The sequence below is a fragment of the Ruegeria sp. C11 genome (assembly GCF_056537725.1).
This window is the reverse complement of the sequence record NZ_JBQFSB010000002.1, coordinates 1-114,377: the sequence shown is the minus strand read 5'-3', so window position 1 is coordinate 114,377 and position 114,377 is coordinate 1. Positions and strand designations below refer to the sequence as shown.

The following is a 114,377-nucleotide window of genomic DNA, read 5'->3' as shown; positions in this document are numbered from 1 at the left end:
TTGTCGCGGCCAACTGCCGCCAGATAGGTGGGCAGCCAGTCCATGTGGTGCATGATCTCGTTCGAAACCGAACCGGGCTCGATCACGCCGGGCCAGCGGACCATGGACGGAACGCGCCATCCCCCTTCCCAGTTGGTATTCTTTTCACCCCAAAACGGAGTCATCGCCGCATCCGGCCACGTGTTCATATGAGGGCCGTTGTCGGTTGAATAGTGAACGATGGTGTTGTCGGCGATACCCAACTCGTCCAGCAGGTCGAGCAACTGGCCAACATGCATATCGTGCTCGATCATGCCGTCTGTGTACTCGTCATTGCCTCGATGGCGCCGATCATCGGCCACGTGGGTGCGAAAATGCATCCGGGTTCCATTCCACCAGACATAGAAAGGCTGACCTTGTTCGTGGGAGCGTTTGATAAAATCGATAGCGGCGTCAACGGTTTCGTCGTCAACGGTTTCCATTCGCTTTTTGGTCAATGGGCCGGTGTCTTCGATGGTACCATCCGCCGAAGACTTGATGACCCCGCGTGGCCCAAATGCTTCTTGGAAGGTACGGCCATCTGCCAGAATCGCGTCACCGGGATAGTCTTCGTTCTCGGGTTCTTCTTCGGCGTTCAGGTGATACAAATTGCCGAAAAACTCATCAAAACCGTGGTTTGTCGGCAAATGCTCATCTTTGTCCCCGAGGTGGTTCTTACCGAACTGGCCAGTAACGTATCCCTCGGCCTTCAACAGTCCGGCAATGGTGGGATCTTCTTCCTGCATTCCAAGCTCTGCGCCCGGCAGGCCGACTTTGGACAGGCCTGTACGGAATACAGATTGCCCCATGATATACGAGGATCGCCCAGCGGTGCAGGACTGTTCACCGTAATAATCTGTGAAAATCATGCCGTCTTTGGCAATGCGATCTATGTTGGGCGTATGATAGCCCATCAGGCCCATTGTGTAGGCTGAGATGTTTGATTGGCCGATATCATCACCCCAAATGACGAGGATGTTCGGTTTTTGCTCCTGCGCAATAGCTGGCAGTGCCATGACTGCCGTAACGGACAGTGCCGCCAATCTTCGAAAATACGAGCGCCAACGTGGCGATGACGGAAACAATTCTGGCATAAGTCTCTCCTTGTAATTGCGCCGACCACTCCGCTGCCGGATGGTCTGTTTTGAGAAGCGAAGGCACGTTGAATAAAAGGAGCCTTCGTAAGAGATTGATTTTACGCGAATTAGCTTAGGTGCGTCTGCGGTAGGAAGTTTACGGTTATAATCCAGTACGTGATTGGAAAACTATCAGATCAAAATATTATTAGAAACGGATGTTTGAGAAATCGTCAAAAATTTAATTTACAAGAACGGCCTTTGTTATTCCGCTGTCAAATCCGAGTAGCGAGTTTAGCAATGTTGCTCACCAGCTCACGATCGATTGCCCCACTATTCACCGCATCCCGCAGTGTCGTGAGCCAGTGGTCGGGCGGGTTACGGCCGGCGGCACGGGTCCATTGTAAATTTTTCAGAACCGACTGCGCCTGAAGTGGCAGCACGTCAGGTATTTCTTGATGGCATAATATCGCCCAGACTCCGGCCCAAAGCCGGGCAACGGACCACGGATTGTACCCACCCCCGCCCAGCACCAGCATTCTTGGTGAAAGCTCGCGTAATTCAGCAACCGTTCGCCAATGAGAAGTGTTGGAGAGTGCGAGGCGCGACAAAGGGTCTTCGAAGACAGCGTCCGCCCCGCATTGGAGCACGATGGCATCCGGGCAAAATGCGTCGGTTGCGGGCAGGATTAGCCGATCCAATATCAATCTGAACTCGTCGTCGTTCAGGTTGCGATGCACGGGCAGGTTAAATGCCGAACCACCGGCACGATCCTCTAGGGCGCCCGAAAACGGCCAGCGTTTGCCCTCATGGACCGAAATCATGCGTACACATTCCGAGCCATGAAAGGCGACTTCGACCCCATCACAGTGATGGGCGTCTATGTCGATGTAGACGACGCGTTGAATGCCTTGATTCAAAAGGGTTTTGATCGCCAGGACCGGATCGTTGAGATAGCAAAAGCCATTTGCCCGGTCAGGCATACCGTGATGGGTTCCGCCTGCCGGATTATAGACCACACCACCTCTGGCCAAAAGTTCAGCCCCAAGAATAGAACCGCCCGCAGCGGTGGCCGGACGCCGATACATTTCCGTGAAAACCGGGTTTGATATTGTACCTAACCCGTGTCGGCGCTGTATTTCAGGCGAAACCTTTTGGGATCTTTCGGCCTGCAGCAGTGCCGAAATATACTCGGGTGTGTGAAATGCCTCTAGCGCTTTGGGTTTTGCGCGCGGGCTTGTGCGGTAATTGTCCTGCGTCAGCCAGCCCATCGCCCGGCAAAGGTCGATTACCGTAGATACACGCGGAATCGCCAGAGGGTGTTTGGAACCATAGGTCGAATGCCGATAGATTTCCGAACCTATGAACAGCGGCGCCTGCACTGCTCACTCCGTATCAGTTCTTGCGGCCTCTTCACCTAAACGGCCATCAAGGGACATCATTATTGCAACGGGTCTGAGAGCCGGGATGTGGCTAAAGATGATCAGGATGCAAACGGTAAGGGGGACACTCAGGAATGCGCCGATCAGTCCCCAGACAGTGGTCCAGAACGTCAGTGCCAGAATGACCAGAAATGTGGACATGTTGAGGGACCGGCCAAGCATTGCCGGATCAAGGAAGTTGCCGATTAGAAACTGAATGGTCCCGCAGCCCAGCACGATGATCAGAAACGGTCCGATGGATTCGAACTGGACAAGGGCAATCAGCGACGGGAAGACCACCGCAATGACCGACCCGATCGATGGTATGAAATTCAGGGCAAATGTCAGAACTGCCCATGTCTCGGCATATTCAAGGCCTAAAGCGCGGAATACGGAATAGCTGATCAGGGCGGTGATCAGGCTGATAAGTGTCTTGACCCCGACATAACGTTGCAGGCTGAACGAAATGGCATCCAGAACCGTGGCCAGTTCGGCCCCCAACTCCGGGCTGCCAGCGGCGAGCCTTATCTTTTTCCGAAAGGCCAATCGTTCTGCCATCAGAAAGGCGACATAAAGACTGATCAGGAAAAACTGGTTCAATAGCGATGTGGCGCTGCCCAGCAGCAGGCGGGCGACAAAGGACATGTCGAGGCTGATCAGATTGTCGCGGATGAATTTTGTCACATCGTTGCCAACCAGTCCGGTAATACGGTTTACAGCGTTGTCGAACTGGCTTTCATAAGTGTTGATGGATCGCGCGAATTGCGTAGCTTGACTGCCCATAATGTACATGATCATGAACAAACCGGCCAAAACCACGGTGACACCAGCAACGTTGGCCAGCCAAACGGGTGCACGTGTCAGGGCAACAACCCGGTCGCTCAGTGCGATGATCAGCACATTGATCAATAGGGCCATGGTAAGGGGTATTAGGAATCCGGCGCCCGCATAGAGGCCCAGTATGACCAGGGTCGCCACAATTGTGATATCCCGGACCAGGGTTAGGTGCAGGCTGTACGTGTATTTGGCGGGTCGTGTCATATTTTTTGCCTGCAGTTCGATCAAAATGGCGGGCCATAGGGCCTTGGACAATAGAACGTCTGAGCGATCCTGCACAGGCGGTTCGGTTTATGCAATGGCATCAGGCGGTTAAGCGGGCGAAATCGTTACCCTTTACGCTTTGATGGGTTCTGCGGGCGCCTGATGCAGGCTAGGGTGGGCGAATGACACGCCCGGCGAATCCCCAATTCGGACTTCCAGTTCAGGCATTGTGGCTGGCGTTGCGCCGTTTCAATGACAAGAACGGCTTTGTCATGAGCAGTCACGTCGCCATGTCGATGATGCTGGCACTGTTTCCTTTTGTGTTGTTCACAGTGGCTTTGGCAGGGGCACTGTCTCAGGATCTGGTGACGGACGAACTGATCGAACTGATCTTTGGGGCATGGCCCAAGGATGTGGCCGATCCTATCGTTTCCGAACTGCGTGCTGTTCTTGCAGGTGCAGGGTCGGGTGCCATTACCCTCGGCGGCCTGCTTGCGATCTACTTTGCGTCGAACGGAGTGAATGCGGTACGCACCGCAATTACCCGCGCCTACCATGACGAGGATGTCTGGCCGTTCTGGAAATCGCGCCTGCTTTGTATCGTACTGGTGATCCTTGGCGGAGCTGCGATCCTTGCTTTGGCTGCTTTTGAGCTGGTTTTACCGGTCTACACTCAACTTGTATCCGAGAATACGGCGGTGAACGTGTCAGAGTGGTTGTCCGTCGACCGGCTGCGCTGGACTTTCACCGTTGCTGTGCCGACGGGAACGGTTGTTCTGGCCCATCTCGTGTTGCCAACGCGCAGGCATAGTCTTGGCCAGATTTTGCCCGGCGTTTTGTTGACACTGGCGCTTTTGGCGGCAGGCGGGTGGGGATTTTCGGTCTACATTGGAAAATTCGCAACGTACAGCGCCACATATGCAGGCTTGGCCGGCGCAATGGCCGCTTTGATTTTTCTGTATCTGTGCGCTGCCATTCTGATCCTTGGAGCCGAGTTCAATGGTGCTTTGATTGATCTGGCCAGCCGAAAAGCTGAGGCTGGGAAAAACTGATGTGCAAGCCAGAAACAGGTGCAGTGAGCAGCGCATGACGACAAGGATATTCTCTTCGATTGCAGTGTTTGTTCTGCTCGCAACCAGCGTATCAGCGCAATCGCCTGAATATGTCGGATCAGAGCAATGTGTGGAATGTCACGAAGAAGAAGCTAACGCGTGGGCGGGTTCTCATCATGCAAAGGCCTGGACCGAAGTCAGCGATGACATGGTTCTGGCCGACTTCGACGGCACGGAGTTTCATCACGATGGCATGACGGCAACCTTCCGACGGAACGGCGAATCCTATACCGCACAGGTCACCGAAAAGGACGGAAAAACAACTGAATACAGCGTGCATTCGGTTGTCGGAGTTGAGCCGCTGCAGCAATATCTGTTTGAAACCGAACCGGGCAGGCTGCAAAGCTTTGATGTGGTATGGGACACGGAGAGGCAAGAGTGGTTTCATCTGTATCCGGATCAGGATTTACCGCCGGACGACGGCTTGCACTGGACGGGACCGTACAAGAACTGGAACGGTCGTTGCGCCGAGTGCCACGCAACGGGTTTTCAGAAGAACTTTGGTGCGCAAACAAACAGGTACGCGTCGACTCAATCTGAAATCGGGGTGGGGTGCGAGGCTTGCCATGGCCCGGCCTCGGCGCATTTAGACTGGGTGGCAGGAAAAACGCCGGAGGATCCGCTCGACCAATTTGGTTTTTCGGTGAATTGGGATGAAACGGAATCGGGAATTCAGCAATGCGCCGGATGCCATTCCCGTCGAGAAGCATTGGAAGATGGCAATCCACTGCCCGGTACGCCTTTTCACGAAGCCTACAACCTCGCGCTGCTCCGGCCGGGATTATATCATCCGGGCGGTCAGATTCTGGATGAAGTCTATGTTTATGGCTCGTTCCTGCAATCCAAGATGTACGCACGAGGAGTTGGGTGCATGGATTGCCATGATCCGCACGGGGCCGATCTCAGGGCCGAGGGGAACGCGATATGCACCCAATGCCATTCGCCGGCAGGCAACCCCAATTTCCCGACGTTGATCAACAAGGCCTATGATGCCGCAGAACATCATCATCATTCCGAAAACAGTGAAGGTGCGCAGTGCAAAAACTGCCATATGATCGAACGAGTCTACATGGGCGTCGATGGCCGTCGGGATCACAGTTTCCGCGTGCCCCGGCCTGATCTTGGTCTTCGAACTGGTTCGCCGGACGCGTGTACGGATTGCCATGAGGACCGCGATCAGAACTGGGCGGCTGAACTGATTGAAGGTTGGTTTCCCGACTCAAGTCACCGGGGCAGGCATTATGGGGCGGTTTTTTCAACGGCCATAGCAAACCCGTCCGAGTCCGCCCCCAATCTTTTGGCAATCGCGCATGATGAGGATTTGCCCGGCATTGTACGCGCAACGGCGTTGTACCTTTTGCAATCTTATGGATCGCCTGACATCGCAGAACAAACTGCGCCGCTGTTGGACGATGAGGACCCGCTGATACGGGCCAACGTCGCGCCGTTACAACGCCACGCTCCGCCTGCGGAGCGTGTGGAACGGCTGGCGCCTTTATTGCAGGACCCAATGCGAAATGTGCGTATTTCCGCAGCAAAGGAATTTCTGACGATTCCCGCAGCGGCGCTTTCCCCCAGCCAACGGGCCCTTGCAGGGCAGGGGATGCGCGATTGGCAGAGGTCGTTGTCAAACCGTCTGGACTTTCCGGAAACACATCTGGTTCTGGGGGGGATGGCACTCACCCTACGTAATCCCGTAGCTGCCGAGCGCGCTTTTCGTGAGGTCGTGAGTCTGGACCCGCAGAGGGCCGAAGCCTGGCCGATGCTGGTTCAACTGGCCCAGATAAACCGGGGTCCGCAAGCGGCGCGCAACGTGCTGCGCGAAGCGATGAATATTCTGCCGAATGATCCCGCACTGAAAGACCTGTCGGCGCAACTTGGACGTTGAATCGGCACGGTCAGGTCTGTTTTGCGCCATTTTCCCCGCAAATTGCTGAGATAGACAGAGGTTAGGAGTGATGTCTGACCGCCTTAGAGGTGCTGTATGTCCAGGATTCAGAATAGTTCGCAAGGTTTTGCTTCGCCCGCTAAATCAAAGGCGGGGAAGCAGAGAATTGAAGAATTGCGATCCAGAAAACCTACTGATGTCAGTCACGGGGATGCGTTACTGTTGCAAGGGTTGGCGGTCGCGTCGTTTCGCGAACAACGTCTGCCCGAGTTGAAGCCGGATCGTCGATAACGGCTTCAGCCGCGGAACCCGGTGGCCACGACGAATTTTTCGGAACTGTCCGACCGGGACGAGGGCGGCTTTACATTCGCGACCTTCTCAAACTTTTGCTTTAGCAGTTTCTGCAGATCGCCTTCGGCCCCTCCGGCCAGAACCTTGGCAACAAAGGTGCCGCCCTGTTCCAGAACATCAAACGCGAAATAGGCCGCTGTTTCACAAAGTGACATGATACGCAAATGGTCGGTCTGCTTGTGCCCGGACGAGGCCGCAGCCATATCGGACATGACCACATCCGCCTTGCCCCCCAGCCATTCCTTGACCGCCTCATCCGCCCCGTCATCCATGAAATCAAGCTGATGAATTTCGGCACCTGCGATCGGTTCAACCTCTTGCAGGTCGATGCCCAGAATCGTGCCGATTTTTTTCCCTGACTTTTCGCCCAGCGCATTCACGCGCTTGACGGCCACCTGACACCATCCACCTGGTGCACAACCCAGATCGACAACCCTTGCTCCGGGGACCAGAAATCGAAACTTGTCGTCCAATTCCATGATCTTGAATGCCGCGCGACCGCGGTAACCCTCGGCCTGTGCACGCTTTACGTACGGGTCGTTCAACTGGCGCTGCAACCAGCGGGTAGAACTAAGCTTGCGTCCGCGCGCGGTTTTTACGTTGACCTTCAGATCACGCTGTCCGCGACCCGACGTGTTTTTTCCGCTAGGTGTCTTTGCCATCAGAATGGTCCGTCTTCCAGTACGCCGTCCGCACTCATCTGCGCATAAAGCAGACCTTCGCGCAGCCCCCGGTCCGCCACGGAAAGGCGATCGGTGGGCCAGAGCCGCAAAAGCGCCTGCAAAATGGCCGAGCCGGACATGATAAGGGCCTGCCGGTCCTCGCCGATGCGCGGGTCACGGCGGCGGCCCTGAGGGCCGAGTTCTAGATAGCCACGTATGACTTTGTCAATCTGATCGCTGGTCATGCGCAAACCATCGACTTTGGTCCGGTCATAACGCTTGAGCCCCAGATGCGATGCAGCAACAGTAGTGACGGTGCCGCTGGTTCCAACAATCTGGAATCCTTCGCGGGCCTGTTCGTCCTTGTAAGGTGCGAAGTCGGCAAGGTTCTCTTCGAAGAACCAGCTCATCAGGGCAAACCGTGCCGAGTCATCCTCAACATCGTGAAACTGATCTCGCAATGTCGCCACGCCCAAAGGTACGCTGATCCAGTCGACGACCTTGGCAGAAGGGAAGGGGCTTTCGACTGTGTGAAACCCGTTGTGCAACCGCATTATTGCCGCAGGCCGGTCCCGGCGTGGGATCGAAGATATATCGATCCAGACCAGTTCGGTCGAGCCGCCGCCGATGTCCACAACCAATAGCTGTTCTGTCTTGGTCGACACCAAAGGCGCGCAGGAAATGACGGCAAGGCGGGCTTCTTCTTCAGGCTGAATGATCTCAAGCGTCAAACCGGTTTCGCGTCTGACCTGTCGGATAAAGTCGCGGGAATTCTTGGCCCGTCGACAAGCCTCGGTCGCGACAAGGCGCATCCGCTTAACCTTGTTCCGCTTCAGCTTTTGCTGACAGATACGAAGTGCCTGAATAGTGCGCGCCATGGACGAACGCGACAGTCGTCCGGTCCGTTCAAGGCCCGCGCCAAGCTGAACGGATTTGGAAAAACTGTCCACCACATGAAAGCCGCTGCCCTTGGGTTGGGCAATCAGCATGCGACAACTATTTGTTCCCAGATCCAATGCGGCATACAGCGCATCGGGATCGGGTCTTGCTGGCACGGGGCTTTCGACCGCTTTTGGGAACGCGCCCGCACCTTTGGGACGCCTGGGCGCCATCTTCACGCCCTCCGATTTCGAGTTACCTCGACCATATGTCGCGGTGTCCGGTCACGCAAGCGGCTCATTAAAGTCATGAGAATTTTGATGTGCCGTGTTTTGACGATGGCAGGTAAACAGTTCGATATCATTGCGGGCAAAAACGTCGCTGAGAATGCGTTGTGTGTCGAAATTCGACTGACCCGAACAACCATAGACGTCTAGATACTGTCCATCAGGCTAGGAGGAATCAAAGCGATGCCCGACGTCACAATTGTTTATTGGCGCGACATCCCTGCTCAGGTCATCGTCGGCAAAGGCCGTCGAGGTGCCAAACGGCAGCTGGAGGAGCGGTTCGAGCAGGCCATTGATCGTGCCGCGATGAAAGTTAATGCAAAGGATGCTGATGCCTATCTGGCCGAATGGCGGAAGGCAGAACCTTTCGAGGTCGAAGGTGATCCGGCAGAAATAGCCGAGGCGCAGGCGCTGCGTCTGGAAACGGAGTACGATCAGGAACGTGTGAAATCCCTGATTGCCAATGACGGTTGGGCGTGAGCCCTTACATTAATGGGAGGCCGCAATGGCTTTGCTGAACTTCAAGAAACGTGATGTGGCTGAAAAGGCCCCGGTGAACCCGACCGTCGAAGCCTTTCTGAAAGGCTATTCGATCGAGGTGATGCCGCGCACCGCCGAAAAGGTCGAGGATTTCCGCGCGCTGCTACCCGAGGGCACCCGCGTCTACATCGCTCATATCGAGGGCACCCCGATCGAGGACATGGTCAAGACCGCCAAGCGGATCGCGGCCGAAGGGTATCCGGTCATGCCGCACTTCCCGGCGCGCATCATCAAGGATGCGGCGACGCTGGAGAACTGGATCTCGATGTACCAGGGTGAAGCCGGTATCGATCAGGCACTGTTGCTGGCGGGTGGGGTTGCAAAACCGCATGGTGACTTTGACAGCTCGATGCAGCTGCTGGAAACCGGCCTGTTTGACAAGGCAGGTTTCAAGCGTCTGCACGTTGCCGGTCACCCCGAAGGCAACAAGGACATCGACCCGGACGGTTCGACCAAGAATGTCGATGACGCGCTGCGTTGGAAGCAGAAGTTCAGCGAAACAACGGATGCGGAGATGGCGCTGGCCACACAGTTCGCATTTGATGCCAAGCCGATCATCGAGTGGGCTGACAACCTGAAGGCCGCAGGTATCGATCTGCCGGTTCATATCGGTATCGCCGGTCCGGCCAAACTGCAGACCCTGATCAAATTTGCCATTGCCTGTGGTGTTGGGCCGTCGCTCAAGGTATTGCAGAAGCGCGCGATGGACGTGTCCAAGCTGCTGCTGCCCTATGAGCCGACCGATGTGATTACCGAACTGGCCGAGCACAAAGCGGCCAACCCGGATTTCAACATCACCAACGTGCACTTCTTCCCGCTTGGTGGCATCAAGACCAATGCCAACTGGGCGATCAATAACGGCGGTGCTTCTGCAGCGCCCGTAAACTCCTAAGGATCGGACATGACCCGTACAGTCGTAGAATCAAAAACAAAAACTGCCGTCCTGGGCTTTGACGAACCGTTCTGCGTGATCGGAGAGCGGATCAACCCGACTGGCCGTAAGAAGTTGGCTGCGGAACTCGAGGCGGGCGATTTCTCGACCGTCGAGAAAGACGCGCTGGCTCAGGTTGCGGCAGGGGCGACCGTTCTGGATATCAACGCAGGCGTCGTTTACAACTCGAACCCCAACCCGAATGAGACCGAACCGCCACTGATGACCAAAATCGTCGAGCTGGTACAGGGACTGGTCGACGTGCCGTTGTGCATCGACTCGTCGGTACCGGGCGCGTTGGAGGCCGGTCTTGAAGCGGCCGAGGGCCGTCCGCTGCTGAACTCGGTCACCGGCGAAGAAGAGCGCCTGGAACTGGTTCTGCCGCTGGTCAAAAAGTACAACGTTCCGGTTGTTGCAATTTCGAACGACGACACCGGTATTTCGGAAGACCCGGATGTGCGTTTCGAAGTGGCCAAGAAGATCGTTGAGCGCGCTGCCGACTTCGGCATTCCTGCTCATGACATCGTGGTTGATCCTCTGGTTATGCCGATCGGTGCGATGGCAACGGCCGGTCAGCAGGTGTTTGCTCTGGTCCGCCGCCTGCGCGAGGAACTGGGCGTAAACACGACCTGCGGTGCATCCAACATCTCGTTTGGTCTGCCTAACCGTCACGGCATCAACAATGCGTTCCTGCCAATGGCGATGGCTGCTGGCATGACCTCGGCGATCATGAACCCGGTCGCGCTGCCGGTCGGCCCCAAGAAACTGGCCGAGAAGAAAGCTGAAGTCGAAGCCAAAGGCATCGTTCTGCCCGCTGACATGGACGACGAAACCTTCTGTCAGCTGTTCAACATCGGTTCGACTTTGCCACGCGCGGGTAAAGAGATGGAGGCCATTCGCGCCGCCAACCTTCTGACCAACAACGACCCGCATGGCGGGGCGTGGATCAAGTTCAACAAGGCTCCCGAGGCCGCAGGTGCCGAAGGAGAAGGCGCCCGCGGTCGTCGCGGTGGCGGTCGTCGCCGTCGCGCCTGATCCGGGTTTCACACACAAACGCAAAGGCCGGGCAGTTTGCCCGTCCTTTTTTCTGTCCGAAGAGCTGTTGCCAAAGCCTGCATGTCCCGGAAGACTAAAGTCGCGCGAGAGACATTGAGAAGGTGGCCAAATGAAACAGCATCGTCCCCCCAGATTGTCGGACGCGGACTTGTCTCTGCGTTTGGGTAAAAAGGACTATTTTGACGCTTTGGCTGAGCTGCAGACGAAACTTTCCCGCATTCAGCAGGCGTTTCTGTTTCATGGCAACAAGGGCGTCATTGTCTTTGAGGGATGGGATGCTGCGGGCAAGGGCGGTACAATTCGCCGTATCAGTCAGGCTCTCGACCCGCGAAGCTTCAAGGTCTGGCCCATCGGTGCTCCGCGCAACTACTATCTCAATCGTCACTATTTGTTGCGGTTCTGGGAGAGGCTTCCGCCTGAGGGGGCAATTTCGGCATTCGACCGAAGCTGGTACGGGCGCGTGCTGGTCGAGCGGCTGGAGAAGTTTACACCAGAACATCGTTGGCGTGCCGCATATCGCGAGATCAATGAATTTGAGCGTATGCTGGTCGATGACGGCACGCGCATCGTCAAGCTGTTCTTCCATATTTCACCCCAAGAGCAGATGGACCGCTTTACGGAACGCCTGCGCAACCCGATGAAACGGTGGAAGCTGACATATGAGGATTTCCGAAATCGCGAGAAATGGAGCGAAACCGAAATCGCTGTGGATGAAATGCTGGCCCGCACTTCCACGGATTTCGCACCCTGGACCGTAATTCCGGCCAACAATAAAAAATACGCCCGTATCAAGGCCATGGAAACTATTGTTGATGTGTTTTCGCAGGATCTGGATCTGTCTGAGCAGCAATTGGACATGCGAACACTGGATGAAGCCAGCAGGGTTCTGGACGTGGACAAGAACCTGATAGAAAGCCTGCGATCCCGTACCGAGTGAATGTGAGTGCGGGATCGATACTCGCTTGAACCTGCCTAGGGTGCGATGCTATCCAATCTCTCGCGGCGGGTATGATGTAATGGTAGCCTGTCAGCTTCCCAAGCTGAACGCGCGGGTTCGATTCCCGCTACCCGCTCCAGACTTTTTCAGTGGTGCTTTAATCGGGCCGACTGGCCTGAAACAGGTTAATCGTCGCAGGAATACGAACGCCCTGTTCCGTTCTGAACTGTTCAAAATCCTTAGCGACCTCGGCTTGAATGGCCGTGGCATCCGCTTCGGTCCCTTCAAAATGCGATATCACCCGCGCGGCAGGGCCGACGCGAGCACATAGCGTGGCTGCATCTTGGACTGTCCCTTTTGGTGTCAGCGAAAGTTCAACCTTTTCCGCATGAATTTGAACCAATCCGGCGTCTGACAACAGGTTCGCGATACGGTCAAGGTCCTGAAACGCCAATGGACCCGGGGCATTGGGGTCAACCTTGGGTGGGGTCCCAAGTCGCCTTGCGGCGGCGACAAAAGGAGTCTTGAACCATAGATTGTCAGCCAGAGGTGCCCACGCGGCGAAGGTCATTTTTGCCTGCGGTTTTAGCGCCTTCGCAATGTTCGCAAAGGCGGCAAGCGTGTCTTCAAAGAACATGACGCCAAAACGTGAAATCGCTGCGTCTCTGTCATTGGCTGGAAAGGGTTCCACTTGCGCATCGGTGACCTCGAAACTTAGATTTTTCAATCCTTTGGCCTGAGCCCGGTTTCGTGCACGTTCCAAAAAGTCGTTTGAGATGTCGATACCCAAGGCATGGCCATCCGAGCCAACACGGTGCGCAGCAGCAATCGTACTGGCACCGGTTCCGCAACCGATGTCCAGGACACGCATGCCCTGGGTCAAGCCGGACCGGTTCAGAACAAGGTCCAGCACTGGCTGCATCAGGTGATCAAGCTGATCTTCGTATGTCAGCCAGCTTGTGCCCGACGCAGAATTTCCCCAGTACTCGGCCTGCTCTTTGTTTGCGAAATCCACGGGCACCTCTTTCGATTAATGGAACTATGCCTTCCGTCTGCGGCGGCGACCTGCTTTTTCCTCGTCTCCGCCAGTATTGAAGGAAGGCGCGGGCAGGGTGACAACGCTGGACAATTCCGGGAACGGGTCCGTTTTATGCGGAATTGCATTGGCCGCAACAAAATGATCCTGAAACTTTGGCTCGATCGCGGTTTCCACCTTGGTGATTTCGCGAACGACGCGTTCGATTTCGGCCCGCGACGAAATATTGCACAAAGCGATCCGCGCGCCTGTGCCGGCTGCGTTGCCTGCGCTCATGACCTTGTCCAGCGGAGCATCCGGGATCATGCCCAACACCATTGCGTGTTTGGTCGAGATATGGGCGCCAAAGGCACCTGCCAAAACCACGCGGTCGACTTTGTCGACGTTCATTTCATCCATCAGCAGGCGGGCACCCGCGTAGAGGGCGGATTTCGCAAGCTGGATGGCCCGAATATCACTCTGAGTTACCGTCACCCGCGGTCCGCCTTCAGCGCTGGCGTCATGAATGAGATAAGAGTGTGTCCGCCCCTCGGGTAGGCAACGCGAAGTGCCCGTTTGTTCGGCTGAACCGATCAAACCGCTTTCATCAAGCAAGCCGGCCATTCGCATTTCGGCGACGGCCTCGATAATGCCCGAACCGCAGATGCCGGTGATGCCGGTGGTTGCGATATCGGCGTCAAAACCTTCGTCATCCGACCATTTGTCCGAGCCTATGACGCGGAACCGGGGTTCCTTGGTCACAGGATCAATTTCGATCCGCTCAATCGCACCGGGGGCGGCACGCTGGCCCGAGCTGATCTGCGCCCCTTCAAATGCCGGACCAGTCGGGGACGAGCAAGCCAGAACCCGGTTCGTGTTTCCCAGCAGAATTTCGGCGTTGGTCCCGACGTCGACGATCAAGACAAGATCCTCGGATTTTCCGGGCTCTTCCGACAGGGCGACCGCAGCGCAGTCGGCACCCACATGGCCTGCGATGCAGGGCAGGATGTATACCTGCGCACGCGGGTTCATCGCGGTCAATTCCATGTCTCGGGCGGGCAGGGACATACTCTCTGACGTCGCCAGAGCAAACGGCGCTTGACCGAGTTCCACCGGATCAAGACCCAGCAGCAGGTGGTGCATCACCGGGTTGCAGACAAACACCGTTTCGACGATCAGGCTTGCATCGATCCCGGCCTCATCCGCAATGGACGTTGTCAGATCGTTGATTGCCTCGCGGACGGCACGGGTCATTTCCTGATCTCCGCCCGGATTCATCATTGCGTATGACACACGGCTCATCAAATCCTCGCCAAAGCGGATTTGCGGGTTCATCAGGCCGGATGACGCCTTGACTTCGCCGGTTTCCAGATCGGTGAGATGCGCCGCGATAGTGGTCGAGCCGAGGTCAATGGCCAACCCGAAAAGGCCGCTTTCGTGCAGGCCGGGCCATATTTCCACGATTCGGGCCACGTCATCCTTATGGCTTTTGTGGACGGCCACGGTGACCTCCCACTTGCCCTTTCGCAGGATCGGCTGAAGCTTGTTCATCAGCGACAAATCTGCTGTGACTGCCTCGATATTCCATTGCTGGCGCAGGGCGCGTTCCAACCTCTCCAGATCTCCGGTTGGTGAGTGCATATCGGGTTCTTCGACGACCACGAAATACAGCCTTGTTGCCGGATCCATCACGATGGCACGCGCGGCGGCGGCTTTGCGGACAACCTGACGGTGGACCTGGCTCTCTGGGGGGACATCAATAACCACATCGCCCTGCACGGCAGCCTGGCATCCCAGGCGGCGACCCGGCTTCAGGCCACGCTTGTCGTCATATCGTTGTTCAACCGCATTCCATTCAGACAGCGCGCCATCACTTACAGTCACGCCATGTTTAGGAAATTCACCATAGGATGGTGTGATCTGGCACTTGGAACAGATGCCTCGCCCACCACAGACAGAATCCAGATCGACGCCCAGCTGGCGTGCGGCTGTCAGAATCGGTGTGCCCACTGGAAAGTGGCCGCGTTTGCCGGACGGTGTAAAGACGACAAGTGGATCGGTGGTCATGAGAGGCCTGCCTTTGGTGTTCGCGCGTATTCCGCGCAGGATATGGCTTTGAGCGAAAAGAGAAAGGGCATTCAGCGGCACGTTTTGTGCGTGTAGCGTCGTTTTATAACCCACGCCTGCATGTACAAAGCGACAAGTTGCGGCGGGGGGCTTTCCCTTGGGTGAAATCCATGTAATAGGGTCACCGCCAAACGGGCTTTTGCATGGGGTTAGCAGATGCAGATTCGTGAGGCACTTACCTTTGACGACGTATTATTGGTTCCGGGCAGTTCTTCTGTCCTGCCATCTATGGCGAATACGTCCACGCGCGTGACGCGCGAGATCACCATGAATATTCCGCTTCTGAGTTCGGCCATGGATACCGTGACCGAGGCTCGCATGGCTATCGCAATGGCGCAGGCCGGTGGAATCGGTGTCATTCACAAGAACCTGTCCGTCGAGGAACAGGCCCGTGAGGTTCGGCGGGTTAAGCGTTTCGAATCGGGTATCGTTTATAACCCCGTGACACTGCGCGCTGATCAGACTTTGGCGGACGCCAAGGCTTTGGTGCAGCGCTATAACTTCACTGGTTTCCCCGTCGTGGATGATGCCGGACGCGTTGTTGGCATCGTGACCAACCGGGATATGCGGTTTGCAACGTCCGATGACACTCCGATCCGGGTGATGATGACATCCGACAATCTGGCGATGCTGCAAGAGCCTGCGGACCTAGAAGAGGCGAAAAGCCTGATGAAGGCACGCCGGATCGAAAAACTTCTGGTCGTTGATGGCGGGGGCAAGCTGACCGGATTGCTGACCCTAAAAGACACGGAACAGGCCGTTCTGAACCCCACAGCCTGCAAGGATAGCCTGGGCCGGTTGCGTGTGGCTGCTGCAACATCGGTTGGAGACTCGGGTTTTGAGCGATCCGAGCAACTGGTTGACTCCGGCGTGGATATTATTGTGGTCGACACCGCGCACGGGCATTCGCAGGGCGTTCTGGACGCTGTGAAGCGGGCCAAGACTTTGTCGAACGAAGTTCAGATCATTGCGGGCAATGTCGCTACATCTGAGGCAACCAAAGCCCTGATCGATGCGGGTGCGGACGCAATAAAGGTTGGCATCGGCCCCGGATCGATCTGTACCACACGCATGGTCGCGGGCGTTGGTGTTCCGCAGCTGACTGCGGTTCTGGATTGCGCATCCGCCGCCGGAGACGTGCCCGTAATTGCAGATGGCGGGATCAAGTTTTCGGGCGATTTCGCCAAGGCAATTGCTGCCGGGGCATCCTGTGCAATGGTGGGGTCCATGATTGCGGGCACGGACGAATCTCCGGGTGAGGTTATTCTCTATCAGGGGCGTTCCTTTAAATCGTATCGCGGTATGGGAAGCCTGGGCGCTATGGCGCGCGGTTCGGCCGACCGCTATTTTCAGAAGGACGCAGCAAGCGACAAGCTGGTTCCCGAAGGGATTGAAGGCCAGGTGCCTTACAAGGGATCGGCAAGCGCCGTGATCCATCAACTTGTGGGCGGGCTGCGCGCAGCGATGGGCTACACCGGGTGTGCCACCGTCGAAGAAATGCGGAGAAACTGCCAGTTCGTGAAAATCACCGGGGCTGGATTGAAGGAAAGCCACGTGCACGACGTTCAGATCACAAGGGAGAGCCCGAATTATAGGCTTGCATAAACAATGGCTTATGCTTGATTCCTTAACGGAATTGCATCAGTGAAACGTTTCATCGTGCCACGGAATTCTCAGTTTCACTGAAGCAAACCGAAGCAAATAAGCCAGCTCGTTGTTTCGCTTAAACTTGCTTGCGATCTGAATGCGGTTCGAAGAAGGCGCTAACCTTTTTAGGTGTGCATGCTCACTGCCTTAGTGGCCGTTTCGGAATGTAGGATGTTCAGGGCTGGATCCCGGGTTTTAAAGATCCCCAAGGGCGAGCCGTGGAATCCTTTACACGGGTGGTATCAACATGAAGATGGACGTTTGACATTGGATATTGAGTCACGATGACCCCGGCAGCACGCATAAGCGCCGCAATTGGCTTGATGGATCGCATTTTAAGCGGAGAACTTGCAGATCGTGCGCTGGCTGATTGGGGGCGCAAAAATCGGTATGCCGGGTCCAAGGACAGGGCCGCAATCGCAGATCTGGTGTATGATGTTCTCAGACGAAAGCGCAGCCTCGCATCGCGGGGAGGCGGTGATACCGGCAGGGCCCTTTTGCTTGGCTACGTCAGAGAAGCCGAACAGGACCCTGAAACGATTTTTGGTGCGGGTCCTTATGCTCCGTCCTCATTGACAGAGTCCGAACGCTTACCTGGTCGCTCACCACGGCCGGATGGCGGCGAAAGTGCGGATTTCCCAGAGTGGCTCTGGTCTCATCTTCAGGATTCACTTGGGGAAAAGACCCAAGCCGTCGCCGATGCCATGCGAAACAGGGCGCCGGTCCACCTTCGGGTCAATCTGTCCAAACTGAGCCGCGAGAGGGCAACGGCTGAACTTGCCGATGAGGGAATAACGGTACAGCCACATGTGCTGTCTCCCTCGGCTCTCGAAGTCACGGACGGGGCAAGGAAAGTAAGGAATTCGCAGGCATATTTGCAGGGAAAGATCGAACTGCAGGATGTCTCGTCGCAGGCTGTCGCCGACTTGGTGCCGCTTGAATCAGGTGAGACACTACTGGATTTTTGTGCCGGCGGGGGTGGTAAGGTTTTGGCTGTAGCCGGGCGTGTGGCCGGTGAATTCTATGCCCATGATGCGGATCCGGGCAGGTTGAAAGATTTGCCAAAACGCGCGTCTCGTGCAGGCGTTGCCGTGTCTCTGGTTTCGTTGCCGGAGTTGGAGAAACAACCATCGTTCGATTCAGTTCTCATTGACGTACCTTGCTCGGGTACCGGCTCGTGGCGCAGGGATCCGCAGGGAAAATGGTTGCTTACCCCGGATAAGCTACGTCAGACATTGAACACGCAAAAAGAAATTCTTAGTCAGGCTAGTCGACTTATTAAGCCAAAAGGGCATCTGGTTTATGCGACCTGTTCCTTGCTGGATTGTGAGAATGGCCAACAGATCAGTGAATTTGTAAAGTTAAATTACAATTTTTCACTGGTGAGCGAAAGGCGATTTACTCCGCTGGATGGCGGGGATGGGTTCTACTGCGCTGTTCTTCGCAAAGTTCAATGAGTAGTGGCAGGAAATCCCTCCTTCCTGGCGCTCGTGAGTGACAACCAGAACGCCCTTTTAAGGGCAATCCAGTAAAACCGTTCGACGAGTTCCAAGGCGGGGGGTTAGCAATACCCGCTAGGCCATGCGGGAGATGATGATTTTATGGCTCGCTCAGAGCGAAATTGGATGTGGTAACACAACTAGGAGTGGCGTGTCGCTAACCTGAGGCGTTAATAGTGGGTTAACTGTTGGCGGGCGAACAATCGTTCGCCAGAATTAGTCGAGTCGCCCATGCCCGCTCCAACCGCGTTTTCGCACCACGAATTTCGATACCTGCTATCCGGCAGCTTTCGCGGTGTCTTGTTGTTGCTTATCGGCATAGCCTTGGTGGCGGTTTTGTTGTTTGGCGAATTGCCTGAATCCGTTGACCAATTGCTGGTTGTTTTGGGATTGTCATCCCTTTTTACCGCCACGTTGATGTTTTGCAAAAAACAGGTCTCGAAGTTGGCACGCGCCAACACTTTAGATGTACTGAAATCTCTTTCCGAACAAGACACTACTCCGACCTTTGTGACGAACCTCCAAGGCTGTGTTCAATTCGCGAATGCACAGGCCCGGCAATGCAGTGGTGTTATTGATGGGAAAAGGCTGGATGATTGCCTGCAATCGGTTTTTGCGAACCCTTCAGCCATTTTGTTTCGGTTGCAGTCGACCGCACTGATACAGGGCCGCGCACAGGAAGATGTCGTGACCAAAGCCGGAACCGTACCGGTGACCGCACACGTGGTTGGCAGAGGACTAATCCTATGGCGTGTGGCGACAGGTACAGATAATCGAAATGAAAGCAGTTTGTTGCCCATTCTGACCATTGGTCGTGACGATGTCATTTTGGGTGTGAACGCGGCTGCCCGGGATTTGATTGACTGCGGCGTTGGGCCTCTGGATCAAGTGTTTACCGAACTTCCAGCCCGTCATGGTGAAATCACTCGCATCAGAACCCCGCAAGGGACCGTTCCTATCGTGGCATCGGATATTCGCGTATCGGGCGTGTGCCGTGAGATGGTATTGCTTCCGTTGAAGCAGTTGAAGGATGATCAGGACAGCACCACGTTTGCAGAACTCCCGATACCGGTCATGCGTCTTTCGCCGGATGGAGACATTCTCGAAGCGAACCGGCTTGCCAGGCAGTTGATTGGTGGCACTATTCCAAGCAACGCCAACATCGAACAGATTATGCAGGGCCTTGGACGCCCGCTTCGAAGCTGGCTCAGAGAGACGGCAGAGAAGAATACCGTGCCACATTCCGAATTCCTTCGGCTGACGCGCAAGGATAAAGAACTGTTCCTGCAAGTGACGCTGACGCGGATTATTCGGAACGGGGACGTGAATCTGATTGCGGTTCTCAATGACGCAACCGAACTCAAATCACTTGAGGCACAGTTTGTTCAAAGCCAGAAGATGCAGGCTGTTGGGCAACTGGCAGGCGGAGTCGCGCATGATTTCAACAATCTTCTGACTGCGATTTCTGGCCATTGCGATCTTCTCTTGCTGCGTCACGATCAGAATGATCCGAACTACGCCGATTTGATTCAAATAAACCAGAACGCGAACCGTGCAGCGGCGCTTGTTGGACAGCTTTTGGCGTTTTCGCGGAAACAGACACTTCAGCCCGAGGTGCTGGATCTGCGGGATACGATTTCTGATCTGGTTCACTTACTCAATCGTCTGGTCGGAGAGAAAATCACCCTGACACTAAGCCACGATCCGGTTCTCAGGCCGGTTCGCGCTGACAAGCGGCAGCTGGAGCAGGTATTGATGAATCTGGTCGTGAATGCGCGTGATGCAATGCCTCAGGGCGGTGAGATTCGTATTGAATCCGATGTCGTGCGACTGGAACAGCCGATGCAGCGTGACCGTGCTACGTTGCCCGTGGGTGAGTACGTCACGGTCAAAGTGACGGATGAAGGTATCGGAATCCCGCCGGGGAAGCTGCAGAAGGTTTTTGAGCCGTTCTATACCACCAAGCGAACAGGAGAGGGGACCGGCCTGGGATTGTCCACGGCGTACGGGATCGTCAAACAGACCGGCGGCTTTATCTTTGTCGACAGTATCGAGGGCAAGGGATCAGTATTTACGCTTTTCCTGCCCGCCTGTGTGGAGAAACTGAATTTGCCCGAAGCCCCTCAATCCACTCAACCGAGCCTGGGAATGGTGCAGGGAGAAGGAGTTGTTTTGCTGGTCGAAGATGAAGCTCCGGTAAGGGCATTTGCATCACGTGCTCTCCGGCTGCGGGGGTACACGGTGCTTGAGGCTGACTCGGGAGAAGAAGCCCTTCGCCTTCTGGACGACAAGGACCTGTCCGTGGATGTCTTCGTAACCGATGTCGTAATGCCCGGGATGGATGGTCCAAGCTGGGTAAGAAAAGCCTTGGATGATCGCCCGCATGTTCGCGTGGTATTTATGTCAGGGTATACCGAAGGGGCTTTTGGCGACACTGGCCCGGATGTTCTGAATTCGGTATTTCTGCCGAAACCCTTTTCCCTCAACCAGTTAACCGAAACTGTTTATCAACAGCTGCAATAAGGCGGGTGTGTAATCTAATACTGCCAAGTTTTTTGCTTTGAACCTGATGCCATTATTGGGCGGACCGGTGTAATTCGAAATCATCCTGAAACTTTGTACGAAAACACCCTTCTGTTTCCGAAGACAAAGACAGAGGCATTTTCGGAGAGACGTTTTCCCGCTTTAGGGAGATTTTTGTTTCCAACCGTGATTCCAAAAATGCAAGGATCTTATCCTGATGCTCGTACTTGAAGACGTGCGTAGCACCTGCACCGTTAGTACGGGTCAGAAAGAATCGGCTTTGGCTCCCCACGTCTGCAAAGGCCGGACGATTGGAGTTCATGTAGGCGCAGACAAATTCCTCAAAGCTTAGATGCTCTGTCGAGGTTGGGCTGCCCGAAAGGGAGGCGCGGCGGCGATACCGATACCAGCTTCCCAGCCAATCTATGGGTTCACGGACGACGGCCATGATTTCCATTTCAGTGTCGAACAGCTTTTGAAACATGTTCTGAAAAAACCTGTCGTATCGGCGAACGGGCGCGTGTTTTAGCTCCGGAGGTCCTGATACCACAATATCGGCCCGGTTTCTCAGCGCCATTTGATAGGCAGTGCTTCCCGTCTTGGGTACCGACAGAAGGGCTAATCGTTCCTTATAGAAAACAAGCATTTATGCAAATCTCTCAGGGGAATTCCATAAATCCAGATTGCCGTAAACTTCTCTTTAATACAATTGGCAAACAGTTGAATCTGAAAGTTTGAGTTGAAATGTTCTCTTTTTGATCCCATAAGGAACAAGGGGTGAACAAAGCAGCGATTGCCGCCCGGACGAGGGTGTGACAAAAGGAAAGCAACAGGACAATGGCGGATCTTCTGACGATGAGCGACAAGAAAAACGCAGACAAGCAAAAGGCGCTCGACAGCGCGTTGGCCCAAATTGAGCGGCAGTTTGGCAAGGGCTCAATCATGAAGCTGGGCGGTGATAACGTCCTGGCCGAGATTGAAGCCAGTTCGACGGGTTCGCTTGGACTGGATATTGCGCTTGGGATCGGCGGTTTGCCGATGGGGCGCATTGTGGAAATCTATGGTCCGGAAAGCTCGGGCAAGACCACCTTGACCCTGCATTGCATCGCGGAACAGCAAAAGCGCGGGGGCGTTTGCGCATTTGTGGACGCAGAACATGCGCTTGATCCGCAGTATGCCCGAAAGCTAGGTGTTGATCTTGATGAGCTTTTGATTTCACAGCCTGACACCGGGGAGCAGGCGCTTGAAATCACGGACACGCTGGTGCGTTCCGGTGCTGTGAATATGGTTGTGGTCGACTCGGTTGCGGCCCTGACACCCAAATCCGAGTTGGAAGGCGACATGGGCGACAGCAATGTCGGCGTGCAGGCCCGCCTGATGAGCCAGGCAATGCGGAAACTGACCGGTTCGATCAGCCGGTCCAATTGCATGGTGATCTTCATCAACCAGATTCGTATGAAAATCGGCGTGATGTTCGGCAGTCCGGAAACAACGACCGGCGGCAATGCGCTGAAGTTCTACAGCTCGGTTCGCCTGGATATCCGCCGTATCGGTGCGATCAAGGACCGGGACGAGGTTGTGGGCAACCAGACCCGCGTAAAGGTGGTCAAGAACAAGGTGGCCCCGCCGTTCAAGCAGGTAGAATTCGACATCATGTATGGGGAAGGCATCTCGAAGATGGGAGAGTTGCTGGATCTGGGCGTCAAGGCCGGTGTGGTCGAGAAATCGGGTTCGTGGTTCAGCTATGGCGACGAGAGGATCGGGCAGGGGCGCGAGAATGCCAAGCAATACCTGCGTGACAACAGCCGTATCGCACTGGATATCGAAGATAAGATACGCGCTGCACATGGGTTGGATTTCGACATGCCACCGGGCGCGGAAGAGGATGATATCCTCGAAGCCTGAAGAGTGCTGATGGCAACAGAAGAAAATCACCGGCCCCTTTATGGGGGCGAGAATACTCGGAACAGGGCGGTCCATCGGGCCGCCTTGTTTCGTTCTGCTGCTGCAATCCTGTGGACTATCTGCAGGGACAGGGATAAACCTTCGCGGAACAATTTGATTGCGCGCTGAGAGAACCTTATGCCCACGCTGAACGACATCCGATCAACCTTTCTGAACTATTTTGCGAAACAGGGTCACGAAGTGGTCGCGTCGAGCCCGTTGGTTCCGCGCAACGATCCCACCCTGATGTTTGTCAACTCGGGCATGGTGCAGTTCAAAAACCTGTTCACCGGGGTCGAAACCCGCGACTACAACCGCGCAACCACATCCCAGAAGTGCGTGCGGGCGGGCGGTAAGCATAACGATCTGGACAATGTGGGCTACACCGCCCGACACCATACGTTCTTTGAAATGCTGGGAAATTTCTCCTTTGGCGATTACTTCAAACCCGAAGCGATCCCATTTGCCTGGGAACTGATCACCAAAGAATTCGGGATTGATAAGAACCGGTTACTGACAACTGTTTATCACACCGATGACGAGGCGTTCGAAATCTGGAAAAAGGTCGGTGTTCCTGAAGACCGGATTATCCGCATCGCTACGAATGACAATTTCTGGCAAATGGGGCCGACGGGCCCCTGCGGACCCTGCACTGAAATTTTCTATGACCACGGTGATCATATCTGGGGCGGCCCTCCGGGATCGGCGGAAGAAGACGGCGATCGTTTCATCGAAATCTGGAACATCGTTTTCATGCAAAACGAGCAGTTCGAAGACGGTTCGATGGTCGAACTCGACATGCAATCCATCGACACGGGAATGGGTCTCGAGCGGATTGGTGCGTTGCTGCAGGGCAGTCACGACAACTACGACACAGACCTGTTCAAGACTTTGATAGAGGCATCTGCGGACGCAACGAATGTCGATCCCTACGGAGATCAGAACGTGCATCACCGCGTGATCGCCGACCATCTGCGATCAACATCCTTTTTGATTGCTGACGGTGTCATGCCATCGAATGACGGTCGTGGATACGTTCTGCGGCGGATCATGCGCCGGGCTATGCGCCATGCGCACCTGTTGGGCGCAAAAGATCCGGTCATGCATCGGCTTGTTCCGACCTTGGTTCAGCTCATGGGGGCGCAGTACGCGGAACTTGGACAGGCACAGGCGTTGATTGAAGAGACCTTGTTGCTCGAGGAAACGCGGTTCAAACAGACGCTGGACCGTGGTCTCAAGCTGCTGGACGATGAAGTAACGAACCTTGCAGAAGATGAGCCTTTGCCAGGTGAGGCCGCGTTCAAACTTTATGACACTTACGGGTTTCCTCTGGACCTGACGCAGGATGCATTGCGTGAAAAAGGGCTCAGCGTAGATACCGACGGCTTTGATGCCGCAATGGCAGAACAGAAAGCCAAGGCGAGGGCCGCTTGGGCCGGCTCAGGAGAGGCCGCTGATCTGGCGGTTTGGTTCGACGTATTGGACACTGTCGGCGCGACCGATTTTCTTGGCTACGACACCGAAATGGCCGAAGGTCAGGTCGGTGCACTGGTCGTTGACGGCGCAATGGTCGATGAAATTGAACAGGGCGGAACGGGTTGGGTCATCGTTAATCAGACCCCGTTTTATGGCGAGGCCGGTGGTCAGGTTGGTGACACCGGTGAAATGCGCCGGTTGGATAACCGTGATGATGTTGCCAAAATTGAGGACACCAGAAAGTTCGCGGACGGAAAGGTGTATGCACACAGAGTGACGGTTGCGCATGGGACGATTGCAAAAGGCGACGCGGTAGAGCTTGCGGTTGACCACGGACGCCGGACGGCCATTCGCGCAAACCACTCAGCAACTCACTTGCTGCACGAGGCGCTTCGCGAAACATTGGGCAATCACGTCGCTCAGCGTGGATCATTGAACGACTCTGACCGTTTGCGTTTCGATTTCAGCCACGCAAAGGCGCTGACCGCCGAGGAACTGACGCGCGTCGCCTCGGACGTGAATCAGTTTATCAGGCAGAATTCCACGGTAGAAACTCGGATCATGACACCGGACGACGCGCGCGCCATGGGCGCGCAGGCGCTGTTTGGTGAAAAATATGGGGACGAGGTGCGGGTCGTTTCGATGGGCCATGCGGAGACGGGCAAAGGCCAGGACGGCACGACGTACTCGATCGAACTTTGCGGCGGTACTCACGTGAAACAGACCGGAGATATCGGCACCTTCGTATTGCTTAGCGACAGTGCATCCTCGGCCGGTGTCAGACGGATCGAGGCTTTGACCGGTGCTGCCGCATTCGACCACCTTTCGCAGGAAGCTTCGCGGATGGCTGAGGTGACCGGGATGCTGAAGGCTCAGCCAACCGACGTTGTGGATCGCATCAAGTCTTTGATGGATGAGCGCCGTGCGCTTCAAAATGAGGTGGCTCAATTGCGGCGTGACCTTGCCATGGGCGGGGGAAATGGATCTTCGGCGGTAGAAGCGCGTGAGGTGAACGGCGTACCATTCCTGGCGCAATCCCTGAGCGGAGTGTCCGGTAAGGATCTGCCTGCATTGATCGATGAACATAAGGAACGTCTTGGTTCCGGAGCGGTTTTGTTGATTGCGGACACCGGGGGCAAAGCTGCAGTCGCGGCCGGTGTTACCAAGGATCTGACTGAAAAAGTGTCAGCGGTGGATCTGGTACGCGCCGCCGTTGCCGAACTGGGCGGAAAGGGCGGTGGAGGCCGTCCGGACATGGCTCAAGGTGGGGGCAAGGACGCTGCAAATGCAGACGCTGCGGTCAAAGCGGCAGAGCAGGTTTTGGGAGGATAAAATGGGTGCACTCTGGATCGCACATGTAACGGTCACTGATGCCGACGCTTACGGAAAATACGCCGAACTGGCTGGTCCGGCGATTGCCAAGCATGGCGGAGAATTCATCGCTCGCGGCGGGCGTTTCGTACAGTTGGAAGGAAAAGAGCGGCCACGAAATGTAGTGGCACGTTTTCCATCGGTAGAAGCGGCGGTCGAATGCTACAACTCTTCAGAATACCAAGAGGCGTTGAGCCACGCCCGCAATGCCTCTGAGCGCGAGTTGATGGTTGTAGAAACGATCGAGTGACGACAAGGAACCCGAATGCGGCGCGTAAACCGGGCCGCTGGGACTCCCTTTGCGTCAACAAGCTTGCCCGGTCGCTATACCCGACGTCCACACGCGCTGCAGAGGTTACGATCAGGGCTTCTGTGCGAATGCCGAGCAGGCATATCTTGGAAATCTGATCGTCGCTGAAGGTGGCACGGCATTGTGTCTTGGACGACACGGAGCGCACAACGAGCCTCCGTGTCACCGGACAGATGGTCGTCTTTCAGACGACCCTAATGTGAACATCAGTCCATACTGGATGCAAAGCTGACAAAAGTCTTTCCCAGCTATCGGTTTGCACCCAGTTCTTAATGTGGATTAAGGCCTAGGATACCTTTGACATCCGCTTTCTCTCATGCGGGTCAAGGTATCTTTTGCGAAGCCGGATCGAGTTCGGTGTCACCTCAACCAGTTCATCGTCGTCCACATACGCGATCGCTTCTTCCAGTGAAAACTGGACATGCGGGGTAAGTCGAACCGCGTCATCTGAACCCGAAGCGCGAACGTTAGTAAGTTTCTTGCCCTTCAGCGGGTTCACTTCCAGATCGTTGTCGCGGGAATGCTCGCCGATGATCATACCCTGATAAACGTCTGCCTGCGGACCAAGGAACATGCGCCCACGCTCTTCAAGGTTCCACAAGGCGTATGCAACAGCCTGACCATTTTCCATCGAAATCAGCACACCTGCACGACGTCCCGGGATGGCGCCCTTGTGAGGTGCCCAATCGTGGAAAACACGGTTCAGAACGCCCGTTCCGCGCGTATCGGTCAGGAATTCACCGTGGTACCCGATCAACCCACGCGACGGAACATGCGCGATGATCCGGGTTTTGCCCGCACCGGCTGGGCGCATCTCGGCCAGTTCCCCCTTGCGGGCACCAGTGATTTTTTCGATCACTGCACCCGAATATTCATCATCAACGTCGATGGTCACTTCTTCGACCGGCTCGAGGCGCTGGCCATCTTCCTCGCGGAACAACACCTGCGGGCGCGAAATGCTGAGTTCGAAACCCTCGCGGCGCATGTTCTCGATCAGGACGCCCATCTGGAGCTCGCCGCGACCGGCGACTTCGAATGCTTCACCGCTTGGCGTGTCGGTGATCCGGATGGCGACATTCGACTCGGCTTCTTTCATCAGACGGTCGCGGATCACACGGGACTGAACCTTTTTGCCGTCACGGCCCGCCAGAGGTGAATCGTTGATACCGAATGTCACGGTGATGGTCGGCGGGTCAATCGGTTGAGCGTGAAGAGCTTCATCAACCTGCGGATCAACGAGAGAATCGGCGACTGTTGCCTTGCTCATCCCGGCGATGGTGACGATGTCACCGGCTTCGGCCACGTCGATCGGTTGTTGGCTGAGACCGCGGAACGCCAGAATCTTGGTGGCCCGGAAATTCTCGATGACTGTGCCATCGCGTGACAGGGCCTTGAGATTGGCGCCAGCCTTCAGGGTGCCGCTTTCCACCCGGCCAGTCAGAATGCGACCGATGAAAGGATCACTGCCCAGTGTGGTTGCGAGCATCCGGAAGGGTTCATCCTTGCGTTCAATCTGTTTTGGGGCGGGGACGTGATCGACAATCAGATCAAACAATGCGGTCAAATCCTGACGAGGGCCATCCAGCTCCATGTCAGCCCAGCCGGATCGACCTGACGCGTACATTGCCGGGAAATCAAGCTGATCGTCATCGGCACCGAGATTGGCAAACAGATCAAAGCACTCGTCCAGTGCGCGATCCGGCTCAGCATCCGGTTTGTCCACTTTGTTCAGAACCACGATCGGACGCAGACCCAGAGCAAGCGCCTTGGATGTGACGAACTTGGTCTGCGGCATCGGACCTTCGGCAGCATCGACCAGAAGAACCACACCATCGACCATGTTCAGAATGCGCTCAACCTCACCACCGAAATCAGCGTGGCCGGGTGTGTCAACGATATTGATCCGCGTGCCTTTCCATTCGACCGACGTAGCCTTGGCCAGAATGGTAATGCCGCGTTCGCGCTCTAGATCGTTGCTGTCCATGGCACGCTCGGCCACGGCCTGGTTTTCCCGGAAAGCACCGGATTGTTTGAGCAGCTCATCCACCAGGGTCGTCTTGCCGTGGTCCACGTGAGCAATGATTGCGATGTTGCGCAGGTCCATGAGAGGTCAGCCTTTGAACGGGAAGTTGACGCGCGCATAGCGCGGCGCGACAAAAGATACCAGCCCTAACGCGAGATCAGTGGCCAGCAGTCTCGGAAAAAAGGTGAATGACCAATATACCGATCAAAATCAAACTAAGGCCAAAAATTGCGGGCCAGTCCAGCCGCTGGCCAAAAACGACAAATCCGATGATTGCGATCAGAAAGATTCCCAGACCCGACCAGATCGCATAGACGATGCCGACGGGCATGACCTTGAGCGTGAGTGCCATCAGGTAAAACGCTAAGCCGTATCCAACCACGACTAGAACCGAAGGCCAGAACCGGGTGAACTGCTGACTTGCCTGGAGGGCGCTCGTGCCGATTGTTTCGGCGACAACTGCAAATAGGAGGATCAGATAAGCCTTTGGCACAGGTGCAAGTCCTAACGTGGGAGAATTCGCGGAAACCTTGAGCACGAATTCCCGTCTGCGGGCAAGTCAAAACCTACTTGATCAGGTGCGTTCGACGCTACACCGGGCACGCTCTTTGGCTGGCTGAAGGTCAGGGAAACCCGACTATGATAATGACCCGAAGACGTGATAATGTATGCGTGTACTTGATGTTATTTTTAGTGAGTTCTCTTTCATGACGCGTTTTGCGATAACTATTATTATAGCTTCGGTACTTATCGTGGCGCTCGGGTGGCTTGCAGACGGGGGGTCCGTCGACATAGATGCAGCACAAAGTGTTGAGCGGTTTGAAGTTAATTTGGTTTGAGCGCCAACCGATAATGAAAAAGGGGTCTTCGGACCCCTTTTTCTTTGCAACTTGCAGAACCGGCGCCGAGGCAAACAGGTTTATTGCTTTTCGATGGATTTTGTCTTGGCGCGATGATCGGATAATTTTTTAATCAGAAATTGACGGGCTGTGCGTTCGGCCAGCCGTACACGTATCTCCGTCAGGAACGCTTCTTCCAGAGATTGAGAGGCCGCCGCAAGAACATCCCCGATCTCTACGAAAAGCCGATCATTCCCTGTCTCGTCCATGACCTTCATCGTGTCCTCGGCCAGTTTCCCGGCCAAGGTGTTGATGGTGTCAGACATCAGCGCGTGTTCTCCGTCAGTCGACGTTTTACATAGTCGGTAACGTCGGTGACCAAAGTGTCCATGTGTGGCTCCTGAAAGAAGTGATCGGCGCCCTCGACTTCGGTATGAGTGATCGTGATTCCCTTTTGCTCATGCAATTTGCTGACCAAAGAGGTCGTATCGGCCGGCGGAGCAACCCGGTCGGCCGAACCGTTGATGACCAAACCGGACGAAGGGCAGGGGGCCAGGAATGAAAAATCGTACATATTCGCCGGAGGGGACACGCTGATGAAGCCGGTGATTTCCGGACGGCGCATCAACAACTGCATTCCGATCCAGGCACCGAACGAAAATCCGGCAACCCAACAATGTTTGGAGTTGTTGTTCATTGACTGCAGATAATCCAGCGCCGACGCTGCATCGCTAAGCTCGCCAACACCCTGATCGTACTCGCCCTGACTGCGTCCAACACCGCGGAAATTGAACCGCAGAACTGTGAAGCCCATGTTGTAAAAGGCGTAGTGCAGGTTATAGACGACCTTGTTGTTCATTGTTCCGCCAAATTGCGGATGAGGATGCAGCACGATGGCGATCGGTGCGTCTTTTTCCTTTTGCGGGTGGTAACGGCCTTCCAGGCGGCCTTCGGGTCCGGGAAAAATCACCTCGGGCATGTGTGCTTTTGTCCTGTCTTATTTCGCTGGGTACCGGGATATTCTTGACGCTATCCGTCAGGCACCTTAGAACGGTTCTAATTATGTATGCATTGCGCAAGAGCGCTGTCAGTCGGAGATACGCACTGGTGGCGACGTCGTCAATGTTTTCGCGCAGTCAGGTTTGGGGGAATCGAAAATGAAGCTTTCGACCAAAGGTCGTTACGCGATGGTAGCGTTGGCTGATATTGCGCTTCAATCCAACGACGCCTTGGTTACACTTGGGGAAATTTCCGAAAGGCAGGATGTTTCACTTCCCTACCTCGAACAGCTGTTCGTCAAGCTGCGGCGGGCTGAATTGGTTACGTCCGTTCGGGGTCCTGGCGGTGGATATCGCCTTGCGCGCCCCGCGTCCGAGATTCGCGTGGTCGAAATTCTGGCCGCTGTCGATGAAACTGTTGACGCAATGCACAAGGGGGCCGGCGCGTCAGGTGCTTCCTCGGGCAGTCGCGCGCAGTCACTGACTAACCGTCTTTGGGAGAGCCTTAGCGCCCATGTCTATGTATTTCTGCACCAGACGCGACTGTCGGATGTAATCAAGAATGACCTGGCGCCATGTCCTGCCGTACCCAGTTTGTTTTCCGTAGTGGATGATTAAATTCCGCTAACGTGACTTTGGTCAATGCAACGAAATCAGACCCGCAAGAAAAGATGCATCCATGAAACGCGTTTATCTTGACTACAACGCCACCGCCCCATTGCGGTCCGAGGCTCGGGACGCAATGGTCGCGGCGATGGACGTTGTCGGAAACCCTTCTTCAGTTCATGCGGAAGGGCGGGCCGCAAAGTCATTGGTTGAGAAAGCGCGGGCACAAGTGGCTGATGCTGTCGGGTGCAAACCCCAAGAGGTCATCTTTACATCCGGCGCGACCGAGGCGGCCCGCGTACTGATGAACAGGCCCGATACCTGTGATGTATTTGTAGACAGCACGGCACATGACGCGCTTTGGTCGCATCTGGATCTTTCGAATGTAGCCGAGCGTCCGGTCGGTCCGGGTCACACTCTGGCAATGGGACTGGCGAATTCAGAAACAGGAATTGTGAGTTTGCCGCCTGAAAAGGTGGATGGTCAGTGGCCATACGGTCAAAGGCTGGCTGATTGGCTGTTACTGGATGTAACTCAGGCCATTGGTCGAATTCCGTTCTCGTTCGCGTGGAGCGGTGCCGATATGGCAATTCTGTCTGCTCACAAAATTGGCGGGCCCAAGGGCGTGGGGGCATTGATCCTCCGGCAGGGGTTGGATATCGAGCCGCTGGCGACTGGCGGTGGTCAGGAAATGGGGCGCCGCTCGGGAACGGAAAACATCGTTGGAATTGCCGGGTTTGGGGCGGCGATTGAGGCGGCTGTACGTGAACTTTCGGATGGTTCGTGGAATAGGGTCGAAAAACTTAGAAACATTCTAGAATCATGTCTTGTGGAATCCGTAAAAGAAACTATTTTTGTCGGGAACAAAGAACGTCGGCTTCCAAATACGTCATGCATGATCACGCCTGGTTGGAAGGGTGAAACCCAGGTGATGGCAATGGATTTGGCGGGCTTCGCCATTTCAGCCGGATCTGCCTGTTCCAGCGGCAAGGTGAAATCCAGCAGGGTCCTGGCGGCGATGGGGTTTGACGAATCCGAAGCGGCGAGTGCCATCCGTGTCTCGCTTGGGCCGGAAACGACGGAAGATGAAATCATGCGCTTCGCCGATGCCTGGCTGAAGCAGCGGGAAAAATACCGCGCCCGGACGGCGTGAGAATACGAGGAGAAGGCCATGGCGGCTTTGGACCAGACACAGGTCAAAGAAGGTGTCGATCAGGAAACCGTGGATGCGGTGCGCGAGGTCGGAACCTATAAGTATGGCTGGGAAACCGACATTGAGATGGAATATGCGCCCAAAGGCGTAAATCCGGACATCGTGCGGTTGATCTCGGAAAAGAATGACGAGCCCGAATGGATGACCGAATGGCGTCTGGCGGCGTTCGACCGCTGGTCCCAGATCGAAGAGCCGAACTGGGCTATGGTCAGCTACCCCAAGATCGATTTTCAGGACCAGTATTATTATGCCCGTCCCAAATCGATGGAGGAAAAGCCGAAATCGTTGGATGAGGTCGATCCAAAGCTGCTTGCCACATACGAAAAGCTTGGCATCCCTTTGAAAGAGCAAATGATTCTGGCTGGTGTCGAAGGCGCTGAAGACGCTCCCGCCGAGGGCCGCAAGGTTGCCGTAGACGCGGTGTTCGACTCGGTCTCGGTCGGAACGACGTTCCAGGCCGAACTGAAAAAGGCCGGCGTGATCTTCTGTTCGATTTCCGAGGCCATCCGTGAGCATCCGGAGCTGGTGAAGAAATACCTCGGTTCGGTCGTGCCGGTTTCCGATAACTTCTACGCCACGCTGAATAGCGCCGTGTTCTCGGACGGATCTTTTGTGTATGTGCCGCCGGGCGTGCGCTGCCCGATGGAGCTGAGCACGTACTTCCGCATCAATGCGGAAAACACCGGTCAGTTCGAACGCACTTTGATCATTGCCGACAAAGGCTCGTATGTGTCGTACCTCGAAGGCTGCACCGCACCTCAGCGTGATACGGCTCAACTGCATGCTGCGGTAGTTGAGATCATTATCGAGGAAGATGCCGAGGTCAAATATTCGACCGTTCAGAACTGGTACCCGGGTGATGAGAACGGCAGGGGCGGAATTTATAACTTCGTCACCAAACGCGCGGATTGCCGTGGCGATCGGTCCAAGGTGATGTGGACACAGGTTGAAACGGGGTCAGCAGTCACATGGAAGTACCCTTCCTGCATCTTGCGCGGTGACGACAGCCAGGGCGAATTCTATTCGATCGCGATCACAAACAATTACCAACAGGCCGATACCGGAACCAAGATGGTGCATTTGGGTAAAAACACCAAATCGCGCATCGTTTCCAAGGGCATCAGTGCTGGTAAGGCACAGAATACCTATCGCGGGTTGGTCGCAATGCACCCAAAGGCAAAAAACTCGCGCAACTATACCCAATGTGACTCATTGCTGATTGGCGACAAGTGTGGCGCCCATACTGTGCCGTATATTGAGGTTCGCAATAACTCCTCACGCTGCGAGCATGAGGCGACGACCTCTAAGGTGGATGAAGATCAGCTTTTTTATTGCCGCCAACGCGGCATGGACGAGGAAGAAGCGGTTGCGTTGGTGGTGAACGGGTTCTGCAAGGATGTATTGCAGGCTCTGCCCATGGAGTTCGCCATGGAGGCGCAGCAACTAGTTGCCATCTCGCTTGAAGGATCGGTTGGCTGATGACACGCAATTCCCGGAACCGGGTTCGACGGGATGACGTTTTGACCGCCCTCGGATATGCGTTGCCGGTTTTGGGCGGCCTGTTGGGGGTAGTGTACGTAAACATCAACCCCAAGGAATTCCTGAATCCCGTGTGGGCAGTAGGCGGCGGCGCAATCCTCGGCTGGGGCTGTTCTCTGATAATCCGAAAGCTTCTGAGGGAATGAATGAAATGTCCTGTGGCTCTGGGTGATGAACGTCAATCCGGGCCACAATTCTTTGGGCAAGAGCATGCTGATGGTTTGGGCCAGTTACCTGCGGTCAGCCTAAGATATGAACATGGCGGAGCTTTGCACTCCGAGCGAAATACGAAGGACGAAAAAATGCTGGAAATCAAAAACCTGCACGTCAAACTTGAAGAAGAAGAAAAAGAAATCCTCAAGGGTGTTGATCTGACCGTCGAGGCTGGCAAAGTTCATGCAATCATGGGGCCGAACGGGTCGGGAAAGTCGACACTGAGCTACGTGTTGTCCGGTCGCGACGGATACGAAGTGACTGAGGGATCAGCTGAGCTGGAAGGCCAGGATCTGCTGGAAATGGAGCCGGAAGAGCGCGCAGCCGCTGGTCTTTTCCTAGCCTTCCAGTACCCGGTGGAAATCCCCGGTGTTGGCAACATGACATTTCTGCGCACTGCGGTGAATGCACAGCGGAAAGCACGCGGACAAGAAGAGTTGTCGGCAGCGGAATTTCTGAAAGTTGTCCGTGCGAAGGCCAAAACTCTAAAAATCGACGCTGACATGCTGAAGCGCCCAGTCAACGTCGGATTCTCTGGCGGTGAAAAGAAGCGCAACGAAATCCTGCAGATGGCGATGCTTGAGCCCAGCATGTGCATTCTGGATGAAACTGATTCCGGTTTGGATGTGGACGCAATGAAACTGGTCGCTGAAGGCGTGAATGCCCTGCGGGACGAAGGTCGGGGCTTTCTGGTCATCACGCATTATCAGCGCTTGCTGGACCACATCAAGCCGGACGTGGTGCACATCATGGCAGACGGGCGCATCGTGAAAACGGGTGGACCCGATCTGGCGCTTGAAGTTGAAAACAACGGTTATGCCGACATTCTTGCCGAGGTAAACTGATGGCTTTGCCCGAAGTAAAACAATCAGCAACCGAGGCGCGCCTGTCGACGCTGCAACTGCCGGACGCAGGCTGTACCAAGGACGCGCGTCAGGCCGCCTTGTCCCGGGTTCGCGAGATGGGATTGCCCGGCCGCCGCGATGAATACTGGAAGTACACCCGGCCGGACACGCTGATTTCGCCGGAAGCACCAAGCGCAGCGGTGTTTCATTCAGATGAACCGGTAATGTTCGATGCAATCGATCGCCTTAAGATCGTGTTTGTCGATGGTGTATTTAGCGCCGAGGAATCAGACGATCTTGCCCTGGAGGGTATCAAGATCGATCGCCTGGAAGATATTTGCTGCAAAGATATCCATTGGGCCAAAGAGTTATACGGCGTTCTTGAAGCACGTGGACAACGCCCGGTGCAGCGTCCTCTGGCCGCACTGAACACTGCGTTTGCAACCGATGGTGTGGCAATCCACGTCACCGGTAAACCATCCAAGCCGATCAGCCTTTTTTATCGGCATGCGTCGGAATCTTCTGACGCCATCCTGCATCACGTAATTCGCGTTGAAAGCGGTGCCGAAGTTACCATTCTGGAAAACGGCCCGGCGGCTTCGCGTTTCAACAAGTGCATGGAAATCGATGTCGCGGATGGCGGTACATTGCACCACGTTCGCGCACAGGGCAGAGATCACCAGCGCCGCGCCGCGACGCACATGTTTACAAGATTGGGCAAGGAGTCCGTCTATAAGTCCTTCACGCTGACAGTGAACGGTGTGCTGACCCGAAACGAGCAGGTTGTTGAACTGACCGGCGACGATGCTGTGGCACATGTCGCGGGCGCTTGTGTCGGTGATGGCGATTTTCACCACGACGATACTGTGTTCGTCACCCATGATGCGGTAAATTGCGAAAGCCGTCAGGTTTTCAAGAAAGTGCTGCGTAACGGCGCGACCGGCGTGTTTCAGGGTAAGATTCTGGTCAAGGAAGGCGCCCAGAAAACAGATGGGTATCAGATCAGCCAATCCCTTTTGCTGGACGATGATAGTCAGTTTCTGGCCAAGCCCGAACTCGAGATCTATGCGGATGACGTTGCCTGTTCCCACGGGTCGACATCTGGTGCGATTGATGAAACGGCCTTGTTTTACCTTCGCTCGCGCGGTGTGCCATATAAGGACGCTACCAATATGCTGACACTGGCCTTTTTGGCAGAGGCGGTAGACGAGATCGAGAATGAAGACCTGATAGCTGATATCGTCGGACGTCTCGAAGGTTGGCTGGCACGGCGTAGCTGATGCCGGTTACCACCGATATCGTGGCCACTTACAGGGGGCCAGGCCGTGTCATGCGGCGCCTTTTGGATATGGGTCAACGTGAAGATCGCGCGTTGGCCATCGTTATGGCCGCGTGCGTTCTGGTGTTCGTTGGCCAAACGCCCCGTCTGGCCAGAGAGGCACATCTGACCGGGCAGGAACTGAACTCTCTGCTTGCAGGCGCGCTTTTCGCCTGGGTGCTGAGTGCGCCGCTGCTACTCTATATCCTCGCGGGTTTAAGTCATTTGGTGGCCCGGATTTTCGGCGGCAGCGGAGATTGGTTTGGTGCGCGCATGGCCTTGTTCTGGTCGTTTCTTGCATCAAGCCCATTGCTTATGCTGTTCGGCCTGGTGGCCGGGTTCATCGGCCCTGGTGCCGCTCAGAATCTGGTTGGCGGGCTGTGGCTTGTGGTTTTTGTCTGGTTCTGGATTTCCGGGCTTATTCAGGCAGAAGGCCGCGTCAGATGAGTTCAACCAACTGGAAAAATCTGGCCGTCCTGACGCTTACCGATCCGGCTGAGGCCGCGCGCCAACTGATGGCGATGAATCTGGGGCGAGAGGTGCTTTGGGTTGCGTTCGCGCTGGCCATAGTTCTCAACACACTGCTGCAAACCGCGTCCAACGTAGTTTTCCCGGTCATAGACAGCGAGTTTCAGGGCATTGCCAATTCGCTTGTGCTTTATGTCGCGATCGTCGGGGGTGGGCTGTTTCTGAGCATCCTTGCATTTTATCATGTTGGTCGAAGAATGGGCGGAACCGGGTCATTCAACGACATCATGGTCCTGATGGTCTGGCTTCAGTTTCTCAGAGTTGCCGTGCAGGCGGCCGGGCTGATCTTTCTGATGACCATACCGGTTTTGTCGGCGCTGCTTGCCTTTGCTGCTTTTGTCGTTGGCCTTTACATCACCGTCCATTTCCTTGATCAGGCACATCGATTGGGTTCTTTGCCCAGGGCGGTTGGTGTTCTTTTCCTTTCGGTCTTGGCGATTGCCGCTCTTCTCATCCTCGTGCTGTCCCTTGTCGGGGCCCCAATGTTGGGACTTTCCGCCCATGTATGATATCCAGAAAATCCGCTCTGATTTTCCAATTCTGTCGCGTCAGGTGAATGGTAAACCATTGACCTACCTTGATAACGGTGCGTCCGCGCAGAAACCACAGGCGGTGATTGACGCCGTGACGCGGGCCTATGCCGAGGAATATTCGAACGTACACAGGGGTTTGCACTATCTGTCGAATCTGGCGACGGAAAAGTACGAGGCCGTGCGCGGTACAATTGCCCGGTTTCTTGGGGCTGGCAGCGAAGATGAAATTGTATTGAATTCTGGCACAACCGAAGGGATCAACCTGGTCGCTTACGGCTGGGCGATGCCCAGACTTGAGGCTGGCGACGAGATCGTTCTGAGCGTGATGGAGCATCACGCCAATATTGTTCCCTGGCATTTCCTGCGGGAAAGACAGGGCGTTGTCCTGAAATGGGTTGATGTGGATGCGGATGGTGGTCTTGATCCTCAGGCGGTCATTGACGCGATTGGTCCGAAAACAAGACTTGTGGCGGTAACCCAATGCTCGAACGTTCTAGGAACTGTCGTTGACGTAAAGGCCATCACTCAGGGCGCACACGCAAAAGGCGTTCCGGTGCTTGTTGACGGTAGTCAGGGCGCAGTCCACATGCCTGTCGACGTGCAGGACATCGGTTGTGATTTCTATGCCATTACCGGCCACAAGCTGTATGGCCCTTCCGGTTCCGGGGCGATTTATATCAAATCGGAACGTATGTCCGAGATGCGCCCCTTCATCGGCGGCGGTGACATGATCAAGGAAGTTTCCAAAGATCAGGTGATCTATAACGATCCGCCAATGAAGTTCGAAGCGGGAACCCCGGGTATCGTGCAAACGATCGGGCTTGGGGTGGCATTGGACTACATGATGAATCTGGGGATGGATAACATCGCCGCGCACGAAGGTGGTCTACGCGACTATGCGCTTCAACGGCTAAACGGTCTTAATTGGCTGCAGGTTCAGGGAACGCGCCCAGATAAGGCGGCTATCTTTAGTTTTACGCTGGACGGGGCGGGGCACGCACATGATGTCTCAACCATCCTCGACAAAAAGGGAGTTGCGGTTCGGGCAGGGCATCACTGCGCCGGGCCGCTGATGGATCACCTCGGTGTGACCGCAACCTGCCGGGCGAGCTTTGGCCTCTACAACACAAAGGAAGAGGTCGATACGCTGATCGAGGCCCTTGAGTTGGCTCACGATCTCTTTGCGTGAAACGTATGGCTGGCGGCTTTTAATGCCGCCTTTGGGACTTCGATTTGCTGTTGCACCCGGATCGGATCAAGGTTAGCTAACGGCACAGGCACCTGTAGCTCAGCTGGATAGAGCGCTGCCCTCCGAAGGCAGAGGCCAGAGGTTCGAATCCTCTCAGGTGCGCCACTTCATATTACAGCAAAGTTCGTCGGTCAGATCTGACACATGCGGTTTGTCCAAGCTGAACATAGCAATCAGCTGGGAATGCTGAAGCGGCTTCAGGTCTCAAGGATTTTCGCAAATTTTACAGATCTCTATCGCGCCCGGCAGTTGCGCACTCGAAATGGCAAACAGAAAAATCCCACATCGGCTCACCAATGCAGGCTCGAGACTGTTTTGGGTGCATAATAGCAACCGGAAATTCGATTGTTGCCCGCAAAAAAGGGTGACTTAGCCACCCCAGGTACGGACATCTCCGCAGTCCATATGGACAAAGTTTGAGCGGTGGTACCGCCCAACTCCGCCGGCACGACAGGAAATGGCGGCCTTCGCCATCTGCGAGACAGAGCGGGATGCCAACCGCAAATCCGCCGCTTGACCCTGCATGTGAAGCGAATTCCGCGCAACTCCACGAGAGCGAGAGCGGAGCATGGCGTTAGTTTTGGGGCTGCGATAGCCGGACAACAACATATAGGGTTCGTTTACGTCCAGCAGATTATGTGAGGCCGCCATGATGTCGATGGTGCGCAAATCCATGGATTTGGACTGGTCCGTGCGCCAATCACGCATGAAGTGATTGATTTCCTTGACTGCGTCCTTGATATATTTGCCGTCCACCCAATATATCATGTCAATCCGTTCGCCTGTGCGACCGGAATACATACGAATGCGGCGAACGTCACCGCCGCCGCGCAAAAACCCTGCTGCTTGGGAATAGGTGGGGGCCGCTGTTACGGCCGTAGCTGCAAATGCCCCAAGAAGGGCACGTCGGGTTATGCCCGAAGTACTGCTCTTTATCATTAGCGTTTAGTCCCGTACTGTTCCTGCCTGCGCTCGATGTTACGCGCGCCTTCTTACTTTTTTACTTCCATCCCCAGATGCGGGATTTATGGCACAGTCGGAATCACGAGCCAAGAAGTCTTTCGCATGTATGTTTTCAAGGGGGAATTTTCGGCAGTTTTTTGCGCAACTGAAAATGTGTGCCGAAATTTTGCTGCAATTGGGCTAAGCAGCCTAGCGCTCCGATGCAAACCGGCATCAGGCAATGGAAGATGCATCAGGATAGAGTATTTGTGAATGGACATTTGCACCGGAAAACACCCAAACTTGGCTGGCTGAAGGAAATCGGTGCAAGTTATTGAATAGTAAGGTCTAAAGTATGAAAGTTGTCATTCGGCCCATCGCAGCAATCGCTATCGCGGCCTTTTTGGCAGGCTCTGGTGCCCACGCGCAGGGGGTATCGGATGCTGTCAGTATCTCGGCATTTCAGATCGCGGTGGCTGAAACTACCGCATCGGATTCCGGGCTGGCTGATTTTTATCGTACGAACAACTATCAGCCGGTCTGGACGGGAACCGGCCCTGACTATCAGGAACGTCGTCAGATTCTGATCGAATCCCTGTCACACGCCGACAATCACGGTTTGCCTCTTGCACGGTATGATGTCCAAGGTCTGCTTAACAAAATGCAGACGGCGCGGAGCAATCGTGACCTTGGACTGGTCGAAGCTGAATTGAGCCGTGTGTTCGTAAAATATGCCCGGGACGTCCAATCTGGTGTTTTGTTGCCTTCCAGTATCGATGACGGCCTTGTGCGCGAGGTGAAGCGCCGTTCCGCAGCTCAGCATTTGAACGATCTGGTGACAATGGATGCGGCGACATATTTTCAGTCTCTGCCTCCACAATCCCGCCAATACCGCTCTCTGATGAAAGAGAAGATTGCGCTGCAACACCTGATTCAGGCAGGTGGCTGGGGGGAAAACGTTCCGGTTGCCAAACTGGAGCGGGGTGATACGGGCGCAGCAGTCATCAAGCTGCGTAACCGGCTAGTCGCGATGGGTTATCTGAAACCAACCGCCAGTCCGCGATACGATAGCAACGTTTTCAAGGCAGTTCAGGAGTTTCAGTCCGCACACGGCCTGGAAACGGACGGCGTAGCTGGCAATGGAACTATTACTGAACTTAACCGCCCGGTATCTGATCGTCTGAAATCAGTTATCGTCGCCCTTGAGCGTGAGCGCTGGCTGCCCCGTGAACGGGGCGGGCGCCATATCCTTGTGAACCAGACCGATTTTTCAGCAAAGATCGTTGACGATGGGCAGGTTACATTTGAAACGCGCGCAGTCATCGGGAAAAACACCAGTGATCGCCGCAGCCCGGAATTCTCGGATCAGATGGAACACATGGTGATCAACCCCAGCTGGTATGTCCCACGTTCGATCATAACCAAGGAATACTTGCCGAAACTTCGCAGTAATCCCAACGCGGTAGGCCATATTCAGATCACTGATCGGAGTGGGCGCGCCATCAACCGGGGGGCAGTTGATTTCAATCAGTTTTCTGCCCGCAACTTCCCGTTCTCGATGCGCCAGCCTCCGGGCAAAAGCAATGCGCTGGGGTTGGTGAAGTTCATGTTCCCGAATAAGTACAACATTTACCTGCACGACACGCCGCAAAAAAGTTTGTTCGCGCGTGAAGTCAGGGCGTTTTCGCACGGGTGTATTCGGTTGGCACAGCCGTTCGAATTCGCCTATGCGTTGCTGGCCTTGCAGGAAGAAAGTCCGAAAAAGTTCTTTCATCGCGTGTTGAACACCGGCAATGAAACCAAGGTGAAGCTGGAAAAACCAGTACCTGTGCATCTGATCTACAGAACAGCCTATATTGGTCCAAAGGGTGAGGTTCAGTACCGCCGTGACGTGTATGACCGGGACAAAAAGATCTGGAATGCGTTGAACAACGCGGGGGTGGCCCTGCCGGCGGTTCAGGGTTAAGCACGGGGCAAATCCTTTGACAGGGAACCCCGACATGAAGTTCACAGTCCAACAGATTGCCGACACCCTTGGTGCGGACACGCAGGGCAACACTGACCTGACCATTTTGCGTGCGGCTGAACCAGCCGATGCAGGGCCAACAGACTTGGCAATGGCAATGTCGCCGAAATACGCCGAGGCTCTGGGGCAGGGTGCAGCCCGTGCCGCCCTGTTGTGGGAAGGCGCACCTTGGGAAGAACTTGGGTTGGAAGCTGCAATTTTCGTACAGCGGCCGCGCATGGCGATGGCCGGTGTCACGGCGATGTTGGACCGGGGGCAGGGGATTGAGCTCGGCGTTCACCCTTCGGCAGTTGTAGACCCTACGGCCGAGATTGGTGCAGATGTTTCCATCGGGCCTTTGACGGTGGTCGGCGCGCGAGCAAGAATCGGTGATGGCTCGGTCATTGGGGCACATTGCGTGATAGGCATGGATGCTCAGCTGGGCAGAGATGCGTTATTGCGTGAAATGGTCAGTATCGGCGCGCGTGCTGTTATTGGTGATCGCTTCATTGCTCAGCCGGGCGCCCGGATCGGTGGGGACGGTTTCAGCTTTGTCACTCCTGAGGTTTCGGGTGTCGAGAACGTCCGCAAAACAATGGGTGATCAGGGAGAGGCGAAAGCCCAAAGCTGGCTTCGGATTCACTCACTTGGCGCTGTCGAGATCGGGGATGACGTTGAAGTAGGCTCCAACTGCACCGTCGACAACGGCACAATTCGAAACACCCGAATTGGTGATGGCTCAAAGCTGGATAACCTTGTTCACGTGGGTCACAACACGCGTGTCGGCAGGGATTGTCTGCTTTGCGGCCAAACCGGCGTGTCCGGTTCCGTTGAGATCGGCAACAACGTTGTTCTCGGCGGTCAGACGGGTGTGGTCGACAACATCTTTATCGGCGATGGCGTGATTTCCGGCGGCGGCACCAAGATTCTGTCCAACGTACCCGCAGGCCGCGTCATTATGGGATATCCGGGTATCAAAATGGAAAGCCACACGGATATTTATAAGGCGCAGCGTCGTCTGCCGCGCTTGGCCCGTGACATAGAGGCGCTGAAAAAGGCTGTTTTCAAATAGTCCCCAAGCGATTAAATCAACCGTGAAGCGACAATCAGGGGATTGAAATGAGCATCAGCGACCGTGTCATCGCAATCATTGCAGAGCAGGCCGTGCTGGAGCCATCGGACGTCACGCCCGAAAGCACCCTGCAGGATCTTGGAATTGACAGCCTGGGGCTGGTCGAAAGCATCTTTGCGATTGAGGAAGAGTTCGACATTTCCATTCCGTTCAACGCAAACGAACCGACGGCTAGCGATTTTGACATCACCAACGTGGCGGCAATCATCGCGGGTATCGAAAAACTAGTGGCTGAAAAGGTCTGACGAGCGATCATGAAACGCGTCGTCATTACCGGAGCTGGCACAATCAACTCTCTGGGCCACTCTGTCCCCGATACACTCGAAGCGATGCGCGAAGGACGTTGTGGCATCGGCGAACTGGATTTTCGTGATGTCGAGCGTCTGGCCATCAAGATCGGCGGACAGGTACGCGGGTTCGAGGCCGAGGGCCGTTTCAACCGGCAGCAAATGACCCTCTATGACCGGTTTACCCAGTTCACGCTGACCGCCACCAAGGAAGCGATCGAACAATCCGGCATCGAGTTTCATGGCGAACTTGCCGCGCGCTCTGGTGTCGTTCTTGGGACGGCAGGCGGTGGCGTCTCAACCTGGGATGACAATTACCGCTCAGTTTACGAAGACGGCAAAAATCGGGTGCACCCGTTTGTTGTGCCAAAGCTTATGAACAACGCTGCGGCCAGTCATGTTTCGATGGAGCATAACATCAAAGGCCCCAGCTTTACCGTCTCGACCGCCTGTGCCTCGTCCAATCATGCGATGGCTCTTGCGTTTCAGATGGTGCGCAGCGGGGCTGCCCCTGCGATGATTACCGGCGGCTCGGAATCCATGCTGTGCTTTGGCGGCGTCAAGGCGTGGGAGGGCCTGCGCGTCATGTCCAAAGACGCGTGCCGTCCTTTCAGTGCGAACCGGAACGGCATGGTTCAGGGCGAAGGTGCAGGGGTCTTCGTGTTCGAAGATTACGAAAACGCCCGTGCACGTGGGGCAGACATCCTGTGCGAGGTTGTCGGCTATGCCATGTCATCAGATGCCGCAGACATCGTCATGCCCAGCAAGCAGGGCGCGGCCCGGGCCATGTCCGGTGCGTTGGCAGATGCCGGGATAAATGCAAGCGAAGTCGGCTACATCAACGCGCACGGCACAGGTACGGCTGCTAATGACAAAACCGAATGTGCAGCGGTTGCGGACGTGTTTGGACCACATGCGGATGAATTGATGATTTCATCAACAAAGTCGATGCATGGGCATTTGATCGGCGGAACCGGTGCAGTGGAATTGTTGGCCTGCATCATGGCGTTGCGGGACGGAATTGTCGCACCAACCATCGGGTACGAAGAGCCCGATCCGGAGTGCGCTCTGGACGTGGTGCCGAACGTGGCGCGTGAAGCCAAGGTTGACGTGGCCCTTAGCAACGCCTTTGCATTTGGCGGGCTGAATGCGGTCCTAGCGCTGAAACGAATTTAACTGGCAAAAAAGCCGCCAAGCTCATAGCTGGCGGCTTTTCGGTATATTGAGTCAGTTGCTTCGTGGAATAAGTGTTTCGAAGCCGGATGTGAATCCCTTCAGGGACATCTTCATTTGCAGAACCTGATTGGGTGCCTGAGCAGGCACAACCGAAACGATAGCTTCGGAACCGCCCTTCATTGCATCTACGTCAGATTGTGTCAGGCCAAGCTGAGAAAAGCATCCAACCGTGTTGCAGAAGCGATAGTTGTAGCGCTTTGACGGCGCACCATCGATAGAAAGCTCAAGCTGCGCCGGCAAAAAGGTTTCCAGCGGCACGATGACGGTGGCGCCGGCTACTGCGACCCCACCATCCTGAAGACGTGAGACTGTCACCTCGGCCATCGGGTTGCCGTCCTGACCCGTCAAAAGCTGTACCAATGCGCAAGGGTCGGCCTCGGTCTCGGTCTTGACGCACGCCAAGTCCCAATCGCCGAATTCTTCCTTAACATATTGCTCACCAATGCGCGGGCCGCTTTCACCCAGATCCAACCCGGTGCCGGTCGCCTGCGATGTCTCTGCCTGACTTTCACCGGCAGTGGTCGTCGTGTCCTGAGCGAAAACAGCACCGGCCAGAATCGCGGTTGCCGCTACGCTCAGCGGAATCAGTTTCTTGATCATGAATGCCTCATTTCATCCGATAGAACTTTTTGCCCCGTCTACCATCGTTGCCGTGCGGTGTCAGGTGCGAAGATCACGGGGTGAAAGAATTTGATCGGATTTCTGCTCAAATCGGTGATTTCCGGTTGAACAACGAAAAAGGGAGCCGGAGGAACGGCTCCCTTTCATAAATATTTCTCCCCGTCGGACTGGCCGACTTAGTTATGTCCGAGACGTTACGAAAGGGGAGGACATCGGTCAACAGCTATCCGGGAATTTTAATGCTGAAATATCGCTATTTCCCGGTGCTTGACCAAAAAAGGCCGTGCCCGAAGGCACAGCCAGTCGACAGGGAGGAAGTCTGCCCCCAAATCCGGCAACGCCAATAGGGGACAAAGGGACTATCGCAGGTAAAGGTTAAGTTTGTATGCTGGCAGTGGACCGTGAAATATTGAGGCATAACCATAATGAGTGAAAAGATTTTTTTGGGCGGGGCCGGAGCAGATTATGACCAGCCGCAGGAATTGTCCCTTAAATACGCCAACCGTCATGGTTTGATCGCAGGTGCAACCGGGACCGGTAAAACCGTAACACTGCAAATTCTGGCTGAAGGATTTTCCAAGGCCGGTGTGCCGGTTTTCCTTGCTGATGTTAAAGGCGATTTATCGGGGCTGGCCAAATCCGGGCGTGTTGATCACAAGCTTCACCAAGCCTTTCTTGATCGCGCCGAAACCATTGGACTTTCCGATTTCTCGTATCATAGCTGTCCCGTGACCTTTTGGGATCTGTTCGGGAAACAAGGCCACCCGGTGCGCACGACCGTGACCGAGATGGGGCCATTGCTTCTGTCTCGTTTGCTGGAACTCAGCGAAGCGCAGGAAGGTATTTTGAACATCGCGTTTCGCGTCGCGGATGAAGAGGGCATGCCGCTGCTTGACCTCAAGGACATTCAGGCGCTTTTGGTCTGGGTCGGAGAAAATCGCAGCCAGTTGTCGCTTCGTTACGGGAACATATCAACCGCATCGATCGGCGCGATTCAGCGGTGCTTGCTGGTACTGGAAAATCAGGGCGCGACGCAGTTGTTTGGCGAACCGGCACTGGATTTGTCGGATTTGATGCGCAATGACGAACATGGGCATGGAATGATCAACATTCTGGCGTCGGACAAGCTGATGGGCGCGCCTCGTCTTTATGCAACGTTTCTGTTGTGGCTGTTAAGCGAATTGTTCGAAGAACTACCCGAGGTAGGCGACCCTGAAAAACCAAGGCTGGTGTTCTTTTTTGACGAAGCGCATCTTCTGTTTGAAGACGCCCCAAAGGTACTTGTCGACAAGGTGGAACAAGTTGCCCGGCTGATCCGCTCAAAGGGTGTGGGGGTTTACTTTATTACACAAAGCCCGGCCGACATTCCCGAAGATATTCTGGGCCAGCTAGGCAACAGAATTCAGCACGCTCTGCGGGCATTTACAGCACGGGATAGGAAAAACCTGCGCATGGCGGCAGAAACGTATCGCGACAACCCGGCGTTCGAAACCGAAGAAGCAATACGGGAGGTCGGTGTCGGGGAAGCCGTGACCTCGATGCTCGAAAAAAAGGGGGTGCCGGGGATTGTGCAACGAACGTTGATCAGGCCTCCCAGTACGCAATTGGGTCCGATAACCGCCGACGACAGGAAGCAGGCGCTGGCAAACTCGGCAATGTCGGGCAAGTACGATCAACGTGTCGAAAGGAAGTCGGCATACGAAATCCTGACCGCCCGTGCCGAACAGGCCGCACGCGAGGCAGAACGCGCCGAATCTGACGATGTCGTAGAGCAGCAATCCGCCATGGAACGGGAGTTTTCTGCCGCCCGACGATTTAGTGGCAGCCGCGTTGGGCGGTCTTCTGCCCGGTACACACGTAAAAAGGACACGTTCGCATCTGCGATGTCAGAGGCCGTCATCAAGGAGCTTAAAGGCACAACAGGGCGACGCATCGTGCGCGGTATTTTAGGCGGTTTGTTCCGAAATCGGTAAGGCGGAACCAGCTGCAATACGCTGGTTCCAACCAGTCTTCATAAAGATTACTGAAGCAGGCGTTGGCCTTCCTGTTTGCAATACGCATCCGCTTCGGCAACAGACATTTTGGTCGCAGGGAAATCAATCGCGCGATCCCAGATTACCGTGTTCCGGGTGTACAACTGACAAGTCACAGCACCTTTGGGCGTCTGGACAGTAACCGGTTCAGATTCAAGTTTTTCCGGTGAAGGAACACATGCGGAAAGTCCAGCCAGAATTGACAGGAAAAGAGTGGTTTTGGTTGATCCAAGTTTCATTTTGGTTTGCAGTTCGTCTCTGAGGTTAAGATGGTGATCGTTACAGACCGTATGAGAAGCGAGTGAGTGAGTGCGGACAATCTGCGCCGAAAGAGTTTCTCGGCGATGAACCTCTTTAATTAATTTTGGGCTATCCATCAAGAAACTGCGCCGAAATCCCGGCGCAGTTTCAACAATTTGAATGGTTTGCTCTTATCGTTCGGGGATCAGACCTCTGGGGCTGAACCTGAGCACAAGCAACAAAATGAGCCCCATCGTCAGCAAACGCATATGCGCCGCGCTGTCCAACAGGTGTTCTTTCAGCGGACTTCCATCCGTCATACCTGCGGTAATGATCTGCATCAGCCAGATACCGATTGGTTCAACCTGAACCCAAAGGAACCAGATCAGCATAGCACCCAGAACCGCGCCAAAGTTGTTGCCCGATCCACCTACAATCACCATGACCCATACAAGGAAAGTAAAGCGGAGCGGCTGGTATGTGCCCGGCGTCAACTGTCCGTCCAGTGTTGTCATCATTGCTCCGGCAATGCCGCAGATCGCCGAGCCAAGGACAAATATCTGAAGGTGGCGGCGCGTAACATCCTTGCCCATGGCCTCGGCTGCGACCTCGTTGTCGCGAATGGCGCGCATCATACGGCCCCATGGGCTTTTGAGCGCCATTTGCGCCATCCAAAGCAAAACAAGCAGAACAATCATGAACAGGACTGAGTAGCCGAATTTGACGTAAAGCGTCGACGCGGTGACAGGATCAAGCCCCAGACTGGCTGCGCGCTCGACAAAATCCGCTGAGTTCTGCAGATCAATCTCATACGGCAAAGGACGGGGCAGGCCGATGACGTTCTTCACACCGCGGGCCAGCCAGTCTTCGTTCTTGAGAACGGCTATGATGATCTCGGCGATACCGAGGGTAGCGATTGCAAGATAATCGGACCGAAGCCCAAGCGCGGTTTTACCAATCAGCCATGCCGCGCCTGCGGCCAGAAGACCACCGGCGGGCCACGCCAACAAAACAGGCAGTCCAAGCCCGCCGATGTTGCCGGCAGCTGCGGGATTGATCGCCTCAACACCAGCGACGCTAGGGTCGAACACCTGACGGTATACGACAAAACCGACGACCAGAATCCCTAGTATCGAAATATTGCGAAGCCGCCCCTTGGGCATCTTTTTTGCCGTCAGAACAGCGGCGACCACGGTTGCGGCACCAAGCAGCAACGCGACGACGATACCGACACCGCCAGAGGACCACGCTCCCGGCGTCGGAGAAGCCGCGATCAGCACAACGGCCAACCCGCCCAACGCAACAAATCCCATGACGCCGACGTTGAACAGACCTGCAAAGCCCCATTGCAGGTTCACGCCGATCGCCATTATGGCCGAGATCAATCCCATATTCAGGATCAACACAGCCGAGTTCCAGCTTTGCATGAACCCGGTCAGCAGGATGAGTACTCCGACCAGTACGAACAGCAGGGTATTCTTGACTGTCTCGTTCATACCGCTTTTCCTTTAAAAAGCCCGGTGGGCTTGAACAAAAGTACAATCAGCAGGATCACGAAGCTGACCGCGAATTTGTAGTCCGTCGACATGAGCTGCACGAGGCCGGACGGCGCAAGGCTTTCCGGTGCAACGTATGTGATGACTTTTTTCCAGGCGTAAGTGATCGTGACTTCGGAGAAGGCAATTATGAACCCGCCCGCAATCGCACCCAGCGGATTGCCCAGCCCGCCGACGATGGCTGACGCAAAGATAGGCAGGAGCAGCTGGAAATAGACAAACGGCTTGAAGCTTTTATCGAGGCCATAAAGGACACCCGCCGTCGTCGCCAATGCCGCCACGATGATCCAGGTGATCATCACGACACGCTCAGGATTGATGCCGGACAGCAGGGCCAGATCCTCGTTGTCGGAATAGGCTCGCATCGACTTTCCGGTCCGCGTCTTGTTCAGGAACCAGAACAGCAGAACCACGGCGATAACGGCCACTACTACCGTAAGGCCTTGTGTAGTTTTGATGGCCAGCCCTTCACGAAGGCCAGTCATCTCTTTGAAATCCCGGGCGGAAATCAGAAATCTTTCACCGTCGGCAAACCGCTGATCGTTAGGTCCGATGACGAACCGGACCAATCCGTTCATGATGAACATGACACCCATCGAAACGATTACCAGGATTACCGGTTTGGCTTTCTGTTCTCGATAGAACCGATAGACCAGCCTGTCCGTAACAAGAACAAGGATGATGCAACCAAGAATGGCCATTGGCAGGGCCAGCAAAGCCGTAGGCAGGGGTCCAAAGCTGACGCCCATACTCTGCAGCCACCAAGTCAATAGTACGGCGATCATTGCGCCGAATGCCATCGTGTCGCCGTGGGCAAAATTGGAAAAGCGCAGGATGCCGTAGATCAGCGTCACCCCAAGTGCCCCAAGTGCCAGCTGACTGCCATAGGCAACAGCCGGCACGAGGACAAAATTCGCAAGCGCAACCAGCGCGTTCAATAGATCCATCAGTTCTTCTCACAGTCCGGGTGCGGCCTTATGGCACGGTGTGCGTACCAGACACAACATTTTGTGCCGGTTTTTTCATCATTACCGGACCGGTATTGAGAAACTGATCATTCGGCATTCAACTTACCGGATCACTGCAGGCACCGCGATCGTTTGTGGCGTTCGGCCCTTTGATCGTCAGATCATAGCTCAGGTCGTCAAAATCCACTACGAAAGTTATGACGTCCTTTCCCATAATATGAAGGAAAGTCAGTGAGTTAATGCCGGAAAGTATTGTAGCTTCACCCTTGACGGATTCGGTGATGATGAATCCCTTGTCCGTCCCACCGGAGCGCGCAAGAGTAACCGAGGTACCATTCTGGTCCGATACACAATTGACGACAAAATCTGCCCCATCCAATGGACCGCCAGCGGCAAAACCAAGCGAAGGAATAAGCAGGGCAAAAAGTTGAGTAATCACGTTCTTCATCGTTCACTGTTCCGTGTTTTGGCGAGTGCAAAGCCGAGAATTTCGACCTTGCAGGCGCCTGTCTATGGTCAGGTTAAGTGAAACCGAGGTGGGCCTTGAAAGCCCGACCGCGTTTCCACTTTTGCAACCTATGCCGGAACGGATTTCGAAAAAGCGATTGTGTCACACAATCACAGGCAGTTGAGAAGGCGTGTGAAATGTTAGCTCCACCATCCATCACTATGAATTTAAATAGATAGATGACACTCTAAAGGTTAGTGAACTTGTCACACTTCCTTGCATTTACCGTTGTCATTTTTGGGTTGAGGTCGCTGAACGGACAGGTCGTAATTCAGATCGGGAAGTTTTACGACGAAAGTCATGACGTTGCTTTCATCCACATACATGAACGTCAGATTACCAAGGCCCGGAAAAACCTGGGCCGAGCCAGCGATACCGTCCACCGCGATGGATCCGGTACTGTCATCGCCGCTTTTTGTTAGGTTAAATTCCGTTCCGTCGATATCCGAGACGCACACAAAACTACGTTCCGCCGCAACAGACGCGTTGGCAGAAAGGCAGAGAATGGCGGCAATTGTCAGTTTTTTCATTTTTGTTGGTCCGGAGTGTTGGGCAAGCCGGTCCCTCAGGGGGCGGCTCGGTTTTGGGGAGAGCTTAGCCGACACTTTTTTCGCGCCAGCCCCGTAAGAGTTCCCTTACGGCTCGCACCCGATAGGGGGGTATTGTGGCGCAATTTCAGCCAGTCATTGTCGAATTTCTGATACGGAAAAACGGATAGAAAAAAACATGCACGAAAAATACGAATTAATATCAACGCCTTGATCGCCCGAAGGTGTCGATATTAATTCGTGGCAGTGAAGGTCGCCACAATTGTGACAATTTTCAGATGCTGCGCGTGGAATCTACCTGTCAGCCGCCGAGGAAACTCTTTCGGACTTCCGGGTCGGCGAGCAATTCCTTACCGGTTCCCGTATAGGCATTGCGCCCCTGCACAAGAACATATCCCTTGTCAGCGATCTCAAGAGCTTGCCGGGCGTTTTGCTCAACCATGAGAATCGGAAGGCCTGTTCGGCTGACCTCAATGATCCGGTCGAACAGTTCGTCCATCACGATAGGTGACACACCTGCGGTTGGTTCATCAAGCATTAACACTTTGGGCTGGGTCATCAATGCCCGGCCTACGGCCACCTGCTGACGCTGTCCGCCCGACAACTCACCCGCTGCCTGATTTCGTTTTTCCTTGAGGATCGGAAACAGATGAAAGACCTGCTCCATCGTGTCTGTGAAATCGTCGCGCCGTATGAACGCGCCCATTTCCAGATTTTCCTGAACTGTCATCGAGGTGAATATGTTCTGGGTCTGAGGCACGAAGCCCATCCCGCGAACCACACGGTCCTGAGGGCTCAGATTGGTAATGTCTTCCCCATCCAGCCGAACAGAGCCGGACCGAACGTCAAGCATACCAAACACAGCCTTCATGGCAGTGGATTTACCGGCACCATTGGGGCCGACGATCACTGCGATTTCACCTTTGTCGACGGCAATCGTGCATTCGTGCAGGATATCCGGCCCCTTGCCGTAACCGCCTGTCATGGTGTCGCCAATCAGGAACGGTCCGCCACCGACATAGTGCGTTTCACCGCTTTCACGATGGGCTGGCGTCATGGTTCCCTGTCCAGCGGTATTGGTGATTGTTGCATCCTTGTTGCCGTGGTCGTCCTGATAGGGGTTGCCGCTCATGCCCCGGCCTCCAGCTTGTCTTTATTTTTCAGACCGGTTCCCAGGTAAGCCTCGATCACGTGTTCGTTGGCCTTGATTTCGTCCAACGTGCCCTCGGCCAGAACCTTGCCTTCGGCCATGCAGATCACCGGATCACAAATCTTGCCGATGAAATCCATGTCATGTTCGATAACTACAAAGGTGTAGCCGCGTTCCTTGTTGAGACGTAGAATCGTGTCGGCAATGGTCATCAGCAGGGTGCGGTTCACGCCGGCACCAACTTCGTCAAGAAACACGATCTTGGCGTCGACCATCATGGTGCGGCCAAGTTCCAGCAGTTTCTTTTGACCACCGGAAACCTGTCCGGCCTTGTGGTCGGCAAGATGCTCGATGGTCAGAAATTCCAGCACCTCATCGGCTTTGGCACGAAGGGCGCGTTCTTCGTCAGCGATGCGCTTTCTGCCAAACCATGTATTCCACAGCGATTCCCCGGATTGGGCGCCTGGAACCATCATGAGGTTTTCCCGGCAGGACATCGACGAAAACTCGTGGGCGATCTGGAACGTGCGCAGCAGCCCCTTGTGAAATAACTCGTGCGGGGGTAGTCCGGTGATGTCCTCACCATCCATCGTGACCTTGCCGCTGGTTGGCGGAAGAACCCCTGCGATCACGTTGAAAAGAGTTGTCTTTCCGGCCCCGTTCGGTCCGATCAAACCCGTGATCGAACCTTTCGCGATTTCCAGCGTAGCTCCATCCACCGCGTGAAAGCCACCAAAGTGCTTATGCACGTCCTCAACGACGATCATGTTATCCCCTGGCTGCATTAGTTAGGGCAGCTCTGTTTTCGTGTTGCCAGACCTCTGAACCGAGGTGCGGTCTTTTGTCATTGAAACAGCCCGGACACAAGGTCCGGGCTGCCTGATTTCATTCGAGTAGGTCGATCAACGGAACTGGACGGTCGTGATCTTGCCGTCTTCGATTTTGTACTCGCGATAGTTACCGGCGGATTCACCGGGGCCGATCAGTTCGACAGCAGTTGCGCCGACATAGTCGACTACGCCACCATCCTTGAGGATCTGCAGAGCTTTGGCCAGTTCACCCGGATAGATCTTTTCACCCGGCGCGTTGGCCACATCCATAACCTTGCCAGCATAATCAGCCGGAGCTTTCGAACCTGCGGCCTGCATGGCCAGCAAGATCAGCGCAGCTGAATCATAGGATTCGCCGACAAAGGACGATGTTCCGTCAAAGCCGTTCGCTTCGCCCATCGCCACAATGGTTTCTGCACCAGGGCTATCGGTGCCCGGCAGCTGACCGGTCGAACCGTCGATTTCAGAACCGAAATCGCTTTCCAGCTTGGCGCCGTACATACCGTCAGGGAAGTGGAAGCTGTCGAATGCGCCGGAATCCAGCGCCGCGCGCATAACGCCCGAGCCACCCTGATCGACATAACCAGCGATCACCAGCTTTTCGCCGCCCGCCGCAGCCAGCGCACCGACTTCAGCCGAATAGTCAGCTTTGCCGTCTTCGTGAGCGGCCGAGATGGTAACGGTTCCGCCAGCCGCTTCGAAAGCCTGCTGGAAGCTGTCGGCAATGCCTTTGCCGTAATCGTTGTTGGTGTAGGTCAGAGCGACTTCTTTGACGCCTTGATCCATCAGCACTTCGGTCATGATCTGACCCTGACGGGCATCAGATGGCGCAGTGCGGAAAAACAGGCCGTTGTCTTCGGCGGTCGACAAGGCAGGTGAGGTCGCCGAAGGCGAAATCATCACCATGCCGTTCGGCAGTGCAACGTTCGAAAGCACGGCGCCGGTCACACCCGAGCAGTCTGCACCAACGATACCGTCAACCTTGTCCGACGTAATCAGACGCTCGGCCGCCGCTGTGGCCGCACCGGAATCGATGCAGGTCGAGTCTGCCCGGATCGCTGTGACTGACGCGCCATCCAGCAGCAGACCGCTGTCGGCGACTTCTTTCATCGCCAGTTCCGCAGCTGCGGCCATCGGCGGGGTCAGAGATTCGATTGGGCCGGTGAAGCCAAAGATGATACCAAGTTTGACGTCTTCCGCGGATGCGGCGCCAGCCATCAATGCAATGGCCGCAGAGGCCGTAAGCAGCTTTTTCATATGGTTACTCCCGTATTGGAACGTATTCGTTCTGCCCCAGACCCTAGGCAAGCTGTTCGGAAAAGGAAAGTCCTAACGAAAAAGTGGTTTGTGCAAAGGAATTCATTTGATTTGATGGGCCTGATTTTGGTCCGCTGGGGCGTTTGATGCGACAAGGCGCGATGCGATGCTTAAGTATTTTGTGATTCTGCTAACGATCTTCTTCCCGGCGATTTCTGTCGCCGAACTGATCAATACATCAGTCGGACAGGTTCGGGTTACAAAGCTTTTGGGTGGTCTGGATACGCCCTGGGCCATCGGAATTCTGCCCGATGGCAGTTTTCTGGTGACCGAACGAGACGGCGATCTGCTGCGTGTGGCTGCGGGAAAAGCTGATCGCGTGACCGGCGTTCCAAAGGTTTACGCTTCGGGGCAGGGCGGTTTGCTGGACGTAATGATTCCACGCGATTTTTCCCGAACACGTGAGGTTTTTCTTTCCTATTCCAAACGTCAGCAGGGCGGGGCCGGCACAGCGGTTGCCGTCGGTCGGCTAAGTGAAAATGGCAAACGGCTGACGAATGTACGGGCAATTTTTGAAGCTGCGCCTGGCAGTTCCGGAGGGCGGCATTTTGGGTCGCGCATTGTCGAAGCCAGCGACGGCACGTTGTTTGTGACCATTGGCGAACGTGGGGACCGGCCATCAGCGCAGGACCGTGCCAATCACAACGGTTCTGTAATTCGAATCAATCGAGATGGTTCGGTGCCCGCAGGTAATCCCTTTCTTGGACAGGCTGGCATCCGGCCCGAAATCTGGTCCTTTGGCCACCGAAACCCGCAGGGGGCGGGATTGGATCTGCAAGGCCGCCTCTGGGTGTCGGAACACGGCGCGAAAGGTGGGGATGAGGTCAATCTAATCCGGAAAGGCGCGAATTTCGGATGGCCGGTGATTTCTTATGGAAAGCACTATTCGGGCGCGAAGATCGGGGAAGGGACCGCGAAACCCGGTATGGAGCAGCCTGAATTCTACTGGGATCCCTCAATCGCGCCGTCCGGACTGCTGGTGTATTCCGGAAAGCTCTGGCCAAAATGGAAGGGGAACATATTTGTAGGCTCTTTGAAATTTGACTACATCGCCCGGCTTTCCGGCTCGCCGCTACGCGAAGTCGAGCAGATCAAATCCCCCGAGACCGAACGCGTACGTGATATCGTCGAGGCGCCCGACGGTTCGATCTGGTTCATTTCTGTGGGGCAGGGCGCGGTCTACAAACTGTCAAAGTAGGCGCACCCTATATTCAGGACTGTCGGGTTACATCAAACCGACAGTCGTGCGCTGTGTGTTCCACGCTCGCGGTAGGGCGTTGTATTGTAATGCGCCCGGTAGCACTTGGAAAAATGTGAAGGGCTGGCAAAACCACAGGCCAGCGCCACGTTGATGACGCTCATATCCGTCTGCATCAGCAGGTTCCGCGCTTTTTGCAGCCGCAATTCCATATAATACCGTTTCGGTGACCGGTTCAGATAACGGCGGAAAAGTCGTTCAAGCTGTCGTGTGGACATTCCGACATCCTTGGCCAGAATCGAGGGCGAGATCGGTTCCTCGATGTTCTTTTCCATCATCTGGATGACCTGGCTGAGCTTCGGATGACGCACCCCGATCCGCGTCGGAGTCGACAGCCGCTGAGTATCCTGATCCGTTCGGATCGAGGAATAGATCATCTGGTCGGCAACCGCATTGGCAAGTTCTTCGCCGTAATCATCCGCGATCAGTTTCAGCATCAGGTCGATTGAGGATGTACCACCAGCTGTCGACATCCGGTTGCCATCGATTAGGAACACCGATTTGGTAAGTTCGACATTCTCGAACTCTTCGGCAAAGCTGTCCGCATTTTCCCAGTGAATCGTTGCGCGTTTACCTTCCAGAAGGCCCGCCTTGGCCAGCGTGTGCGCACCGGTACACAAACCACCGATGCGAATGCCCTTGCGTGCCTCTCGGCGCAACCAGTTCAGCATCTTCTTCGTGGACGCTTTCAGAACGTCGACGCCACCACACACCAACACAACATCGTCGCGTTGTAGTTCAGCTAGATCGTCATCCAGATTGAAAGAAGTTCCTGCCGAGCAGCTCGCGGTTTCTCCACCTTCACCAACGAGTTGCCAAGTATACAGTTCTTTTTCTGCCATGCGATTGGCAATACGAAGACTGTCCAGAGCCGATGCAAAGGACAGCATCGAAAATTTGTCCAGCAGGACAAAGATAAAGCGGCGTGGTTTGGCCGATGTGATTTCCACTTCGACAACTTGGCGTTGCTCTTGCATGGCTGATTGTCCTTATTACGGCGCGTCCGGCACGGAAACGACGGCAGAGTTGGCAAATACCATGCTCAAAGCTTGTTTCCGCCGTCAAGAGGCGCAATTGGGATATGGTCACTCTTCAATGCTTTTTGTATAGAGACCACCTGAAATACTTCAGCGGAGATCCAAGCTATGACCGAATGGCAAAAATCGAACTGGCGCAACAAGCCGCGGGTTCAGATGCCTGACTATACCGATGCGGCCGCACTGGCCAAAGTCGAGGCGCAGCTTTCCCAGTATCCGCCGCTGGTCTTTGCAGGCGAGGCGCGGCGCCTCAAGCAACATCTCGGTGCCGCCGGTCGCGGCGAGGCCTTCCTGCTTCAGGGCGGAGATTGCGCGGAAAGTTTCGAACAATTCAGCGCAGATGCGATCCGTGACACGTTCAAAGTAATGCTGCAGATGGCGATGGTCCTGACCTACGGCGCCAAGGTGCCGGTGGTAAAGGTGGGCCGTATGGCCGGACAATTCGCCAAGCCGCGCAGCGCGCCGACCGAGGTTGTGGACGGCGTGGAGCTGCCCAGCTATCGCGGCGACATAATCAACGAACTTGCGTTCACACCCGAAGCGCGCATTCCGAACCCCGGAAAGATGTTGCAGGCCTACACACAGGCTGCCGCTACGCTGAACTTGCTGCGTGCGTTTTCCACCGGTGGCTTCGCGGATATGAGCAGAGTGCACTCCTGGACGTTGGGTTTCACCGATGAGCAGGATGTTCAGAAATATTCGGAAATTGCCGATCGTATTCAGGACACCATCGACTTCATGGGCGCGGCGGGAATCACCGCTGATACCACTCACGAGTTTTCGACGGTCGAGTTCTACACCAGCCATGAAAGCCTGCTTCTGGAATACGAAGAGGCGCTGACACGTCTGGATTCAACCTCTGGCAAGTGGCTGGCGGGTTCGGGTCACATGATCTGGATTGGAGATCGCACACGTCAGCCCGATGGCGCGCATGTCGAATTCTGCCGGGGCGTTCAAAACCCAATCGGCTTAAAATGCGGCCCGACAACGACCGCTGAGGACCTCAAGGTTCTGATGTCCAAACTGAACCCGGAAAACGAAGAGGGTCGCCTGACCCTGATTGCGCGTTTCGGTGCAGGTAAGGCAGGTGAACATCTGCCGCGTCTGATCAAGGCCGTCAAGGAAGAGGGTGCCAATGTCACCTGGGTCTGCGACCCGATGCACGGCAACACGATCAAATCAGCCACGGGCTACAAAACCAGACCGTTCGAGTCGGTTCTGCGTGAGGTTCGCGACTTTTTTGGTGTTCACCAGGCCGAAGGAACGGTTCCGGGAGGTGTTCATTTTGAAATGACCGGCCTGGATGTTACCGAATGCACCGGTGGTGTACGTGCCGTGACCGAGGAAGACCTGTCCGACCGTTACCACACGGCCTGTGATCCACGTCTGAACGCCACCCAATCGCTGGAACTTGCTTTCCTCGTGGCCGAAGAACTTACAAATCTGCGCCGGGACCGAAACAAGCGCGCAGCCGGCTGAACGCCGATCCATTCAAAAACACCGATAACGGCGGGCCATTTGTCCCGCCGTTTTCATTTCGCGCCCATCGCCTAATCGGGGCCTAATCGGGCTTGTTTGATACAACCAGACGCAAATGTCGCGCCGGGTGGTCAAATTCATTCTGATCTTCCGCAAATTCCATTGCGGGTTCCTTGTGAGCGGTGTTGGAACCCCGAATGCCTGCGACTTCCCGCACCCGATTGGCGCAGATTTCAAATTGACTGGGTGTCGTCCCGACGGGGTCGTCACTGATTAACACACCAAGAATGCGGCTAACCTCCCCAAGATCACTTCTGAGGGGCAGCAGGATCATCCGACCTTCCAGCCGGGGGCATCCAATCCCGCCAGACGCGGAAAGTTGGAGCTCGGCAATTGCAGGTTCGCAGAAAACCCGTTCGATTGTCTGTGACACCTCTTCGCGGGCGGAAGCTTCGAATAAGGCTGATAGTGCCATCCCACGCACTTCCATACCCGCCAGTGCGCTCAGATGGTGCCCTGCCAGACGAAACCGGGCAATGCCGGGGGCGATTCGTTCAAGGATGAATGTGTATTCGAGTATGTTCTCTAGACCACGGGGATCGACCCGAGACCTTTTGGGAACGCCATCCCCATCCAGCAGAGCTGTCCAGTAGCCTTCCGCCTGACGTATTGGGGACAGGCTGCGCCCACTACGGAAACGGTCCATTGCAACGACTTCCCCAACCCTCGATCCGGGGCTTTTCCCAAAAACAGACTTCATCCTCGTTACCTTCACGTCAAAGGCCCGCAGTTATTTTGCAGGCCGCTATGCTGGAACGCAGTTTCGTAACACGTTCACTGTGACGGTCAGATTTGCACAGGTTTATTCAATTTTGGATCAATTCTTTAACGAATGGTTAACTTGCTGAGATCAAGGGCAGGCAACAGCAAGTACTTGCCCTCTGTCGTTGGATGGCATTAGGTGCGTCAACCGCGCTGGACGCATCAACCGACAGGAAAGGGCAGACATGATCAGATCCATGACCGGGTTCGCCTCAGACAAGGGTGAGTTTGGCCTGCACAGCTGGAGTTGGGAGTTGCGAAGCGTGAACGGCAAGGGGCTGGATATGCGCCTGCGCGTGCCCGATTGGTTGACCGGGTTGGAAACCGCTTTGCGGGCTGAACTGTCCAAGGCATTGAGCCGTGGAAATGTGACGCTGTCACTCCGCGTCACACGTCAGGAGGACACTGCAGACCTCAAGCTGAACCCGACTGCCTTGTCTGCGGCACTGGATGCATTGGCCAAAACCGAAGAAATGGCCGCCGCGCGGGGAATTGCGCTGGCGCCGTCGAAGGCCTCTGATCTGCTGGCCTTGCGGGGCATGATGGATGCAAGTGTTGAGGCTGACGACTCAGCCCCCCTAGTTGAATGCCTGAAAGGTGGCTTTGCGCCGCTGCTTGAGGCGTTTCTTGAGATGAGGGAAACCGAAGGCGCGGCGATGGCCAAGGTCATCACAGGTCAGCTGGATCAGGTTGAAAAACTGACAGGGCAGGCTGCGGATCTGGCCGAACGGCGCAAGGGCAAGATGCACGAAACATTGCATGCAAATCTTGCACGGGTCATGGAAAATACCGATGGTGCCGACCCGGATCGCATCGCTCAGGAAATGGCCCTGATTGCGGTCAAGATGGATGTAACCGAAGAAATCGACCGGTTGACTGCCCATATCGGCGCGGCCCGGGACCTGATGAAAGGTGACGGGCCAGTTGGCCGCAAACTGGACTTTCTGATGCAGGAGTTCAACCGCGAAGTAAATACGCTGTGTTCGAAATCGCAGAGTCCGGAACTGACGTCAGTTGGGCTTGAACTGAAGGCGGTCATCGATCAGATGCGCGAACAAGTGCAAAACGTGGAATAAAAACGGGAACAATTCGACATGGCTGATCGTCGAGGTCTACTGATCATTCTGTCTTCGCCCTCTGGCGCCGGCAAATCCACGCTTGCCAGGCGGCTCATGCAGTGGGACGACGGGCTGAAGTTTTCGGTATCCGCCACCACGCGCGCGCCAAGGCCGGGTGAGGAGCACGGGCGTGAGTACTATTTTCTGACAGAGGACGAATTCAGGCAGCAAGTCACGCAGGGCCAGATGCTTGAACATGCCCATGTTTTTGGGAATTTCTACGGCTCTCCGGCAGGGCCGGTGCGGGAAACCATCGTCAATGGTCAGGACGTTCTGTTTGACGTGGATTGGCAGGGCGAAGTTCAGATTCGAAATTCAGACCTTGGCAAGCACGCCCTGTCGATATTCATCCTGCCGCCATCAATCCGCGAGCTGCGCCGCAGGCTGGAAAACCGGGGGCAGGACAGCGAGGATGTGATTGCCAAGCGAATGCTCAAAAGCTGGGATGAGATCAGCCACTGGGGTTACTATGACTATGTTCTGATCAACGATGATCTGGATGAGACCGAAGAAAAGCTGAAAACCATTGTCAGCGCAGAACGTATGCGACGTATTCAGCAACCCAATCTGCAATCACACGTACGTACGCTGCAGTCCGAATTTGAGGAATTGCCATGACCCTTTATGCTTTGGGAGAATTCGCGCCACAGGTCCACAGCGACACCTGGGTTGCGCCCGATGCCAATCTGATCGGCAAGGTCGTGATGGAAGAAGGGTCTTCGGTCTGGTTCGGCTGCACGATCCGCGCCGATCACGAGGAAATACGGATAGGTGCAGGCAGCAACGTTCAAGAGAACTGCGTCATGCATATCGACGCAGGATACCCCCTTACCATCGGCAAGAATTGCACCATTGGCCACAAGGTCATGCTGCACGGTTGCACAATCGGTGAGAACACGTTGATTGGCATGGGGGCCATTGTTCTGAACGGCGCCAAGATTGGAAAAAACTGCCTGATTGGTGCTGGCGCGCTGATTACGGAAAACAAGGAAATCCCGGACAATTCTCTGGTAATGGGGTCTCCGGGCAAAGTTGTGCGGCAGCTTGATGAAGCGGCGGCGCAAAAGATCACCTGGAGCGCACTGCATTACCAAGAGAACATGCGTAAGTTTCGCGATACGCTTAAGCCAGTTTCTTAAGTGATTTGGTGGATTTGTTTTGCGGCGCTGCAACAAGAGTTTTGCAAAACAAGGCTACCCATCCGATAAATCCGGTTCCTTTCGAGGCACATCATGTCTGACGATCTGCTAAGTGAATTTCTTTCGGCGGTTCCGGCGGCCGCAGTGCTGGTGGATCAGTCCGAACGGATCATTGCGGCAAATGCAGACGCATTTTCATTGCTGGGCCCTCAGATCACGGGCCGCCACTTTGCCACGATCTTGCGGCAACCGCAGGTGATCGAGGCAATTGAACAAAGTCTAAAAACCAAGAGCCCGTCCAAAACCAATCATTTGTCCAACGACGGTGCTCAGGACACGACGTTTGAGGTTCAGTGCCGTTATATCAACGGTATCGGTGCTGTCGGGGGCGGGGCTGTCCTGACCAGTTTTGTGGATGTGACACATCTGGAACAGGCCAGTCAGATGCGGCGGGATTTCGTCGCAAATGTCAGTCACGAACTCCGCACACCTCTGACCGCGCTGATGGGGTTCATCGAAACATTGCAGGGACCGGCCCGCGAAGACGCCGAGGCGCGGGACCGATTTTTGCAGATCATGACGGACGAGGCCAACCGAATGAATCGGCTGGTCGGTGATCTTCTGTCCCTGAACCGGGTCGAAAGCGAAGAAAGAGTGCGCCCAACGGAACAGGTCAATCTGATAGGGCAACTCGAATCAACCTTGGACACACTTCGGCCATTGGCTGACAGCGCTGGCGTCGAACTAACGCTTCACGCGCCTGACGATCCCGTGTCCGTGACAGGTGACCGGGATCAGTTGCGGCAGGTTTTTACGAACCTGATTGAAAACGGTATCAAGTATGGCGGCAGCAAAGTCGACATCGACCTGACTTTGGAGGAACGGGACACAGCCGTGCGCGGACCGTCCGTCCGGGTAAAAGTCACGGATAATGGACCCGGCATCGATGCAGTACATCTGCCAAGGCTAACAGAGCGGTTTTACCGTGCGGACAGCCACCGATCGCGCCAACTTGGCGGCACGGGATTGGGCCTTGCGATTGTGAAACACATCGTCAATCGCCACCGGGGACGTCTGAGGGTCCACAGCGAGCTGGGGCAGGGCACGACATTTACGGTTATTCTGCCCCACTGATCAATGCGCGGCTACTCGCCAGTGTATATGGCCCGCAGCTCAGTAATGCTCCCTGCGCATAACAGCTTTGCGTCAGGCCATCCGAATTTCAGGCTCCTTGTCATAATACTGTTACACAGCTGTCACAAAAGGCTTACGTGCCGCTCGTAGGGGTTCGCGCAGGATCATCATAGGGGTGATCGTTGAAATTCATTACCAAGGAGACTGAAATGTCCTTTGTAAAACTGTCGGCTTCGGCGCTTGCTATCGCGGCCGTATCGGCCACCACTGCAGCAGCCCGTGATCAGGTTCAGGTTGCCGGTTCTTCGACCGTACTGCCATACGCGTCGATCGTAGCTGAAGCCTTCGGTGAGAACTTTGACTTCCCCACACCGGTTGTTGAATCGGGTGGCTCCTCTGCAGGCCTCAAGCGTTTCTGTGAAGGTGTTGGCGAAAACACCATCGACGTGGCCAATGCGTCGCGCCAAATTCGTGAGAAGGAAATCAAAGCCTGCGCCGACAATGGTGTGACTGACATCATCGAAGTTCAGATTGGCTATGACGGCATTGTCTTCGCCAGCGACATCAACGGTAACTCGTTCGAATTCACGCCAGAGGACTGGTACAAGGCCCTGTCCGCTCAGGTCGTCGTTGATGGCGCGCTGGTCGACAACCCCTACAAGACGTGGGATCAGGTCAACGCAAACTTCCCGGCACAGCCGATTGCCGCCTTTATCCCGGGCACCAAGCACGGCACCCGTGAAGTTTTCGAAGACAAAGTGATCCTGGCGGGTTGTGAACACCTTGGTGACTTTGACGTCTATCTTGCCGCTGCTGAGGGCGATAGCGACAAGGCCAAGAAAAAAGCAGCTGAGAAAGCATGTATTGCTCTGCGCACCGACGGCGTTTCTGTCGACATCGATGGTGACTACACCGAGACCCTGGCGCGCATCGACAGCAACAAGGACGGTATCGGCGTCTTTGGTCTGGCATTCTACGAAAACAACACCGACAAGCTGCAGGTTGCGACGATGTCGGATGTGACGCCGTCGACCGAAACCATCGCTACAGGCGAATATCCGGTTTCCCGCCCGCTGTTCTTCTACGTGAAGAAAGCTCATATCGGCGTGATCCCTGGCCTGAAGGAATATGCTGAGTTCTTCGTCGCGGATGAGATTGCCGGCCCTGACGGCCCTCTGGCACAGTACGGACTGGTTTCCGATCCGGAACTGGCCAAGGTGCAGGACGCAGTGGCAAACGAAACCGTCCTGGGCGGCGGTTCCTGATCCAGACCTCATTAGAACCGGGGCGTTACGAATGCCCCGGTTCACATTGACTCCAAACTTCTCCTCCCCACGGAGTTCTTATGCCTCTATCATGGCTGTTGATCGTCCTGATCGTAATTTCAGCGGTTGGCTTTTTGGCGGGCCGCACGCGTGCTTTGTCCAGTGCACAGGGTGACGCACGAGAGTTGCACTCTCTGCCGTCCTATTACGGGTACAACGTGGCACTCAGTGCGCTGGTTCCTGCACTCGCCTTGTTGATCATTTGGTTGTTGGTTCAGCCACTTATCGTCAACAATACCGCATCTGGCATGATCCCAGACGAGGCCATCCCGGAAGGTTCCACCCGTGGGCTTATTATGAGCGAGGTTCGCCGTGTCGCCGACGGGTTGGACGGCGCAATAGCTTCAGGTGCCATAACCGAGGAATTCGCGCAAAACGCGCGCGCGGACATCACGGATGTAACCGCCCGCCTGAAAGAGGCCGGACAGGTAATCACTCAAAACGTAACGACGCCTGTTTTGCGCGCTGCACAAGAATACCGCGTTATGAACGCAAACGGAAAGATCGCGATGCAGATTGCGGTCGTAGCAGTAGCCTTGCTGGGCTGGGCTTTTTCCTATGTTCGAACTCACAAGGAATTTCGGGCGCGCAACGTGGTTGAGCGGGGCATTCTCGCATTGCTTTTGTTGGCCGCTTCAATTGCGATCCTGACGACCATCGGCATCGTTTTGTCGATGCTGTTCGAAACGATGAACTTCTTTCAGTTGCATTCCTGGAAGGATTTCTTTTTCGGCAGCACCTGGGCCCCTAACTTTCGCGGAGGCAGTGAATTATCCATTCTGCCGCTGCTTTGGGGAACGCTGTACATTTCTTTGATCGCGTTGTTCGTGGCAGTCCCAATCGGGTTGTTCGCTGCGATTTATCTGTCGGAATACGCCTCTGTTGCAACACGTTCACTGGCGAAACCCCTGCTTGAAATTCTGGCGGGTATTCCGACCATTGTTTATGGTCTGTTTGCCCTGCTAACCGTCGGCCCGGCGCTGGTTGCGTTGTTTGGCAACGGTGGCGCAATTGGCGTTGGATGGATGGCCAGTTCGAACGCGGTGCTGACAGCGGGCCTGGTCATGGGGATCATGCTTATCCCGTTTGTGTCATCGCTGTCCGATGACATTATCAACGCGGTGCCTCAATCGATGCGCGACGGTTCGCTCGGGCTGGGAGCCACCCATTCCGAGACAGTACGACAGGTTGTTCTGCCTGCCGCGCTGCCGGGGATCGTGGGCGCCATCTTGTTGGCTGCGAGCCGTGCCATCGGTGAAACGATGATCGTTGTGATGGCCGCCGGTGCAATCGCGAAGTTTTCGCTAAACCCGTTTGAGGCGATGACAACGATCACCACAAGGATTGTCAGCCAGCTAACGGGTGACACGGATTTTGCCAGCGCCGAGACACTGGTGGCCTTTGCGCTGGGTTTGACCCTGTTTGTTATTACACTGGGGCTGAATATCTTTGCCCTCTACATCGTACGTAAATACCGGGAACAGTACGAATGACCGATATCTCTCAAACACCACCAAACGCTCCGGTGCCCGGTGCAAGCGGCAAAGGTGGGTCGCTGTTCGAAAAAGATGCGCGCACGAAGCGGCGCAATGCCGCTGAAAGCCGGTTCAAAATGTACGGAATCGCGGCTATCAGCGTCGGTCTGCTTATGTTGGCCGTACTGGTTACCAACATCGTCACCGCAGGAGTGGGCGCGTTTCAGCAGACCTATCTGGAACTCGATGTCAATCTGCTGGCAAGCAAGCTGGACAAGAACGGCAAACGAAACATTGATGAGATCAAGAAGGTCTCGACTTTTGGGTATGCCCCCCTGGTCTCCAAGGCGCTGGAGGACAAGGTCGCTGAACTAGGTATCCAGACCGATCTGTCGCCAAAGAAGATGGGCGGCATCCTGTCCAAATCCGCGCTGGCCAAGTTGAGAAACTATGTAATCGCGAACCCAGACGAAATTGGAAACACTGTCAGCTTCAAGTTCCTGGCGAACAGCCGTGTCGATGGGTACGTCAAAGGGCGCGTGACCCGCGAATCCATTGCAAACGACAAAAGTATCTCGGTCGAGCAACTGGATTTCGTCGATCAGTTGATCAGTGCCGGCATCCTGTACAAGGCGTTCAATCCCGACTTTATTTTCGGCGCGGATGCTTCGGACCAGCGTCCGGAAGCCGCAGGAATTGGCGTGTCGATGCTGGGGTCGCTGTTCATGATGCTGGTCGTTCTGGCACTGGCATTGCCGATTGGTGTGGCCGCTTCGATCTATCTTGAGGAATTTGCACCGCAAAACCGACTGACGGATATCATCGAGGTTAACATCTCGAACCTTGCAGCCGTGCCGTCGATTGTCTTCGGTATTCTGGGTCTGGCCGTGTTCATCAACTACATGCACCTGCCGACCTCGGCGCCGCTGGTTGGCGGGCTTGTGCTGACGCTAATGACGCTGCCGACAATCATCATCTCAACACGCGCCTCACTCAAAGCGGTGCCGCCCTCGATCCGGGATGCGGCGCTTGGGGTAGGGGCCTCGAAAATGCAGGCGGTGTTCCACCATGTTCTGCCACTGGCCGCACCTGGTATTCTAACAGGTACCATTATTGGTCTGGCGCAGGCACTTGGAGAAACCGCACCGCTGTTGCTGATCGGGATGGTCGGCTTCATCGCGTCGAACCCGCCCGATAGTCTGGTCGCAGGGTTTTTGTCGCCGAACTCGGCCATGCCCGCGCAAATCTATGAGTGGTCAAAACGCGCCGATCCGGCCTTTTATGAACGCGCTTGGGGAGGCATCATCATCCTGCTGATCTTCCTCGTGACCATGAATACTGTGGCCGTGATCCTGCGCCGCCGCTTTGAACGCCGCTGGTAAGTGAGGCAAAAGAAATGAACGATATGTCTCGACTGGAGAGAACCGTGGAATCCCGTGATATCAAGATCGCCGCCAAAGACGTTCAGGTCTATTACGGCGACACACACGCCATCAAAGACGTGAACGTCGAAATCGAAGACAAGACCGTAACCGCCTTTATCGGCCCGTCAGGTTGCGGAAAATCAACTTTCCTTCGGTGCCTGAACCGGATGAATGACACCATCGACATTTGCCGGGTCAAGGGCGATATCCTGTTGGACGGCGAAGACATCTATGACAAGCGTGTCGATCCGGTGCAATTGCGCGCCAAGGTCGGCATGGTGTTTCAAAAACCAAACCCGTTTCCCAAGTCGATCTATGACAATGTGGCCTATGGCCCACGCATTCATGGGCTCGCCAAGAACAAAGCGGAACTGGATGAGATCGTTGAGAAATCCCTGCGCCGTGGGGCCATCTGGGATGAAGTCAAGGATCGCCTGGACGCGCCCGGAACCGGTCTGTCCGGGGGGCAGCAACAGCGCTTGTGCATCGCACGCGCCGTCGCAACCGCGCCCGAGGTTCTGTTGATGGACGAGCCTTGCTCGGCCCTCGATCCGATCGCGACTGCACAGGTCGAGGAACTGATCGACGAACTGCGCAAGCGCTACTCGGTGGTGATCGTGACCCACTCGATGCAGCAGGCCGCGCGGGTCAGTCAGAAAACGGCATTCTTTCATTTGGGCAATCTCGTGGAGTTCGGTGAGACCGGTCAGATCTTTACCAACCCCGAAGACCCCCGCACCGAAAGTTACATCACCGGCCGTATCGGCTGAGGACAGGTATTTACAAATGACCGAACAACATATCGCATCCGCATTCGATCGCGACCTCGAAGCGATCCAGGCTCATATCATGAAAATGGGCGGCATGGTCGAAGCAGCGATCATGGGCGCCGCCCGGTCGCTGGAAACCCGTGATGAGGAACTGGCCCAAAACGTTCGACAGGGCGACAAGGCCATCGACGCGCTGGAGGAACTGATCAACGAAGAAACCGCGCGTCTGATCGCTTTGCGTGCGCCTACCGCAGGGGATCTGCGGCTGGTGCTTTCGGTGCTCAAGGTTTCGGCCAATCTGGAACGGATCGGTGACTACGCCAAGAACATCGCCAAGCGCACAACGGTTCTGGTCAATGCGCATGAAGTTAACGGCAGCGCCTCGGCCCTGCGGCGTATGGCGCGTGAAGTCGAAGTCATGCTGCGTGATGCATTGGATGCCTATATTCAGCGGGACGCTGAGTTGGCTTCTGACGTGATCGGTCGGGATGAGGATGTCGACCAGATGTATAACGGTCTGTTCCGCGAGTTTTTGACCTTTATGGCCGAAGACCCGCGCAACATTTCCTCATGCATGCATCTGCATTTCATCGCCAAGAATATCGAGCGTATGGGCGATCATGTAACGGCAATCGCCGAGCAGGTCGTATATCTTGTTACCGGCGAGCGCCCGACAGAGTCTCGGCCCAAAGCCGACACAACGTCGCAAACCATCTAGGAGGCTGCGTTCCATGTCCGCAGATCAGCCGACAGTTCTGGTTGTCGAGGATGAATTGGCCCAGCGAGAGGTGCTTGCCTACAACCTCGAAGCCGAGGGTTTCCAGGTATCCAAGGCAGAAAGCGGCGACGAAGCGCTGCTGCTGGTGGATGAGGACTGTCCGGATATCATCGTCCTTGACTGGATGATGCCCAACCTCAGCGGGATCGAAGTTTGCCGGCGGCTGAAGTCCCGCCCGGATACGCGTTCGATCCCGATCATCATGCTTTCGGCCCGCAGCGAAGAAGTGGACAAGGTTCGTGGTCTTGAGACCGGCGCAGATGATTATGTGGTGAAACCATATTCCATTGTCGAATTGATGGCGCGGGTTCGGACACAATTGCGCCGCGTCCGCCCTGCGACAGTTGGACTTCGCCTTGAGTTCGACGACATCGTTCTGGATTCAGAGACACACAAGGTCAGCCGAGGTGAAAAACCCTTGAAGCTTGGCCCGACCGAGTTTCGCTTGCTGAGCACCTTCATGGAAAAACCGGGACGTGTTTGGAGCAGGGAGCAACTGCTGGACCGTGTTTGGGGTCGCGATATTTATGTCGATACGCGGACCGTTGACGTGCATATCGGACGTCTGCGCAAGGCCCTGACACAGCACGGTGGCGCAGATCCGGTTCGTACAGTACGCGGTGCGGGGTACGCACTGGGTTAATCCTACCGCGGTAACGTGTCTTCGGATTGCGCATGCGACGCCAGCCAATGACGAAACTCCCGCAAGGAAGGATCGTCGCCTTTGGTCTTGGGCCAGACCAAGTAGTAGGCGCCCACCGTCTCGACCGCGTCGGGAAAGGCAGCGATCAGCTTGCCCGTGGCCAGTTCCTGCTCTACTAGGTAATTTGGTAAAAGAGCGGCGCCCAACCCATGAAGCGCAGCCTGACTGATCGTCGAAAATTGGTCATGAATAGTGCCGGGCAGGGGAGAGGGATGTGTAACCCCCATCTGCCGAAACCAATCCTGCCAGGCACTGGGACGCGTCTGAATATGCAAAAGAGGAATCTTTAGCAGATCCTTCGGCGACTTGGGTGTCCCATTGGGCAAAAGAGACGGCGCGCAGACTGGCAGAACATGTTCGATCTTGAGGAGCAGGCGATCAGTTCCGGGCCAATCAGGTTCGCCAAAATGCAGTGCTGCATCAAATGGTTCTGACGCAAAGCTGAAGGGCCTGAGCCGCGTTGACATGTTGATTGTGATGTCGGGGTGCAGTCGCGCGAATTCGGGCAGCCGGGGCATCAGCCAGCGCATACCAAATGTCGGAAGTATTGCAAGGTTCAGCGTTCCGCCAACGGGCGCTACGTGCAACCTGAAAGAAGCCTGAGTTATCTGATTCAGGGCCTGCCGGATTTCACTAACATAATCCTGTGCTACCGGCGTCAGTGACAGCCTTTTTCTGTCGCGGCTAATCAGCTCGACATCAAGCTGCGATTCCAGCGTCTGCAATTGCCGACTGATCGCGCTTTGTGTCAGTGAAAGTTCGTCTGCAACTGCTGAAGCAGAGCCAAGGCGGTCCAGCGCCTCCAAAGCGCGTAACGAGGAAAGTGACGGCAAAAGTCTGCGTGATGTTTTCATGTATGCGTTTTACTCATGAAACTGTGAAAAAGTCTCGCTGTATCTTGATGCAATGGCAGAGTAGGGTGCGCCAAACAGATGAAGTGGAGTTGTGCCATGAATGCCCCGGATCCAAAACCAACCCTTCGCGCCAAGGATGCACCTGATCTCGGAACATTCACTTGGGACGATCCGTTTCGGTTATCGGAACAGCTGACCGAAGATGAACGGATGGTTGCAGACAGCGCCTATGCCTATGCACAGGAAAAGCTGCAGCCACGCGTTACCGAAGCATTCCAGAATGAAGAAACCGATCCGGAGATTTTCCGTGAGATGGGTGAAATGGGATTGCTGGGAACAACGATCCCCGAAGAATATGGCGGCATTGGCGCGGGCTATGTCACCTACGGGTTGGTCGCACGGGAAGTTGAGCGTGTGGATTCCGGTTATCGGTCCATGATGTCTGTCCAAAGTTCATTGGTCATGTACCCGATCTACGCCTACGGCAGCGAGGAACAGCGGAGGAAATATCTGCCTAAACTTGCCAGCGGCGAATGGATCGGCTGTTTCGGGCTGACCGAAGCTGATGCCGGATCGGACCCCGCAGGAATGAAAACACGGGCTGAGAAAATTGAAGGCGGCTACAGACTGACCGGTAGCAAGATGTGGATTTCGAATTCACCTATCGCCGACGTTTTCGTGGTTTGGGCAAAGTCTGATGCGCATGACGGAAAAATCCGTGGGTTTGTCCTTGAGAAGGGCGCCAAGGGTCTGAGTGCGCCCAAGATCCAAAACAAGCTGAGCCTGCGCGCGTCGATCACTGGCGAAATCGTTCTGGATAACGTCGAGGTCGGCGAAGACGCTCTGCTACCTCACGTTCAAGGTTTGAAAGGTCCGTTCGGATGTTTGAACCGGGCACGGTACGGGATCAGCTGGGGAGTTATGGGGGCCGCCGAATGTTGTTGGCATGCTGCCCGGCAATACGGTCTGGACCGCAAGCAGTTCAATCGGCCGCTGGCGCAAACTCAACTGTTTCAACGAAAACTCGCTGATATGCAGACTGAGATAGCGTTGGGATTGCAATCCAGTCTTCGGGTCGGACGTCTTCTGGATGAAGCCAACGCTGCGCCTGAAATGGTATCTATCGTCAAACGCAACAACTGTGGCAAAGCGCTGGATATCGCGCGGATGTCGCGGGACATGCATGGCGGAAACGGTATTTCGTTGGAATTCAATGTCGTACGGCACATGGTGAATCTTGAAACCGTGAATACCTACGAAGGAACACACGATGTTCACGCACTGATCCTGGGCCGCGCACAAACAGGGCTTCAGGCATTCTTCTAACGGCGGGGATTGTGGCTGAATGTCGATGTGCGCGTCTACATAGGCATCTGACAATAACCGCATAATCGGTATTATGGTAATTAAAGGGTGACGCGACGTACCACGCGTCCACCCTTGGCCGTTTGTTATCCCATCACTACGATCCTCGGTTGAAACATAAGTTTGATGCCGGAAATTTGGATTGGGACATGGAACTAAAAGACAGGATTGTAGTCATTACAGGCGCAGCCGGTGGTATCGGTAAAGGATTGGCCGAACGGTTTGCCAAAGAAAACCCCAAGTGCGTCGTATGCGCCGATATCGATCTGGCCGCTGCGCGGGTCGTAGCGGAAGAAATCGGTGGCGTTGCTCTCAAGTGCGATGTTTCCAGTGAAGCCAACATCGAGGCGCTGATTACAACTGTCGAAAAAGATATTGGGCCAATTGATTTGTTCTGCTCGAACGCTGGCATTCTGACGCTGGGTGGCCTCGACGTTCCGGACGAAGATTGGAACCGAATTTGGGACATCAATCTCATGTCCCATGTTTGGGCTGCGCGTCATGTAGTGCCACGCATGATTGCCCGTGGTGGTGGTTATCTGTTGAACACAGCCTCGGCGGCCGGGCTGCTAAATCAACCGGGTGCGGCGCCTTATGGGGTTACCAAGCACGCAGCGGTTGGTCTGGCCGAGTGGCTGGCTTTGACATACGGCGATAAAGGAATTGGGGTTTCGGTGTTGTGCCCTCAGGCCGTTCGATCTGAAATGACCCGTGGGCACGAAGATTCCGTAGCAGCAATAGATGGAATGCTGGAACCTGAGCACGTAGCTGAAGCCTGTGTTGAGGCAATTCGCGACGAACGCTTCCTAATTTTACCACACCCGCAGGTATTGGACTATATGCGCCTTAAGACGTCAGATTATGACAGGTGGATTGGCGGAATGCGCAAGTTAAATAGGCAGTTTAGCGGTGATAGTTAACCCTTTCTCAGAGGCCGGCGCATAAGTCCTTCCTGAGCGACCGACGCAACCAATACGCCATCTTCCGTGTAGATCGAACCTCGGTTGAAGCTACGCCCCTGCCCTGTCCAAGGTGCGTCCATCGAATACAGGTGCCAGTTTTCGAATTGAATCGGCGCATGAAACCACATGGTGTGATCCAGGCTGGCGCCGTTCACTTCGCGTTTGAACCAGCTCAACCCGTGAGGGCGCATACCGGAACTCAGCAGTGCCATATCAGACGCGTAGGCCAGCAGAATATGCTGCGTTTGTGGGTCGGCGCCTGCGGCAGCACCCATGCGGAACCAAAGGTGATTCCGATCGTCGGCCTTAACGGGATCAAAAAGATCCAGCGGGTCGACTTCCCGTACTTCGATCGGCCGCTCACGCATGAATTCCTTTCGGAAATTCTCTGGTACCCGATCAAGGTACTTCTGCCTCAATTCGTCTCGGGACGGATGGTGCTCGGCTTTTTCGACACTGGGCATGGGATGTTGATAATCCCAACCTTCATCCTGTACGTGGAACGATGCGGACAAATTCAGAATTTGCTTGCCGTGCTGGATGGCCACTACGCGCCGAGTGGTGAAAGAACCTCCATCTCGCGCTCTATCTACCTGATAAACAACGGGTATACTTGGATCGCCGGGGCGAATGAAATAGGCGTGCAGCGAATGACAAAGCCGACCCTCGACAGTGCGATAAGCAGCAGCCAAAGCTTGGGCAACCACCTGCCCTCCGTATATTCGTGTTGGCGTTTCGCCCCCGGACCCGGTGCCGCGAAACAGATCGACCTCGAGCCTTTCCAGGTTCAGCAGGTCAAGAAGAATGCGCTCCGCTTCCGTCATTGTGTGTCCTTAGTTTCAGCCCTGCATTCAGGTATCAGCCCGCTCAAGGTCAATCAATGAGTGCGGCGTGAACAAGCGCTTTTAGCTCGGATCGCGAAGGATATGAACTGGACGGGGAAAGCTGTGTAAAAAAGATCACTGTCAGATCGTGCACCGGATCAATCCAGAAAAAGGTCGAGGCCATTCCACCCCAACTGAAATCGCCAACAGATCCTGCTACATGTGCTTTGACCGGATCCAGCATAACGGCGCCCCCAAGGCCAAATCCCATACCTTCCATTGGTTGTTCAGCGAAACTTTGCGGACCCATCGATGCAATGTCGCCCGGCAGGTGATTGCGCATCATCAACTTTATGGTCTCAGCTTCCAAAAGCCTGCCGTTCACGCCCATACCGCCACTGCGGAGCATATCTGCAAACCGACAGTAATCATCGATCGTACTGACCAAACCTCCACCACCGGAATACAGGACCGCATTTTCAAAAGGAGAATTCCCGGCCTGATCTACCAAACGCAAAGTCTCGTCGCCTGATTTGGCCGCATTAAGGGCCATCGCGTCGCCCTCGAGCGGTGTATAAAGGGACGCAAATCTGTCCCCTGCCCCTGTTGGCGCAGAAAACCCTGTTTCTGTCATTCCGAGAGGTTCGAAAATTTCATCCTGAAAGAAGCGTTCAAGTGTTTTGCCAGAAACAATTTCAACAACACGCCCTATGACGTCGATACCAACAGAATACTCCCAGCGCGAACCCGGCTGAAAAGCAAGTGGCAGAGCCGCCAGGGCATCAACCATCACCGACAATTCACCCTGATTGGGCTTGAACGTCAGGCCCTGTTCGTCCATCGCCTTAGGCAGGATACCCGGGTTGAAGGAATAGCTGAGCCCGCTTGTATGCGTCAGCAACTGGCGCAGCGAGGGTACCGATGACGGCTCGACCTGATCGGTTCCCACTGCTTCGGGGATCAGGGCGTACCTATCGTCGAACGATGGAATAATCTCGGCGACCGGGGCATCAAGCCGGAGAAGCCCTCGTTCCACCAGCATCATCAATGCAACCGTAGTCACCGGCTTGGTCATTGAATAGATTCTCACCAGCGTGTCACGCTGGAACGGGAGGCTGTTTTCGACACTGCGCAATCCCGTCTCGTTGAAATAAACTTCGCTACCCGAGCGGGTTATCAGGACAGAGCTGCCGGCATATTTACGCTCGTCAACATATTGCTGCATCCAGGAAGAGATACGATTCAACCTGGATTGATCGAATCCATGATGTGTAGACGTATCCATTCCTGCAGGCTCTCCTTACGTTGCATGAACTGAGTGTCCTTCGGAGTGGGCGGAGAAGGAAGTACGTAGGAATACGCATCCTAATCTGACCCACTTCACAGCGCGCTGCCTTAAAATTGAATTTGAGCTTTCTCTGAAGAAGATTGCGGCTTGTTACGGCTTCATTCCAAGAAACCTTGCTGCCTGCACCAGTTTCTCGGCGTAATCTTCCTCCAATTGGCGGGGTGAGACGTGAAAACTGGGCCCACCAACATTAAGCCCGAATATTCGGCCATCCTCCAGAGAATGGACCGGAGCGGAAATCGCGTTAACGTCTTCGCGCCACAGTCCATAACCGGTACAGTACCCCTTGGCGCTGCATTCTTCCTTGGCGGACCGAACTATTGCCCGAAGTTCGTCCTGCGAACGGCCAAGATCATCGAATGCCGCTGAAACGGCCGCTTCCTGCTCTGCTTCCGACATCCCGGCAAGGATCGAACGGCCCATGGATGAATAAAACAAAGGCAACCGTGACCCTACATGCATGGTCAAGGCAACGTTCTCACGCGATCTGTTTACTGCTACGTAGATGACATCGGAACGATGTGCCTCACCCAGAGCGGCGGTAATATAGGAATTGGGCCCGTCGCGCAGATTTCTTAGTGCAACAGCAGACCGGTCGCATACATCGATTGAGGCCAAGGCAGAAAACCCCAGGCGCAAGACCCCTACCCCTAGGCGGTATGACCCTCCTTGTTGTTCCTGCACCAGATACCCCAACTGGCACAATGTGTGCGTCAGGCGTGAAACCGTGGGCTTGGGCAATCCGGTTCGGTCTGAAAAATCAAGGTTTGTGAGCGTTGTCTCTCCGGATCGAAAACACCGCAGAATATCCAGGCCACGCGCCAGCGCGGTGACAAAATTTCGATCTTTTTCGTCTTGTGGTGTCAAACCTCGTTCCATCTTGTTCGCGCTGCTGGAGCTACTGTTTCAATGCATCAAGTCCGTTTTGGGCAAACACAGGTACATATTGACCTAACATCTTCGCCCTTTCCGGATTGGACGCGTTGCCATCCAGCGCTCGCTTGTAAACGCCCTGAATGATTGCCGCCATGCGAAAGAAATTGAAAGCGAGGTAAAAGCCGAAGTTCTCGATTGCTGGTAACCCGCGGCGCTTAAGGTAACTTGCAATGAACTCTTGGTCGGATGGCAAACCCAAGGATTGCCTGTCAATCCCAGCCAGGCCGCGCCCGTCTTTTCCTGGAGGCATCTGCCATTGCATGATAACCGCCGCCAGATCTGCATAAGGGTGGCCAATTGTCGACAACTCCCAGTCCAGAATTCCCAGACAGCGTGTGCCGTTTTTTTCGAACATCATGTTGTCTATTCGATAGTCACCGTGAACCAGCGTTCTCTGTCCGTCGTCGGCGGGCATGTTGACCTCCAACGCGTGGATCAGTTGATCCATCTGTTGGATTTTTGCAGTCTCAGACGCGCGATATTGCTTGGTCCAGCGGCCTATCTGTCTTTCAAAGTAGTTTCCCGGTGGCCCATATTCCGACAACCCCACCGCATCGATATCGACGCTGTGCAATTCGGCCAGAACCCGGTTCATTTCATCGATTACCGCCGCGCGGGTTTCGTTTGTTTCCCCTTTCATGGATGGTTCGTCAAAGTTGCGGCCGTCCAGATGTTCCATAACGTAGAAGGCTGACCCAATAACTTCGTCGTCTTCGCATAATGTGTACATGCGGGGTACAGGCACCCTGCTATCGGCCAGCACCTTCTGAACACGAAACTCACGATCCACCGCATGCGCGGATTTGAGAAGAACTCCCGGCGGTTTTCGCCGCAGAACATACTTTTTTGAGGGGGTTTCCAGCAGGAAAGTCGGGTTCGACTGTCCGACCGCGAACTTGGTCGCGCTAACTGGACCTTCATAACCCTCAAGATTCTCTCGAAGATACGCGTCCACTGCTTTCAGATCGAGGTGGTTTGAAACATCGTTCATTGGCAGCCCTTAACTATAGGTCAACATTCCGGCCACTTCATGCGGCGCGAAATGCGGAGTTACATTGAATTCATGTAAAAAGAACGCCTTGGGCGTGAATATGAACCTTGTCATCGAGGTGTTTTTGACCTGCAGGTTCAAGGCAATCATCTGATCCGGCGGTGCCCTGAGAGTTGCCGCGACCAGTTGGCCGATAGCCCCGCCAGAGCTTACGACGAGCACGCGGTTTGCGTTGGTATCCGTTGAAAAAGATCGCGCTTCTTCAATCCGGCGCTTGAAGGAAATCCAGCTTTCCTTGGCGTTCTCAAGTCCCCCGGCCTGCCACTCGGCCAGAGTTTCGCGCAGGGTACGAAAATGGGTCTTTCGGTCATACTGCACCGGGTCCGGTATTACCCCGCCAAACTTCACACGAAGGAGGTCGTGAAAATCGTATTCATTCCAACCGAAATGCTCGTCGGTTTCGACATCGAACCCCATCGAGGTCGCAGTTTCCTTTTGACGAAACAATGTCCCCGTGACGACTCTGTCAGGTACCCAGCCCGAAGCCCTCAAGGCATCCCCTGCAAGTGCAGATTGTTTGTGGCCCAATTCGCTCAGACGATCATAGTCATCTGCGCCGAATGATGCTTGTGCATGCCGGATTACCAGAAGTTCCGCCATGGTTAGCCTGTGAACTCGGATGCTAGTTTCGCCCCGGCATTCCTGTACTCGCGATCGATACGATTGATCAGGTCTGCAGTGCTGACAACTTCGGTTATATCACCGATACCCTGCCCCGACCCCCAAATCTCTTTCCATGCCTTGGGTTTGGCAGATCCCTGACTGAAGCTCATTGAACTCGCGTCGGCTGATGGCAGGTTTTCCGGATCCATACCCGCACGTTCGACTGATTTCTTCAGGTAATTCCCGTGAACCCCAGTAAACAAAGACGAATACACGATGTCCTCAGCGCCACTTTCGACAATCAGGCGTTTGTAATCGTCGTGTGCGCTTGCCTCATGCGTTGCGATGAACGGCGAGCCGACATACCCGAAATCAGCCCCCATGGCCCGTGCCGCCAACAACGCTTCTCCGCTTGCAATTGCTCCGGACAAGGCCAGAGGGCCGTCGAACCATTGCCGGATTTCCCGGATCAGAGCCAACGGGGATTGCTGTCCTGCATGCCCCCCAGCCCCGGCTGCGACGGCGATCAATCCGTCGGCGCCTTTATCAATGGCTTTCCTGGCGAACGTATTGTTGATCACATCATGCAGAACGACGCCACCACAGCTGTGAGCGGCTTCGTTGACTTCTACCCGTGCACCCAGTGACGTGATCCAGACCGGGACTTTCCATCGCGTACAAATCTCAAGATCTCTCTCCAACCTTTCATTCGAACGATGCACGATCTGGTTCACCGCAAAGGGCGCGGCGGGTTGGTCGGGGTTGTCCTGATTATGACGATCAAGTTCTTCGTTGATCTGCCTTAGCCAACTCTCCAGCAAAGGCGGCTCTCCAGCTGCTTCGCGGGCATTCAGGGCTGGGAACGACCCAATGATACCAGCCTTGCACTGCGCGATAACCAGGTCGGGAACGGAGATGATAAACAGAGGCGACCCGATCATTGGCAATCGCAATCCCCGAAGTTGTTCCGGCAGGCGGGCTTCGTTACGGTTCCAGATCAAATCTTTCATTCTTCGTTCCCCAATTAGTATGCAACGGGATCTCCCGCGTTGGCCATCCAGTTAAGACTTTGCTACTGCAGCGCTTTTTCAAATATGTTGTGGCCGGACATTACATTGATGCCCCCCGACACCGGGATCACCGCCCCGGTAACATATGACCCGCCGCGTCCGCACAGAAACAGCATGCATCCGGCAATGTCCTCATCCCGGCCAACCCGTTTCAGCGGTACATCTTCACCGACCTTTTCCCGTTTTTCTTCGTCATGCGTCGCAAAGGCCGTCATACGGGACACGAATGGTCCCGGAGCCAAAGCGTTTACGGTCACGAAATAGGGTGACAGTTCTTTTGCCATGACCCGGCTCAGGTGGATTACAGCAGCCTTTGAGGCAGAATAGCTGTATGCGCCGTCCCCCATTGGAATTTCACCCATAACCGAACCTACATTCACGACGCGCGCCGGATCATCCACTGTCGCGGACTTCATGAGCAACGGCAAAAGTTTCTGGGTCAGATCAAAAACACCCGCGACATTGACGGACATTACTTTTTCCCATGCCTCATAGGGAAACTGCCCCATAGGCGCACCCCAGGTTACTCCGGCGTTATTCATCAATATATCAATATTATCCGTTCTATTCTTAACGTTCTCAACCAAGGCGTCTACGCCTTCTTTGCTGCCAACGTCGCCGGCAAATCCCTCTGCAGTTCCCGAAGCACCAAGTGCATTGAGCTCGGCAGCCACAGCTTCACATGCTTCACCTTTACGGGAAGCGATCAGAACGCGAGCCCCTGCCCGAACCAGCGCTTCGGCCGCCATTCGGCCAATTCCGGTTGCTCCGCCTGTCACCAGTGCAGTTTTCCCTTTCAGAGAGAAAAGTTCGTCGATGGTCATGCTATTATCCTTCTGACTCTATGCATTCGATTGAGGAATGCAGCGACTGGCAAACAGTCACACACCTGTTCGGCTTCAACTCGCTTCCTTTTCGGACAAAACCTGTTTGGCCCGGGCAAATCCGGCCGGAGATTTGTGCCGATGGTGCAATTTTCCAATATTTCCACTCCGGTGAATGCTAGCCTGCGTTTAGCGTCCTATCACTGGTATTGCCCTGCGTTTCGCATAGCAGAATTGCATTTCGAATTCTCATTGACAACCAGTAGAACGGGCAGAAGACTTTACGTCATATCCGGCCACTTGACCGCTGAATTGGGAAGGAAAGAAATGAAAGCAATGCTCAGCACCGCTCCGGGCGGACCAGAAACACTTCAGCTAACTCAGTTGCCTGACCCAACCCCCAAACCCGGGGAGTTGTTGGTGCGCGTTCATGCCGCCGGAGTGAATTTTCCAGATACCCTGATCATTCGCGACCTATATCAGATGAAACCCCCTCGCCCATTCGCGCCCGGTGGGGAAATCGCGGGGGAGGTCGTGGCCGTCGGTGAAGGTGTGTCAGGTTTTGCAACCGGGGACCGTGTGCTGGCGTTGACAGGTTATGGTGGGTTTGCAACGCACCTGACACTCAAGGCGGCAAGTGCAGTCAAAATACCTGATGAAATGCCATACGACGCTGCCGCCTGTTTCATTTTCACATACGGAACGTCCCATCACGCCCTAAAGGATCGAGCCAGCTTAAAGCCTGGTGAATCCCTTCTGATACTCGGAGCAGCCGGAGGTGTCGGTGTCGCGGCAATCGAATTGGCAAAAGCCGCGGGTGCGAAGGTCATTGCAGCTGTTTCATCCAAAGAAAAGGCGGATTTCTGCAGGCAGGTGGGTTCAGATGAAACCCTGATCTATCCCAAGAAGTTGGACAAGGATTCCCAGAAGGCACTATCCAAGGAAATCAAAACCTTGGCGGGCGGAGATGGTGTCGACGTAGTTTACGATGCGGTTGGCGGGGATTATGCGGAACCCGCCTTGCGAGCGACCGCATGGCAAGGCCGCTATCTTGTTGTCGGTTTTCCTGCTGGGATTCCCAAAATTCCATTGAACCTGACATTGCTCAAAGGATGTCAGGTTGTCGGTGTTTTCTGGGGCGCATCGGTGTTTCGGGATCCCAAAGGGCATTCCGAAAACATGGCAGACCTGTTTCAGCTTTATCTGGATGGAAAAATTAAACCACGTATCAGTCGGCGGTTTTCCCTGGAACATGCGCCCGAAGCATTGGAACTCATGCAGAATCGCCAGGCAATGGGAAAGATCGTGGTTACGATGGATCAGGATTAGCACGAATTATCCCTTATGGGATAAGGGGATTCAGACATATTTGCGGCCTCTTGAGGATGCGCCGACCAATCGGTGCGGCAGCGGAACAGGCGATGTTTCAATGTCAGACTTTCTGATCACGAAAATGTCAGATCACCCTAACATGTGATGGAATAGGCCCCTCTCAGGATGCACTCGCGGCATTTGGGTCGCTTTTGCAATGGCATGAAGCGCAGCCCTATGGACAGTTGCCCTACTTCATGACAATGAATCTTTAGATGGGACAAATTCTGACATGACAAAAGTGTTGGTTCTTAACGGCCCGAACCTCAATTTGCTCGGCATGAGGCAACCTGAGGTTTATGGCCATACGACATTGAAAATGATCGAAGAACTGTGCGTGTCGCACGGCTCTGCGCTTGGGCAGGACGTTACCTGCCTGCAATCAAATCACGAAGGTGTCCTGATTGATGCGATTCACTCATCTCGTGGTGTTCAGGACGGAATTGTACTGAATGCAGGTGCCTTCACGCATACGTCGGTAGCTCTGATGGACGCGATCTCGTCCGCTGAGGTGCCTGTTGTCGAGGTCCATCTGTCAAATATCCATGCGCGCGAAGCGTTCAGGCACAAGTCTTTTATTGCCCCGGTGGCGATCGGACAGATTTGCGGCTTCGGCGCCCAAGGCTATGTGATGGCGCTGGATGCGTTGAAACAGCATGTGAAGAACGGGGGCGCTGCGTGAAACTCTGCGACTATCTTCATTTTCTGAGTTACACGAAAACTCTGGAAGAGTTGTGGGATGCGCATTGCCGTCAGATGGCAGAGTATGGCTTTGAAAGACTGCTGTACGGATACACACAGTTCAGAACGGCCACTTCGCTTGGCGACCCAGAAGATTTTGTCATTCTGACCAACCACTGCGAGAAATACATCAACGGCTTCCTGCATTCCGGGCTGTATTTTCATGCGCCCATGCTCAAGTGGGCCTTGGAGAATGAAGGTGCAGCAAGCTGGCGCATGGTGCAGGAGATGATGTCTACCGGCACCATGACCACACAGGAACGTCAGGTCTATGAGTTCAACCGCTCGATGGGTGTGACCGCAGGCTACACGATAAGTTTCAATTCGGTCTCCATGCGCTCCAAGGGTGCCATCTCGTTGGGGTACAAAAAGGATCGGACTCAGGAAGAAGCCGACGAGACATGGGCTGAACACGGCGACGATATCCTGCTGATGAACAATGTCGCTCATCTTAAGATCCTGACGCTGCCCTACACTGCGCCCAATCGGGCGCTGACCAAGCGCCAACGCGAGGCGCTGCAGTGGGTGGGTGACGGTAAAACAACTCAGGACATCGCTTTGTTGATGGGCCTGACGTCGGCCACGGTCGAAAAACACCTGCGTCTGGCGCGCGAAGCCCTTTCGGTTGAGACTACAGCGCAGGCTGTCCTCAAGGCCGCTCTTCACAACCAGATGTTTGTCATGGAATTTTAGCCCAGGGGCAGGATTCTAAGGTCGATATCTGCGCTGAACTGCGGCTAGCTTACCTAGGGTAAGGAAAACATGACTTTTCGAATCTGCCCATAAAAGTGCAAAGTTGAATAGTTCCGTGAGTGGTGGCTTTAGCCAAGGAACATTCGGATCGGACCTTTGCAATTTCAGGGCTCTCCGATCACTCTGGCAAGGGGCGTCTTATTTGTCCGCGTTCCCAAGTTGGAAATCGTGAGGGGCCCCTCCATCCCCATCATGCGGGGCCCCTCATTTCATTTGACAGATGACTGCAGACAATCCCTTAAAAGGGATTTTTTCTGTCCCAAAAGAAAACCGGCTGCGAACACGCAACCGGTTTCTAAGAATGTCCCGGCCCTGAACGGGGCGGAATTTTTTCTGATCAGCCCTGAGCGGCTTTGGCAACTTCGGCTGCGAAATCTTCTTTTTCGACAACGATGCCTTCGCCTACTTCCAGACGGATGAAGCCGGTGATGGTTGCACCCGCCTCTTTGGCCGCCGCTTCGACGGTCAGGTCGGGGTTCACAACGAACGACTGGTTCAGCAGCGTCGATTCAGCCACGAATTTCTTCATGCGGCCTTCGATCATCTTTTCGATCACCTGCTCCGGCTTGCCGGATTCACGGGCGATGTCCATCTGAACCTGCTTTTCTTTCTCGACAACAGCCGGATCCATGTCCGCTTCGGACAGGGCCGCCGGGTTTACCGCTGCAATGTGCATTGCAACCTGCTTGCCGATGGTTTCGTCGCCGCCGGACAGGGCAACCAGAACACCGATTTTGCCCATGCCGTTGGTGGCGGCGTTGTGCACGTAGGACACAACGGTGTCGCCCGACAGCTTGGACATGCGGCGAACCGACATGTTTTCGCCGATGGTTGCGATCTTGTCGGTCAGGGTGTCTGCAACGGACTTGCCGCCCAGATCAGCCGCCAACAGAGCTTCGACGTTGTCGACGCCTTCTGCTGCGTATGCGATCTTGCCGACCATTTCCTGGAACTCGGCGTTTTTCGCAACGAAGTCGGTTTCCGAGTTCACTTCGACAGCAACGCCGTTGCCACCGTCAACGTGGACTGCAACCAGACCTTCTGCTGCGGTACGGCCTGATTTCTTAGCCGCCTTGGCCAGACCTTTGGTGCGCAACCAGTCAACGGCTTCATCCATGTTGCCGCCGGTCTCGGTCAGCGCTTTTTTCGCGTCCATCATGCCTGCGCCGGTCGAGTCGCGCAGTTCTTTTACCATTGCTGCTGTGATTGCCATCTTTTGGCTCTCCTCAATTCAAACGGAATAGGGGCAGGTCTACCCTGCCCCATATGTCATTTAGGTGACGGGCAGCTTACGCCTCGGCAGGAGTTTCTGCTTCTGCGGTGGCTTCTTCCGCAACGGCTTCTTCAACCGGAGCTTCTTCGAATGCACCCAGATCAACACCTGCGGCACCCATCTGAGCGGTCATACCGTCCAGAGCGGCACGCGCGGCCAGATCACAGTACAGAGCAATTGCACGAGCTGCGTCGTCGTTGCCGGGGATGATGTAGTCCACACCATCGGGCGAGCAGTTGGTGTCGACAACAGCCACAACCGGGATACCCAGTTTGTTGGCTTCGGCGATGGCCAGCGCTTCTTTTTTGACGTCGATGACGAACAGCAGGTCCGGAACGCCGCCCATCTCACGGATACCGCCCAGCGAAGCTTGCAGCTTGGACTGGTCACGTTCCATGCCCAGACGCTCTTTCTTGGTCAGGCCTTCTGCGCCCGATTCCATGGCTTCGTCGATCTGGTTCAGACGGTTGATCGACTGGGAAACGGTTTTCCAGTTGGTCAGCGTGCCGCCCAGCCAGCGGTGGTTCATGTAGTATTGAGCCGACTTTTCAGCCGCTTCAGCGATTGGCTGAGCAGCCTGACGCTTGGTACCAACGAACAGAACGCGGCCACCTTTTGCGACGGTGTCACGAACGGCCTGCAGAGCCTGATCCAGCATCGGAACGGTCTGGGTCAGGTCCATGATGTGGATGCCATTGCGCGAGCCGTAGATGAACGGGCCCATGCGGGGATTCCAACGCTGTGTCTGGTGACCAAAGTGAACGCCAGCTTCCAGCAGCTGACGCATGGTGAACTCGGGAAGAGCCATGCTATGTTTTCCTTTTCCGGTTTACGCCTGAGCGGGGGTGAGAGAAGCGATTGCTCCAACCGGCGGTCTTGATGGGGATGTCTCCCCCAAAAAGGCCAAAACCCCGCCTGCGGGTTTGAATGGCGCGCGAATACTACACCCGGGATCACCCTACAAGTGAAAAATCATAAAATAATTTGATCGGGAGCATTATTTTTATGATGCCCGCGCCAGTGCATGCGCATGACGAACGGCTTCTTCACAATGGGCTGCGAGCGCCTTGCGATTCTCAAAATCGCTGACCTTTGCCGGGGAGTGATAGATCAACTCGACCGTCCCTTGCCGGCGCGCGCCAAGTGTCTTCAACAAATGCGGCCCGAACTCCATATCGCCCCACCAGCCATAGAATCTGTCTGGCTGTCCTTTCGGCGCGTAGAAGATCACCGAGACCGGCTGAACATACATGAACTCGCGAAGTTCATCAGTGAAGAACGCGGCGAAGAGAGTTGTTTTGAAAGGTAAAACGCGCAGGTTATCCGTCGATGTTCCCTCGGGAAAGAACAACAGCTTGTGCCCTACGGACAGGCGCTCTTCGAACAACTTCGTCTGTTCACGCGCTTTCTTTCGGTCCCGCTCAATAAAAACCGTGCCGGTCGCACGGGCCAGCCAGCCAATACCGGGCCATTTCGCTACTTCGGCTTTCGAGACGAAATAGACCCTCTTGCGGGCGTTCAGCGCAAAAATATCCAGCCAGGACGAGTGGTTTGCCACCACGGCCCCATGCTGAACCATCAATTCCCCGGAAGAGCGAAACCCAATTCCCAGAACGCGAAAGGCATTGCGGCAAACAAACTGGCTGATGAACGGAGTGATCGGACGCCGCACGCCGAAAATTGGTCGTTCGATCAATCGCACGATCAGCAGTATGATCAGCCCGCCAAAGACCAGAATGGCCAATGGAAGACCACGTAACAGGACTAGGACCCAACCGAGAATGCCCAATTCAATCGGGTCGGGTTCGTCTTCGCTGTGCCACGAGGGATCGCTCACCTGTTCAGGCTCCACCGTAAATGCGCCGCTGGCGGTCGTTCATGCGGGCTGTGTCCAGAACCAGACACACGTCGGTTGTGTTAAAGGCATGGTCTATGAACGCGCCCTCCCCCACGAACCCTCCCAGCCGCAGGTAGGCTTTGATCAATGCCGGCACTTCCAGCATGGCCTTGCGGCGGTCCAGTTGGTCGGGCCTGACTAGATCCATGGATTGGAATACCTGGGGTTGCGCACGTACCCGCAGATCAGGCGGCGCAAGGTGGTTGTGATGCAGCATTGAAAGAGGTTGCGCAAGCGTAGGAATATCTGTGCCGTGAAAACTGGCGACACCAAAAAGCACTTCGATCTCTCGCTCGGCCACATATCCCGCCAAACCGTTCCACAGATGGTACATGGCGGTCCCGCCACGGTAATCGGGATGTACGCAGGATCGCCCCAGTTCAAGTAAATTGCGGCCACTCTGCTTCAGCACCGAAAGGTCGTATTCATCTTCTGAGTAAAACTGACCGACGGATTTGGCCCTGTCCCCCGGCAATAACCGATAGACGCCAATCACCTCATTGCTGCCATCGTCAAAGGCCAGCAAATGATCAAAATATGGATCAAAACGGTCTCTTTCCAACCCGGCTTCATGGTCAACCATTTCACCGCCGCCACCAAGCTCACGCACAAAGACATCATAGCGCAGACGCTGCGCTGCCTTCAGCTCATCCTCGTTTTCGGCGAGTTTGACAGTAATTGACGGTCCCTGATCAGGCATTTGTAGTCCAGTGTTCAATGCGGGAACTTTGAGGGCTGATTACAGCAGTTGCGTCGACGATGGCAACAAGCTCGCCAAACGCAGACGCGTTAACATTTCCTCAACCAGTTTCATGGATCAAAGACCGGCGTCAGCGCAATCCGCGTCCCATCGATCACCACTTTTCCCTGATCCCGGAAATTAACTGTGATCTTGCCGGCAATGTTGGACTGGACCTGACCAATGCCCCAGTCGGGGAAATCGGGGTGGCGGACGAACATGCCCGGTGCAAGAATAGCATTGAGGTCTGTCATGCGGTGCTCTCGGTCGGGCAAATGGCGGATGCAACAGGAGGTATGCATGAGCGAAAGCGACGTCAACCTGGCAAGCCTGATCAGCTCCAGGATTTGCCATGACCTGATCAGCCCGATCGGCGCGATCACCAATGGGCTTGAACTGCTGGACATGGTGGGTGGTGTGCAGGGGCCCGAAATGGAACTGATTTCGGGCAGCGTCGGTAATGCAGGCGCACGGATTCGGTTCTTTCGCATTGCCTTCGGCGCGTCTGGCGAGCAGCCACTAGGCCGGACTGAAATCGCCGGACTGTTGAAAGATATCGAACTTGCAAGCCGGGTTCGCGTTCAGTGGGGACCGGCCGAATCCAAACCGCGCAATCAGGTCAAACTGGCGTTTCTGGCCATTCAATGCTGTGAAAGCGCAATGCCAATGGGCGGAGAAATCGAGGTAATCTGCAACGAAGATCAGTGGGAGGTCACTGGTGTCGCAGACAAGCTCAATATCGAAAGTGATGTTTGGCAGAGCTTGAATGCCGTGCCCGTTTCAAAACGGATTACCCCGGCCCTTGTTCAATTCGCCCTTCTGCCCGAGACAGCCAAAACCATGGGACGACGGGTGCGGGCCGACACGACTTCGACCCGCGTTACAATCCGTTTTTGAATTTTTCCGGTTGAATCAGCTCCGTACGGAACCGTTTCCACGCACCAGATATTTGAAGCTGGTCAACTGCGCTGCACCAACAGGCCCGCGGGCATGCATCTTTCCGGTGGCGATTCCTATTTCGGCACCCATCCCAAACTCTCCGCCGTCCGCGAATTGAGTCGAGGCGTTGTGCATCAGGATTGCACTGTCCAATCTCTCAAAGAAGTGTGCGGCGGCGTTTTCATCTTCGGAAATAATGCAATCCGTGTGGTTCGATCCGTAGTGGCGGATATGACCAATGGCATCATCGATGCTGGCCACTGATTTGGCCGCGATGATACTGTCCAAAAATTCTTTGCCCCAATCCTCATCGGTCGCCGGAACCGTTCCCTCTGCAGTCAGTTCAGGGTTCGCATGCACTTCAACGCCAGCGGCAACCAATGCAGCGATTACTTCCCCCCCCAGAGTCTCAGCAACGTCCTGATGCACCAGCAAACACTCAGCCGCGCCACAAATGCCGGTCCGGCGAGTTTTGGCGTTCAGAACAACATCCAATGTCTTTTGGAGATCGGCGGATTTATCCACGTAAATGTGCACGATGCCTTCAAGATGTGCAAAAACGGGAACCCGGGCTTCGCGCTGCACCAGCCCAACCAACCCTTTGCCTCCACGCGGCACAATGACATCTACGAAATCGGTCATTGTCAGCAATTCCTGGACTGCGGCGCGGTCACGAGTCGGTATCAGTTGAATGGCGTCTTCAGGCAAATTTGCTGCCTTCAAACCCTCGACCAGACAGGCGTGAATCGCCCCAGATGAATGAAAGCTTTCCGAGCCACCGCGCAGGATCACGGCATTGCCGGACTTCAAGCACAGAGCACCAGCGTCAGCCGTTACGTTCGGGCGGCTTTCGTAGATCACTCCGATTACGCCAAGAGGCGTGCGAACCCGTTGGATGTTTAACCCCGAAGGCATGTCCCATTCGGTCAGAACTTCGCCTACAGGATCAGCCTGTTCGGCCACTGTACGCAACCCGTCTACCATGCCCTGAATTCTGGATTCATCCAGCATCAGACGATCCATCATCGCAGGGCTCAACCCCTTGTCGCGACCAAACTCGAGATCCTTATGATTGGCCTCGATTATCTTGCCCCTATTCTTCCAGACTGCATCGGCTGCAGCGATCAAAGCGGCGTGTTTGCGCTCGGCACTGGCATAGGCCAGATCGCGCGAGGCCTCCTTGGCCCTTTTTCCCAGATCGGCCATCAAAGCGGGAATATTGTCGAGGTCCTTCATCGCATGCGCCTTTCGGGTCGTAGGTGTCGTCGGTTAGTTCTAAATTTCTTACAAGGCCAGGTCGTCTCGGTGCACCAGCGCGGCCCGTCCCGGATATCCCAGCGTGTTTTCGATCTCGGATGACTTGCGTCCCTTGATGGCGTCGGCCTCGTGCGCCGTGTAGCGGCTTAGCCCCTGCCCCAGCTTGCGCGCCTCGTGATCGAGAATCGAAACCGGGTCACCGCGGCCAAAGTCGCCGGTCACTTCGACGATACCGGCAGGTAGCAGACTTTTTCCATTGGACAACGCGTTGGCAGCGCCTGCATCCACAATGATCTCTCCACGCGGTTTCATAGCCGAAATCCAGCGTTTACGGGCCGCGTGCGGGTCTAGTTTCGCGGTGAACCACGTGCAATTCGCACCGTTTTCAAGCGTTTTCAAAGGGTTCTGCGGCGATCCTTCAGTAATCGCCATATCGCATCCGGCTGCCGTTGCCATTTTTGCCGCCAGTAGTTTAGTTTTCATCCCCCCCTTTGAAAGACCTGACCCGGCATCGCCTGCCATGGCCTCAATCTCTGGGGTAATTCGCTCAATGACTTCAAAGCGTTCCGCAGACGCATCATCGTGCGGGTTGCCCGAGTAAAATCCGTCTACATCCGACAACAGAATCAACTGATCAGCACCAACAGTCACTGCGACTTGCGCGGCCAGCCGATCATTGTCACCATAACGAATTTCATCTGTCGCGACTGTATCATTTTCGTTGACGATCGGCACGACACCCAAACCAAGTAGTGTCTCAAGCGTCGCGCGCGAGTTTAGGTATCGACGCCGATCTTCGCTGTCTTCCAGAGTGACCAGAACCTGGGCAGTGGTGATATTATGGGGCGCCAACGCCTCTTCGTAAGCACGGGCCAACCGTATCTGACCAACCGCTGCTGCGGCCTGAGATTTTTCCAACGGCAGCGCGGCCGCAGGCAGCCCGAGAACCCCCCGTCCCAATGCGATGGACCCTGAGGACACAAGGATCACATCCGCTCCCTGTCCTTTCAGCCAGGCAACATCCTGAGCCAGCGAAATCAACCAATCCGACCGTAGCTGGCCGGTATTCCGGTCAACCAGCAAGGCCGAACCGATCTTGACCACCAAGCGTTGGGATTCGGTCAGGGTTGCCAAGGCTGTGTCTCCTCAACGGGTTTCTGGCGCAATCTGTCTTCGTCGATCCGGGCGCGAAGCGCGCGAAGAACTTCGGTCACACCCAGATGGGCAACTCCTGACATCGTCATGACCGGGCCGCCGACAGCATCTTCCAGTTCAGCCCTGGTTAGTTCCAATTCATCTTCATCCAGGGCATCGACTTTATTCAGAACAGTGATTCTGGGCTTTTCTGCCAACTCCCCACCGTAGGCTTCAAGCTCATGGATGATCGTTCGGTAGTCTTCGGCCACCGTCTCCGACGTTCCGTCGACCAGATGCAAAAGAACTGCACACCGTTCCACGTGACCAAGAAATCGGTCACCGATTCCGCGCCCTTCGTGTGCACCTTCTATCAGGCCCGGAATATCCGCCACGACGAATTCAACGTTATCCACGCCGACAACCCCGAGGTTCGGGTGAAGAGTGGTAAACGGGTAATCGGCAATCTTAGGCCGGGCATTTGAAGTCGCCGCCAGAAAAGTGGATTTTCCCGCATTGGGCATTCCCAACAGGCCCACATCAGCGATCAGTTTGAGCCGCAACCAGATTGTCCGGTCGACACCCGCCTGACCCGGATTGGCACGGCGCGGCGCCTGATTGGTTGCGGATTTGAAATGCAGGTTTCCGAAACCGCCATTGCCACCCCGTGCAAGCAGGACGCGCTGACCGACTTCGGTCAGATCCGCGATTACAGTTTCTTCATCCTCGTCCAATATTTCAGTACCCACAGGTACACGCAGAACGATGTCGTCACCGTCTTTTCCGGTGCGTTGCTGCCCCCTGCCCGGCTGACCGTTTTTAGCAAAGAAATGTTGCTGATAGCGAAAATCGATCAGGGTGTTCAGACTGTCAACAACTTCGGCCCAGACGGAACCGCCTTTGCCGCCGTCACCACCATCGGGACCGCCATACTCGATGTACTTTTCGCGCCGAAAGCTGACGCACCCTCCACCTCCGGCACCGGACCGGATGTAGACCTTTGCGAGATCAAGAAATTTCATGAGGCATCCCCTACTGCAAAGGCCACATCAGCCACAAGTCAGAGTTTTCGACTATACGTCCAGGTGGGTACGTTCGAGTCGCGCGCAACCGAGTAACTTTCGGCGTCACCAAGATATTGGAACCCGCAATGGGTCAACACGCGGGCCGAAGCCGGATTGTCCTGAAAGACACTCGCGAACATTGTCGAGTTTTTCAGCGGGTTCGCATTGACCATAGCCTCGACCGCCATCGAAGCGATCCCCGTATTCCAGTAAAGCGGTGCAACCCAATATCCGACTTCGGATTGATTCCGATCCAGTTTCTTCAACGAAATTAGCCCGATCAACTCGGGACCGCCATCCTTCGTAGCGTCCATTGCCCAGACATCTTCGTCGCGCTCATCGGCCATGGCACGACCAACGAAGGCTTCGATGGAACCGGGCGGCAACGGGTGAGGGATGGCCGTCGTCATACGGGCAACTCTCTCATCCCCGGCGTAATGCTCGATTAGTCCCATATCCGATCGACGCAAGGGGCGCAGATCGAACCGCACGGCTTCAATTACCGGCTGATTTATTATTGTTTCAAGTTTCATTAGTGCGTTCCTCCTCCGAACAACACGAAAAGTACGGACGCAACAGTCAAACTCGCTAACGTCCACATCAGATATTTTTCAGCACCCCGCCCTTCAACCACATGGGCAATTCTATCTCCGGCAAAAGTCCAGATTGGATGCAGAATCAACTGGCAAATCAACAAACAGAGAGCGATCGTGAGTGTCGCGTCAAAGCTGGAAGTTCCTGATGCGACAAAGCCTGTGAACCCTGCAATGATCATGGCCCATGCCTTTGGATTCAAAGGATGTACGATCAAGCCTGCCCAAAACCCCGGTGCGTCGCCTTCAAGTTTGCCAGATGACAGACGAAGGTTGGCAATCTTCCACGCAAGCCAGACAATATACGCGGCTGACGCGTATTTAAGGATGGCAAAGATCGCCGGCGCCTGTTCCGCCAACTGCAACAGGCCAAAACCCACGGGCCAGATGATCAACTGTTTGCCCAAGATCACGCCCGCCACGAACGGCAACGCTGCACGAAATCCAAAGCGCGCACCTGTTCCCAACAGGACCATGTTGGCCGGTCCCGGCGTGCCGACCTGACTGGCGGCAAAGATCAGGAAACTGGTGGTTGCGACTGTCATCTGAGCGTTGGATCAAGGTTGTGTTAAAAACGAGAAAGGGGACCGGCACTTTCTGCCGGTCCCCCATGAATTTTTCTTAAACCTTCTGGGTTTCGGCTTACTCTGCGGCCTCCGCCACTGGCAGGACCGAAATAAAGGTGCGGTTTTTGAGTCCCTTGTGGAACTTCACGGCGCCATCAACAGTTGCAAAGATAGTGTGATCTTTGCCAATGCCTACGCCTTCGCCCGGCCAGAACTTGGTGCCGCGCTGACGCACGATGATGTTGCCTGCGATGGCCGCCTGGCCACCGTACAGCTTCACGCCAAGGCGGCGACCAGCTGAGTCGCGACCGTTACGGGAGGAACCGCCAGCTTTTTTATGTGCCATTCTCTCTCTCCTTAGCCTTTGGCCAGCTCTTTGGCCTGCTCAACCCATTCGGGTTTCACTTTGACCGTTTCGATAGCAGCAATCTGCTCATCCGACAAGGCGGCCAGAGCGGCAAAGCTCTCGATACCGGCCTCGACCAGCTTTTTGGCAGCGGCGGGGCCGACACCGTTCAGCTTGGTCAGATCATCAGCGGCAGCAGTTGCAGCGGGTGCTTCTGCTTTTGCTTCAGCTTTCTTGGCAGGCTTTTTCGCTGCCGGAGCAGCTTCGCCAGCCGGTGCCGAACCGGTTGCAGCTTTGATGCCCGACTTGTCAGCGCCCGACGACAGAATGTCGGTGATTTTGACCAGAGTCAGTTTCTGACGGTGGCCAACGGTACGCTTCGAGCTGTGCTTACGACGGCGTTTGACGAACTTGATGACCTTGTCACCTTTGATCTGTTCGATCACTTCGGCCTGTACGCCTGCGCCTTCGACGAAAGGTGCGCCAACAACCGGAGCGTCACCGCCCAGCATCAGAACGTCGTTGAATTGAACAGTTTCACCTGCGTCGGCAGCCAGCTTTTCAATGCGGAGCACATCGCCCGCCTGAACCTTGTACTGCTTGCCGCCAGTCTTGAGGACCGCAAACATGCGTCTTTCCTTTTCATTACCGCGTTCTGTGGTCCCCTATCGGGTGTTGCCGGCTTTCGCCACCTCGAACAGCGCGCCCGTGGTTTGGGCGGGTTGGCGACCCCCAAGCGTTTACTTGCGGGTCAAATAAAAACTATACCCGGCACAGATAATCCGGCCGGGATGCGGGCTTATCCAAGTATTGGCTGGAAAAGTCAACAGGGTTTCAGACTAGAGGTCCGATGCTGACAGCGCCTGCGCGATCGCAAGTCCTAGATCGTAGGAGATACCGTCATACAATTGATCGAACCCCTCGAAAAGAGCTGCATTTAACGCCCTCCCCGTCTCGGTTCGGGAAAAAGCGATATTTTCGCGCATCTCCGCATCATTCAACGGTTGGTATGCCAGCAACAGAAAGGAATACAGCCAGATAGTGGTTTCTTCTTCTGTCAGTTCCTTCTGTGACAGAAGTTCCGATAGCAGTGCCCGATCATCCGTTGACACATTTTGCCCATCTGCCAGGCCCCGGAAAAAGCTGAAATCGGCACTCAGCGAACCGCTGACATTCTGATCGACCAAATCGTTGGCACGTATGTATTCGTCGACCAGCAGAAAAAACGACGAAGAGCGGTCGATTGCCTCATAGTTGGACCTTGCAAGTTCTTCGACGGCTTCATCCGAATAGGCCCGTCGCGCAGAGTTCTCCAATGATATGATTCTCTGACCTACATCGCTTTCGAAAAACAACGCGGCCTGTTCCAACTGGCTTTCAGATAAGGTTTGCTCAAGTGAATTGCTCAGCGCCTCGTACATTCTGTCAGCGGCATATATCTGGTCGACTTGCGATCTGAAATACGTGGTGCCGCCTCCATCCAGCATCCCAGCGGCAAGGTCAGAACTATTTGCCAGACCCTCATCCCGCAGAATGGTCACCACCTCGTCCATTTGCATTGCGTCGGCCAAACGCTTTACCGCCTCAGCGGCAGTGGCAGGTACTGCCAAGATCAATAGCGTGGAAAGGAATAGTGCAGTCAGTCGCATCAAATATCCTGAGCCGGATGCAGATCTGCCATACGGGTGGCCAGTATCTCGAACCGCCCTGCCATTATTTCGTACTGGATCGCATTCAACAACTCATAGACTTCCTGCATCAGCGGCTCTTCCAATGCGTCTGCATAGGCATCTACATCATCGTCGGAAAAATCCCGGTATGTGTACGCCGCTCCGGCCAGTGCCGACAACTGCAATGCGCGGCGCATATCTGCCTCGTTCGCGCGGATCATCTGGCGCAATTGGTCACCATCCAGCTGAAGGTCAATCACGCCAGACGCGCTGGCAGCCATGAGGAACCGGATCTGTATCTCCTGCAGGGCCCTGACCGCTGTACCGGATGAGTCGATCGCCCGGTTCATCCTTTTCAGGCTTTCAACCCGGGTGGAGCCTTCTTTAACCAGGTCAGCAACAATGGATCGTCCCTCCAATTGCTTGGCGTCATCATCCTGGATCATATGAGATGCATTTTCCGCCTCGACCAGGCGCTGGCCAAGATCCGAGGCATAAAACTCGACAGCATGAGTCAGCGCCTCGTCACTCAGTGTCTGCTCAAGAATCGAGACGGCGATTTCGTGCATAACTTCGGTGTCGAAAACATCTTCGGTCAAGCGTTTCCAATCCGACCCGAATCCATCCGGGTCGATACCCAGCATGTCAGGCGCCGAGGCCGAGGCAAAAGCGATACTGTCCAGCGCGACATCAAAACCTGTAGTGGTTAAAAACGCCTCAATTCTGTCCCGGTCTGCAGCTACAGCGGTCGCCGCGCCCAAAACAAGGGTAAAAATAGGTATCAAAGCCAGCGAAGCGGCACGTATTGCTATCTGTTTCATAGCTAACAGCCTAGGAGATTTCCGCCCGCAGGCAATTGAAATCTCCGACAAGCAGCGTTTCTGAAAATTTCCACTTGCACCGCCGGGCGATCCTCACTAAATCCCCCCCTCACAGACCCCCGCGGAGAGGTGCCGGAGTGGTCGAACGGGGCGGTCTCGAAAACCGTTGTGGGTGCAAGCCCACCCAGGGTTCGAATCCCTGTCTCTCCGCCACTATTTCGCGACCAGCGCTGTCCCTGATTACAGTCTCGTTGCCCTACTCACGCCCGAGTGCACTTGTCGTTGAACAACAGATGGGTCTGCTTTCAGATAGATCAAAATAGTTTTTCCTTTTCTTTTCCCAAAAAATCTACTGAGCTCAGCAAACACTTTCAAATAGCGATTTTCGGCCCATAGCCGACCCTGAACCCGCTCTTCAATTGCTGCAGTCGCGCCCACATTGACGCCATTCGCTGCGACCGCAAAGCTACCCTAAAATCATGGCAATTCCGTTTGCGTTTGACGCAAAGTTGACAATCACATTGCCTCGTAATGATTGAACACTTCTGTGGCACCATCCTTGCGGATCAGGTAGACCGAATAGGCCTCTCGCTTACTCTCAGGTCCCATGCCGGGTGAGCCAAAGGGCATACCGGGAACCGTCAGCCCCACCGCATCGGGGCGCTCGGCCAGAAGACGCCGGATATCGGTTGGCGGCACATGGCCTTCGATGACGTAGCCCTCGACCAGGCCGGTGTGACAGGAGGCCATCTCCTCCGGGACACCCTTGGTGGCTTTATATTGAGACAAGGTCTCCCAAGAGGCGTTCTGCACCTCCATCTCGAACCCGTCGCGCTGCATGATGTCGATCCAAGCACCGCAACACCCGCAGTTCGGGTCCTTGAGGACCTCTACCCGCGGTTTGGCGGTTGCCAGAGCCGGCGAGGCAAGAGTGATGGCGGAGGCACCAAGGCCAGCCAGGAAGAGGCGGCGGTCGAGTGTCGGGGTGGTCATGTCATTTCCTTTCCGTTTTCACGACTGCGGTGTGACGACGGTTCTTGTGACTGAAATCGCGGGCAAGTGTCATGATATGTGTCAAGCAGGCGATCACGAACCGCCCTGCATCTGTTCGCTTTCGGTACGCACCGCCTGCATGTCGCGGATGCGCTCGGGCCAGGTAGATTTGATATAGGCCAGGATGTCCCAGATCTGCTGGTCGCTCAGGCTGTCGCCGAATCCCGGCATACCGCTGGCGAAGCCGGACACGCCGCGGGTTTCCAGCGCCGTTTCACCACCCCGTTTGGTGTAGTCAAACAGCAGCGCATCCCCGTGATGCCAGGTATGGCCGGTTTCGTCATGGGGCGGAGCAGGCAGGGTTCCATCCTCATTTGGGGCGCGCCAATTGGGTTGCCCCTCCAGTTCAGCTCCATGGCAGGAAGCGCAAAACTCGGCATAGAGCACCGCGCCCTCCTCAACATCGGACTTTTTCGGTTGCAGCGGAGGTCCCGCCTGTGTGCCTGACGGCGAGAGCCATACGACCGCAGCACCGGTGACGACAATCCCGGCCAGGGCAAATGCAAAGATGGTTCCGGTATTCATTGCCTCATCCCCCTTCATGTTCGTCCATCAGATAGGTCGCGATAGCAGTCCGGTCGGCCTCGGTCAGGAAACTTGTGCCGTAAAGCACGACCTCCCCCATGGACCCGCCAAAGGCGTCCCCTTCAGGCGTGATGCCGGTGCTCAGGGCATAGGCCAGGCTGGCCACATCCCATCCCTTTTCAGCCAAAGTCAGGTGATCGATGGCCGGTGCTTTCTCACCGTCTGGCAGCGCATCGCTGCCCCGGAAGTGCGCTGTGTCGGACTTGCGCGCGCCGGCGAAGTTGCGCCCTGTATGGCAGGCCGCGCAATGGGTGGCCCCTTCGACCAGTTCGCGGCCCCGGTTCCATACCGCGTCCTTACCCGCCACCGGTCCTGTCCGTGGAAGCTCCAGATAGGCGGCGCGCCAGAGTTTCAGCCCCCAGCGCTGGTTGATCGGAAAGCTCATCTCGGGCGAACGCGACGGTTTGGCGACTGGTGGCACGGTTTGGAAGGCGGCCCAGAGATCGGCAATCTCCTGATCCGAGAAGTTGGCATAGAAAGTATAGGGGAAGGCCGGGTAGTAGGCGTGCCCTTCGGGCGAAACCCCCTCGCGGACGGCGCGGGCGAACTGTGCCCGACTCCAGCCTCCGATCCCGTGGTCAGGGTCGGTGGTGAGGTTTGGCGAATACAGCGTGCCAAACGGGGTCTCCAGCGCCATGCCACCCGCCAGTGGCGCTCCGCCTTTCGCGAAATCGGTATGACACGCGATGCAGCCGGAGGCGCGGGCCAGATAAGCACCGCGGTCGGCATCCCCCTCCAGGGTGATGGGCACGAGAGGCTGGCCGATCGGCCAGGCCATCAGGCCGACAAGGCTAACTGCGGCGATAACAGCACCAGCCAGACCCAGACGATAGAACATACGCATCGTCCTGGCCTATTTCTCGACCCGAAAGCGTGTGTGGCAGGCCGAGCAGACCTGTCCCATCATGGTGAAAACCCCGTCGGCCGGCATCTGCGACAGGTCCATCAAATTGGCGCCTACACCGGTTCCCATCATGCTGCCACCCATCATTGAGCCGCCCTGACCGCCCATCATATCGCCGACTGCTGGTGCCACGCCCGCCATCATCAACCCGTTTTCGGAAGCTTCCGCCAATCCGTCCGCCATCACACGCAGCTGATCGGCCAAGGCTAAAAACGCTTCCCAGTCCTGCCAGATCTCTGGCTTCGCCTCGGATGGTGCATCAAGGCTGCCTTTGGGGAACAATTTGGTCAGCGCCTCGCCGGCATGGCGACTGATATCCTCCGACCGTTCGCGCACCACAGCGGCATCATAGTCGACCTGCCCCCGCATCATCGGGGTCAGCACTTTCATCGCCTCTTTCATCACTCCCATGCCATCCATGCGTTCTTTTACAACGCCGGTGGCACCGCCATGCGCAAACACCGATTGGCTTGCTACAGCCAGAACGGACGCAACCACCGCGCCGAGCAACAGTTTTTCAGTATTCATCGGATTTTCCTGTCTGAGTTATCTCATCACGCCAAAGGGCGTGCGCGGATACGGATCAGATCAGGGCTTTGGGTGGGGGCGGATCAAAATTCGAAACAACCGGGATGCCATTCGTCGCGCGCGGCAGACCATACCGTTCACTACATCCCGATAAATCCACGTTCAGATTTGACAGTTGGATGATCGCAGGGCCACTGCAGAACGCCCCGCCGTGACAATGGCCTTGGTGGTCCTTTGCAGCATGTTCAACTTGCGTTTGAACCTCGACGGAAACCACGGAGGGCTCATGTTTTCCATGGGCCTCAGCGACTCCGCCGGACAAAAGCAGAGCAGCGACGAACACGCCTGCCGCGACGAGCATCAGCCCAATCCATCTGCGATTGTCCAAAAGCACTGCTCAGTTCATCCCATTGTGTTATTTCAACTCTCTTACCGAGACGATGATGTTCTCAACCTCTGCGCGGGTCAAGTCTTCGACCAGCGGCAACTCGCCGAACCGACACTGATGCGCGACCAAGTCTAATTTCCGCTCAATTGTTTTGGTGCTCTGTTGCCAATACCAGTGAAGATTCCCATTCGCGGGTCGTCGGCTATGCTTCATCCATGTCAAACGTTTCTGAACGAAGGCTGGCAGCTATTACGGCTGCGGATGTCGCAACTAATCCAATCTCATGGGAGAGGATGAAGCCGCCGAATTGACCGCGTTGCGTCGTTTTCTAAGCAACCTTCTTACTCCAACAATTGGTGCGCACGGCGGTCGGGTGATTAATAAACATAGAGGACGGCTGGTTGATTGCGTTTGCCAGCTTTGTCAGTGCTATCGAATGCGCGATGGCTATCCAAAACGGACTGACCGATAATCCTCAGCTTAAGTTGAGGATGGGTTTGAACAGCGGCGACGGGATCGACACGAAGAAGCCATTGAGTGGGCCGAAGCGTCAATCCGCAACTAGCCACATCGCAGCAGCTCTTATCTGGATCTTGCCGTGAACAATGCCATTTGCTGTAAGTTAGATGAGGTCAGGCATGCTGTTTTCGACCTAAAGCGTTTGGTTCCTGACGCCTCGCTCCATTTGGCTGAACGCACGCATCCGTTCACGCGATCCGAAGACCACGGACAATATCAACAGGGTTTGCGAGCAGCAGGTTTGAATAGATGCTCGATGTCGGTCAGGCGGGTGGACAGAATCTGACCCCACGCCATAAGGATCAGCGCGGCAAGACCCAGATACTGGGAAAGCAACGCGGCTTGGTCAGTGATGACTGGCAGAGAAAAGAGCCGATATGCGGGAACAAGCGTTGTTGCACAGATCAGAATGAGGCCAATCGGATTCATCTCGGGTTCTTTTTGAAAATGGGGTCGCCTTTACCTGAGAAGCTGTTGCGTCCAACAAAATTGGCCTTTTGGCAGAATTCAAGCGACATAGGCCGAAAGTTCATGCCCATCATGGCGCTTGGTTTGGCCTAACCGGTAAAGCTCATATCAATCTCACTACGGTGTCTGGCTGTGGAGCCCCAAAGGAGAGTTTGTGGACCACCTTTGTGAGTAAGTGGAAGTGGTCCACAGAGATAGCAGTTTGGTGAACTGCTATCTCATGGCCACGCGCGAGAAGGTCGAGGTGGCCAATCAGAGTTCTTTGTTTTGGTTTGCCAAAACACGAGTGACCTACGGTTCAGAACTTCCATTCGTAGGAGGCCCATAGCGCCTGTGTCGATACGTCAGCCCCGAGGGTCGATCTTGCTTCGAGGCGAACGACTCCCCCGTGATCGAACGGTTTCTCGTAGTTCAGCCGCACCTCTCCAAAGGTATCTGTTCCTCCCCCGCCTGACGCCAAAGAAAGTGTGTTGCCAAATATGGTTACATCCACAACTGACGGGGCATCCGCGTCCCGATGAACTGCCTCCAGAGATGCTGACAGGCGCCCACCAAGCATCGGGGTTGCATAGGCACCGCCGATCCGGGTTTCGTTGAATGTGACGGTCCTGTCGCCAACTGATGCGTTTACGGTTTGGCCTGTTTCGGTGTAGCCATCCAGTTTTTGCTCGCCGTAGAGAAAGCTTGCCCTCGGGGTCAGGATTGAGCCATTTCTCAAGGCGATTTCTCGCTCTGCCGCAACTAAGGCAGTTATAATGTTGCTGGAATAGTCGGCCTCCGACGTCGTGCTCCCGCTGAAACGAGCCTCGCTATTGTCCAGGTCGCCGTATCCCAAACCAAAGCTCAGATCGGCAAACCCGAAATTTTGAGCGACGATACCGCTGATAAACACACCCGTGGTATCAAAAGTCGAAGATCCAAAGGTTCCGTCATTCTCCAAATAACTGGCCCCAAACCCGTATCGCAATCCAGTTCCAAGATCGCGGGTCGCACCTAAGCTGACGCTCCACATATTTGACGTAAGGGATGCGGAGCTGCCGCTTGCCGTACCATCACTTCTGCTGCCGCTAACCAGGAAGTATGGTCGGAACCCTTCGATTGGACCACTTCCGCGAGTACTGAGCGCCACCCGGTCACGGTCGACATTACCGGCATCGGCGCTGTCCAACTGGCGTGCAAGAGCGTATGAAAGCCCAGCAATCTCAAACGACTGGTTTGTGTTTGGTTGCAGTTCCTTGGCATCGAACGAGGCGTAGACGGGTGCCGCCCCTCCTTCACCAGAGGTAAACCACCCCTGAGACGCAGAGGACACCGAGGTGGTGAATACACCGTTGGCGCTGTCATCATCCTGGAAACGGTAGACAACGCGACCGCCGACGTGACTCAGGTTTACGTCGTGATCGCTGACCCGAATGGTTCCGGTGATATTTGCCGTGGATTTGGCATTTAGCGTACCTCCTCCGTCGCCCAGGTAAATCGCATAGCTTTTGCCGGTAGACACAGCTGAGACGTCACCTGTCACATTGACAGTGCCTTGGGCGCTACCGACAAAGATTCCGAATACTTCTGTATCTTTGCCACCATTGGTCGAGGCCGATATTGGGCCGGTGCTATTCAGAGTACTATTCGCGCTCAAAGCGCCAAGGGTCAGCCCACGCGCACGCACAGTCTGGTCGCCTTTCGCAGACACCGAGATCGCGCCCGAATTGTCTACCAGACCATCAACATCGCCGACCTCCAATCCAATCGCTTCTACTGCCGCCGCATTACGACCGTCGACGGCAACCTGAATCGAGCCAGAGTTCGAGATGCGGTTATTGTTTGAAATGTTACCCGCGACAATCCCTGCACCGAGCGCAGACGAGCCTCCGGAAGTGTTGACAGCGACGGAGATATTTCCGCTGTTGGTTGCATTAAAGTTATCTCCGCCTTGGCCAAGGAAGATAGCGTAGCCCTTCCCGGATGACTGGACATTGACGTCACCTGTCGTTGTGATCGCGCCCTGAGCATCGCCGACAAAAATACCATAAGCCTCTGCGTCTGCACTGCCGTTGGCAGACACAGAAACTCTGCCGCTATTATTCAGAACACCGCCCGATTCCAATCCGGCACTGGTCAGACCATGGGCTCGAACCTGTTGATCACCTTGGGCCGATACGAAGATGGCGCCTGAATTTTCAACACGCCCTTCGATAAAACCAACACCCAAGCCAACAGCGCCGACTGTTGCCATATTCTGTGTATCGACGTTCACTTGGACGGTACCCGAATTGGTGAGGCTGGCTGTATTCACAACACCGCCTGCAAAAATACCTTCTGCATAGGCTGATGAACCATGCGCATTTTTGACCGCAACAGAGATATCCCCGCTATTGGACAGCTGACCATCCAATCTGGATATGTTTATCCCTTGTGCATAGGCATAGTTCATGCGGTCGCCAATGGCTGCGACCGTTATGTTACCCGAATTTGTATACGTACCACCAATGAATCGCGACACTATTCCAGTTGCGGTCATGCTCGACCCGTTTGTCGCAGTTGCGGCAACATTGATATTGCCGGAGTTTGTATAACTGCCGGCGTGAGGTGCAAAATTTCTGTGTTTGATTCCAGCCGCAGCTGCTGTTGTTGCTCCCGATGCGGCCACCGTTATGGTGCCCGAGTTGAAAAACGAACCGTTAACAGCGCCGGTTTCAATTCCACGGGCGACCGCCGATGTTCCCTGTGCCTGAACCGTTATAGCCCCCGAATTTTGGAATGTTCCATCAATTGTACGAGTGCGAATACCCTGGGCTTCCGCAGTTCCGCCCTGTGCAATCGCCGTGATCGAGCCGTTGTTTTCTAGCTTGCCAGTACTGTCGACATTGGACGCAAAGATGCCATAAGCGCTAGCAGTAGCGACATCAGATTTGGCCTGAACAATCAGACTGCCACTGTTGCTAAGGGTCCCCGAAACAAGACCACGCGTCAGAATCCCATTGGCACTTGCTTGCGATGTTTGACTCTCCACCAGGACCGAGACTGTGCCCGAGTTGTTAACTTCGGCATCTGTCAAAATGCTGGCTACCCGAATACCTTCAGCTGATGCATACTCCCCCCGCGCGGCAACCGTTATACTTCCACTGTTGGACAGTGTCCCGGCCACGGTGGAAGATCTGATGCCGATGGCCTCGATGCTTGAACCGTTGATCGCGTTGACTGAAATCGAACCGGAGTTGCCGAGAGCACCGTTGATCTGACCAACGTCGATACCCAAAGCCGTTGCATGCCTTGCCGCATCAACCTGAATGGTTAGGCTTCCAGAGTTTGTGAGCGTTCCGTTCAGAGTCCCCGTTGCGATACCTGCGGCACTTCCGCTACCGGCGCGTGTAGTGGTTGCAGTTGCTGAAATCGCGCCGGAGTTGTTCAATGCCCCATCAACATTTCCGGTCGCTATTCCAAATGCTCCGGCACTCCGGCCCTGGCCAGTCACCCTGATTGGACCTTCGTTTTTCAATGTGCCTTGAACGCGTCCTGTGACAATACCAGTTGCGTTGCCGCTGCTGGTTCCGGTTCCATTCACCACCAGCTGGCCTGTATTGGTCAGTTGACCACTGATATCACTAACTTCGATCCCACGCGCTGAAGCTTGGCCATTGCTGACACGCGCATCGGCAAAAACCGAGGCCTCGTTATTCACCGTTCCTGACAGGTCCAGCCCTTCGATCCCACGTGCCAGCGCTGATGTGATTCCAGTCGCGATCGCTATGAGCTGCCCGGTATTCGTCACGTCTCCAGTGATGTCACCGAAGTCCAAACCGTCAGCAATGGCACCCGATTGTGTCGCAAACGCTCGGATGTTGACCAAGCCTGAATTGTTAAGGCGGCCATTGACACCGAGATTCCCTATATCAATCCCATCGGCGCCAGCGCTTCCACCTAACGCTTGACCATCAATGACTCCTGAGTTGGTCAGGTTTCCGTTCAGGTCGACTACCTCGATGACATCAAGATTCGCCGCGCCTGTGCTGCCCGCTGTCATTGCAACAGTCAGAGCACCGGTGTTTTGAACGCTGCCCGTGAGGGTCGAAACCTCGATCGCATCACCGTTTGCGTTGGTTTGTGCATTCCCGACTACGTTAATAGCACCAGAGTTGTTCAGAACACCTGAGACATCGCTGACAGCTATGCCGTCGGCACCAGCATTAGGACCGCCAGTCGCAGAAACAGATAGTACGCCGGAATTGTCGAGAACACCTGCGACCGTTGTGATTTCAATACCGTCCGCAAATGCGGCACTGTTGGTACTTTTCGCGTTAACGGTAATTTGCCCACTGTTGCTAACGGTGCCATTTGCAATTTGCGCGACAATTCCGTTCGCCGATACCCGGGAACTGAGATCAGCCTGCACATTGATCGTTCCACTGTTGGACACCGTGCCATCGATCTGAGTGTTGGAAAAACCCGACGCGGTACCCAATGTTAGTGCCGAATTTACGATATCGATGGTGCCGGTGTTTTGCACGGACCCCGTTACAATCCCGACAACATCGATGCCTCTCAACGCGGCACTGTCGCCAAGAGCTGCTCCCATTGAGATTGTCCCGGAGTTCAGGACAGTGCCAGACAAATCGCCGTTGATGTCGATTGCTGAGCGGGTCCTCACATTCGCCTCGGGGGCCGTCAGTTGTCCGGCGTTTGTCAGCGTGCTGGAATAGTTCGGTACATTGACCTGCACCAATGCAGGTCCAGGCAAGCGGTTGATGTCGATTGATCCGGTAGTCGTGATCGTGTGGTCTTCGTCTATTGAACTGACCAGAGGTGTTGTCCGCGTCCCGTTGACGACTTCACCAAACGATGCCCCGGCCGAAACAGCCAGAACCGAGGCTGAACACAAGAATAGCGAGGGCGCGATGCTTGCCACTCTTCCCTTCCATTTGGTTAGACGCCCCCCGCGCGCAAAAGCGCGTACCCGCTGCTCGACCTGCATGTTTTCTGCCCCATCTGGCTAAAGTTTTTGATGCACGCATGCAGGGTTGATTACCCTGCGTCATCCGCTCAATGCGCGTTTGCTTGCACACTCAACACTGGGCTTGAAGGGTCAAAAAGGGCGAGAATGAGGCTATTTCATAGGTATTGAACCTTAGTTTATGCCGCTTACACCTTAGTTTATCGCAGCCTGAAACTTCGTGGCATCGAAGACGCGAAGAGCGGCTCGACTAAACCGCACGCTCCCAATGCTGCGCAGACAGCACGGAACGCGTTTGTTGCGCGGCTGACCATCAAAACATGAAAATGAACAGATCGTCGGCTCTGTCAAAATTGCAGCATCACCGGGACACCGGCGTTTCGCCACCACCGTTGGGCTTGAGGGCAAAGTGCATATCACCAATGAGCCAATCTGTTCGGGGTGGCCTTCACCGAGGATCAATAATGGTTCAAGGATAGACATCCGTATCCCGACACCTTGAAGGCCGGGCCGCAGGCCGAGCGCGACACAGAAACCAGTCCATCAAGCTTTAGGCGCGGCGAATTGGCTTCGATCCATCGCCGGTAAGGTCTTCCAAAAGGGCGCTGAATAGTTGTGCTTTGTTTGAATAACCTGACTTCTTGTAGATCGAGTTTGTTTGGGCCTTCACTGTGCCCTCTTTCGCATCTCGGGCTTCAGCAATCTCTGCGGTGGAGCATCCTTTCAGGAGCAGTCGCGCGACGTCCCTCTCGGCTTTGGTAAATGCCCACTTTTCAAAGTAGCTCACCAAGAGTTCCTCAAACGCCTCAGAGGCGCGGCTCGCTTTGCCTTCAAGCTTGGTCACGTGGTTTCCCATACGAAGCAACTCAACTCCAAGAACAGCGATCGCCCCCAACAAACACAGCATCACGATGATTGCCCAGATGTGGTACTCATCCCAGTTGTGCAAATACTCCCATCCCATCGCCTCGCTGAATTCTTCCAGAAGCATCACGAAAGCAGCAGCAAGCGATGCGAAAAATGATAGGGCCAGACGTTCTTTGGAGGGCGCCATAGTAAGTCTTTCAAGTTGCCGGTGATCTTTGCGCCGGTCGTTGTTTCTTTTGTGAGGTGTCAAGCTGGTCAGTTGCCCATCCTCGCCATATCGAACGACACGATAGGGATGATTTGAGCAGACGAGATTTTGTCTGGGGATTAAGTTTTAGTGCTGCATACAAGAAACTTAGCATTGAGCATGTTTGTTTTTGGTTGCTCTGTCTGTTTGCTTGGGCTCAGGTGCCCGCGCTCCTCGTTGTTCAATTGTTTCTTTAACCTTGGACACTATTTTTCGGCTTATCGAATATTCGTCACCATCCGGGTTCACGACGTAAGGGTTCCCATTTCTGTAAACGAGCTCGCTTATCTCGCTGTTAGACAGCCACCTCGAACGGTGAACCAACAAACCAGCTTCAGAATCCAAGCTCTCCACAGCACTTTTAAGTGTCATTCTTATCAACTGCGTCCCGCTTTCAGTTGTAACCGATACGTATTGGTTCTGAGCTTCCAGCATCAGCAGTGGCCCGCGATTTTTTTCGTCGAGCTTCAATTGGAACGGACAATCAGTTTGCTTAGGGGGGCGCCGAAACAGATACTTCAGGGGATCGTATCCGAACCCGGTTATTGCCTGAGCTCTGAAGTGCAAAAATATAGCGTATGTAATTACGGTCGAGACGAATGCAGACGTAAAATAATAGAGGATTGCGTGCTTAAATGTTGATCCGCCTGCCAGCAAGTGAGTTACAATAAAGGTCTTCAGGAATAAAATCATTAGATAGCTGCCCAAAGTCGTCCAAAAAACGCAAATTGAGTTTCGAATGGACCAGTAGAATAGACTGGGCCCGGCAAAGTAATAGAAGGCGTAAAACGCGATTACCCAGGCCAGCACGTACAGTGCATGCTGAAACTGACTGATGTTCGGAACTGCATGTCCCCGCTCCACAACCACGAGAGCGAGAAAAACCACAGCGTAGGCTGAAATGAAAACTTTGTCTTTCATCAAGCCACGCAGCCAGACCGTAAGTTCAGCCTTCGTCAGCAACGAACGATACTCCCCAACAAATCAACAATTCGGACATGTCTGCTTGCCGCCGCTAATGGATAACTGAACGGTGGTGCGACGCCTGTTCAAGGGCAGCAGAATGCAGGTTCTCGTTGGAGGTAATACTGCCACTATCTCGAGTGGCCAAGTAGGGATTGATTGGATTTTGGAAAGAGAGTCGTCGTTCAAACATATGCCTGGCGCGATTAGCATGACGCTTGAACGTGTATGTCATGTGGACCTCTTTCATCCCCCAAATGTACTCCCGCAAGCCTTACGGTTGCGGGGTTTTGATCAGCCAAACGTTGAATTTGCCTGACAAAACTTTTTCCGTTGTGAGCAATATCTGCGCTTGGGGCGTCGCTCGAAGAAGCAAATTTCTCAAGGCCCGCCCATCGTGGAACTTATAGCTTAGTTGGTTTCATCTAAACTGGCTGGAGAGTGGAAAGTCTCGCTTTGGTGCGAATAACTGGCGTTTTGGTGCGAGCAACGTTCGACAGCGACTACCTTGTTGCCACTCTTTCTCACTCGGGCTGAGCAATTATTTTCGGCCGCTAAGTCGATCGGCGCGGGCATGTGTTCGAACCAACATTAATAGTGGGTGCGCTCTTCAACATCGCCGACACGGGCCGCCGTGTAGCGGCGTCTCGAGTGGTCCGCGAACAATGAGAAAGGATTGCAAATATAGCTTGTGCAAAGCCTGTTTTTTGGCTGTCGCTGCCATTCATAGCTTAAGCAGCATTTGACCCAATGGGACCTATGGGCTGCACTGAAGGTCTGCCATTTACTCGGTAACCAAAGTGTGGAGCAACCGCAGCGAATGGCCGTTTCCCGCCCTTCGGAACCTCAGTGCACCTTCGGTGATAACTGAAGAAGTTCAATCATCTTAAATCACTATGACGCTTTCCTATGACACCCCTACCCGCTTTCTGTGCCGTGCCTGCCTAATTTACCGCCACAAAGCCCTTGTTTTACTGATCTGAGAACTTTTGTTTTGATGTCAAAAACCGTCTCGAAAACCGTTGTGGGTGCAAGCCCACCCAGGGTTCGAATCCCTGTCTCTCCGCCACTGATGTCCTGACAAAGCTTAAAAACCGTAATATTGCTTGCGAAGCAAAAGTGGCTCGCAATTGGTGTTCTGTTGATCAGAGCCTAGTTCGGCTGCCGAATATGGGCTGAAAAAAATTCAATGCAGCTCAAAATAATTCCCTAATGCCCCCGACCTCTTTCGTGCAGTTTTCTTCAATGCGTTTCCAGCTTGGAGGAATGAATGGGACAATCTAGACGAGTATTCACAATAGCCGCCACCATTGCCGCCTTTTGCGCCAGCACTGGGGTCAGTTTTGCTGGTGATGCATTGGACCGTGTCACGTCGGACAAGCTGCTTAAAGTTGCGACCGATGCAAACTGGGCACCGCAAAGCTTTCTGAACGACAACAACGAAATGGATGGCTTTGACGTCGACGTTGCTCGTGAAATCGCGCAGCGCATGGGCGTCGAAGTGGAGTTCGTGACGCCTGCGTGGGATATCATCACAGCCGGAAATTGGAACGGGCGCTGGGATATCTCGGTCGGGTCGATGACTCCGACAAAAGCGCGGGCCAAAGTGCTGAGTTTTCCCGCCGTCTACTACTATACCCCTGCCGCTGCCGCTGTTCATAACGACAGCTCTGCCTCGTCTGTTGCTGATCTGAATGACAAAACCATGGGGGCAACAACCTCCAGTGTCTTCGAGCTGTATTTGCAGCATGATCTGACAATTGATGCCGAAGGCGTGCCGGGCTTTGAATATCAGATCTCGCCCGGGGAGTTGCGTTCCTACAAGGATTCAACGGCCGTTATGGACGACCTGCGATTGGGTGACGGGACGCGACTGGATGGAATGATCGGATCGCTACCGGCGATTCTGGAAGGCATCAAGAACAACTACCCGCTCAAGGTTGTCGGTGATCCGGTCTTCTACGAACCTCTGGCCATCGCTATCGACCGCGGCGATCAGGAATTCAATGACAAGCTTGCCGGAATCGTGGCTGAAATGCGTGCCGATGGAACGCTGACGAAGCTCAGCGAAAAGTGGTACGGCGTCGACTACACCACCACAAAATAACAACAAAACAGGCCGGCTCGCCTCTGGCGAGCCGCTCCATTCAGGAGGCAGGTCATGCTTTATGCCGACACGGTGGTAAACGATCCACTGGTCCACAAACCCAAGATCGTTGGATTGATGTTGGTCGTCGCGACGGCATTCTTCATTCTGATCGACACAACCGGCTCAATTTTCGGAGAACTCATGAGGCCAGTGATCGGAGAACCCGCAGAATCCGGGTTTTACGGGCGATTTGCCACCGGTCTGGTGTTGGGCATTCTGTTCGTGTTCAATATTGTCCTGATTGGATTTCTTAAATTCAGGCTTCAGGTTGTCATCGTCTGGTTGCAGTTGCTGGCGCTGTTTCTGGCCTTCTTCTACGGCTTCGATCTGGACTTTGCGTTCATACGCTCGAAAATCTGGTTCATGGTCAGCCAAGGCGTGTTTACGACGCTTTACGTCTCGGCCATATCGATAACGCTTGCCTCGATACTGGCGATCATCGGGGCTGTGGCCAAGCTGTCTTCCAATGGGTTCGCTTTTGCGATTGCCAGCTTTTACACCTCGTTCTTCCGGGGCCTGCCGCTGCTGATGCAGGTCTACCTGATCTATCTCGGCCTGCCTCAGCTTGGTTACGTGATAGACGCGGTTCCTGCGGGAATTCTGGCACTGACCCTGTGCTACGGCGCCTACATGACCGAGATTTTTCGTGCAGGTATCCAGTCGATCGCGAAAGGCCAGTGGGAAGCATCACGCTCGTTAGGCTTCAAGTTCGGCTTGACCATGCGTCGGATCATCCTGCCGCAATCGCTGCCACTGATCATACCGCCGACGGGCAACCAGTTCATCGCCATGCTCAAGGATAGCTCTCTGGTATCCGTGATCGGCGTGTGGGAATTGATGTTTCTGGCCCGTACGCTCGGGACTAAGTCGTTCCAGCATATGGAGATGCTGATCACCGCCGCCATCATCTACTGGATGCTGTCCATGTGCCTTGAACTTATCCAGGGCCGGATCGAGCGTCACTTCCGCACTAAGAGCCACTGAGGAGGCCGCGTCATGGCAGAACCAATCATCGAAATGCGCGGCGTCAACAAGTGGTATGGCCAATATCATGCGCTGCGTAATATCAACTTTGTCGTCAACAAGGGCGACAAGATCGTTGTGTGCGGCCCGTCCGGTTCCGGTAAATCCACGATGATCCGCACACTCAACTGGCTAGAGGCCCATCAGGAAGGCGAGATCATCGTCGATGGGATGCATCTTCACCAGAAAATGAAAGATATCGACAAGGTTCGGATGGAAGTGGGTATGGTGTTCCAGCACTTTAATCTGTTCCCTCACCTGACTGTTCTGCAAAACCTGATGGCTGCTCCCATGTGGGTGCGCGGTGTGCCGGAGGCCGAGGCGCGCAAGACTGCGATGAAGTACCTCGAACGGGTCCGCATTCCGGAACAGGCTGAAAAGTATCCCGGACAGCTATCGGGGGGGCAGCAACAGCGCGTGGCAATCGCGCGCTCACTTTGCATGAACCCTAAGGTGATGCTGTTTGACGAACCAACCTCGGCGCTGGACCCCGAAATGGTGTCCGAAGTTCTGGATACAATGGTCAGTCTGGCGCGCGACGGAATGACCATGGTGTGTGTGACCCACGAGATGGGGTTTGCCAAGGCCGTGGCGGACCGGGTGATCTTCATGGATGAAGGTCAGATTATCGAGGAAAATGATCCCGTCAGTTTCTTCGAAACCCCCCAAAGCGAGCGGACCAAACTGTTCCTTAGCCAGATCCTGCAACACTAAGCCGATGCCTGACTTCATCAAGATGCAGGGGCTTCGCAATCACTTCGTGATCGTGGATGCCCGCACTGCCCCATACTGTCCGACACCGGATGAGGTGATCTGGGTTTGCGACCCCAAAGTGGGGATCGGGGCGGATGAACTGGTTGTTCTGGAGCCCTCGGGCCACCCGCACGCAGCAGCGTTCATGCGGATTTACAACATTGATGGAACCGAGGTGCAGGCCTGTGGCAACGCTACCCGCTGTGTGGCCTGGTTTTTGCTTGAAGAGGCTGACGCTGACGCAATTGTTCTGGAAACACCCGTCGGGCCGTTGCATGCGCGGCGATGCGGGGATCAATTAGTGCAGGTGGAAATGGGAATGTTGACGCAGAACTGGCAGGAGATGCCCCTGTCGGGCCCGCAGGATATGATGGCCCTGCCGGTTGGGAACGGGTCCCTGCAATCTCCCGTGGGTCTTGCCATTGGCAATCCGCACGCGGTGTTCTTCACAAATGATCTGGACTCCATCGACCTGCCCAAGCTGGCCCCAGCAATCATGGCAGACCCTCTTTTCGGCCAGGGCGTGAATGTTGGCGTTGCCGAGATGTTGTCGCCTTCGGACATGCGATTATCGGTCTATGAGCGACCTGGCGTTGTGACCACCGCCTGCGGATCGGGGGCCTGTGCCGCGGTGCAGGCGGCACGGCTGTCCGGACGGACCGACCGGGATAAGATGCAGGTCCACATGCCAGCCGGGACCGTGGCGATCCGGGTCCGTTCAGACAACGTGGCCGAGATGACCGGCCCTGTGGCGCATTGTTTCAATGGACGGTACCGATATCCGGGTGAATTCCCCTCAACCCCGGTGTGAAAAATTCAGTTTCAGTCGTTCGATCCGACTGGAAAATAAGAGCTCTGACAGAGGAGTAATCGCGATGCGGACAGGCGGACAGATTCTGATCGACATGTTGCGGGTGAACGGCGTCGATGCGATTTTTGGCGTCCCCGGTGAAAGCTATTTGGCGGCGCTTGATGCGCTGCACGATTGCTCGAACACAATGAAATATTATTCCACCCGGCAGGAGGGTGGCGCCGCATTCATGGCGGCAGCCTATTCGGACGCCACCGGCAAGCCGGGCGTGTGCTTCGTGACACGCGGACCCGGCGTGACAAACGCCTCAATCGGGGTGCATACGGCGCAGCAGGGCTCGACCCCACTGATTCTGCTGATCGGACAGATCCCGCGCGCCCATCGCGACAAGGAAGCCTTTCAGGAGGTCGATTACCGCCGGTTCCTCGGTCACATGGTGAAATGGGTGGCCGAGATCGACGATCCCGCACGTATACCGGAATATGTAAACCGTGCCTTCCGCACCGCCCTTTCGGGACGGCCCGGCCCAGTGGCGCTGGCCCTGCCCGAGGATATGCTGGCCGAACTAACCGATGCCGCCGATCTGCCACAGGTCAAGCTGACCCCTCCTGCACCTACACCTGCCGATCTGGAACAGGTGGCCGGGCTTTTGGCTAATGCCGAACGCCCGCTGTTGCTGCTGGGTGGAACCTGTTGGACCGAAGATGGGCAAGCCGCCGCCATACGTTTTGCCGAGGATCATGGCCTGCCGGTTGCCGTAGGATTCCGTCGTCAGGGGTTGTTCCCCCATGACCATCCCAATTTCATCGGGAATCTGGGTTTTGGCGGCAATCCGATGCCCAATGAATATGCCAAATCCGCCGATCTGGTGATCGCGTTGGGTGCGCGCCTGAATGATGGAACCACATTGAAATTCAGCCTTATCCGATCTCCGCAGCCGGATTGCAGGCTTGTCCACATCCTGCCAGGGGCTGAGGATTTAGGGCGGCTCTATCAGGCCGATCTTCCCATTCTGGCCGATCCGAACGAGGCGGCAAAGTCTCTGGCGTTGCTGCCGGTCGCCAGGCGCCATTCACCCGCCAGCGCGCGTACGGATTACGAGGCAATGCGAGCACTGCCCGTCCAACGCGGACCGGTCGATATGGCTGAGGTGATGCGTGTGCTGAACACCACCCTGCCGCATGAAACCACGATGACCACCGGTGCAGGCAACGCCGCCGACTGGCCCAATATCCACTTCGACTATCGCCAGTTTCTGGGTGCGCTGGCCCCAATCTCGGGCGCCATGGGCATGGGGGTTCCGGCGGCGGTGGCTGCCAAAGTTGCGCGGCCCTATGCGCCTGCCGTCTATGTGGCCGGGGATGGCGATTTTCTGATGAACGGGCAGGAGTTGGCGACAGCGGTTCAATACGGACTCGACCCGATTTTCATTGTAATCGACAACGGTATGTACGGCACCATTCGCACCAACCAGGAACGCAAGCACCCCGGACGCATCTCAGGCACGTCGCTGACAAATCCGGATTTCGCTGTGGTGGCGCAAGGCTATGGCGCGCACGGCGAACGGGTTGAAACCACCGCCGAATTTGCCCCTGCACTGGAACGCGCAATGGCATCGGGCAAGGCCGCGGTCATTCATGTGCTGGTCGGGCCGGACAGTCTTGGCCCCAATCTGACACTGAGTGGTCTGGCGGAGGCGTCCTGATGCTGTCCCATCTGGTTGATGCCCTGCCCGCGTCGCCGATCATCGGTGTTTTTAACAAGGCCTTCGAGATGCGACAGGCCGGGGCCGACCTGATCGACTTTTCCGTAGGCGAGCCAGATTTCGACACGCCTGCCCATATCTGTGAAGCCGGGATCGCGGCCATCCGCGCGGGCGATACACGCTATACCCCGACTGACGGGAATGGAGCCGTCAAGGCGGCCGTGATCGAAAAGTTCAGCCGTGATAACGGGTTGGCCTTCACATCGTCGGAAATCATCGTCTGTTCTGGTGCCAAGCCATTGCTGGCGACCGCCATTCAGGCGGTGCTGAATCCCGGGGACGAGATGATCCTGCCGGTGCCACTCTGGGCGTCGCATCTGGGTATGGTGCAGGCGGTCGGCGGGGCACCTGCGCTGGTTGATACAGCCAATGATGGCTTCAAGCTGACACCGGATAAGCTGAAGGCTTCCATCACGCCACGGACGCGGTTGCTGATGATCTGCTCGCCGTCCAATCCAACCGGAGCGGTTTATTCAGCAGCTGAACTGCGGGCGCTGGCAGATGTGCTGCGGCAGCATCCCGGGGTCAACGTCATTTCAGACGATCTGTACGAACATATCATTTTCGATGGTGCCGAATTTGCGACGCTGGCCGCCGTCGCCCCAGATTTGCAACCCCGGATACTTACCGTGAACGGGGTGTCGAAAGCCTATGCGATGACCGGCTGGCGTATAGGTTTTGCAGGCGGGCCAGATTGGTGGACCAGCGGTATCCGCAGCCTGTTCAGCCAAACCAATGGCGGGCCATGCTCGATCAGTCAGGCGGCCACTGTGGCGGCACTTACCGGCCCGCAGGACTTCCTGAAGGACTGGTGCGCCACCTATCAGCGCCGCCGCGATCTTGCGCTGGAGGGGCTGGCCAAGATCGATGGTTTGCGAACGCAACCCCCGGGTGGCGCGTTTTATCTGATGCCGGATTGCGGTGCCTTGCTTGGCCGTAAGACGCCTGAGGGCAAGGTATTGACAAGCTCGACCAACCTGGCGGCCTATTTTCTGGAACATGGTGCCGTTGTGGTACCCGGACCCGGCTTTTCATGCGATCCGTTCTTTCGCATGTCCGTCGCGACGTCCGAGCAGAACATAACAGAAGGCCTGAACCGCATGAAATCCGCCGTGGAGATGTTGAACTGATGGTACAGAGATTTGATCGCTTCGCAGCAGACCTGACCTATGACGATCTGCCCGAGGCCGCCCTGTGGACCCTTCGCCGGTCCTTCGTAGACACGATGGGCGTTGCCGCTGTCGGGGCCACCACAGAATTGTCAGGTATCGCCCGCCGGGTCGCGCCGATGGTATTCGGAACGGGAACAACCGGATCGGCGAAGATGCTGATGGATGGTCGTGCAGTCAGCCCTGTCGGGGCGGCCATGGCCGGAGCATTCACCGTCGACAGCATTGACGCCCATGACGGCACGACGCCCTGCAAGGGCCATGCTGGTTCGGCCATTTTCCCCGCCATGATCGCAATGGCGCAGGCCAACGCAGATGGGCTGGACGGCAGGCGCTTTGCAGAAATCCTCGCCGCTGCCTACGAAATCTCGTATCGCGCCGGACTGGTCCAACACGCAACTTGTGCCGACTACCACACATCCGGAGCCTGGACTGCCGTGGGTGTTGCCGCCGCAGGGGCAAAATTGCTGGGCGGTGGTGCAGAACAGATTCGTCAGGCCGCCGGGATTGGAGAATATCATGGCCCCCGCAGCCAGATGATGCGCTGCATCGACCATCCAACCATGGTGCGTGACGGTGTCGGCTGGGGCGCTCCGTCCGGGGTGACGGCCGCCTATCTGGCAATCGAAGGGTTCACCGGCGCTCCGGCCGTGACATGCGAAGGGGAAGACGGTGCTGAGTTCTGGTCCGATCTGGGCACCGGGTGGCGGCTGGTCGATCACACGCATTACAAGGCTTATCCCTGTTGCCGTTGGGCGCACCCGTCGCTCGATTCCGTGCATGACATGATGCAGAAACATGGGTTCACCCACGAGCAGGTGGACAGCATCGAAATCCGCACCTTCCACTATGCAACCCGGCTTGCCGGGCACGAGCCGCAAAATCAGGACGAGTTCGCCTATGCCATCGCATTCCCCGTGGCGGCGATGATCGTGCGCGGCCAGGTTGGGGTCAACGAACTGAGCACCGAGGCGTTGCGCGATCCGGACATCCTGCGTGTAAGCCGGTCCATCAGGTTGATTGATGATCCGGAAATGACCCGCATCAGCACCGACAAACGCTGGGCGCAGGTGACGATTATCCTACAGGACGGTCAGCGGATCGAAGATAAGCCCCGCACACCCCGCGGAGACACGGATATGGCACTGACCGACAGCCAGATCACAAATAAATTCCATATGCTGGCCGACCCCGTTTTGGGTTCCGCGCGGGCCAAGGAAATCGGTGACCTGTCGTCTGGCTTCGACCAGTTGAGCGCGTCCGAATTACGACACCTTTTCGATCTGTGCACGGCAAGCCCTTGAAAGGAAAGGTCTGGGACAGGCAGCAGGATTGCATTAATCTCTGCGCAATAACCGGCTCCGGAGAGACAGATGTCACGCAAAATCCCGCCATTTGCAGCTGTCCGCGCGTTTGAGGCCGTCGTTCGATTGGGCCGCAACGTTGAGGCCGCGCAGGAGCTGAACATCACAGCATCCGCCGTGAGTCACCAGATACGATCACTTGAAGCATTTGTTGGTGCAACGCTTTTGCATCGGGGTGCCAATCATACTGCGGAATTGACCGAAGAAGGCAAAGCGATCTACGAACCCGTTCGTCAGGCACTTGATACTCTGGACGCCGCTTTTGCCCGTCATACCGATGACAAGACCAAGCAGGTGGTCTCGGTGCATATGTACCAGTCGCTGGCTAACATGTGGCTTATCCCAAAACTGCCGTTACTGCGAGAATTTGCCCCCAACCTCACAGTCAAAATCGTCACCATGCCCGAAGAAATCTCGCTCAGCGGCAGTGATATCGACATGGCCATTGTTTTTTCAGATAAACCGCCACAAGAGCCGCGTTGCATCAAACTGTTCGATGAAGTGATCCAGCCGGTCTGTGCATCAGAATATCTGGAAGCGCGCGGTTCGGTTCCGCAACCCGAGGAAATGCCATCGGAACCCCTGATCCGAAGCCGCCATCACGTCAATGAGTGGGATCTCTGGTTTTCAGCCATCGGTCTGAGTGAATCCTCGTGGAAACCTGTCGCCGAGATGGATAATCGTTCCAACGCCTTACAAGCGGCCCAGATCGGGCTGGGCTGGGCGATGGATCGGCGCCCATTTGGCGAGGAAGGTCGGCGCAAAGGTCATCTTGTTGCGCCGCTTGAGTTTAGCTTGCCGACGGGCAACGCATATTACCTTTTGACATCTCACCGTGCCGACGGAACTCGCGCGGTCACCCAGTTCAGAAATTGGCTTCTGCGTATCTGCACAAATGAGTTTCAGCTTAGCTGAAACTCTCCATCTCTTGCTTAACGTCGCGCAATCTTTGGCCTTTTGGGTCGAACGGCGGTTTTTCGAGGATTTTGGCCTTGTGAGGTTTGCCGAGAATAAAGATCTCG

106 protein-coding genes and 3 tRNA genes (1 of these 109 running past the window's edge) are annotated in these 114,377 nt (G+C 55.3%); 54 read left to right on the top strand and 55 right to left on the bottom strand.

Annotated elements, in window-relative coordinates; translation table 11 throughout:
• The 3 genes from ACR0NA_RS03850 to ACR0NA_RS03840 all read right to left on the bottom strand — a co-directional run.
• Positions 1 to 1,034, bottom strand: the 5' portion of a protein-coding gene (locus ACR0NA_RS03850; RefSeq protein WP_480726199.1) for an arylsulfatase. It extends 475 nt beyond the left edge of the window; 1,034 of the gene's 1,509 nt are visible here — the first part of the coding sequence; the start codon lies at positions 1,032 to 1,034; its stop codon lies beyond the left edge, outside the window.
• Between the two features lie 335 nt (positions 1,035 to 1,369).
• Positions 1,370 to 2,476, bottom strand: a complete 1,107-nt coding sequence (locus ACR0NA_RS03845) for an acetoin utilization protein AcuC (RefSeq protein WP_480726197.1) — start codon at positions 2,474 to 2,476, stop codon at positions 1,370 to 1,372.
• 3 nt (positions 2,477 to 2,479) lie between these two features.
• A complete protein-coding gene (locus ACR0NA_RS03840) occupies positions 2,480 to 3,556 on the bottom strand; it encodes an AI-2E family transporter (protein WP_170655670.1) in 1,077 nt (358 codons plus the stop codon).
• A 182-nt stretch (positions 3,557 to 3,738) separates the two neighbouring features.
• Here ACR0NA_RS03840 and ACR0NA_RS03835 point away from each other — a divergent pair, with 182 nt between their 5' ends.
• Both ACR0NA_RS03835 and ACR0NA_RS03830 read left to right on the top strand, forming a co-directional pair.
• The gene (locus tag ACR0NA_RS03835) at positions 3,739 to 4,608 is read left to right on the top strand and encodes a YihY/virulence factor BrkB family protein (RefSeq protein ID WP_480726194.1); all 870 of its coding nucleotides are present in this window, start codon (positions 3,739 to 3,741) and stop codon (positions 4,606 to 4,608) included.
• A gap of 34 nt (positions 4,609 to 4,642) precedes the next feature.
• On the top strand, positions 4,643 to 6,556 hold the full coding sequence (locus ACR0NA_RS03830) for a multiheme c-type cytochrome (RefSeq protein WP_480726191.1): 1,914 nt from the start codon (positions 4,643 to 4,645) through the stop codon (positions 6,554 to 6,556).
• Between the two features lie 296 nt (positions 6,557 to 6,852).
• Here ACR0NA_RS03830 and ACR0NA_RS03825 read toward each other — a convergent pair whose 3' ends face one another.
• Both ACR0NA_RS03825 and ACR0NA_RS03820 read right to left on the bottom strand, forming a co-directional pair.
• On the bottom strand, positions 6,853 to 7,569 hold the full coding sequence (locus tag ACR0NA_RS03825) for an RlmE family RNA methyltransferase (protein ID WP_480449471.1): 717 nt from the start codon (positions 7,567 to 7,569) through the stop codon (positions 6,853 to 6,855).
• Complete coding sequence (locus tag ACR0NA_RS03820) at positions 7,569 to 8,681, bottom strand: Ppx/GppA phosphatase family protein (protein ID WP_170655661.1); 1,113 nt, start codon at positions 8,679 to 8,681, stop codon at positions 7,569 to 7,571. Before ACR0NA_RS03820 ends, ACR0NA_RS03825 begins: the two co-directional genes overlap by 1 nt.
• 237 nt (positions 8,682 to 8,918) lie before the next feature.
• Between ACR0NA_RS03820 and ACR0NA_RS03815 the strand changes: the two genes are divergently transcribed.
• From ACR0NA_RS03815 to ACR0NA_RS03795, 5 genes are all read left to right on the top strand, one after another.
• On the top strand, positions 8,919 to 9,215 hold the full coding sequence (locus tag ACR0NA_RS03815) for a virulence factor (protein WP_170655659.1): 297 nt from the start codon (positions 8,919 to 8,921) through the stop codon (positions 9,213 to 9,215).
• A 25-nt stretch (positions 9,216 to 9,240) separates the two neighbouring features.
• Positions 9,241 to 10,167: a methylenetetrahydrofolate reductase gene (locus tag ACR0NA_RS03810; protein ID WP_480726184.1), complete on the top strand. Its 927-nt coding sequence runs from the start codon at positions 9,241 to 9,243 to the stop codon at positions 10,165 to 10,167.
• A 9-nt stretch (positions 10,168 to 10,176) separates the two neighbouring features.
• Entirely contained in the window at positions 10,177 to 11,241 is a 1,065-nt protein-coding gene (locus ACR0NA_RS03805) for a methyltetrahydrofolate cobalamin methyltransferase (protein ID WP_170655655.1), read from the top strand.
• A gap of 130 nt (positions 11,242 to 11,371) precedes the next feature.
• Positions 11,372 to 12,199: a polyphosphate kinase 2 family protein gene (locus tag ACR0NA_RS03800; RefSeq protein WP_480726182.1), complete on the top strand. Its 828-nt coding sequence runs from the start codon at positions 11,372 to 11,374 to the stop codon at positions 12,197 to 12,199.
• Positions 12,200 to 12,264: 65 nt separating this feature from the next.
• Positions 12,265 to 12,338: transfer RNA gene (locus tag ACR0NA_RS03795), tRNA-Gly, on the top strand.
• 18 nt (positions 12,339 to 12,356) lie between these two features.
• On the opposite strand, the gene ACR0NA_RS03790 is transcribed toward ACR0NA_RS03795, so the two are convergent.
• Together ACR0NA_RS03790 and ACR0NA_RS03785 are read right to left on the bottom strand one after the other, a co-directional pair.
• On the bottom strand, positions 12,357 to 13,214 hold the full coding sequence (locus ACR0NA_RS03790) for a class I SAM-dependent methyltransferase (RefSeq protein WP_480726180.1): 858 nt from the start codon (positions 13,212 to 13,214) through the stop codon (positions 12,357 to 12,359).
• A gap of 24 nt (positions 13,215 to 13,238) precedes the next feature.
• A complete protein-coding gene (locus ACR0NA_RS03785; protein ID WP_480726178.1) occupies positions 13,239 to 15,281 on the bottom strand; it encodes an ASKHA domain-containing protein in 2,043 nt (680 codons plus the stop codon).
• A gap of 216 nt (positions 15,282 to 15,497) precedes the next feature.
• Here ACR0NA_RS03785 and guaB point away from each other — a divergent pair, with 216 nt between their 5' ends.
• The 3 genes from guaB to ACR0NA_RS03770 all read left to right on the top strand — a co-directional run bounded on the left by guaB (position 15,498) and on the right by ACR0NA_RS03770 (position 21,010).
• Entirely contained in the window at positions 15,498 to 16,946 is a 1,449-nt protein-coding gene (gene guaB, locus ACR0NA_RS03780) for an IMP dehydrogenase (protein WP_480449476.1), read from the top strand.
• Between the two features lie 470 nt (positions 16,947 to 17,416).
• The gene (locus tag ACR0NA_RS03775; protein WP_480726175.1) at positions 17,417 to 18,445 is read left to right on the top strand and encodes an RsmB/NOP family class I SAM-dependent RNA methyltransferase; all 1,029 of its coding nucleotides are present in this window, start codon (positions 17,417 to 17,419) and stop codon (positions 18,443 to 18,445) included.
• Positions 18,446 to 18,718: 273 nt separating this feature from the next.
• Entirely contained in the window at positions 18,719 to 21,010 is a 2,292-nt protein-coding gene (locus tag ACR0NA_RS03770; RefSeq protein ID WP_480726173.1) for an ATP-binding protein, read from the top strand.
• A gap of 52 nt (positions 21,011 to 21,062) precedes the next feature.
• Here the strand turns inward: ACR0NA_RS03770 and ACR0NA_RS03765 are convergent, their stop codons facing one another.
• Positions 21,063 to 21,656, bottom strand: coding sequence for a gamma-glutamyl kinase (locus tag ACR0NA_RS03765; RefSeq protein ID WP_480726170.1), 594 nt, complete (start codon positions 21,654 to 21,656; stop codon positions 21,063 to 21,065).
• A 191-nt stretch (positions 21,657 to 21,847) separates the two neighbouring features.
• On the opposite strand from ACR0NA_RS03765, the gene recA reads away from it, so the two are divergent.
• The 3 genes from recA (at position 21,848) to ACR0NA_RS03750 (ending at position 26,051) form a co-directional block, all read left to right on the top strand.
• A complete protein-coding gene (gene recA / locus ACR0NA_RS03760; protein ID WP_170655639.1) occupies positions 21,848 to 22,915 on the top strand; it encodes a recombinase RecA in 1,068 nt (355 codons plus the stop codon).
• Between the two features lie 177 nt (positions 22,916 to 23,092).
• A complete protein-coding gene (gene alaS / locus ACR0NA_RS03755) occupies positions 23,093 to 25,762 on the top strand; it encodes an alanine--tRNA ligase (protein ID WP_480726168.1) in 2,670 nt (889 codons plus the stop codon).
• 1 nt (position 25,763) lies between these two features.
• Positions 25,764 to 26,051: a DUF1330 domain-containing protein gene (locus ACR0NA_RS03750; protein WP_480726166.1), complete on the top strand. Its 288-nt coding sequence runs from the start codon at positions 25,764 to 25,766 to the stop codon at positions 26,049 to 26,051.
• A 346-nt stretch (positions 26,052 to 26,397) separates the two neighbouring features.
• Here ACR0NA_RS03750 and typA read toward each other — a convergent pair whose 3' ends face one another.
• The 4 genes from typA to ACR0NA_RS03730 all read right to left on the bottom strand — a co-directional run bounded on the left by typA (position 26,398) and on the right by ACR0NA_RS03730 (position 29,952).
• Positions 26,398 to 28,215 carry a translational GTPase TypA gene (typA, locus tag ACR0NA_RS03745; protein WP_170655633.1) on the bottom strand — a complete coding sequence of 606 codons (1,818 nt, stop codon included), beginning with the start codon at positions 28,213 to 28,215 and terminating at the stop codon, positions 26,398 to 26,400.
• 76 nt (positions 28,216 to 28,291) lie between these two features.
• Positions 28,292 to 28,627: a DMT family transporter gene (locus ACR0NA_RS03740; protein ID WP_480726164.1), complete on the bottom strand. Its 336-nt coding sequence runs from the start codon at positions 28,625 to 28,627 to the stop codon at positions 28,292 to 28,294.
• A 426-nt stretch (positions 28,628 to 29,053) separates the two neighbouring features.
• The gene (locus tag ACR0NA_RS03735) at positions 29,054 to 29,299 is read right to left on the bottom strand and encodes a hypothetical protein (RefSeq protein WP_170655629.1); all 246 of its coding nucleotides are present in this window, start codon (positions 29,297 to 29,299) and stop codon (positions 29,054 to 29,056) included.
• A complete protein-coding gene (locus tag ACR0NA_RS03730) occupies positions 29,299 to 29,952 on the bottom strand; it encodes an alpha/beta hydrolase (RefSeq protein WP_170655627.1) in 654 nt (217 codons plus the stop codon). Before ACR0NA_RS03730 ends, ACR0NA_RS03735 begins: the two co-directional genes overlap by 1 nt.
• Positions 29,953 to 30,130: 178 nt before the next feature.
• Between ACR0NA_RS03730 and iscR the strand changes: the two genes are divergently transcribed.
• The 9 genes from iscR to ACR0NA_RS03685 all read left to right on the top strand — a co-directional run bounded on the left by iscR (position 30,131) and on the right by ACR0NA_RS03685 (position 38,120).
• Positions 30,131 to 30,589: a Fe-S cluster assembly transcriptional regulator IscR gene (iscR, locus tag ACR0NA_RS03725; protein ID WP_480726161.1), complete on the top strand. Its 459-nt coding sequence runs from the start codon at positions 30,131 to 30,133 to the stop codon at positions 30,587 to 30,589.
• Between the two features lie 61 nt (positions 30,590 to 30,650).
• A complete protein-coding gene (locus tag ACR0NA_RS03720) occupies positions 30,651 to 31,730 on the top strand; it encodes a cysteine desulfurase family protein (protein WP_480726159.1) in 1,080 nt (359 codons plus the stop codon).
• Between the two features lie 18 nt (positions 31,731 to 31,748).
• Positions 31,749 to 33,269: a Fe-S cluster assembly protein SufB gene (gene sufB, locus ACR0NA_RS03715; protein WP_170655621.1), complete on the top strand. Its 1,521-nt coding sequence runs from the start codon at positions 31,749 to 31,751 to the stop codon at positions 33,267 to 33,269.
• Positions 33,270 to 33,631: 362 nt separating this feature from the next.
• Entirely contained in the window at positions 33,632 to 34,387 is a 756-nt protein-coding gene (sufC, locus tag ACR0NA_RS03710; RefSeq protein WP_480726157.1) for a Fe-S cluster assembly ATPase SufC, read from the top strand.
• Positions 34,387 to 35,667, top strand: a complete 1,281-nt coding sequence (gene sufD / locus ACR0NA_RS03705) for a Fe-S cluster assembly protein SufD (protein WP_480726156.1) — start codon at positions 34,387 to 34,389, stop codon at positions 35,665 to 35,667. Before sufC ends, sufD begins: the two co-directional genes overlap by 1 nt.
• Positions 35,667 to 36,152 (top strand): YIP1 family protein, encoded by a 486-nt coding sequence (locus tag ACR0NA_RS03700; protein WP_480726154.1) that lies wholly within the window; start codon positions 35,667 to 35,669, stop codon positions 36,150 to 36,152. The genes sufD and ACR0NA_RS03700 overlap by 1 nt, the downstream gene beginning before the upstream one ends.
• On the top strand, positions 36,149 to 36,742 hold the full coding sequence (locus ACR0NA_RS03695; RefSeq protein ID WP_480726152.1) for a Yip1 family protein: 594 nt from the start codon (positions 36,149 to 36,151) through the stop codon (positions 36,740 to 36,742). Before ACR0NA_RS03700 ends, ACR0NA_RS03695 begins: the two co-directional genes overlap by 4 nt.
• On the top strand, positions 36,735 to 37,955 hold the full coding sequence (locus ACR0NA_RS03690) for a cysteine desulfurase (protein ID WP_480726149.1): 1,221 nt from the start codon (positions 36,735 to 36,737) through the stop codon (positions 37,953 to 37,955). Before ACR0NA_RS03695 ends, ACR0NA_RS03690 begins: the two co-directional genes overlap by 8 nt.
• A gap of 88 nt (positions 37,956 to 38,043) precedes the next feature.
• A tRNA-Arg gene (locus ACR0NA_RS03685) sits at positions 38,044 to 38,120 on the top strand.
• A 264-nt stretch (positions 38,121 to 38,384) separates the two neighbouring features.
• Here ACR0NA_RS03685 and mepK read toward each other — a convergent pair.
• Positions 38,385 to 38,954: a peptidoglycan L,D-endopeptidase MepK gene (gene mepK, locus ACR0NA_RS03680; protein WP_170655607.1), complete on the bottom strand. Its 570-nt coding sequence runs from the start codon at positions 38,952 to 38,954 to the stop codon at positions 38,385 to 38,387.
• Between the two features lie 358 nt (positions 38,955 to 39,312).
• Between mepK and ACR0NA_RS03675 the strand changes: the two genes are divergently transcribed.
• Genes ACR0NA_RS03675 through ACR0NA_RS03660 form a run of 4 tightly spaced genes read left to right on the top strand, consistent with a single transcriptional unit; the run spans position 39,313 to position 43,557 of the window.
• Positions 39,313 to 40,923 carry a L,D-transpeptidase family protein gene (locus ACR0NA_RS03675; protein WP_480726147.1) on the top strand — a complete coding sequence of 537 codons (1,611 nt, stop codon included), beginning with the start codon at positions 39,313 to 39,315 and terminating at the stop codon, positions 40,921 to 40,923.
• 34 nt (positions 40,924 to 40,957) lie between these two features.
• On the top strand, positions 40,958 to 42,034 hold the full coding sequence (gene lpxD / locus ACR0NA_RS03670; protein WP_480726145.1) for a UDP-3-O-(3-hydroxymyristoyl)glucosamine N-acyltransferase: 1,077 nt from the start codon (positions 40,958 to 40,960) through the stop codon (positions 42,032 to 42,034).
• A 47-nt stretch (positions 42,035 to 42,081) separates the two neighbouring features.
• Positions 42,082 to 42,339, top strand: a complete 258-nt coding sequence (locus tag ACR0NA_RS03665; protein ID WP_170655601.1) for an acyl carrier protein — start codon at positions 42,082 to 42,084, stop codon at positions 42,337 to 42,339.
• Between the two features lie 9 nt (positions 42,340 to 42,348).
• Positions 42,349 to 43,557, top strand: coding sequence for a beta-ketoacyl-[acyl-carrier-protein] synthase family protein (locus tag ACR0NA_RS03660; protein ID WP_170655599.1), 1,209 nt, complete (start codon positions 42,349 to 42,351; stop codon positions 43,555 to 43,557).
• A 51-nt stretch (positions 43,558 to 43,608) separates the two neighbouring features.
• Here ACR0NA_RS03660 and ACR0NA_RS03655 read toward each other — a convergent pair whose 3' ends face one another.
• Positions 43,609 to 44,217, bottom strand: coding sequence for an invasion associated locus B family protein (locus tag ACR0NA_RS03655; RefSeq protein ID WP_480449494.1), 609 nt, complete (start codon positions 44,215 to 44,217; stop codon positions 43,609 to 43,611).
• Positions 44,218 to 44,663: 446 nt separating this feature from the next.
• On the opposite strand from ACR0NA_RS03655, the gene ACR0NA_RS03650 reads away from it, so the two are divergent.
• Positions 44,664 to 46,211, top strand: a complete 1,548-nt coding sequence (locus tag ACR0NA_RS03650) for a helicase HerA-like domain-containing protein (protein ID WP_480726142.1) — start codon at positions 44,664 to 44,666, stop codon at positions 46,209 to 46,211.
• Positions 46,212 to 46,258: 47 nt separating this feature from the next.
• On the opposite strand, the gene ACR0NA_RS03645 is transcribed toward ACR0NA_RS03650, so the two are convergent.
• The 8 genes from ACR0NA_RS03645 to ACR0NA_RS03610 form a co-directional block, all read right to left on the bottom strand.
• Positions 46,259 to 46,651 carry a hypothetical protein gene (locus ACR0NA_RS03645; protein ID WP_480726140.1) on the bottom strand — a complete coding sequence of 131 codons (393 nt, stop codon included), beginning with the start codon at positions 46,649 to 46,651 and terminating at the stop codon, positions 46,259 to 46,261.
• Between the two features lie 51 nt (positions 46,652 to 46,702).
• Positions 46,703 to 48,007, bottom strand: a complete 1,305-nt coding sequence (locus tag ACR0NA_RS03640; protein WP_480449497.1) for a branched-chain amino acid ABC transporter permease — start codon at positions 48,005 to 48,007, stop codon at positions 46,703 to 46,705.
• A complete protein-coding gene (locus ACR0NA_RS03635) occupies positions 48,004 to 49,014 on the bottom strand; it encodes a branched-chain amino acid ABC transporter permease (RefSeq protein WP_480449499.1) in 1,011 nt (336 codons plus the stop codon). Before ACR0NA_RS03635 ends, ACR0NA_RS03640 begins: the two co-directional genes overlap by 4 nt.
• A gap of 118 nt (positions 49,015 to 49,132) precedes the next feature.
• Positions 49,133 to 49,483 carry a hypothetical protein gene (locus tag ACR0NA_RS03630; RefSeq protein ID WP_480726138.1) on the bottom strand — a complete coding sequence of 117 codons (351 nt, stop codon included), beginning with the start codon at positions 49,481 to 49,483 and terminating at the stop codon, positions 49,133 to 49,135.
• 266 nt (positions 49,484 to 49,749) lie between these two features.
• A complete protein-coding gene (locus tag ACR0NA_RS03625; RefSeq protein WP_480726136.1) occupies positions 49,750 to 50,073 on the bottom strand; it encodes a hypothetical protein in 324 nt (107 codons plus the stop codon).
• 319 nt (positions 50,074 to 50,392) lie between these two features.
• On the bottom strand, positions 50,393 to 51,223 hold the full coding sequence (locus ACR0NA_RS03620) for an ABC transporter ATP-binding protein (RefSeq protein WP_480726135.1): 831 nt from the start codon (positions 51,221 to 51,223) through the stop codon (positions 50,393 to 50,395).
• Entirely contained in the window at positions 51,220 to 52,008 is a 789-nt protein-coding gene (locus ACR0NA_RS03615) for an ABC transporter ATP-binding protein (RefSeq protein ID WP_170655583.1), read from the bottom strand. Before ACR0NA_RS03615 ends, ACR0NA_RS03620 begins: the two co-directional genes overlap by 4 nt.
• A 135-nt stretch (positions 52,009 to 52,143) precedes the next feature.
• Positions 52,144 to 53,328, bottom strand: coding sequence for an ABC transporter substrate-binding protein (locus tag ACR0NA_RS03610; RefSeq protein WP_480726133.1), 1,185 nt, complete (start codon positions 53,326 to 53,328; stop codon positions 52,144 to 52,146).
• A 166-nt stretch (positions 53,329 to 53,494) separates the two neighbouring features.
• On the opposite strand from ACR0NA_RS03610, the gene ACR0NA_RS03605 reads away from it, so the two are divergent.
• Entirely contained in the window at positions 53,495 to 54,586 is a 1,092-nt protein-coding gene (locus ACR0NA_RS03605) for a PQQ-dependent sugar dehydrogenase (RefSeq protein WP_480726130.1), read from the top strand.
• Between the two features lie 32 nt (positions 54,587 to 54,618).
• Here the strand turns inward: ACR0NA_RS03605 and ACR0NA_RS03600 are convergent, their stop codons facing one another.
• Positions 54,619 to 55,623, bottom strand: coding sequence for a GlxA family transcriptional regulator (locus ACR0NA_RS03600; protein WP_170655577.1), 1,005 nt, complete (start codon positions 55,621 to 55,623; stop codon positions 54,619 to 54,621).
• Positions 55,624 to 55,791: 168 nt separating this feature from the next.
• On the opposite strand from ACR0NA_RS03600, the gene ACR0NA_RS03595 reads away from it, so the two are divergent.
• Positions 55,792 to 57,162 carry a class II 3-deoxy-7-phosphoheptulonate synthase gene (locus ACR0NA_RS03595; RefSeq protein WP_170655575.1) on the top strand — a complete coding sequence of 457 codons (1,371 nt, stop codon included), beginning with the start codon at positions 55,792 to 55,794 and terminating at the stop codon, positions 57,160 to 57,162.
• An 82-nt stretch (positions 57,163 to 57,244) separates the two neighbouring features.
• Here the strand turns inward: ACR0NA_RS03595 and ACR0NA_RS03590 are convergent, their stop codons facing one another.
• Positions 57,245 to 57,868, bottom strand: a complete 624-nt coding sequence (locus tag ACR0NA_RS03590; protein WP_480726127.1) for a PAS domain-containing protein — start codon at positions 57,866 to 57,868, stop codon at positions 57,245 to 57,247.
• Between the two features lie 301 nt (positions 57,869 to 58,169).
• Here ACR0NA_RS03590 and ACR0NA_RS03585 point away from each other — a divergent pair, with 301 nt between their 5' ends.
• The 10 genes from ACR0NA_RS03585 (at position 58,170) to phoB (ending at position 67,790) form a co-directional block, all read left to right on the top strand.
• The gene (locus ACR0NA_RS03585; RefSeq protein ID WP_480726125.1) at positions 58,170 to 59,060 is read left to right on the top strand and encodes a YicC/YloC family endoribonuclease; all 891 of its coding nucleotides are present in this window, start codon (positions 58,170 to 58,172) and stop codon (positions 59,058 to 59,060) included.
• Positions 59,061 to 59,078: 18 nt separating this feature from the next.
• Positions 59,079 to 59,720, top strand: a complete 642-nt coding sequence (gene gmk, locus ACR0NA_RS03580; RefSeq protein ID WP_480726123.1) for a guanylate kinase — start codon at positions 59,079 to 59,081, stop codon at positions 59,718 to 59,720.
• Entirely contained in the window at positions 59,717 to 60,241 is a 525-nt protein-coding gene (locus ACR0NA_RS03575; protein ID WP_480726121.1) for a gamma carbonic anhydrase family protein, read from the top strand. The genes gmk and ACR0NA_RS03575 overlap by 4 nt, the downstream gene beginning before the upstream one ends.
• Before the next feature lie 93 nt (positions 60,242 to 60,334).
• Positions 60,335 to 61,375 (top strand): sensor histidine kinase, encoded by a 1,041-nt coding sequence (locus tag ACR0NA_RS03570; RefSeq protein WP_480726119.1) that lies wholly within the window; start codon positions 60,335 to 60,337, stop codon positions 61,373 to 61,375.
• A gap of 209 nt (positions 61,376 to 61,584) precedes the next feature.
• Complete coding sequence (locus ACR0NA_RS03565) at positions 61,585 to 62,640, top strand: substrate-binding domain-containing protein (RefSeq protein WP_170655563.1); 1,056 nt, start codon at positions 61,585 to 61,587, stop codon at positions 62,638 to 62,640.
• 80 nt (positions 62,641 to 62,720) lie between these two features.
• Positions 62,721 to 64,193, top strand: coding sequence for a phosphate ABC transporter permease subunit PstC (gene pstC / locus ACR0NA_RS03560; RefSeq protein WP_480726116.1), 1,473 nt, complete (start codon positions 62,721 to 62,723; stop codon positions 64,191 to 64,193).
• On the top strand, positions 64,190 to 65,557 hold the full coding sequence (pstA, locus tag ACR0NA_RS03555) for a phosphate ABC transporter permease PstA (protein WP_480726113.1): 1,368 nt from the start codon (positions 64,190 to 64,192) through the stop codon (positions 65,555 to 65,557). Before pstC ends, pstA begins: the two co-directional genes overlap by 4 nt.
• Before the next feature lie 14 nt (positions 65,558 to 65,571).
• A complete protein-coding gene (pstB, locus tag ACR0NA_RS03550; RefSeq protein WP_480726111.1) occupies positions 65,572 to 66,369 on the top strand; it encodes a phosphate ABC transporter ATP-binding protein PstB in 798 nt (265 codons plus the stop codon).
• A 16-nt stretch (positions 66,370 to 66,385) separates the two neighbouring features.
• Positions 66,386 to 67,087, top strand: coding sequence for a phosphate signaling complex protein PhoU (gene phoU, locus ACR0NA_RS03545; RefSeq protein WP_480726108.1), 702 nt, complete (start codon positions 66,386 to 66,388; stop codon positions 67,085 to 67,087).
• 13 nt (positions 67,088 to 67,100) lie between these two features.
• Positions 67,101 to 67,790, top strand: coding sequence for a phosphate regulon transcriptional regulator PhoB (gene phoB, locus ACR0NA_RS03540; protein ID WP_480726105.1), 690 nt, complete (start codon positions 67,101 to 67,103; stop codon positions 67,788 to 67,790).
• Between the two features lie 2 nt (positions 67,791 to 67,792).
• Here the strand turns inward: phoB and ACR0NA_RS03535 are convergent, their stop codons facing one another.
• On the bottom strand, positions 67,793 to 68,704 hold the full coding sequence (locus ACR0NA_RS03535) for a LysR family transcriptional regulator (RefSeq protein ID WP_480726100.1): 912 nt from the start codon (positions 68,702 to 68,704) through the stop codon (positions 67,793 to 67,795).
• 96 nt (positions 68,705 to 68,800) lie between these two features.
• On the opposite strand from ACR0NA_RS03535, the gene ACR0NA_RS03530 reads away from it, so the two are divergent.
• Both ACR0NA_RS03530 and ACR0NA_RS03525 read left to right on the top strand, forming a co-directional pair.
• Positions 68,801 to 70,030: an acyl-CoA dehydrogenase gene (locus ACR0NA_RS03530; protein ID WP_480726097.1), complete on the top strand. Its 1,230-nt coding sequence runs from the start codon at positions 68,801 to 68,803 to the stop codon at positions 70,028 to 70,030.
• Between the two features lie 188 nt (positions 70,031 to 70,218).
• Positions 70,219 to 70,989: an SDR family oxidoreductase gene (locus ACR0NA_RS03525; RefSeq protein ID WP_480726095.1), complete on the top strand. Its 771-nt coding sequence runs from the start codon at positions 70,219 to 70,221 to the stop codon at positions 70,987 to 70,989.
• On the opposite strand, the gene ACR0NA_RS03520 is transcribed toward ACR0NA_RS03525, so the two are convergent.
• From ACR0NA_RS03520 to ACR0NA_RS03490, 7 genes are all read right to left on the bottom strand, one after another.
• Entirely contained in the window at positions 70,986 to 71,855 is an 870-nt protein-coding gene (locus ACR0NA_RS03520) for an acyl-CoA thioesterase (RefSeq protein WP_480726093.1), read from the bottom strand. The genes ACR0NA_RS03525 and ACR0NA_RS03520 overlap by 4 nt on opposite strands.
• 49 nt (positions 71,856 to 71,904) lie before the next feature.
• Positions 71,905 to 73,080: a serine hydrolase domain-containing protein gene (locus ACR0NA_RS03515; RefSeq protein WP_480726091.1), complete on the bottom strand. Its 1,176-nt coding sequence runs from the start codon at positions 73,078 to 73,080 to the stop codon at positions 71,905 to 71,907.
• A 213-nt stretch (positions 73,081 to 73,293) separates the two neighbouring features.
• Positions 73,294 to 74,082 (bottom strand): IclR family transcriptional regulator, encoded by a 789-nt coding sequence (locus ACR0NA_RS03510; protein WP_480726090.1) that lies wholly within the window; start codon positions 74,080 to 74,082, stop codon positions 73,294 to 73,296.
• Between the two features lie 19 nt (positions 74,083 to 74,101).
• A complete protein-coding gene (locus tag ACR0NA_RS03505; RefSeq protein WP_480726088.1) occupies positions 74,102 to 75,130 on the bottom strand; it encodes a phosphotransferase in 1,029 nt (342 codons plus the stop codon).
• 9 nt (positions 75,131 to 75,139) lie between these two features.
• Positions 75,140 to 75,790 (bottom strand): histidine phosphatase family protein, encoded by a 651-nt coding sequence (locus ACR0NA_RS03500; RefSeq protein ID WP_480726086.1) that lies wholly within the window; start codon positions 75,788 to 75,790, stop codon positions 75,140 to 75,142.
• Between the two features lie 2 nt (positions 75,791 to 75,792).
• A complete protein-coding gene (locus ACR0NA_RS03495; protein WP_480726083.1) occupies positions 75,793 to 76,803 on the bottom strand; it encodes an NAD(P)H-dependent flavin oxidoreductase in 1,011 nt (336 codons plus the stop codon).
• A gap of 62 nt (positions 76,804 to 76,865) precedes the next feature.
• Positions 76,866 to 77,687, bottom strand: a complete 822-nt coding sequence (locus tag ACR0NA_RS03490; protein ID WP_480726080.1) for an SDR family oxidoreductase — start codon at positions 77,685 to 77,687, stop codon at positions 76,866 to 76,868.
• Positions 77,688 to 78,014: 327 nt separating this feature from the next.
• Here ACR0NA_RS03490 and ACR0NA_RS03485 point away from each other — a divergent pair, with 327 nt between their 5' ends.
• From ACR0NA_RS03485 to ACR0NA_RS03475, 3 genes are all read left to right on the top strand, one after another.
• Entirely contained in the window at positions 78,015 to 79,016 is a 1,002-nt protein-coding gene (locus ACR0NA_RS03485) for an NADPH:quinone oxidoreductase family protein (RefSeq protein ID WP_480726077.1), read from the top strand.
• A 274-nt stretch (positions 79,017 to 79,290) separates the two neighbouring features.
• On the top strand, positions 79,291 to 79,740 hold the full coding sequence (gene aroQ / locus ACR0NA_RS03480) for a type II 3-dehydroquinate dehydratase (protein WP_170655531.1): 450 nt from the start codon (positions 79,291 to 79,293) through the stop codon (positions 79,738 to 79,740).
• Positions 79,737 to 80,492 (top strand): helix-turn-helix transcriptional regulator, encoded by a 756-nt coding sequence (locus ACR0NA_RS03475; RefSeq protein ID WP_480726074.1) that lies wholly within the window; start codon positions 79,737 to 79,739, stop codon positions 80,490 to 80,492. The genes aroQ and ACR0NA_RS03475 overlap by 4 nt, the downstream gene beginning before the upstream one ends.
• Before the next feature lie 397 nt (positions 80,493 to 80,889).
• Here the strand turns inward: ACR0NA_RS03475 and tsf are convergent, their stop codons facing one another.
• The 5 genes from tsf to ACR0NA_RS03450 form a co-directional block, all read right to left on the bottom strand.
• Positions 80,890 to 81,765 carry a translation elongation factor Ts gene (tsf, locus tag ACR0NA_RS03470; RefSeq protein ID WP_170655527.1) on the bottom strand — a complete coding sequence of 292 codons (876 nt, stop codon included), beginning with the start codon at positions 81,763 to 81,765 and terminating at the stop codon, positions 80,890 to 80,892.
• Positions 81,766 to 81,841: 76 nt separating this feature from the next.
• The gene (gene rpsB, locus ACR0NA_RS03465) at positions 81,842 to 82,633 is read right to left on the bottom strand and encodes a 30S ribosomal protein S2 (protein WP_480726071.1); all 792 of its coding nucleotides are present in this window, start codon (positions 82,631 to 82,633) and stop codon (positions 81,842 to 81,844) included.
• A 195-nt stretch (positions 82,634 to 82,828) separates the two neighbouring features.
• Positions 82,829 to 83,662 (bottom strand): lyso-ornithine lipid O-acyltransferase, encoded by an 834-nt coding sequence (gene olsA / locus ACR0NA_RS03460; RefSeq protein ID WP_480726068.1) that lies wholly within the window; start codon positions 83,660 to 83,662, stop codon positions 82,829 to 82,831.
• A 4-nt stretch (positions 83,663 to 83,666) separates the two neighbouring features.
• Positions 83,667 to 84,422 (bottom strand): L-ornithine N(alpha)-acyltransferase, encoded by a 756-nt coding sequence (gene olsB, locus ACR0NA_RS03455; protein ID WP_480726066.1) that lies wholly within the window; start codon positions 84,420 to 84,422, stop codon positions 83,667 to 83,669.
• 110 nt (positions 84,423 to 84,532) lie between these two features.
• Positions 84,533 to 84,715, bottom strand: a complete 183-nt coding sequence (locus tag ACR0NA_RS03450; RefSeq protein WP_170655519.1) for a DUF3553 domain-containing protein — start codon at positions 84,713 to 84,715, stop codon at positions 84,533 to 84,535.
• Positions 84,716 to 84,761: 46 nt separating this feature from the next.
• On the opposite strand from ACR0NA_RS03450, the gene ACR0NA_RS03445 reads away from it, so the two are divergent.
• On the top strand, positions 84,762 to 85,358 hold the full coding sequence (locus ACR0NA_RS03445; protein WP_480726064.1) for a histidine phosphotransferase family protein: 597 nt from the start codon (positions 84,762 to 84,764) through the stop codon (positions 85,356 to 85,358).
• Between the two features lie 15 nt (positions 85,359 to 85,373).
• On the opposite strand, the gene ACR0NA_RS03440 is transcribed toward ACR0NA_RS03445, so the two are convergent.
• From ACR0NA_RS03440 to ACR0NA_RS03400, 9 genes are all read right to left on the bottom strand, one after another.
• Positions 85,374 to 86,636 (bottom strand): glutamate-5-semialdehyde dehydrogenase, encoded by a 1,263-nt coding sequence (locus ACR0NA_RS03440; RefSeq protein ID WP_480726062.1) that lies wholly within the window; start codon positions 86,634 to 86,636, stop codon positions 85,374 to 85,376.
• A 48-nt stretch (positions 86,637 to 86,684) separates the two neighbouring features.
• The gene (gene proB, locus ACR0NA_RS03435) at positions 86,685 to 87,791 is read right to left on the bottom strand and encodes a glutamate 5-kinase (RefSeq protein ID WP_480726060.1); all 1,107 of its coding nucleotides are present in this window, start codon (positions 87,789 to 87,791) and stop codon (positions 86,685 to 86,687) included.
• Positions 87,779 to 88,813 carry a GTPase ObgE gene (gene obgE / locus ACR0NA_RS03430; protein WP_480726057.1) on the bottom strand — a complete coding sequence of 345 codons (1,035 nt, stop codon included), beginning with the start codon at positions 88,811 to 88,813 and terminating at the stop codon, positions 87,779 to 87,781. Before obgE ends, proB begins: the two co-directional genes overlap by 13 nt.
• Before the next feature lie 38 nt (positions 88,814 to 88,851).
• Positions 88,852 to 89,388: a GNAT family N-acetyltransferase gene (locus ACR0NA_RS03425; RefSeq protein WP_170655512.1), complete on the bottom strand. Its 537-nt coding sequence runs from the start codon at positions 89,386 to 89,388 to the stop codon at positions 88,852 to 88,854.
• The gene (locus tag ACR0NA_RS03420; RefSeq protein ID WP_480726055.1) at positions 89,388 to 89,993 is read right to left on the bottom strand and encodes a LysE family translocator; all 606 of its coding nucleotides are present in this window, start codon (positions 89,991 to 89,993) and stop codon (positions 89,388 to 89,390) included. The genes ACR0NA_RS03425 and ACR0NA_RS03420 overlap by 1 nt, the downstream gene beginning before the upstream one ends.
• Before the next feature lie 97 nt (positions 89,994 to 90,090).
• Positions 90,091 to 90,360 carry a 50S ribosomal protein L27 gene (rpmA, locus tag ACR0NA_RS03415; RefSeq protein WP_050602452.1) on the bottom strand — a complete coding sequence of 90 codons (270 nt, stop codon included), beginning with the start codon at positions 90,358 to 90,360 and terminating at the stop codon, positions 90,091 to 90,093.
• Positions 90,361 to 90,371: 11 nt separating this feature from the next.
• A complete protein-coding gene (locus ACR0NA_RS03410) occupies positions 90,372 to 90,989 on the bottom strand; it encodes a 50S ribosomal protein L21 (RefSeq protein ID WP_480726051.1) in 618 nt (205 codons plus the stop codon).
• Positions 90,990 to 91,199: 210 nt separating this feature from the next.
• The gene (locus tag ACR0NA_RS03405; RefSeq protein WP_480726049.1) at positions 91,200 to 92,009 is read right to left on the bottom strand and encodes a DUF2059 domain-containing protein; all 810 of its coding nucleotides are present in this window, start codon (positions 92,007 to 92,009) and stop codon (positions 91,200 to 91,202) included.
• On the bottom strand, positions 92,009 to 92,851 hold the full coding sequence (locus tag ACR0NA_RS03400) for a DUF2059 domain-containing protein (RefSeq protein WP_480726047.1): 843 nt from the start codon (positions 92,849 to 92,851) through the stop codon (positions 92,009 to 92,011). The genes ACR0NA_RS03405 and ACR0NA_RS03400 overlap by 1 nt, the downstream gene beginning before the upstream one ends.
• A gap of 123 nt (positions 92,852 to 92,974) precedes the next feature.
• Here ACR0NA_RS03400 and ACR0NA_RS03395 point away from each other — a divergent pair.
• Positions 92,975 to 93,064 (top strand) — tRNA-Ser (locus ACR0NA_RS03395).
• Positions 93,065 to 93,367: 303 nt separating this feature from the next.
• Here ACR0NA_RS03395 and ACR0NA_RS03390 read toward each other — a convergent pair.
• The 9 genes from ACR0NA_RS03390 to ACR0NA_RS03350 form a co-directional block, all read right to left on the bottom strand.
• A complete protein-coding gene (locus tag ACR0NA_RS03390; protein WP_480726044.1) occupies positions 93,368 to 93,844 on the bottom strand; it encodes a DUF411 domain-containing protein in 477 nt (158 codons plus the stop codon).
• Positions 93,845 to 93,937: 93 nt separating this feature from the next.
• Complete coding sequence (locus ACR0NA_RS03385; protein ID WP_480726042.1) at positions 93,938 to 94,429, bottom strand: c-type cytochrome; 492 nt, start codon at positions 94,427 to 94,429, stop codon at positions 93,938 to 93,940.
• A gap of 4 nt (positions 94,430 to 94,433) precedes the next feature.
• Positions 94,434 to 95,333 (bottom strand): c-type cytochrome, encoded by a 900-nt coding sequence (locus ACR0NA_RS03380; protein ID WP_480726039.1) that lies wholly within the window; start codon positions 95,331 to 95,333, stop codon positions 94,434 to 94,436.
• Between the two features lie 9 nt (positions 95,334 to 95,342).
• A complete protein-coding gene (locus ACR0NA_RS03375) occupies positions 95,343 to 95,921 on the bottom strand; it encodes a c-type cytochrome (protein WP_480726037.1) in 579 nt (192 codons plus the stop codon).
• A gap of 55 nt (positions 95,922 to 95,976) precedes the next feature.
• Complete coding sequence (locus tag ACR0NA_RS03370; RefSeq protein WP_480726035.1) at positions 95,977 to 96,282, bottom strand: hypothetical protein; 306 nt, start codon at positions 96,280 to 96,282, stop codon at positions 95,977 to 95,979.
• A gap of 762 nt (positions 96,283 to 97,044) precedes the next feature.
• Positions 97,045 to 97,257 (bottom strand): hypothetical protein, encoded by a 213-nt coding sequence (locus ACR0NA_RS03365; RefSeq protein WP_480726033.1) that lies wholly within the window; start codon positions 97,255 to 97,257, stop codon positions 97,045 to 97,047.
• A gap of 337 nt (positions 97,258 to 97,594) precedes the next feature.
• On the bottom strand, positions 97,595 to 101,755 hold the full coding sequence (locus ACR0NA_RS03360; RefSeq protein WP_480726031.1) for a beta strand repeat-containing protein: 4,161 nt from the start codon (positions 101,753 to 101,755) through the stop codon (positions 97,595 to 97,597).
• Positions 101,756 to 102,794: 1,039 nt separating this feature from the next.
• Positions 102,795 to 103,361, bottom strand: coding sequence for a helix-turn-helix transcriptional regulator (locus tag ACR0NA_RS03355; RefSeq protein WP_480726030.1), 567 nt, complete (start codon positions 103,359 to 103,361; stop codon positions 102,795 to 102,797).
• Positions 103,362 to 103,466: 105 nt separating this feature from the next.
• Positions 103,467 to 104,321 (bottom strand): LytTR family DNA-binding domain-containing protein, encoded by an 855-nt coding sequence (locus ACR0NA_RS03350; RefSeq protein ID WP_480726028.1) that lies wholly within the window; start codon positions 104,319 to 104,321, stop codon positions 103,467 to 103,469.
• Between the two features lie 1,270 nt (positions 104,322 to 105,591).
• Between ACR0NA_RS03350 and ACR0NA_RS03345 the strand changes: the two genes are divergently transcribed.
• The 8 genes from ACR0NA_RS03345 (at position 105,592) to ACR0NA_RS03310 (ending at position 114,270) form a co-directional block, all read left to right on the top strand.
• Positions 105,592 to 106,428 (top strand): transporter substrate-binding domain-containing protein, encoded by an 837-nt coding sequence (locus ACR0NA_RS03345; protein ID WP_480726025.1) that lies wholly within the window; start codon positions 105,592 to 105,594, stop codon positions 106,426 to 106,428.
• Positions 106,429 to 106,482: 54 nt separating this feature from the next.
• On the top strand, positions 106,483 to 107,454 hold the full coding sequence (locus ACR0NA_RS03340) for an amino acid ABC transporter permease (protein WP_480449572.1): 972 nt from the start codon (positions 106,483 to 106,485) through the stop codon (positions 107,452 to 107,454).
• A 12-nt stretch (positions 107,455 to 107,466) separates the two neighbouring features.
• Positions 107,467 to 108,207 carry an amino acid ABC transporter ATP-binding protein gene (locus ACR0NA_RS03335; RefSeq protein ID WP_480726024.1) on the top strand — a complete coding sequence of 247 codons (741 nt, stop codon included), beginning with the start codon at positions 107,467 to 107,469 and terminating at the stop codon, positions 108,205 to 108,207.
• Positions 108,208 to 108,211: 4 nt separating this feature from the next.
• Complete coding sequence (gene dapF, locus ACR0NA_RS03330) at positions 108,212 to 109,057, top strand: diaminopimelate epimerase (RefSeq protein WP_480726022.1); 846 nt, start codon at positions 108,212 to 108,214, stop codon at positions 109,055 to 109,057.
• Between the two features lie 64 nt (positions 109,058 to 109,121).
• The gene (locus tag ACR0NA_RS03325) at positions 109,122 to 110,762 is read left to right on the top strand and encodes a thiamine pyrophosphate-dependent enzyme (RefSeq protein ID WP_480726020.1); all 1,641 of its coding nucleotides are present in this window, start codon (positions 109,122 to 109,124) and stop codon (positions 110,760 to 110,762) included.
• Positions 110,762 to 111,952: a pyridoxal phosphate-dependent aminotransferase gene (locus ACR0NA_RS03320; RefSeq protein ID WP_480726017.1), complete on the top strand. Its 1,191-nt coding sequence runs from the start codon at positions 110,762 to 110,764 to the stop codon at positions 111,950 to 111,952. Before ACR0NA_RS03325 ends, ACR0NA_RS03320 begins: the two co-directional genes overlap by 1 nt.
• Positions 111,952 to 113,295: an MmgE/PrpD family protein gene (locus ACR0NA_RS03315; RefSeq protein ID WP_480726015.1), complete on the top strand. Its 1,344-nt coding sequence runs from the start codon at positions 111,952 to 111,954 to the stop codon at positions 113,293 to 113,295. The genes ACR0NA_RS03320 and ACR0NA_RS03315 overlap by 1 nt, the downstream gene beginning before the upstream one ends.
• A gap of 69 nt (positions 113,296 to 113,364) precedes the next feature.
• Positions 113,365 to 114,270 carry a LysR substrate-binding domain-containing protein gene (locus ACR0NA_RS03310; protein WP_480726013.1) on the top strand — a complete coding sequence of 302 codons (906 nt, stop codon included), beginning with the start codon at positions 113,365 to 113,367 and terminating at the stop codon, positions 114,268 to 114,270.
• The last annotated feature ends 107 nt before the right edge of the window (positions 114,271 to 114,377 follow it).

Excerpts from the sequence above, each read along its gene's own strand:
- ACR0NA_RS03630 (WP_480726138.1), bottom strand. The coding sequence starts at position 49,483 with ATGAAGAACGTGATTACTCAACTTTTTGCCCTGCTTATTCCTTCGCTT.
- ACR0NA_RS03720 (WP_480726159.1), top strand. The coding sequence starts at position 30,651 with ATGAAACGCGTTTATCTTGACTACAACGCCACCGCCCCATTGCGGTCC.
- ACR0NA_RS03625 (WP_480726136.1), bottom strand. The coding sequence starts at position 50,073 with ATGAAAAAACTGACAATTGCCGCCATTCTCTGCCTTTCTGCCAACGCG.
- ACR0NA_RS03700 (WP_480726154.1), top strand. The coding sequence starts at position 35,667 with ATGCCGGTTACCACCGATATCGTGGCCACTTACAGGGGGCCAGGCCGT.
- iscR (WP_480726161.1), top strand. The coding sequence starts at position 30,131 with ATGAAGCTTTCGACCAAAGGTCGTTACGCGATGGTAGCGTTGGCTGAT.
- mepK (WP_170655607.1), bottom strand. The coding sequence starts at position 38,954 with ATGATAAAGAGCAGTACTTCGGGCATAACCCGACGTGCCCTTCTTGGG.
- ACR0NA_RS03635 (WP_480449499.1), bottom strand. The coding sequence starts at position 49,014 with ATGGATCTATTGAACGCGCTGGTTGCGCTTGCGAATTTTGTCCTCGTG.
- rpsB (WP_480726071.1), bottom strand. The coding sequence starts at position 82,633 with ATGGCTCTTCCCGAGTTCACCATGCGTCAGCTGCTGGAAGCTGGCGTT.
- ACR0NA_RS03590 (WP_480726127.1), bottom strand. The coding sequence starts at position 57,868 with ATGGACCGTTTCCGTAGTGGGCGCAGCCTGTCCCCAATACGTCAGGCG.
- pstB (WP_480726111.1), top strand. The coding sequence starts at position 65,572 with ATGAACGATATGTCTCGACTGGAGAGAACCGTGGAATCCCGTGATATC.
- ACR0NA_RS03595 (WP_170655575.1), top strand. The coding sequence starts at position 55,792 with ATGACCGAATGGCAAAAATCGAACTGGCGCAACAAGCCGCGGGTTCAG.
- ACR0NA_RS03675 (WP_480726147.1), top strand. The coding sequence starts at position 39,313 with ATGAAAGTTGTCATTCGGCCCATCGCAGCAATCGCTATCGCGGCCTTT.
- alaS (WP_480726168.1), top strand. The coding sequence starts at position 23,093 with ATGCCCACGCTGAACGACATCCGATCAACCTTTCTGAACTATTTTGCG.
- ACR0NA_RS03690 (WP_480726149.1), top strand. The coding sequence starts at position 36,735 with ATGTATGATATCCAGAAAATCCGCTCTGATTTTCCAATTCTGTCGCGT.
- ACR0NA_RS03410 (WP_480726051.1), bottom strand. The coding sequence starts at position 90,989 with ATGTTTGCGGTCCTCAAGACTGGCGGCAAGCAGTACAAGGTTCAGGCG.
- ACR0NA_RS03445 (WP_480726064.1), top strand. The coding sequence starts at position 84,762 with ATGAGCGAAAGCGACGTCAACCTGGCAAGCCTGATCAGCTCCAGGATT.
- rpmA (WP_050602452.1), bottom strand. The coding sequence starts at position 90,360 with ATGGCACATAAAAAAGCTGGCGGTTCCTCCCGTAACGGTCGCGACTCA.
- ACR0NA_RS03325 (WP_480726020.1), top strand. The coding sequence starts at position 109,122 with ATGCGGACAGGCGGACAGATTCTGATCGACATGTTGCGGGTGAACGGC.
- ACR0NA_RS03505 (WP_480726088.1), bottom strand. The coding sequence starts at position 75,130 with ATGAACGATGTTTCAAACCACCTCGATCTGAAAGCAGTGGACGCGTAT.
- ACR0NA_RS03500 (WP_480726086.1), bottom strand. The coding sequence starts at position 75,790 with ATGGCGGAACTTCTGGTAATCCGGCATGCACAAGCATCATTCGGCGCA.
- ACR0NA_RS03840 (WP_170655670.1), bottom strand. The coding sequence starts at position 3,556 with ATGACACGACCCGCCAAATACACGTACAGCCTGCACCTAACCCTGGTC.
- ACR0NA_RS03575 (WP_480726121.1), top strand. The coding sequence starts at position 59,717 with ATGACCCTTTATGCTTTGGGAGAATTCGCGCCACAGGTCCACAGCGAC.
- ACR0NA_RS03830 (WP_480726191.1), top strand. The coding sequence starts at position 4,643 with ATGACGACAAGGATATTCTCTTCGATTGCAGTGTTTGTTCTGCTCGCA.
- aroQ (WP_170655531.1), top strand. The coding sequence starts at position 79,291 with ATGACAAAAGTGTTGGTTCTTAACGGCCCGAACCTCAATTTGCTCGGC.
- ACR0NA_RS03450 (WP_170655519.1), bottom strand. The coding sequence starts at position 84,715 with ATGACAGACCTCAATGCTATTCTTGCACCGGGCATGTTCGTCCGCCAC.
- ACR0NA_RS03665 (WP_170655601.1), top strand. The coding sequence starts at position 42,082 with ATGAGCATCAGCGACCGTGTCATCGCAATCATTGCAGAGCAGGCCGTG.
- ACR0NA_RS03405 (WP_480726049.1), bottom strand. The coding sequence starts at position 92,009 with ATGCGACTGACTGCACTATTCCTTTCCACGCTATTGATCTTGGCAGTA.
- ACR0NA_RS03420 (WP_480726055.1), bottom strand. The coding sequence starts at position 89,993 with ATGACAGTCGCAACCACCAGTTTCCTGATCTTTGCCGCCAGTCAGGTC.
- ACR0NA_RS03815 (WP_170655659.1), top strand. The coding sequence starts at position 8,919 with ATGCCCGACGTCACAATTGTTTATTGGCGCGACATCCCTGCTCAGGTC.
- ACR0NA_RS03600 (WP_170655577.1), bottom strand. The coding sequence starts at position 55,623 with ATGCAAGAGCAACGCCAAGTTGTCGAAGTGGAAATCACATCGGCCAAA.
- gmk (WP_480726123.1), top strand. The coding sequence starts at position 59,079 with ATGGCTGATCGTCGAGGTCTACTGATCATTCTGTCTTCGCCCTCTGGC.
- ACR0NA_RS03615 (WP_170655583.1), bottom strand. The coding sequence starts at position 52,008 with ATGATCGTCGTTGAGGACGTGCATAAGCACTTTGGTGGCTTTCACGCG.
- ACR0NA_RS03835 (WP_480726194.1), top strand. The coding sequence starts at position 3,739 with ATGACACGCCCGGCGAATCCCCAATTCGGACTTCCAGTTCAGGCATTG.
- ACR0NA_RS03605 (WP_480726130.1), top strand. The coding sequence starts at position 53,495 with ATGCTTAAGTATTTTGTGATTCTGCTAACGATCTTCTTCCCGGCGATT.
- sufC (WP_480726157.1), top strand. The coding sequence starts at position 33,632 with ATGCTGGAAATCAAAAACCTGCACGTCAAACTTGAAGAAGAAGAAAAA.
- ACR0NA_RS03400 (WP_480726047.1), bottom strand. The coding sequence starts at position 92,851 with ATGAAACAGATAGCAATACGTGCCGCTTCGCTGGCTTTGATACCTATT.
- ACR0NA_RS03570 (WP_480726119.1), top strand. The coding sequence starts at position 60,335 with ATGTCTGACGATCTGCTAAGTGAATTTCTTTCGGCGGTTCCGGCGGCC.
- phoB (WP_480726105.1), top strand. The coding sequence starts at position 67,101 with ATGTCCGCAGATCAGCCGACAGTTCTGGTTGTCGAGGATGAATTGGCC.
- ACR0NA_RS03730 (WP_170655627.1), bottom strand. The coding sequence starts at position 29,952 with ATGCCCGAGGTGATTTTTCCCGGACCCGAAGGCCGCCTGGAAGGCCGT.
- ACR0NA_RS03805 (WP_170655655.1), top strand. The coding sequence starts at position 10,177 with ATGACCCGTACAGTCGTAGAATCAAAAACAAAAACTGCCGTCCTGGGC.
- ACR0NA_RS03340 (WP_480449572.1), top strand. The coding sequence starts at position 106,483 with ATGCTTTATGCCGACACGGTGGTAAACGATCCACTGGTCCACAAACCC.
- ACR0NA_RS03800 (WP_480726182.1), top strand. The coding sequence starts at position 11,372 with ATGAAACAGCATCGTCCCCCCAGATTGTCGGACGCGGACTTGTCTCTG.
- ACR0NA_RS03520 (WP_480726093.1), bottom strand. The coding sequence starts at position 71,855 with ATGACGGAAGCGGAGCGCATTCTTCTTGACCTGCTGAACCTGGAAAGG.
- ACR0NA_RS03335 (WP_480726024.1), top strand. The coding sequence starts at position 107,467 with ATGGCAGAACCAATCATCGAAATGCGCGGCGTCAACAAGTGGTATGGC.
- ACR0NA_RS03585 (WP_480726125.1), top strand. The coding sequence starts at position 58,170 with ATGATCAGATCCATGACCGGGTTCGCCTCAGACAAGGGTGAGTTTGGC.
- olsB (WP_480726066.1), bottom strand. The coding sequence starts at position 84,422 with ATGCCTGATCAGGGACCGTCAATTACTGTCAAACTCGCCGAAAACGAG.
- typA (WP_170655633.1), bottom strand. The coding sequence starts at position 28,215 with ATGGACCTGCGCAACATCGCAATCATTGCTCACGTGGACCACGGCAAG.
- pstA (WP_480726113.1), top strand. The coding sequence starts at position 64,190 with ATGACCGATATCTCTCAAACACCACCAAACGCTCCGGTGCCCGGTGCA.
- ACR0NA_RS03380 (WP_480726039.1), bottom strand. The coding sequence starts at position 95,333 with ATGCGTATGTTCTATCGTCTGGGTCTGGCTGGTGCTGTTATCGCCGCA.
- ACR0NA_RS03320 (WP_480726017.1), top strand. The coding sequence starts at position 110,762 with ATGCTGTCCCATCTGGTTGATGCCCTGCCCGCGTCGCCGATCATCGGT.
- ACR0NA_RS03425 (WP_170655512.1), bottom strand. The coding sequence starts at position 89,388 with ATGAAACTTGAAACAATAATAAATCAGCCGGTAATTGAAGCCGTGCGG.
- pstC (WP_480726116.1), top strand. The coding sequence starts at position 62,721 with ATGCCTCTATCATGGCTGTTGATCGTCCTGATCGTAATTTCAGCGGTT.
- ACR0NA_RS03345 (WP_480726025.1), top strand. The coding sequence starts at position 105,592 with ATGGGACAATCTAGACGAGTATTCACAATAGCCGCCACCATTGCCGCC.
- ACR0NA_RS03825 (WP_480449471.1), bottom strand. The coding sequence starts at position 7,569 with ATGGCAAAGACACCTAGCGGAAAAAACACGTCGGGTCGCGGACAGCGT.
- ACR0NA_RS03385 (WP_480726042.1), bottom strand. The coding sequence starts at position 94,429 with ATGAATACCGGAACCATCTTTGCATTTGCCCTGGCCGGGATTGTCGTC.
- ACR0NA_RS03770 (WP_480726173.1), top strand. The coding sequence starts at position 18,719 with ATGCCCGCTCCAACCGCGTTTTCGCACCACGAATTTCGATACCTGCTA.
- ACR0NA_RS03375 (WP_480726037.1), bottom strand. The coding sequence starts at position 95,921 with ATGAATACTGAAAAACTGTTGCTCGGCGCGGTGGTTGCGTCCGTTCTG.
- ACR0NA_RS03565 (WP_170655563.1), top strand. The coding sequence starts at position 61,585 with ATGTCCTTTGTAAAACTGTCGGCTTCGGCGCTTGCTATCGCGGCCGTA.
- ACR0NA_RS03525 (WP_480726095.1), top strand. The coding sequence starts at position 70,219 with ATGGAACTAAAAGACAGGATTGTAGTCATTACAGGCGCAGCCGGTGGT.
- ACR0NA_RS03490 (WP_480726080.1), bottom strand. The coding sequence starts at position 77,687 with ATGACCATCGACGAACTTTTCTCTCTGAAAGGGAAAACTGCACTGGTG.
- ACR0NA_RS03820 (WP_170655661.1), bottom strand. The coding sequence starts at position 8,681 with ATGGCGCCCAGGCGTCCCAAAGGTGCGGGCGCGTTCCCAAAAGCGGTC.
- ACR0NA_RS03765 (WP_480726170.1), bottom strand. The coding sequence starts at position 21,656 with ATGCTTGTTTTCTATAAGGAACGATTAGCCCTTCTGTCGGTACCCAAG.
- ACR0NA_RS03315 (WP_480726015.1), top strand. The coding sequence starts at position 111,952 with ATGGTACAGAGATTTGATCGCTTCGCAGCAGACCTGACCTATGACGAT.
- ACR0NA_RS03735 (WP_170655629.1), bottom strand. The coding sequence starts at position 29,299 with ATGTCTGACACCATCAACACCTTGGCCGGGAAACTGGCCGAGGACACG.
- ACR0NA_RS03365 (WP_480726033.1), bottom strand. The coding sequence starts at position 97,257 with ATGAATCCGATTGGCCTCATTCTGATCTGTGCAACAACGCTTGTTCCC.
- ACR0NA_RS03650 (WP_480726142.1), top strand. The coding sequence starts at position 44,664 with ATGAGTGAAAAGATTTTTTTGGGCGGGGCCGGAGCAGATTATGACCAG.
- ACR0NA_RS03750 (WP_480726166.1), top strand. The coding sequence starts at position 25,764 with ATGGGTGCACTCTGGATCGCACATGTAACGGTCACTGATGCCGACGCT.
- ACR0NA_RS03530 (WP_480726097.1), top strand. The coding sequence starts at position 68,801 with ATGAATGCCCCGGATCCAAAACCAACCCTTCGCGCCAAGGATGCACCT.
- ACR0NA_RS03535 (WP_480726100.1), bottom strand. The coding sequence starts at position 68,704 with ATGAAAACATCACGCAGACTTTTGCCGTCACTTTCCTCGTTACGCGCT.
- sufB (WP_170655621.1), top strand. The coding sequence starts at position 31,749 with ATGGCGGCTTTGGACCAGACACAGGTCAAAGAAGGTGTCGATCAGGAA.
- tsf (WP_170655527.1), bottom strand. The coding sequence starts at position 81,765 with ATGGCAATCACAGCAGCAATGGTAAAAGAACTGCGCGACTCGACCGGC.
- ACR0NA_RS03695 (WP_480726152.1), top strand. The coding sequence starts at position 36,149 with ATGAGTTCAACCAACTGGAAAAATCTGGCCGTCCTGACGCTTACCGAT.
- ACR0NA_RS03640 (WP_480449497.1), bottom strand. The coding sequence starts at position 48,007 with ATGAACGAGACAGTCAAGAATACCCTGCTGTTCGTACTGGTCGGAGTA.
- ACR0NA_RS03310 (WP_480726013.1), top strand. The coding sequence starts at position 113,365 with ATGTCACGCAAAATCCCGCCATTTGCAGCTGTCCGCGCGTTTGAGGCC.
- obgE (WP_480726057.1), bottom strand. The coding sequence starts at position 88,813 with ATGAAATTTCTTGATCTCGCAAAGGTCTACATCCGGTCCGGTGCCGGA.
- guaB (WP_480449476.1), top strand. The coding sequence starts at position 15,498 with ATGCAGATTCGTGAGGCACTTACCTTTGACGACGTATTATTGGTTCCG.
- ACR0NA_RS03485 (WP_480726077.1), top strand. The coding sequence starts at position 78,015 with ATGAAAGCAATGCTCAGCACCGCTCCGGGCGGACCAGAAACACTTCAG.
- ACR0NA_RS03390 (WP_480726044.1), bottom strand. The coding sequence starts at position 93,844 with ATGACCACCCCGACACTCGACCGCCGCCTCTTCCTGGCTGGCCTTGGT.
- ACR0NA_RS03620 (WP_480726135.1), bottom strand. The coding sequence starts at position 51,223 with ATGAGCGGCAACCCCTATCAGGACGACCACGGCAACAAGGATGCAACA.
- ACR0NA_RS03370 (WP_480726035.1), bottom strand. The coding sequence starts at position 96,282 with ATGCTCGTCGCGGCAGGCGTGTTCGTCGCTGCTCTGCTTTTGTCCGGC.
- phoU (WP_480726108.1), top strand. The coding sequence starts at position 66,386 with ATGACCGAACAACATATCGCATCCGCATTCGATCGCGACCTCGAAGCG.
- ACR0NA_RS03810 (WP_480726184.1), top strand. The coding sequence starts at position 9,241 with ATGGCTTTGCTGAACTTCAAGAAACGTGATGTGGCTGAAAAGGCCCCG.
- ACR0NA_RS03515 (WP_480726091.1), bottom strand. The coding sequence starts at position 73,080 with ATGCAGCAATATGTTGACGAGCGTAAATATGCCGGCAGCTCTGTCCTG.
- ACR0NA_RS03495 (WP_480726083.1), bottom strand. The coding sequence starts at position 76,803 with ATGAAAGATTTGATCTGGAACCGTAACGAAGCCCGCCTGCCGGAACAA.
- sufD (WP_480726156.1), top strand. The coding sequence starts at position 34,387 with ATGGCTTTGCCCGAAGTAAAACAATCAGCAACCGAGGCGCGCCTGTCG.
- ACR0NA_RS03660 (WP_170655599.1), top strand. The coding sequence starts at position 42,349 with ATGAAACGCGTCGTCATTACCGGAGCTGGCACAATCAACTCTCTGGGC.
- lpxD (WP_480726145.1), top strand. The coding sequence starts at position 40,958 with ATGAAGTTCACAGTCCAACAGATTGCCGACACCCTTGGTGCGGACACG.
- ACR0NA_RS03510 (WP_480726090.1), bottom strand. The coding sequence starts at position 74,082 with ATGGAACGAGGTTTGACACCACAAGACGAAAAAGATCGAAATTTTGTC.
- dapF (WP_480726022.1), top strand. The coding sequence starts at position 108,212 with ATGCCTGACTTCATCAAGATGCAGGGGCTTCGCAATCACTTCGTGATC.
- recA (WP_170655639.1), top strand. The coding sequence starts at position 21,848 with ATGGCGGATCTTCTGACGATGAGCGACAAGAAAAACGCAGACAAGCAA.
- ACR0NA_RS03610 (WP_480726133.1), bottom strand. The coding sequence starts at position 53,328 with ATGAAAAAGCTGCTTACGGCCTCTGCGGCCATTGCATTGATGGCTGGC.
- ACR0NA_RS03655 (WP_480449494.1), bottom strand. The coding sequence starts at position 44,217 with ATGATCAAGAAACTGATTCCGCTGAGCGTAGCGGCAACCGCGATTCTG.
- ACR0NA_RS03440 (WP_480726062.1), bottom strand. The coding sequence starts at position 86,636 with ATGAAGGACCTCGACAATATTCCCGCTTTGATGGCCGATCTGGGAAAA.
- ACR0NA_RS03785 (WP_480726178.1), bottom strand. The coding sequence starts at position 15,281 with ATGACCACCGATCCACTTGTCGTCTTTACACCGTCCGGCAAACGCGGC.